General features: G+C 71.5%; 101 protein-coding genes and 2 pseudogenes (1 of these 103 cut by a window edge). 46 read left to right on the forward strand and 57 right to left on the reverse strand.

The annotated features are described in order from the left end of the window. Positions 1-2,688: choice-of-anchor G family protein (locus tag ABD998_RS05845; protein WP_345436968.1), on the reverse strand; the 2,688-nt coding region annotated here is incomplete at its 3' end. 144 nt (positions 2,689-2,832) lie between these two features. Next, positions 2,833-4,857: a DNA helicase RecQ gene (recQ, locus tag ABD998_RS05850; RefSeq protein ID WP_345436970.1), complete on the reverse strand. Its 2,025-nt coding sequence runs from the start codon at positions 4,855-4,857 to the stop codon at positions 2,833-2,835. 97 nt (positions 4,858-4,954) lie between these two features. On the opposite strand from recQ, the gene ABD998_RS05855 reads away from it, so the two are divergent. The 6 genes from ABD998_RS05855 to ABD998_RS05880 all read left to right on the forward strand — a co-directional run bounded on the left by ABD998_RS05855 (position 4,955) and on the right by ABD998_RS05880 (position 10,312). Further along, positions 4,955-5,293: a GNAT family N-acetyltransferase gene (locus ABD998_RS05855; RefSeq protein ID WP_345436972.1), complete on the forward strand. Its 339-nt coding sequence runs from the start codon at positions 4,955-4,957 to the stop codon at positions 5,291-5,293. Next, positions 5,290-6,273: a pirin family protein gene (locus tag ABD998_RS05860; protein WP_345436974.1), complete on the forward strand. Its 984-nt coding sequence runs from the start codon at positions 5,290-5,292 to the stop codon at positions 6,271-6,273. The genes ABD998_RS05855 and ABD998_RS05860 overlap by 4 nt, the downstream gene beginning before the upstream one ends. Positions 6,274-6,356: 83 nt before the next feature. After that, positions 6,357-6,923 (forward strand): ECF transporter S component, encoded by a 567-nt coding sequence (locus tag ABD998_RS05865; RefSeq protein ID WP_345436976.1) that lies wholly within the window; start codon positions 6,357-6,359, stop codon positions 6,921-6,923. Between the two features lie 34 nt (positions 6,924-6,957). After that, positions 6,958-8,658: an ABC transporter ATP-binding protein gene (locus tag ABD998_RS05870; protein ID WP_345436978.1), complete on the forward strand. Its 1,701-nt coding sequence runs from the start codon at positions 6,958-6,960 to the stop codon at positions 8,656-8,658. Beyond that, positions 8,655-9,458 (forward strand): energy-coupling factor transporter transmembrane component T, encoded by an 804-nt coding sequence (locus ABD998_RS05875; RefSeq protein ID WP_345436980.1) that lies wholly within the window; start codon positions 8,655-8,657, stop codon positions 9,456-9,458. The genes ABD998_RS05870 and ABD998_RS05875 overlap by 4 nt, the downstream gene beginning before the upstream one ends. Before the next feature lie 8 nt (positions 9,459-9,466). Then, positions 9,467-10,312 (forward strand): siderophore-interacting protein, encoded by an 846-nt coding sequence (locus tag ABD998_RS05880; protein WP_345436982.1) that lies wholly within the window; start codon positions 9,467-9,469, stop codon positions 10,310-10,312. A gap of 7 nt (positions 10,313-10,319) precedes the next feature. Here ABD998_RS05880 and ABD998_RS05885 read toward each other — a convergent pair whose 3' ends face one another. Continuing rightward, entirely contained in the window at positions 10,320-11,321 is a 1,002-nt protein-coding gene (locus tag ABD998_RS05885; RefSeq protein WP_345436984.1) for a M15 family metallopeptidase, read from the reverse strand. A 106-nt stretch (positions 11,322-11,427) separates the two neighbouring features. Between ABD998_RS05885 and ABD998_RS05890 the strand changes: the two genes are divergently transcribed. Next, positions 11,428-12,477, forward strand: a complete 1,050-nt coding sequence (locus ABD998_RS05890; RefSeq protein WP_345436986.1) for an Rv2578c family radical SAM protein — start codon at positions 11,428-11,430, stop codon at positions 12,475-12,477. Here the strand turns inward: ABD998_RS05890 and ABD998_RS05895 are convergent, their stop codons facing one another. Both ABD998_RS05895 and ABD998_RS05900 read right to left on the reverse strand, forming a co-directional pair. Next, complete coding sequence (locus ABD998_RS05895; RefSeq protein WP_345436988.1) at positions 12,478-13,395, reverse strand: aldose 1-epimerase family protein; 918 nt, start codon at positions 13,393-13,395, stop codon at positions 12,478-12,480. Between the two features lie 56 nt (positions 13,396-13,451). Further along, the gene (locus tag ABD998_RS05900; RefSeq protein ID WP_345436990.1) at positions 13,452-13,994 is read right to left on the reverse strand and encodes a MarR family winged helix-turn-helix transcriptional regulator; all 543 of its coding nucleotides are present in this window, start codon (positions 13,992-13,994) and stop codon (positions 13,452-13,454) included. Between the two features lie 79 nt (positions 13,995-14,073). Here ABD998_RS05900 and ABD998_RS05905 point away from each other — a divergent pair, with 79 nt between their 5' ends. Further along, positions 14,074-16,263, forward strand: a complete 2,190-nt coding sequence (locus ABD998_RS05905; protein WP_345436992.1) for an MMPL family transporter — start codon at positions 14,074-14,076, stop codon at positions 16,261-16,263. Between the two features lie 116 nt (positions 16,264-16,379). Here ABD998_RS05905 and ABD998_RS05910 read toward each other — a convergent pair whose 3' ends face one another. The 7 genes from ABD998_RS05910 to ABD998_RS05940 form a co-directional block, all read right to left on the reverse strand. Next, on the reverse strand, positions 16,380-17,018 hold the full coding sequence (locus tag ABD998_RS05910; RefSeq protein ID WP_345436994.1) for a YoaK family protein: 639 nt from the start codon (positions 17,016-17,018) through the stop codon (positions 16,380-16,382). A gap of 7 nt (positions 17,019-17,025) precedes the next feature. Continuing rightward, complete coding sequence (locus ABD998_RS05915) at positions 17,026-17,202, reverse strand: hypothetical protein (protein ID WP_345436996.1); 177 nt, start codon at positions 17,200-17,202, stop codon at positions 17,026-17,028. 112 nt (positions 17,203-17,314) lie between these two features. Beyond that, positions 17,315-19,453: a DEAD/DEAH box helicase gene (locus ABD998_RS05920; RefSeq protein WP_345436998.1), complete on the reverse strand. Its 2,139-nt coding sequence runs from the start codon at positions 19,451-19,453 to the stop codon at positions 17,315-17,317. Between the two features lie 258 nt (positions 19,454-19,711). Beyond that, complete coding sequence (locus ABD998_RS05925; RefSeq protein ID WP_345437000.1) at positions 19,712-23,182, reverse strand: efflux RND transporter permease subunit; 3,471 nt, start codon at positions 23,180-23,182, stop codon at positions 19,712-19,714. Positions 23,183-23,304: 122 nt separating this feature from the next. Beyond that, positions 23,305-23,664 carry a fluoride efflux transporter FluC gene (locus tag ABD998_RS05930; RefSeq protein WP_345437002.1) on the reverse strand — a complete coding sequence of 120 codons (360 nt, stop codon included), beginning with the start codon at positions 23,662-23,664 and terminating at the stop codon, positions 23,305-23,307. Next, entirely contained in the window at positions 23,661-24,050 is a 390-nt protein-coding gene (locus ABD998_RS05935) for a fluoride efflux transporter FluC (RefSeq protein ID WP_345437004.1), read from the reverse strand. Before ABD998_RS05935 ends, ABD998_RS05930 begins: the two co-directional genes overlap by 4 nt. 99 nt (positions 24,051-24,149) lie before the next feature. Further along, the gene (locus ABD998_RS05940) at positions 24,150-24,338 is read right to left on the reverse strand and encodes a DUF3073 domain-containing protein (protein WP_345437006.1); all 189 of its coding nucleotides are present in this window, start codon (positions 24,336-24,338) and stop codon (positions 24,150-24,152) included. Between the two features lie 154 nt (positions 24,339-24,492). Between ABD998_RS05940 and ABD998_RS05945 the strand changes: the two genes are divergently transcribed. Next, the gene (locus tag ABD998_RS05945; protein ID WP_345437008.1) at positions 24,493-25,044 is read left to right on the forward strand and encodes a universal stress protein; all 552 of its coding nucleotides are present in this window, start codon (positions 24,493-24,495) and stop codon (positions 25,042-25,044) included. A gap of 20 nt (positions 25,045-25,064) precedes the next feature. On the opposite strand, the gene ABD998_RS05950 is transcribed toward ABD998_RS05945, so the two are convergent. Together ABD998_RS05950 and ABD998_RS05955 are read right to left on the reverse strand one after the other, a co-directional pair. Next, entirely contained in the window at positions 25,065-25,667 is a 603-nt protein-coding gene (locus tag ABD998_RS05950) for a PadR family transcriptional regulator (RefSeq protein ID WP_345437010.1), read from the reverse strand. Further along, entirely contained in the window at positions 25,667-26,551 is an 885-nt protein-coding gene (locus tag ABD998_RS05955; RefSeq protein WP_345437012.1) for a DUF4097 family beta strand repeat-containing protein, read from the reverse strand. The genes ABD998_RS05950 and ABD998_RS05955 overlap by 1 nt, the downstream gene beginning before the upstream one ends. Positions 26,552-26,721: 170 nt before the next feature. On the opposite strand from ABD998_RS05955, the gene ABD998_RS05960 reads away from it, so the two are divergent. Then, positions 26,722-27,480 (forward strand): MerR family transcriptional regulator, encoded by a 759-nt coding sequence (locus ABD998_RS05960; RefSeq protein WP_345437014.1) that lies wholly within the window; start codon positions 26,722-26,724, stop codon positions 27,478-27,480. Positions 27,481-27,565: 85 nt separating this feature from the next. Beyond that, a complete protein-coding gene (locus ABD998_RS05965; protein ID WP_345437016.1) occupies positions 27,566-28,141 on the forward strand; it encodes an HdeD family acid-resistance protein in 576 nt (191 codons plus the stop codon). Positions 28,142-28,192: 51 nt separating this feature from the next. Here ABD998_RS05965 and ABD998_RS05970 read toward each other — a convergent pair whose 3' ends face one another. The 6 genes from ABD998_RS05970 to ABD998_RS05995 all read right to left on the reverse strand — a co-directional run bounded on the left by ABD998_RS05970 (position 28,193) and on the right by ABD998_RS05995 (position 34,358). After that, on the reverse strand, positions 28,193-29,254 hold the full coding sequence (locus ABD998_RS05970; protein ID WP_345437018.1) for a Gfo/Idh/MocA family protein: 1,062 nt from the start codon (positions 29,252-29,254) through the stop codon (positions 28,193-28,195). Beyond that, entirely contained in the window at positions 29,254-29,979 is a 726-nt protein-coding gene (locus ABD998_RS05975; RefSeq protein ID WP_345437020.1) for a cupin domain-containing protein, read from the reverse strand. Before ABD998_RS05975 ends, ABD998_RS05970 begins: the two co-directional genes overlap by 1 nt. Further along, positions 29,976-31,106, reverse strand: coding sequence for a Gfo/Idh/MocA family protein (locus ABD998_RS05980; RefSeq protein WP_345437022.1), 1,131 nt, complete (start codon positions 31,104-31,106; stop codon positions 29,976-29,978). The genes ABD998_RS05975 and ABD998_RS05980 overlap by 4 nt, the downstream gene beginning before the upstream one ends. 63 nt (positions 31,107-31,169) lie before the next feature. Beyond that, complete coding sequence (locus ABD998_RS05985; protein ID WP_345437024.1) at positions 31,170-32,480, reverse strand: ABC transporter substrate-binding protein; 1,311 nt, start codon at positions 32,478-32,480, stop codon at positions 31,170-31,172. A gap of 20 nt (positions 32,481-32,500) precedes the next feature. Beyond that, positions 32,501-33,415, reverse strand: a complete 915-nt coding sequence (locus tag ABD998_RS05990) for a carbohydrate ABC transporter permease (protein ID WP_425562949.1) — start codon at positions 33,413-33,415, stop codon at positions 32,501-32,503. After that, on the reverse strand, positions 33,405-34,358 hold the full coding sequence (locus tag ABD998_RS05995; RefSeq protein ID WP_345437026.1) for a carbohydrate ABC transporter permease: 954 nt from the start codon (positions 34,356-34,358) through the stop codon (positions 33,405-33,407). The genes ABD998_RS05990 and ABD998_RS05995 overlap by 11 nt, the downstream gene beginning before the upstream one ends. Positions 34,359-34,506: 148 nt before the next feature. On the opposite strand from ABD998_RS05995, the gene ABD998_RS06000 reads away from it, so the two are divergent. Further along, positions 34,507-35,493 (forward strand): LacI family DNA-binding transcriptional regulator, encoded by a 987-nt coding sequence (locus tag ABD998_RS06000; protein WP_345437028.1) that lies wholly within the window; start codon positions 34,507-34,509, stop codon positions 35,491-35,493. Between the two features lie 226 nt (positions 35,494-35,719). Next, positions 35,720-37,084: a right-handed parallel beta-helix repeat-containing protein gene (locus tag ABD998_RS06005; RefSeq protein WP_345437030.1), complete on the forward strand. Its 1,365-nt coding sequence runs from the start codon at positions 35,720-35,722 to the stop codon at positions 37,082-37,084. A 108-nt stretch (positions 37,085-37,192) separates the two neighbouring features. Here ABD998_RS06005 and ABD998_RS06010 read toward each other — a convergent pair whose 3' ends face one another. The 3 genes from ABD998_RS06010 to ABD998_RS06020 all read right to left on the reverse strand — a co-directional run bounded on the left by ABD998_RS06010 (position 37,193) and on the right by ABD998_RS06020 (position 41,336). Beyond that, positions 37,193-38,230, reverse strand: a complete 1,038-nt coding sequence (locus ABD998_RS06010) for an aldo/keto reductase (protein ID WP_345437032.1) — start codon at positions 38,228-38,230, stop codon at positions 37,193-37,195. A gap of 89 nt (positions 38,231-38,319) precedes the next feature. Then, on the reverse strand, positions 38,320-39,321 hold the full coding sequence (locus ABD998_RS06015; RefSeq protein ID WP_345437034.1) for a hydroxyacid dehydrogenase: 1,002 nt from the start codon (positions 39,319-39,321) through the stop codon (positions 38,320-38,322). Next, positions 39,318-41,336 carry a DUF2264 domain-containing protein gene (locus tag ABD998_RS06020; RefSeq protein WP_345437036.1) on the reverse strand — a complete coding sequence of 673 codons (2,019 nt, stop codon included), beginning with the start codon at positions 41,334-41,336 and terminating at the stop codon, positions 39,318-39,320. Before ABD998_RS06020 ends, ABD998_RS06015 begins: the two co-directional genes overlap by 4 nt. Positions 41,337-41,433: 97 nt before the next feature. On the opposite strand from ABD998_RS06020, the gene ABD998_RS06025 reads away from it, so the two are divergent. The 6 genes from ABD998_RS06025 to ABD998_RS06050 all read left to right on the forward strand — a co-directional run bounded on the left by ABD998_RS06025 (position 41,434) and on the right by ABD998_RS06050 (position 47,038). Next, the gene (locus ABD998_RS06025) at positions 41,434-42,540 is read left to right on the forward strand and encodes a substrate-binding domain-containing protein (protein WP_345437038.1); all 1,107 of its coding nucleotides are present in this window, start codon (positions 41,434-41,436) and stop codon (positions 42,538-42,540) included. A gap of 85 nt (positions 42,541-42,625) precedes the next feature. Then, a complete protein-coding gene (locus tag ABD998_RS06030; RefSeq protein ID WP_345437040.1) occupies positions 42,626-43,924 on the forward strand; it encodes an extracellular solute-binding protein in 1,299 nt (432 codons plus the stop codon). 42 nt (positions 43,925-43,966) lie between these two features. Further along, the gene (locus ABD998_RS06035; RefSeq protein WP_345437042.1) at positions 43,967-44,950 is read left to right on the forward strand and encodes a carbohydrate ABC transporter permease; all 984 of its coding nucleotides are present in this window, start codon (positions 43,967-43,969) and stop codon (positions 44,948-44,950) included. After that, on the forward strand, positions 44,947-45,867 hold the full coding sequence (locus ABD998_RS06040) for a carbohydrate ABC transporter permease (protein ID WP_425562950.1): 921 nt from the start codon (positions 44,947-44,949) through the stop codon (positions 45,865-45,867). Before ABD998_RS06035 ends, ABD998_RS06040 begins: the two co-directional genes overlap by 4 nt. Further along, positions 45,864-46,484 carry a hypothetical protein gene (locus ABD998_RS06045; protein WP_345437044.1) on the forward strand — a complete coding sequence of 207 codons (621 nt, stop codon included), beginning with the start codon at positions 45,864-45,866 and terminating at the stop codon, positions 46,482-46,484. Before ABD998_RS06040 ends, ABD998_RS06045 begins: the two co-directional genes overlap by 4 nt. A gap of 17 nt (positions 46,485-46,501) precedes the next feature. After that, positions 46,502-47,038, forward strand: a complete 537-nt coding sequence (locus ABD998_RS06050; RefSeq protein WP_345437046.1) for a pyridoxamine 5'-phosphate oxidase family protein — start codon at positions 46,502-46,504, stop codon at positions 47,036-47,038. A 24-nt stretch (positions 47,039-47,062) separates the two neighbouring features. On the opposite strand, the gene ABD998_RS06055 is transcribed toward ABD998_RS06050, so the two are convergent. The 9 genes from ABD998_RS06055 to ABD998_RS06095 form a co-directional block, all read right to left on the reverse strand. Continuing rightward, positions 47,063-48,091: an amidohydrolase family protein gene (locus tag ABD998_RS06055; RefSeq protein WP_345437048.1), complete on the reverse strand. Its 1,029-nt coding sequence runs from the start codon at positions 48,089-48,091 to the stop codon at positions 47,063-47,065. Next, positions 48,088-48,900: an ABC transporter permease gene (locus tag ABD998_RS06060; RefSeq protein ID WP_345437050.1), complete on the reverse strand. Its 813-nt coding sequence runs from the start codon at positions 48,898-48,900 to the stop codon at positions 48,088-48,090. Before ABD998_RS06060 ends, ABD998_RS06055 begins: the two co-directional genes overlap by 4 nt. Positions 48,901-48,905: 5 nt before the next feature. Then, positions 48,906-49,715, reverse strand: a complete 810-nt coding sequence (locus tag ABD998_RS06065; RefSeq protein ID WP_345437052.1) for an ABC transporter ATP-binding protein — start codon at positions 49,713-49,715, stop codon at positions 48,906-48,908. Further along, positions 49,712-50,536: an ABC transporter permease gene (locus ABD998_RS06070; RefSeq protein WP_345437054.1), complete on the reverse strand. Its 825-nt coding sequence runs from the start codon at positions 50,534-50,536 to the stop codon at positions 49,712-49,714. Before ABD998_RS06070 ends, ABD998_RS06065 begins: the two co-directional genes overlap by 4 nt. After that, positions 50,533-51,453 carry an ABC transporter substrate-binding protein gene (locus ABD998_RS06075; RefSeq protein ID WP_345437056.1) on the reverse strand — a complete coding sequence of 307 codons (921 nt, stop codon included), beginning with the start codon at positions 51,451-51,453 and terminating at the stop codon, positions 50,533-50,535. Before ABD998_RS06075 ends, ABD998_RS06070 begins: the two co-directional genes overlap by 4 nt. Before the next feature lie 165 nt (positions 51,454-51,618). After that, positions 51,619-52,626 (reverse strand): LacI family DNA-binding transcriptional regulator, encoded by a 1,008-nt coding sequence (locus ABD998_RS06080; RefSeq protein WP_345437058.1) that lies wholly within the window; start codon positions 52,624-52,626, stop codon positions 51,619-51,621. 60 nt (positions 52,627-52,686) lie between these two features. Continuing rightward, positions 52,687-53,322 (reverse strand): sugar O-acetyltransferase, encoded by a 636-nt coding sequence (locus ABD998_RS06085; RefSeq protein WP_345437060.1) that lies wholly within the window; start codon positions 53,320-53,322, stop codon positions 52,687-52,689. A 26-nt stretch (positions 53,323-53,348) separates the two neighbouring features. Next, positions 53,349-54,137, reverse strand: coding sequence for a rhamnogalacturonan acetylesterase (locus ABD998_RS06090; RefSeq protein ID WP_345437062.1), 789 nt, complete (start codon positions 54,135-54,137; stop codon positions 53,349-53,351). Positions 54,138-54,141: 4 nt separating this feature from the next. Further along, on the reverse strand, positions 54,142-56,883 hold the full coding sequence (locus ABD998_RS06095; RefSeq protein ID WP_345437064.1) for an exo-rhamnogalacturonan lyase family protein: 2,742 nt from the start codon (positions 56,881-56,883) through the stop codon (positions 54,142-54,144). A gap of 223 nt (positions 56,884-57,106) precedes the next feature. On the opposite strand from ABD998_RS06095, the gene ABD998_RS06100 reads away from it, so the two are divergent. After that, the gene (locus ABD998_RS06100) at positions 57,107-58,192 is read left to right on the forward strand and encodes a rhamnogalacturonan acetylesterase (RefSeq protein WP_345437066.1); all 1,086 of its coding nucleotides are present in this window, start codon (positions 57,107-57,109) and stop codon (positions 58,190-58,192) included. A gap of 34 nt (positions 58,193-58,226) precedes the next feature. On the opposite strand, the gene ABD998_RS06105 is transcribed toward ABD998_RS06100, so the two are convergent. The 7 genes and pseudogenes from ABD998_RS06105 to ABD998_RS06135 form a co-directional block, all read right to left on the reverse strand. Next, the gene (locus ABD998_RS06105) at positions 58,227-58,742 is read right to left on the reverse strand and encodes a GNAT family N-acetyltransferase (RefSeq protein WP_345437068.1); all 516 of its coding nucleotides are present in this window, start codon (positions 58,740-58,742) and stop codon (positions 58,227-58,229) included. 40 nt (positions 58,743-58,782) lie between these two features. Beyond that, entirely contained in the window at positions 58,783-59,352 is a 570-nt protein-coding gene (locus ABD998_RS06110; RefSeq protein ID WP_345437070.1) for a helix-turn-helix domain-containing protein, read from the reverse strand. 1,310 nt (positions 59,353-60,662) lie between these two features. Next, positions 60,663-60,818 (reverse strand): annotated as a pseudogene (locus ABD998_RS17790) (DapH/DapD/GlmU-related protein); the annotation flags it as partial. 459 nt (positions 60,819-61,277) lie between these two features. Beyond that, positions 61,278-62,750 (reverse strand): amidophosphoribosyltransferase, encoded by a 1,473-nt coding sequence (purF, locus tag ABD998_RS06120; RefSeq protein WP_345437074.1) that lies wholly within the window; start codon positions 62,748-62,750, stop codon positions 61,278-61,280. Positions 62,751-62,756: 6 nt separating this feature from the next. Then, positions 62,757-63,887: a phosphoribosylformylglycinamidine cyclo-ligase gene (gene purM, locus ABD998_RS06125; RefSeq protein WP_345437077.1), complete on the reverse strand. Its 1,131-nt coding sequence runs from the start codon at positions 63,885-63,887 to the stop codon at positions 62,757-62,759. A 35-nt stretch (positions 63,888-63,922) separates the two neighbouring features. Continuing rightward, positions 63,923-64,246 carry a potassium transporter Trk gene (locus ABD998_RS06130; protein ID WP_345437079.1) on the reverse strand — a complete coding sequence of 108 codons (324 nt, stop codon included), beginning with the start codon at positions 64,244-64,246 and terminating at the stop codon, positions 63,923-63,925. 50 nt (positions 64,247-64,296) lie between these two features. Next, positions 64,297-64,665, reverse strand: a complete 369-nt coding sequence (locus ABD998_RS06135) for a sterol carrier family protein (protein WP_345437081.1) — start codon at positions 64,663-64,665, stop codon at positions 64,297-64,299. Between the two features lie 111 nt (positions 64,666-64,776). Here ABD998_RS06135 and purD point away from each other — a divergent pair, with 111 nt between their 5' ends. After that, positions 64,777-66,039 (forward strand): phosphoribosylamine--glycine ligase, encoded by a 1,263-nt coding sequence (purD, locus tag ABD998_RS06140; RefSeq protein ID WP_345437083.1) that lies wholly within the window; start codon positions 64,777-64,779, stop codon positions 66,037-66,039. A gap of 70 nt (positions 66,040-66,109) precedes the next feature. On the opposite strand, the gene ABD998_RS06145 is transcribed toward purD, so the two are convergent. The 5 genes from ABD998_RS06145 to ABD998_RS06165 form a co-directional block, all read right to left on the reverse strand. Further along, a complete protein-coding gene (locus ABD998_RS06145; protein ID WP_345437085.1) occupies positions 66,110-67,162 on the reverse strand; it encodes a DUF998 domain-containing protein in 1,053 nt (350 codons plus the stop codon). A 51-nt stretch (positions 67,163-67,213) separates the two neighbouring features. Next, positions 67,214-69,130 (reverse strand): DEAD/DEAH box helicase, encoded by a 1,917-nt coding sequence (locus tag ABD998_RS06150; RefSeq protein ID WP_345437087.1) that lies wholly within the window; start codon positions 69,128-69,130, stop codon positions 67,214-67,216. A gap of 68 nt (positions 69,131-69,198) precedes the next feature. After that, a complete protein-coding gene (locus ABD998_RS06155) occupies positions 69,199-70,278 on the reverse strand; it encodes a sialidase family protein (protein WP_345437089.1) in 1,080 nt (359 codons plus the stop codon). Next, positions 70,275-71,270 carry a glycoside hydrolase family 43 protein gene (locus tag ABD998_RS06160; RefSeq protein WP_345437091.1) on the reverse strand — a complete coding sequence of 332 codons (996 nt, stop codon included), beginning with the start codon at positions 71,268-71,270 and terminating at the stop codon, positions 70,275-70,277. The genes ABD998_RS06155 and ABD998_RS06160 overlap by 4 nt, the downstream gene beginning before the upstream one ends. After that, complete coding sequence (locus ABD998_RS06165) at positions 71,267-72,508, reverse strand: family 1 glycosylhydrolase (RefSeq protein ID WP_345437093.1); 1,242 nt, start codon at positions 72,506-72,508, stop codon at positions 71,267-71,269. Before ABD998_RS06165 ends, ABD998_RS06160 begins: the two co-directional genes overlap by 4 nt. Before the next feature lie 119 nt (positions 72,509-72,627). Here ABD998_RS06165 and ABD998_RS06170 point away from each other — a divergent pair, with 119 nt between their 5' ends. The 4 genes from ABD998_RS06170 (at position 72,628) to ABD998_RS06185 (ending at position 76,981) form a co-directional block, all read left to right on the forward strand. Beyond that, positions 72,628-73,638: a LacI family DNA-binding transcriptional regulator gene (locus ABD998_RS06170; RefSeq protein WP_345437095.1), complete on the forward strand. Its 1,011-nt coding sequence runs from the start codon at positions 72,628-72,630 to the stop codon at positions 73,636-73,638. Between the two features lie 136 nt (positions 73,639-73,774). Further along, complete coding sequence (locus ABD998_RS06175; protein WP_345437097.1) at positions 73,775-75,043, forward strand: extracellular solute-binding protein; 1,269 nt, start codon at positions 73,775-73,777, stop codon at positions 75,041-75,043. A 73-nt stretch (positions 75,044-75,116) separates the two neighbouring features. After that, positions 75,117-76,091: a carbohydrate ABC transporter permease gene (locus ABD998_RS06180; protein ID WP_345437099.1), complete on the forward strand. Its 975-nt coding sequence runs from the start codon at positions 75,117-75,119 to the stop codon at positions 76,089-76,091. After that, the gene (locus ABD998_RS06185; RefSeq protein WP_345437101.1) at positions 76,088-76,981 is read left to right on the forward strand and encodes a carbohydrate ABC transporter permease; all 894 of its coding nucleotides are present in this window, start codon (positions 76,088-76,090) and stop codon (positions 76,979-76,981) included. Before ABD998_RS06180 ends, ABD998_RS06185 begins: the two co-directional genes overlap by 4 nt. A gap of 213 nt (positions 76,982-77,194) precedes the next feature. On the opposite strand, the gene ABD998_RS06190 is transcribed toward ABD998_RS06185, so the two are convergent. Next, positions 77,195-78,184 carry a hypothetical protein gene (locus ABD998_RS06190; protein WP_345437103.1) on the reverse strand — a complete coding sequence of 330 codons (990 nt, stop codon included), beginning with the start codon at positions 78,182-78,184 and terminating at the stop codon, positions 77,195-77,197. 2 nt (positions 78,185-78,186) lie between these two features. Continuing rightward, positions 78,187-80,028: a substrate-binding and vWA domain-containing protein gene (locus tag ABD998_RS06195; RefSeq protein WP_345437105.1), complete on the reverse strand. Its 1,842-nt coding sequence runs from the start codon at positions 80,026-80,028 to the stop codon at positions 78,187-78,189. Between the two features lie 197 nt (positions 80,029-80,225). Between ABD998_RS06195 and ABD998_RS06200 the strand changes: the two genes are divergently transcribed. The 4 genes from ABD998_RS06200 (at position 80,226) to ABD998_RS06215 (ending at position 84,620) form a co-directional block, all read left to right on the forward strand. Then, positions 80,226-81,341 (forward strand): hypothetical protein, encoded by a 1,116-nt coding sequence (locus ABD998_RS06200; protein ID WP_345437107.1) that lies wholly within the window; start codon positions 80,226-80,228, stop codon positions 81,339-81,341. Beyond that, positions 81,338-81,796, forward strand: a complete 459-nt coding sequence (locus tag ABD998_RS06205) for a hypothetical protein (protein ID WP_345437109.1) — start codon at positions 81,338-81,340, stop codon at positions 81,794-81,796. The genes ABD998_RS06200 and ABD998_RS06205 overlap by 4 nt, the downstream gene beginning before the upstream one ends. A gap of 304 nt (positions 81,797-82,100) precedes the next feature. Then, positions 82,101-82,994 (forward strand): phosphoribosylaminoimidazolesuccinocarboxamide synthase, encoded by an 894-nt coding sequence (locus tag ABD998_RS06210; protein ID WP_345437111.1) that lies wholly within the window; start codon positions 82,101-82,103, stop codon positions 82,992-82,994. Positions 82,995-83,264: 270 nt separating this feature from the next. Next, positions 83,265-84,620 (forward strand): uracil-xanthine permease family protein, encoded by a 1,356-nt coding sequence (locus ABD998_RS06215; protein WP_345437113.1) that lies wholly within the window; start codon positions 83,265-83,267, stop codon positions 84,618-84,620. 22 nt (positions 84,621-84,642) lie between these two features. On the opposite strand, the gene ABD998_RS06220 is transcribed toward ABD998_RS06215, so the two are convergent. Next, the gene (locus tag ABD998_RS06220) at positions 84,643-85,227 is read right to left on the reverse strand and encodes a TetR/AcrR family transcriptional regulator (RefSeq protein WP_345437115.1); all 585 of its coding nucleotides are present in this window, start codon (positions 85,225-85,227) and stop codon (positions 84,643-84,645) included. 80 nt (positions 85,228-85,307) lie between these two features. Between ABD998_RS06220 and ABD998_RS06225 the strand changes: the two genes are divergently transcribed. Further along, positions 85,308-86,183: a DUF1266 domain-containing protein gene (locus tag ABD998_RS06225; RefSeq protein WP_345437117.1), complete on the forward strand. Its 876-nt coding sequence runs from the start codon at positions 85,308-85,310 to the stop codon at positions 86,181-86,183. Then, entirely contained in the window at positions 86,171-87,199 is a 1,029-nt protein-coding gene (locus tag ABD998_RS06230) for a hypothetical protein (protein WP_345437119.1), read from the forward strand. Before ABD998_RS06225 ends, ABD998_RS06230 begins: the two co-directional genes overlap by 13 nt. A 36-nt stretch (positions 87,200-87,235) precedes the next feature. Here the strand turns inward: ABD998_RS06230 and ABD998_RS06235 are convergent, their stop codons facing one another. Beyond that, positions 87,236-87,658, reverse strand: coding sequence for a GNAT family N-acetyltransferase (locus ABD998_RS06235; protein ID WP_345437120.1), 423 nt, complete (start codon positions 87,656-87,658; stop codon positions 87,236-87,238). Between the two features lie 36 nt (positions 87,659-87,694). On the opposite strand from ABD998_RS06235, the gene ABD998_RS06240 reads away from it, so the two are divergent. Beyond that, a complete protein-coding gene (locus ABD998_RS06240; RefSeq protein ID WP_345437122.1) occupies positions 87,695-88,084 on the forward strand; it encodes a VOC family protein in 390 nt (129 codons plus the stop codon). Positions 88,085-88,102: 18 nt separating this feature from the next. On the opposite strand, the gene ABD998_RS06245 is transcribed toward ABD998_RS06240, so the two are convergent. Continuing rightward, the gene (locus tag ABD998_RS06245; protein ID WP_345437125.1) at positions 88,103-88,450 is read right to left on the reverse strand and encodes a PLD nuclease N-terminal domain-containing protein; all 348 of its coding nucleotides are present in this window, start codon (positions 88,448-88,450) and stop codon (positions 88,103-88,105) included. 64 nt (positions 88,451-88,514) lie between these two features. Here ABD998_RS06245 and ABD998_RS06250 point away from each other — a divergent pair, with 64 nt between their 5' ends. Next, the gene (locus ABD998_RS06250; protein WP_345437127.1) at positions 88,515-89,375 is read left to right on the forward strand and encodes a VOC family protein; all 861 of its coding nucleotides are present in this window, start codon (positions 88,515-88,517) and stop codon (positions 89,373-89,375) included. Here ABD998_RS06250 and ABD998_RS06255 read toward each other — a convergent pair. The 6 genes and pseudogenes from ABD998_RS06255 to ABD998_RS06280 all read right to left on the reverse strand — a co-directional run bounded on the left by ABD998_RS06255 (position 89,344) and on the right by ABD998_RS06280 (position 96,033). After that, positions 89,344-89,943, reverse strand: a pseudogene (locus tag ABD998_RS06255) (GNAT family N-acetyltransferase). The gene ABD998_RS06250 and the pseudogene ABD998_RS06255 overlap by 32 nt on opposite strands. Positions 89,944-89,975: 32 nt before the next feature. Next, on the reverse strand, positions 89,976-91,010 hold the full coding sequence (locus tag ABD998_RS06260; RefSeq protein ID WP_345437129.1) for a LacI family DNA-binding transcriptional regulator: 1,035 nt from the start codon (positions 91,008-91,010) through the stop codon (positions 89,976-89,978). 323 nt (positions 91,011-91,333) lie between these two features. After that, complete coding sequence (locus ABD998_RS06265; RefSeq protein ID WP_345437131.1) at positions 91,334-92,746, reverse strand: GH1 family beta-glucosidase; 1,413 nt, start codon at positions 92,744-92,746, stop codon at positions 91,334-91,336. After that, positions 92,743-93,630 (reverse strand): carbohydrate ABC transporter permease, encoded by an 888-nt coding sequence (locus ABD998_RS06270; RefSeq protein ID WP_345437133.1) that lies wholly within the window; start codon positions 93,628-93,630, stop codon positions 92,743-92,745. Before ABD998_RS06270 ends, ABD998_RS06265 begins: the two co-directional genes overlap by 4 nt. After that, complete coding sequence (locus tag ABD998_RS06275) at positions 93,627-94,688, reverse strand: carbohydrate ABC transporter permease (RefSeq protein ID WP_425562951.1); 1,062 nt, start codon at positions 94,686-94,688, stop codon at positions 93,627-93,629. Before ABD998_RS06275 ends, ABD998_RS06270 begins: the two co-directional genes overlap by 4 nt. 73 nt (positions 94,689-94,761) lie before the next feature. Further along, entirely contained in the window at positions 94,762-96,033 is a 1,272-nt protein-coding gene (locus ABD998_RS06280) for an ABC transporter substrate-binding protein (protein ID WP_345437135.1), read from the reverse strand. Positions 96,034-96,154: 121 nt separating this feature from the next. Here ABD998_RS06280 and ABD998_RS06285 point away from each other — a divergent pair, with 121 nt between their 5' ends. The 4 genes from ABD998_RS06285 (at position 96,155) to ABD998_RS06300 (ending at position 100,141) form a co-directional block, all read left to right on the forward strand. Further along, positions 96,155-97,960, forward strand: a complete 1,806-nt coding sequence (locus ABD998_RS06285) for a gamma-glutamyltransferase family protein (protein WP_345437137.1) — start codon at positions 96,155-96,157, stop codon at positions 97,958-97,960. A 73-nt stretch (positions 97,961-98,033) separates the two neighbouring features. After that, positions 98,034-98,282 (forward strand): phosphoribosylformylglycinamidine synthase subunit PurS, encoded by a 249-nt coding sequence (purS, locus tag ABD998_RS06290; protein ID WP_345437139.1) that lies wholly within the window; start codon positions 98,034-98,036, stop codon positions 98,280-98,282. Next, entirely contained in the window at positions 98,279-98,986 is a 708-nt protein-coding gene (purQ, locus tag ABD998_RS06295) for a phosphoribosylformylglycinamidine synthase subunit PurQ (RefSeq protein WP_345437141.1), read from the forward strand. Before purS ends, purQ begins: the two co-directional genes overlap by 4 nt. 225 nt (positions 98,987-99,211) lie before the next feature. After that, positions 99,212-100,141, forward strand: coding sequence for a 2-hydroxyacid dehydrogenase (locus tag ABD998_RS06300; RefSeq protein ID WP_345437143.1), 930 nt, complete (start codon positions 99,212-99,214; stop codon positions 100,139-100,141). 128 nt (positions 100,142-100,269) lie between these two features. Here ABD998_RS06300 and ABD998_RS06305 read toward each other — a convergent pair whose 3' ends face one another. Next, positions 100,270-100,824 (reverse strand): nucleotidyltransferase family protein, encoded by a 555-nt coding sequence (locus ABD998_RS06305; protein ID WP_345437145.1) that lies wholly within the window; start codon positions 100,822-100,824, stop codon positions 100,270-100,272. 188 nt (positions 100,825-101,012) lie between these two features. On the opposite strand from ABD998_RS06305, the gene ABD998_RS06310 reads away from it, so the two are divergent. The 4 genes from ABD998_RS06310 to ABD998_RS06325 all read left to right on the forward strand — a co-directional run bounded on the left by ABD998_RS06310 (position 101,013) and on the right by ABD998_RS06325 (position 107,268). Then, complete coding sequence (locus ABD998_RS06310; RefSeq protein WP_345437147.1) at positions 101,013-102,083, forward strand: XdhC family protein; 1,071 nt, start codon at positions 101,013-101,015, stop codon at positions 102,081-102,083. Positions 102,084-102,168: 85 nt separating this feature from the next. Further along, positions 102,169-103,527: an 8-oxoguanine deaminase gene (locus ABD998_RS06315; protein ID WP_345437149.1), complete on the forward strand. Its 1,359-nt coding sequence runs from the start codon at positions 102,169-102,171 to the stop codon at positions 103,525-103,527. A gap of 217 nt (positions 103,528-103,744) precedes the next feature. Next, positions 103,745-104,566 (forward strand): FAD binding domain-containing protein, encoded by an 822-nt coding sequence (locus ABD998_RS06320; RefSeq protein ID WP_345437151.1) that lies wholly within the window; start codon positions 103,745-103,747, stop codon positions 104,564-104,566. Beyond that, on the forward strand, positions 104,563-107,268 hold the full coding sequence (locus ABD998_RS06325; RefSeq protein WP_345437153.1) for a molybdopterin-dependent oxidoreductase: 2,706 nt from the start codon (positions 104,563-104,565) through the stop codon (positions 107,266-107,268). Before ABD998_RS06320 ends, ABD998_RS06325 begins: the two co-directional genes overlap by 4 nt. A 208-nt stretch (positions 107,269-107,476) precedes the next feature. Here ABD998_RS06325 and ABD998_RS06330 read toward each other — a convergent pair whose 3' ends face one another. Then, positions 107,477-108,232, reverse strand: coding sequence for an SDR family NAD(P)-dependent oxidoreductase (locus tag ABD998_RS06330; RefSeq protein ID WP_425562952.1), 756 nt, complete (start codon positions 108,230-108,232; stop codon positions 107,477-107,479). Positions 108,233-108,376: 144 nt separating this feature from the next. Here ABD998_RS06330 and ABD998_RS06335 point away from each other — a divergent pair, with 144 nt between their 5' ends. From ABD998_RS06335 to ABD998_RS06355, 5 genes are all read left to right on the forward strand, one after another. Next, entirely contained in the window at positions 108,377-109,816 is a 1,440-nt protein-coding gene (locus ABD998_RS06335; RefSeq protein ID WP_345437155.1) for an NCS2 family permease, read from the forward strand. A gap of 198 nt (positions 109,817-110,014) precedes the next feature. Further along, entirely contained in the window at positions 110,015-110,608 is a 594-nt protein-coding gene (locus tag ABD998_RS06340) for a helix-turn-helix domain-containing protein (RefSeq protein ID WP_345437157.1), read from the forward strand. Between the two features lie 161 nt (positions 110,609-110,769). Next, positions 110,770-111,816 carry an ABC transporter substrate-binding protein gene (locus tag ABD998_RS06345; protein WP_345437159.1) on the forward strand — a complete coding sequence of 349 codons (1,047 nt, stop codon included), beginning with the start codon at positions 110,770-110,772 and terminating at the stop codon, positions 111,814-111,816. Next, entirely contained in the window at positions 111,813-113,180 is a 1,368-nt protein-coding gene (locus tag ABD998_RS06350) for an amidohydrolase family protein (protein WP_345437161.1), read from the forward strand. Before ABD998_RS06345 ends, ABD998_RS06350 begins: the two co-directional genes overlap by 4 nt. 13 nt (positions 113,181-113,193) lie before the next feature. After that, positions 113,194-114,199, forward strand: the 5' portion of a protein-coding gene (locus ABD998_RS06355) for an aldehyde dehydrogenase family protein (protein WP_345437163.1). Its footprint extends 497 nt past the window's final position; 1,006 of the gene's 1,503 nt are visible here — the first part of the coding sequence; its start codon is at positions 113,194-113,196; its stop codon lies off the right edge, out of view.

A 114,199-nucleotide genomic window follows, 5' to 3' on the forward strand; every position in this document is an offset into this window, starting at 1 on the left:
CGACGCATCCGTCGACGCATCCGCCAGCGCAGCAGCCTGAGCCGCCACCTGAGCCGACGCGTTCGACTCGTCATCCGCGTTCGCCGACGCCGAAGCCGACGCCGACGCGTTCACATCCGCATCCGCGTCCTCGTTCGCCGCGGCCTCAGCCGAGGCGTCCGTCGACGAGTCCGCGTTCGACGCCGCAGCCGCAGCAGCCGACGCGTTCGCGTTCGCCGCCGAGGTCGCATCCGCCTGCGAGTCGGCCTCAGCCGACGACTGCGCCGCAGCCTGAGCCGCCGCCGTCGTGTCGGTGTCCGCCGTCGTCGACGCATCGCTCGACGCATCCGCCGTCGCCGCAGCCTCGGCAGCCGACGCCGCCGTCGCATCCGCCGCAGCCGACGCATCCGTCGACGCATCCGCCAGCGCAGCAGCCTGAGCCGCCACCTGAGCCGACGCGTTCGACTCGTCATCCGCGTTCGCCGACGCCGAAGCCGACGCCGACGCGTTCACATCCGCATCCGCGGCGCTCGCCTCGGTGATGTCGAACGTGTCGGTGGCCGGCGTGTCGGACACCTCGCCCGTGGCGATCACGACGACGCCGGTCTCCGCGGCGGCGTCACCGGGGACGTCGTACTCGAAGGGCACGAGGACGCCGTCCTCATCGGCCGTGGTGGTTCCCACGTCCACGCCGTCGATGTTGATGACGACCGTCTCGAGCGGCTCGAAGCCGTCGCCCGTGATGGTGACCGTCTCCCCGGGCTCCACCGAGCCCGGGTCCGCCGAGATCGAGGTCTCGTACTCGACGACCGCCTCGGTCAGCGCACGCACCGACGAGGAGGCGAGCGACAGGTCGACGACGCCGCTGAGCACGTTGACGTTCACCGCGTTGACGGTGAAGTCGTTCTCGCCCGGCAGATACGGAGTCGGCTGGTGGTTCAGCGTGATCGCGAGAACACCCGAGAGACCGTCGACGAGGCCGTCGACCGCACCGAGGAGCTGGCTCAGGATCGGGTCGAGCGCCAGGTCGAGCGGGCCGCCGTCGACGTCGTCGAGCAGGCTCGCGAGCGTGCTGGTGAGAGTCGGGACGATCGTCGCGAGCGTCGTGTTCACGGTCGACTCGAGCAGCGGGTCGACCGCTCCGGTGAGCGTCGAGGTGACGTCGCCGAGCAGCTCGCCGAGCAGCGGGTTGTCGCCCAGGAGGGTGACCTCGGTGTCGACGACCGCTGCCGGCGTGCCGGCGAGCAGGCCGCCGAAGGGCACGACGACGTCGGCCGAGACCGTGGCGACGTCCGAGCCGACGAGCGTGTCGACGATCGGCGAGAGGACGAGGTCGAGAACGCCCGCGAGCGATCCGACCGTCGAGCCGAGCAGCTCGTCCAGCGGGATGAGCCCGCCGAGGGAGAGCACGTCGAGCAGGCCGTTCACGAGGTCGGCGACCGCACCGAGCCCGAGGACGGAGAGCAGGTCGAGCACCTCGCTGACGGTCTTGCCCGAGAGGATGTCGGACACGGCGTCGGTGACGAGGCCCTCGTCCGTGGCGAGGGTCACGGCGAGGTCCACCTGGACGTTCACCGTCGCCGACGACAGCGCGGCCGTGACGGTCTCGAGGAGACCGTCGACGATGCTGTCGAGGATGTCGGTGAGCTCGTCGGTGACCCCGGCGAGGACCGTGTCGCTGAGGAGCGGGGTGTTCGCGGGCAGGTTGTTGAGCCCGCCCTCGTGCAGCTGCGCGAGGTCGATGTCGATCGATCCGTCGGGGAAGACCTTGACGGCGTCTGCGCCCAGCCCCTCGGCGGGGATGAGCGAGTCGACGATGCCGGCGAGCGCCGCGTCGACGCCGTCCACGCTGACCGTCGTACCGGTCGTGTCGACCTCGAGGAGCGGAAGGTCGAGCGTGCCGAGACCACCCGCGATGCCGTCGACGACGCCCTGCGAGCCGACGACCTCGTCGAGGGTCGTGCCGAGGCCGCCCAGCGTGTCGTCGATCGTCGTGAGCAGCTGGCCGACGAGCGGGCTGTGGAGCTGGATGTGCGAGCCGGCGATGACGTACTCGCCGGGCACGGCGTCGTCACCCGTCTCGATGACGCCGCCGTCGGTCACCTCGGCGATCGAAGCGAGTGCGCCGAGGGTGAGCGAGGCCTCATCGAGGATCGCGTCCGTGAGGCCGTCGACACCGATCGACGCGAAGAGCTCGGTGAGGTCGAGCTCGGCCGCGTTGGTGGTCGATCCGAGCACGGCATCGAGGTCGACGACGCCGTTCTGCCCGATCGTCGACGTCTCCGCGCGAGAAGACGTGGCGTCGGACGACGTGCCCTGCGTGAACGCCGCGCCGAGGTCGCCGAGGCTGAGCAGCTCGAGGAGCGGGATGTTCAGCGTTCCCAGGTCGACGTCGAGCGCCTGGTTGAGGAGCTCGACTTCGAGCGTCCCCTGGTTGGGCCCGGGGGCGGCGCTGTACGCGCTCTGCGCGTACACGATGTCGGCGAGATCGATGCCGGCCAGATCGCCGGACAGGATGGCCGCGAGAGCCTCCGACTGCTCCGCCGAGTAGTCGGCGTCGAGGGCGTTCGCCGCCCCCGTCGTGTTCAGGTTGCCGGCGTACGCGACGCCCGCTGCGACGAGGCTGGCTGTCGCCAGCGCCGCGATCGGGGCAAGCCTTCGCTTGCCCGTGCGAGGCGCGGTCTGCGCACTCGCGGTTGACTCATTCATGGGTCTCCTCTTGCTGGGGTATCGGAGAACGCCATGCACTGGGCACCCCCCGGGCACGTTCGCGCACGCACGTCAAATCTGAGTATTGCGTTATACCGGACAACTTGTCCAGCCGGCATTCAGGTTCGTGACGCGGCGTGTCGGTCAGCGACCGGCGATGACGGCGAGCACGGACTCGCCATAGGCATCGCGCTTCTTGGCGCCGATGCCGGTGATCCCGTCGAGCTGGGCGAGCGTCGCGGGCTTGTGCTCGGCGAGCGCACGCAGGGTCGCGTCACCGAACACGATGTAGGCGGGCACACCCTGTTCACGGGCCTTCTCGGCCCGCCACGCCCTCAAGGTCTCGAAAAGATCACGATCTGCGGGAGCGAGGGAGTCGGCCGCCGTCGCCTTGCGCTGCGCGCTGCGCGCCGGGCGCCCGATGACGTCCTTGCGGAGCGGCACGGGCGTCTCGCCGCGCAGCACCCCCGCCGACGCCGGGCTGATGCCGAGCGTGCCGTACTCGCCCTGGGAGACGAGCAGCCCGCGCGCCAGCAGCTGGCGGATGACGCTGCGCCAGTCCTGCTCGGAGAGATCCTGACCGAGGCCGTAGGTCGACAGCCGGTCGTGGCCCAGCTTCCGCACCCGGTCGGTCGACGCACCGCGCAGGATGTCGATGAGGTGACCAGCGCCGAACGACTGCCCGCGCTCGCGCTGCAGGCGCACGATCGTCGAGAGCAGCTTCTGCGACGCGATGAGGCCGTCCCACGTCTCGGGCGGCTCGAGGCACGTGTCGCAGTTGCCGCACGGCCCCGATTCCTGGCCGAAGTACGCCAGGAGGTTCTGCCTGCGGCACGCGACCGTCTCGCACAGGGCGAGCATCGCGTCGAGGTGCTGCCCCTGCCGCTGCTGGATGGCGCGTCCGCCGTCGCCCTGCTGGATCATGCGACGCTGCTGCACGACGTCGCCCAGCCCGTACGCCATCCAGGCGACCGACGGCTCGCCGTCTCGACCCGCGCGGCCCGTCTCCTGGTAGTACCCCTCGACCGACTTCGGGAGGTCGATGTGCGCGACGAACCGCACGTCGGGCTTGTCGATGCCCATGCCGAACGCGATCGTCGCAACGACCACGACGCCGTCGTCGCGCAGGAAGCGCGACTGATGCGCCGCGCGCACGCCCACGTCGAGACCCGCGTGGTACGGGATGGCGTCGACGCCCTGCTGCGCGAGGTACGCCGCCGTCTGCTCCACCGATTTGCGGCTGAGCGCGTAGACGATGCCCGCCGAGCCCTCGGGCTGCGAGCGGATGAACTGCAGCAGCTGCTTGCGCGGCTCGACCTTCGGCTCGATGCGGTATCGGATGTTCGGCCGGTCGAAGCTCGCCACGAAGTGCTTCGCGTCGGGGAGCCGGAGGCGCTCGGTGATCTCACGGTGCGTCTCGCGCGTCGCCGTCGCGGTGAGCGCCATCCGGGGCACCCCGGGGAAGCGGTCGGCGAGCCCGCCGAGCGCGAGGTAGTCGGGTCGGAAGTCGTGGCCCCATTGGCTCACGCAGTGCGCCTCGTCGATCGCGATGACGCTGAGGGAGCCCTGCTCGAGCAGGCGCAGCGTCTGCTCGCCGCCCAGCCGCTCCGGGGCGACGTAGAGCAGGTCGAGCTCTCCGCCGAGATACGCGCGCTCGACGGCGGATCGCTCGGACGACGACTGCGTCGAGTTCAGGTACGCCGCCCGCACGCCGTTCGCGACGAGGGCGTCGACCTGGTCGTGCATGAGCGCGATGAGCGGCGAGACGACGAGGCCGGTGCCCTCCCGCACGAGCGCGGGAACCTGATAGCAGACGCTCTTGCCGCCGCCCGTCGGCATGAGCACGACGGCGTCGCCCCCCGCGATCACCTGGTCGACGACCGCCGCCTGATCGCCTCGGAACGCGTCGTAGCCGTAGACCGTCTGCAACGCGGCGAGCGCCGTCGGGAACCGGGAGGGCGTCGCACGGCGCACGGCGGGCGCCGGTGCGTCGCGCGACCATCCGCCGTGCGCGCCTTCCTCCGGCGGCGCCCAGTCCTCCGGGGGCGCCCAGTCCTCGGGCGGGACGTCGTCGTACGGATGCGCGGGCGGCACCCAGCTGTCGTCGTCGGGGATGCGCGCGACCAGCCACGGATCGCCCTGGGAGCCGTCGTGAGGATGCGCGGGCATGCTCCGAGTCTACGGAGCACCTCCGACGCGGCAGCGGGAACGGCCCTTCGCGCGCGCATCCGGTCTAGCGTGGGGAGCACCGACGGAAGGAGCATCCATGAGCGATCTCGCGGTCATCCGCAACGACGAGGAGTCGCGCTACGAGCTGCACGACGGCGAGACGGGGGCGCTCGCGGGCTTCGCCGCCTTCGAGCAGGGCACGGGGCGCATCCGGTTCGTGCACACGGTCGTCGACCCGGCCTTCCGGGGCCGCGGCTACGGCGACCTGCTCGCCTCCGAGGCGCTCGCCGACGTCGCGCGCCGCGGCGACGTCATCGTGCCTCTGTGTCCCTTCATCGCGGCCTACCTCTCGGAGAACGAGGTCGCGGGCGCCGTCGTCGACTGGCCGCACGGCGCGCCGCACGACGCCGCGACGCCGGGCGAGCAACCGGGATGACGCGGCTCGAGACCGATCACGAGGTCGACGGCGGCACCACCTCGTGCGACGGACCGCGCCTCCTGCTCCTCGCGCCGCGCGAGGTGCCCCTCGGCGGCGTGCGCGCCATGGAGGTGCACCGCTCCCTGCCGCAGCGCGACCTGCCGACGGTGGGCGCCTGGTGCTTCCTCGACCGGTTCGGGCCGCAGGACGCGATGATGCGCGTCGATCCCCATCCGCACATCGGCCTGCAGACGGTGACGTGGCCCCTCGTCGGAGACGTGCGCCACCGCGACAGCCTCGGCAGCGACGTGGAGATCCGCCGCGGCTCGCTCAACATCATGACCGCGGGCGACGGCATCTCGCACTCCGAGTACTCGGTGGGCGACGGTCCCGTGCCGCTCGACGCGCTGCAGCTGTGGGTCGCGCTCCCCGAGGAGCGGCGGCACGGGGCCGCCGCCTTCGAGCGTCACGACGACCTGCCGGCGCTCGCTCTGCGCGCGGTCGAGGGCGCCGACGCGACGGCGACGGTGGTCGTCGGCGCCCTCGACGGGGTGGTCTCCCCCGCCACCATGCACACCCCGATCGTCGGCGCCGAGATCGTGGTGCCGGCCGGGTCGCGCGTCCGCGTGCCGCTCGATCACCGCTGGGAGCACGCCGTCGTCGCCGTCGAGGGCGACGCGCGGGTGGGGGCGGACGGCTGCGACACGTCGATCTCCCGCCTCGACCTGCTCTACCTCGGCGTGCACCGCGACGCCGTCGAGCTCGCATCGGACGGCGGCGCGACCGTCTTCCTGCTCGGCGGCGAGCCCTTCCCCGACGACATCGTCATGTGGTGGAACTTCGTCGCCCGCTCCCACGAGGAGGTCGCCGCCGCCCGCGAGGACTGGGAGGCAAGCTCCGCGCGCTTCGGAACGGTCGACGGCCACCACGAGGCCGAGCGCATCCCCGCCCCGCCGCTCCCCAACGTGCGCCTCACCACGCGCCGACGCCGCATCTGACGCCGAGCGCCGGGGGCGCCCCGGGCGCCGGGCACGCCCTCGCACCCGGCCGGCTCGCATCCCGACGACTTAGGCTGTCCTTCGTGACCCGAACGCCCGCGCTCTCGACCCGTGTCCTGCTGGTGTGCGCGGCGATCGGCGTGGCGACCGGCATCCTCGGCGGCGTGGAGGGCTGGCTCGCGGCGCCCGTCGTCGCGGGCGCGCCGATCATCTACGGCTTCCTCCTCGGCGTCCACGTCCTGCCGGGCATCGTGGCGCAGGAGCTCCTGCGCCTTCCCTGGGTCGCCCTGCTCGCTCACGTGCTCGCGGCGCTCGTCTCCAGCGCGATCGCCCCGCCCTTCACGGGCCAGTTCCTCATGACCGCCATGCTCTTCGGCGGACTGCAGGAGGGCGTCGCGGCGCTCTTCCGCTACCGCGCATGGGGGTGGTGGCGGTTCCTCCTGTCCGGCACCGTGATCGGCGTGCTCGTGGCCGTCATCGTCGCCCTCGCCGCCGACATCGCGGCGCTCCCCGGATGGGCGCAGACCACCTACCTCGTGCTCTCGCTCCTCGGCCCCGTCGTGTGGACCCTCGTGGGCCTCGGTGCGGGGGCAGGGCTCCGCCGTGCCGGAGTGGGGGCGCCGCGCCGCACGCACGTCGCGTCACGATGACGCCTTCCAGGTAAGGCAAGGCTAAATTGGTGGCGTGAGCCCCGCCGTCGACGAGCCCCCGCTGCTGCGCGTGCGCGGACTCTCGATCGCCTACCCCGACCGCGCGCCTGCGCCGTCCGACGCCTCGTTCGACGTCCGCCGCGGTGAGGTGGTGCTCGTGCTCGGCCCGAGCGGCTCGGGCAAGTCGACGCTGACGCTCGCGCTCGACGGTCTCGTGCCGCACGCCGTCGACGCCGACATGGACGGCGCGGTCGTCGTCGCCGGCGTGGACACGCGCGATTCCTCTCCCGCCGCGCTCAGCGCCACCGTGGGCATGGTCTTCCAGGACCCCGACACGCAGATCGTGACGGCGACCGTGCTCGACGAGGTCGCCTTCGCGCTCGAGAACCTCCTGCTTCCCATCGCCGAGGTGCTCGCGCGCAGCGAGCGCGCGCTCCGCCGCCTCGGGCTCTGGGAGCGCCGCAACGACGACCCGGACACGCTCTCGGGCGGCGGGCGCCAGCGGCTCGCGATCGCCTGCGCGCTCGCCGTCGACGCCGACGTGCTCGTCCTCGACGAGCCGACCGCGAACCTCGACCCTGTCGGCATCGACGACGTCTACGCGGCGCTCGCCGAGATCGCGGCGGACGGAGACCGCGCGATCGTGCTCGTCGAGCACGATCTCGACGCCGCGGCGGAGATCGCGACGCGCGTCGTCGTGCTGGACGCCGACGGCCGCCTCGCCGTCGACGGCCCTCTCGGCACCGTCCTGCGCGACGGGTACGAGTCCCTCGAGCGGATGGGCGTCTGGCTGCCGTCCGCGCTCGTCGCGGCGCGCACGCTGCGCGACGCCGGCTGGAGGATGGCCCCGCTCCCGCTCACACCCGACGCGCTCGCGGCGGCGATCGACGCGCAGCAGGCCCCGGAGGCCGCGCCTGCGCTGCCACCGGAACCCCGCTCGGAGGGCGCGGACATCGCCATCCGGGTGCGCGGGCTGACCGTCCGACGCGGCGGGCGGACGCTCCTCGACGACGTCGACCTCGAGCTGCCGCGGGGGTCGTTCACGGCCGTGGTCGGTGCCAACGGCGCCGGCAAGACGACGCTCGTGCAGGCGATCGCGGGCGTCGTCCGGCCGCCCCGACGCGCTGTCGTGGTCGACGGGCTCGACATCGGCCGCGCCTCGGCACGGGAGGTCTCCGCCCGCATCGGGTTCGTCTTCCAGAACCCCGAGCACCAGTTCATCGCGCACACGGTCTTCGACGAGCTCGCCCATGGCCTGCGCATCCGCGGCGTCGCCCCCGACGAGACGCGTCGGCGCGTGGACGACCTGCTCGCGCGGTTCGGTCTCGACGGGCACGCCGACGCCCATCCCTTCCGCCTCTCGGGCGGCCAGAAGCGGAGGCTGTCGGTCGGGACCGCCCTCATCACGGGGCCTGCCGTCCTCGTCCTCGACGAGCCGACGTTCGGGCAGGACAGGGCGCGCGCCGAGGAGCTCCTCGCGCTCCTCGACGACCTGCACCGCGGCGGGACGACGATCGTCGTCGTGACGCACGACCTCGCCCTCGCCGCGCGGCACGCCACCGACGTCGCCGTCGTGGCGGACGGCCGACTGCGCGCGCACGCCCCGGCCGAGGCCGTGTTCGCCGACGCCGGCCTGCTCGCCGACGCCGGCCTGCGCCTCCCCTCCCTCCACCGCGTCCTCGCCGACCGCCCGGCCGCGTCCGCCGCGCTCGCCCGGTCGGAGGCGCGCGCATGACCGCGCTCATCGGCGCCCCGCCATCCGATCGCGTGCGCGGCCTGCGCGCGCTCAACCCGCTCGCGAAGCTCGCCGCCCCCCTCCCCGCGATGACCGTCGTCCTGTTCAGCCGCGACCTCGTCACTCCGCTCGTGTTCCTCGCTTTCGCGTACGCCGTCGTCCTCGGCGGCGCGCGTCCCACCCGCCGCACGCTCGCGCTGCTCGTCATCGTGCTGCCCGCGCTGGCGCTCGCCGTCGGCGCCGGCTTCTCGCTCTGGGCCGATCCCGCGCGGGTCGCCGGCACGCCGGTCCTCCTCTCGGCAGGCGGATGGCGGCTGCACGCGGGCGCGGTCGGGATCGGGTTCGCGACGGGGCTGCGCCTCGCCGCGCTCGTCGCCCTCGCTCTCGTCGGCGGGACGACGACCGAGGGCCCGGAACTCGTCCGGGCCGCCATCCGCCAGCTGAAGCTGCCCTACCGCGTCGGATATGCGGCGCTCGCGGCGTACCGGTTCGTGCCGAGGTTCCGTCACGAGCTCGACGTCATCCGCGCGGCGCACCGCGTCCGCGGGCACCACGGCGGGCGCGGACCCGTCGCCGCGGTGCGTCGCGGGCTGGGATACCTCGTGCCGCTCCTCGCGAGCGCCATCCGCCACGCCGAGCGGGTCGCGCTGGCGATGGATGCCCGCGCCTTCGGCGCGCATGCCACCCGCACCGAGCGCCACGAGGTGCCGTGGCGCCCGCGCGACACCGTCTTCGTCCTCGCGTTCTGGGCGGTCACCGCGATCGCCACGACCGCCCTTCTCGCCCCCTCGACCCCTTAGGAGCACTCATGGCCGTCGCCAGCCGCCTCGTCAAGCCCGCATCGCAGGAGCTGCTGCGCCTGACCGTCCAGCGCACCGAGCGGCTCTCGCCGCACTGGATGCGCGTCACGCTGGGAGGGGGCGACATCGGCCGGTTCCAGCCGATGGGGTACGACCAGTGGTTCCGGATCTTCCTCCCCGTCCACGGCGAGGCGGGGCTCGAGCGCGTGCCGGCGAAGGCCAACAAGATGCTCGGCTACCTCAAGTTCCTGCGGATCCCCGAGGGGATGCGCCCCGCCATGCGCAGCTACACGGTGCGCGCGTACCGGCCGGCCGAAGGCGCGGACGGGGCCGAGATCGACGTCGACTTCGTCGTGCACGCCGCGGCCGACGGGTCGATGGGCCCCGCGCCGAGCTGGGCGCTCGGCGCGCAGCCGGGCGAGGACGTCGCCATCATCGACGAGGGTCTCGTCTTCAACCCCGAGCGCGGCACCGGCCCCGTCGTGCTCGTGGCCGACGAGACGGGGCTTCCCGCCGTCGCCGGCATCTGCGGCTCGCTCCCCGCGGACGCCGGCGGGCTCGCGATCGTCGAGGTGCCGTCTGCCGACGACGCCCTCGACTTCCCCCGGCCGGACGGCGTCGCGCTCCGCTGGGTGGTCCGCACGGATCCGCAGGCCCGACCGGGCGCCGGCGCGCTCGACGCGCTGCGCTCCGCCTCCCTCCCGGGCTCCCCGTTCCATGCCTTCCTCGTCGGCGAGCAGCAGCTTCCCACGGGCGGTCGTCGTCATCTCGTCGGCGAGCACGGCGTCGACAAGGGGCTCATCGACTTCTGCGGCTACTGGCGGGTGGGGGCCGGGGCGGGATCGGTCGCGTGAGCGGCCGTCAGTCGAGGTAGTCGGGCGCGGCGGGCAGCCCGAAGAACTCCTCGAGCGTGTGGAACCCGCCCTCGCGGTAGGCCTCGGCGAGCTCGACGCCGATGTAGCGGAGGTGCCACGGTTCGGGGTCGTACCCCGTCGTCTCGGTACGGCCGCTCTCGTAGCGCACGATCCATCCGTGCCGCCAGGCGTTCTCGACGATCCAGTCGCCCTGGGCCGTGCCCTCGATCTCGTAGATCGTGCCGCAGCCGCCGTTCGCGCAGGCGACGACGTCGGCCGCGAGCCCGAGCTGGTGCTCGCTGTGCCCCGGACGTGCCGAGATCGCCTCGGCGCCTTCGCGCCCGAGGGAGCCCACCTGCCCGCCGAAGGTGCTCACCTGGGTCGCGTACGAGCGGTACCCGCTCTGCAGCGCGACGTCGCCCGCTCCCGCGTCGGCCGCCGCTCCGACGAGCGCGTCGAGCGCGGCCGCCGCGTCGGCGCGGAGCCCTCCGCCCACGAGGCTGGGCGTCTCGGCAGGGAGGATGACGGCGGGCGCGTAGTCGACGGGGCTCACCGCACGCTGCTTGTTCACGACGACCCACGACCATCCGGGATCGTCGAGAGGGAGGCACTCCGCCCCCGCCGCAGCGGCGGCCCTCAGCTGCTCGCCGCCGCCGAACGCCGCGACCATGGCCGCCACGTCGTGCGTCTGCGCGGCGACGGCCGCCGCGTCCGACGCGCAGCCGTCGGAGGCCGGCTCGACCTCCGCGACCTCGAACAGGGGCACGGGGAGCGCCTCGATCGAGCCGGGCCGGGAGTCGGCGGACTCGGCTGCCGAGGTCTGCTGCGGCGCGGCGTGACTCGGGCCGTCGCCCCCTGCGACCGCGAGCGCACTGCCCAGGACGCACGCGCCGACGACGCCGGCGACGGCCGCCAGCACGACGAGACCCCGCCCGGAGAGGAGCCGCGGCTCAGGCGCCGCGTGCTTCGCGACGAGACCGCGGCGCCGTGCGTACCGCCCGTTCGTCATCCCCCTATTGTCGCGGACGCGCTCACGGCGCCCGGCAGGCTCCCCGTGGAGAACATATATGCGAGCCTGGCTTGACTTCTCTCTCGAAGATCTGTTCCATAGACGGATGCGGTGGAACGGACAGCGGATCGGCGACGTCGACGCCTCGGCGCTGCCGGGGCTCGACCGGCTCGACGGCCTCGTCCGCACCGTCACGACGCCCGAGTTCGCGGGCCTGACGTTCCACGAGGTCGCCGCGAAGTCGGCGCTCAACCACGTGCCCGGGCCGAGCTCGATGCCGTTCGACTGGACGGTCAACCCGTACCGGGGCTGCAGCCATGCCTGCGTGTACTGCTTCGCCCGCGGAACGCACGAGTACCTCGAGCTCGACGCGGGGCGCGACTTCGACTCGCAGATCGTCGTGAAGGTCAACATCGCCGACGTGCTGCGGCGCGAGCTCGCGAAACCCGGGTGGCAGCGCGAGCACGTCGCCCTGGGCACGAACACCGACCCGTACCAGCGCGCCGAGGGACGCTACCGTCTCATGCCCGGCATCATCGACGCGCTCGCCGACTCGGGCACGCCCTTCTCCGTCCTCACGAAGGGCACCCTCCTGCGTCGCGACCTGCCGCAGCTCGCGGCGAGGAGAGCCGACGTCGACATCTCGCTGGCGATGTCGATCGCCGTGCACGACGACGCCCTGCAGCGCGCCATCGAACCCGGCACGCCGACGGCGCGCGCCCGCCTCGACACCGTCAGGGCGGCGGCCGACCTCGGCTTCCGCGTGCAGGTCTTCCTCATGCCGATCATCCCGCATCTGAGCGACTCCGTCGAGGCGCTCGACGAGGCGCTCACGCGGATCAGGGCGGCAGGCGCGCATCGCGTCGTGTACGGGTCGATGCACCTGCGGCCCGGCGTGAAGCCGTGGTTCTTCCAGTGGCTCGCCCGTGAGCGCCCCGACCTCGTCGCCGCCTACCGCGGCCTCTACCCCGGTGCATCCGTCGAGGCGCCGAAGGGGTACCGCACCTGGCTCGCTCAGCGCATGCGCCCCCTCCTGCGCGCCCACAGCCTGGCGGGCTCGGCGGAGGAGGACCAGCCGCCGCGCACGCGGTCGCACCCGAAGGCGACGCCGCGCGTCGTCGAGACGGCAAGGAAGACGGCGCCGACCCTCTTCTGATCAGGCGCTCAGGGTCACACCCCACGAGAGCGTCCAGTCCTCGCCGGGAGCGAGCCAGCGGAGCCCCTGGCCCGAGTTGAGGGCGTCGGCGGGTGCCGTCATGGGCTCGATCGCGACGGCGAGCTCCGTTCCCGGGTAACCCGACGTCGTGAACACCTGCACGTAGTCGAACCCCTCCCCCTGCCAGACCGTGACGGTCCGGCCATCCGGCGCGGCGAGCGTGTTGCGCACACGACCGTCGCCGCCGCGCGCGAGCCGGCCGTAGGCGCGGTCGAGCTGCACGTCCGCGAGCCGCGCGCCGCCGCGCAGATCGGTCGCCGCGTCGACGGGACGCTCTGCCACGGGCAGCATGCGGTCGTCGAGCTCGAACCACGTCGCCCCCGGCACGGCGAGCCGCAGCTCGCCCGTCGGCACGTCGCCGAGACGGAAGAACGGATGCGTGCCGACGGCGACGGGCGCCTCGGCGTCGCCCTCGTTGCGGATGCGATGCGTCACCTCGATCCCCTCGTCGACGAGCGCGTAGGTGACGCTCGTCGCGAGCGTGAACGGATAGCCCGACTGCGGGAAGATGCGCGCCGAGAGGGTCGCCGCCGCGTCGCCCGTATCGACGGAGTACGGGAAGAAGCGCAGCAGGCCGTGGCTCGCGTTCCCGTACTTCGGCTCGGAGACGGCGAGCTGCTCGGCCGCACCGTGCTGCGACCATCGGCCGTCGCGGACGCGGTTGGGCCAGGGCACGAGGACGATCCCCGATGCGGACGGCGTGCGCTCGCCGTCGGGATATCCCTGCACGATGTCGATGCCGCCCACGGTCAGGGCGCGAAGCGAGGCGCCCACCTGCGCGATCCGCGCCGTCACCTCGCCGCGCGGTCCACTCCGGCGCAGCCGCACCTGCTCGCCTGTGGGGTCGATCTCCGCCATGGCCGTCCCTTCTCGGATTCCGTCGCAGACGATCCTCCCAGACGCCGGATGGCCGCTCAGCTCTCGTCGAACCCCGTCGCTCCGAGCTCGTCGGCGATGTCCTGCAGGAACCGCGTCACGACGCCGCGCTCGGCCGACGTGAGCCGCGCAGCGGCGATCGCCCGGCGGGCGTGGATGCGCCCGATCGTGTCGGTCGCGGCGATGCGCGTCTCGGGGGTGATGGCGACGGTGAGGGCGCGCCGGTCGCTCGGATGCGGTGTGCGGACGATATGCCCCGCGGCCTCGAGCCTGTCGAGCAGCTTCGTCGTCGACGCGGTCGAGATCGAGAGGAACGCCGCGAGGACGCCCGGTGTCACGACGTCGCCTCGATTGCCCGCGACGATGAGGTAGTGGAGCGCGCGCATGTCGGTCTGATTGAGCTTCATGTAGCGCAGGGACGCCTCGTTGAGCGACTGCTCGGCCTGGCGCAGCCGGCCCATCGCGTTCATGAGGGCGCCGATCTCGGCGACATCCTGCGGCGAGAGCCCTGCTCGGTCGACGAGGGCTCCGACGGGGTCGTTGGCGTCGAGGTCGTACACCCCCGCTCCGGTCTCCGTCATGCGATCATCCTACCTGCCAGGACTCGAAATCAATGAAGCTTCTTGCTAGGCTAGCTAGTGATTAGACGACTGGAGCATAATGTCCCCTCTCCCCGAAGCACCGCGCGTGCAGTCGAGCACCGCGAGCACGACCTCTCCTCGCGTCCCCCGCTGGCTGCGCGTCCTCCTGCCCGCGGTGCTCATCCTCGTGTGGCTCGCGGGCGCATCGATCGGCGGGCCGTACTTCGGCAAGGTCGACGAGGTCTCCTCGAACGATCAGACCACCTACCTTCCCGAGAGCGCCGATGCGACGGCCGTCCAGGAACGGCTCTCCGACTTCACCGACGGCGACGCCATCCCCGCCGTCGTCGTCTTCTCCGCCGACGCCCAGCTGAACGACGACGACCTCGCCGCCATCGACGAGCGGCTCGCCGCGGCGGCCGATCTCGACGGCGTCGACGAGGTCTCCCCCGCCATCGCCTCCGACGACGGGAAGGCGGCGCAGGCGTTCGTCCCGATCTCCTCCGACGCCGAGCTGTCCGAGGTCGTCGCCGCACTCGACGAAGCCCTCTCCGACGGGCTCCCCGCCGGCGTCGTCGTGCACATCACGGGGCCCGCCGGATTCTCCAACGACCTCGTCTCCGCGTTCGCCGGAATCGACGGGATCCTGCTGCTCGTCGCCCTCGCCGCCGTGCTCGTCATCCTCGTCGTCGTGTACCGGTCGCTGCTCCTGCCCGTGGCGGTGCTCTCGACGAGCCTGTTCGCGCTGTGCGTCGCGCTCCTCACGGTGTGGTGGCTGGCGAAGGCCGGCGTGCTGCTCCTCAGCGGGCAGACGCAGGGCATCCTCTTCATCCTCGTCATCGGCGCCGCGACCGACTACTCGCTCCTGTACGTCTCTCGGTACCGCGACGAGCTCATCCGCACCGAGAGCACCTGGACCGCGTCGATGCGGGCCCTGCGCGGCTCGTTCGAGCCCATCCTCGCGTCCGGCGGCACGGTGATCGCCGGCCTCCTCTGCCTGCTGCTGAGCGACCTCAAGTCGAACAGCACGCTCGGCCCCGTGGCGGCCATCGGCATCGTCTTCGCGATGCTGTCGGCCCTCTCGCTGCTCCCCGCGCTCCTGTTCGCCTTCGGTCGAGCGGCGTTCTGGCCGCGGCGGCCCGCATACGCGCCCGACACGGCGGCCGATGGCGCGCCCGCACGGGGCCTCTGGGCCGGGGTAGGGCGGGCCATCCGCGCGAGGCCGCGCGTCATCTGGGCGCTCACGGCGGTCGTGCTAGCCGCGGGCTCGATCGGGTTCACGCAGTTCCAGGCCGACGGGGTGTCGCAGTCGGACCTCGTGCTGGGCGAGTCGCAGGCGCGCGAGGGCCAGGAGGTGCTCGGCGAGCACTTCCCGGCGGGGTCCGGAAGCCCCGTCTACGTCCTCGTCGCCGAGGACGACCTGCAGGCAGCGGCCGATGTGCTGCTCGCCGACGACGGCATCGACGGCGTCGCCGTGACGGCCGACACGGAGAGCGGGAGCGCTCCCGTGACGGAGGACGGCGTCACGGCCTTCGGCCCTCCCGGCACTCCGTCCCCCGATCCCACCGTGGCGGATGGCGATGTGCTGCTGCAGGGCACGCTCGCGGACGCCGCCGACTCGACCGCCGCGGAGCAGACGGTGCGCGATCTGCGGGGCGCGCTCGACGACGCCGTGCCCGGCGCGCTCGTGGGCGGCGTCACGGCGACCGATGTCGACACGAACGACGCGTCGATCCACGACCGCAATCTCATCATCCCCGTCATCCTCGCGGTGATCCTCGTGATCCTCATGCTGCTGCTGCGGTCGATCCTCGCGCCCGTGCTGCTCATCCTCACGACCGTGCTCTCGTTCGGAACCGCCATGGGAGTGTCGGCGCTCGTGTTCAACGAGGTTCTCGGGTTTCCGGGGGCCGACCCCGCCGTACCGCTGTACGGCTTCGTCTTCCTCGTGGCGCTCGGCATCGACTACAACATCTTCCTCATGACGCGGGTGCGCGAGGAGTCGCTGCGGCACGGGACGCGCGACGGAATCGTCCGAGGGCTGGCGATCACGGGCGGCGTCATCACCTCGGCTGGCCTCGTGCTCGCGGCGACGTTCACGGCGCTGTCGGTCATCCCCGTGCTGTTCCTCGTGCAGCTCGCGTTCATCGTCGCGTTCGGCGTTCTGCTCGACACGTTCATCGTGCGCTCGCTGCTCGTGCCCGCCCTCTCGTACGACATCGGCCGCGCCATCTGGTGGCCGTCGGAGCTCGCCCGCGGCGCGCGCTGAGGCGGTGCCGGCGGGCGAGCACACCGCAGGAGATCCGGCCGGGCGGATGGCCCCTCCCGCGTGATCCGGCGAGCCACGGGGAGGCGTTCCCCCGGAACTCCTGCACGGTGTCCGGGTCAGACCGTGCGGCGTCGCGCGAGCGCGATCGCGGCGACCGCGAGGATGCCCGCCGCGACGGCCAAGGCGATGCCGCTGCCCAGCCGGTGCGTCGCGGCTCCTGCCGCCGCGCCGGCGCCGAGCGAACCCCACAGCAGAAGTGGGCGTCGCCACGCCGTCGACGAGCGGCCGGCGATCGCATCCGCGATCGCGAGCCCCAGGCTCACGAGCGTGCCCGTCGCATACGTGATCGCGACGCGCGCGCGGCCATCGGCGATGTAGAGCGTGTTCAGTGCGCCCATGGCAGCGGCCAGCAGCGCGAAGCGCACCGGCGAGGTCGGCGCCGTCCACGCGAGCACGGCGCTGACCGCGAGCAGCATCGCCGCTCCCGCGACCGGTCGCGCCCGATTGCCTCCGCCGGAGCCCGCCGAGATCGCCGCGACGATGACGCCGCCGAGGAACGAACCGACGAGAGCGAGCGGGAACAGCGCCGTCGCGGGCGCCTCGTCGAGGAGCGCGACGCCTGCCTGAGTCGAGTTGCCGCTCATGAACGACACGAACAGCCCGCCGGTGTCGATGAAGCCGATCGCGTCGACGAACCCCGCGACGCCGCTCAGCATGGCCGACAGCGCGAACCCCCGGCGCGTCACCTCCCGCATCGCGAGCTCAGCGGTCGCCGGCGGGCGACCACACCACGATGAGGAACGTCGCGACAGGTCCGAGGATCAGCGATCCGAGGAACCATCCGAGCCGTGTGCGGTTCTTCTGCTCGGCGAGACCGGCGTTCACGAGGGCGAGCGTGAGCCATCCGCCGCCGCCGGCGAGCCATCCGTTGATGTCCATACCCCCACGGTACGGGAGCATGTCGCCGCGGCCCCGAAGGCATCAGCCCGGTCGGTGACGCGCAACGGCCCCGTCGCGCGATGCGACGGGGCCGTGATCCGGATGGCGGCCGTTACGCCGTGAGCTCCGCGGCGGTCGGCACGGCGCCCGCGATCTCCTCGAGGAGGTCGTCGCCCGGACGCACCTGGTCGAACGGCGCCTCGATCTCGGCGCGGTCGAGCAGCTCGCTCATGCGGCGCTGGCGCATCCGCGTGATGAGGGTGACGACCCGGCCCGAACGGCCAGCGCGACCCGTGCGACCCGCGCGGTGCAGGTACGTCTTGTACTCGGTGGGCGCGTCCGCCTGGACCACGAGATCGACGTCGTCGACGTGGATGCCGCGAGCGGCGACGTCCGTCGCGACGAGCACCTGCGCGCGACCCTTCGAGAACTTCTCGATGTTGCGTGTGCGCTTGGCCTGGTTCAGGTCGCCGTGGAGCGCGACGGCGGTGATGCCCGCGTCCTCGAACTGCTCGGCGAGCTGCTCGGCGTACGCCCGGGTGCGCGAGAAGACGAGCGTCTTCCCCTCGCGGTCGACGAGCGTGTCAAGGATCTCGCCCTTGCTGCGCTGATCGATGACGAGCACGCGGTGGTCGATCGTGCCAGAGTCCTGCGTCTCGCCCGCGACCTCGTAGACCGAGGGCTCGACGAGGAACTCGTCGACGAGCGCCGCGACCTCGCGGTCGAGCGTGGCCGAGAAGAGGAGCTTCTGCGAGCCGTCGGCCGTGAGGCGCAGCAGGCGCTGCACGGGCTCGAGGAAGCCGAGCTCGCACATGTGATCGGCCTCGTCGAGGACGGCGATCGAGATCTGCGACAGGTCGAGCTTGCCCTGCGCCTGCAGGTCCTCCATGCGGCCGGGCGTGCCGATGATGATGTCGACGCCCTTCTGCAGCGCTCCGACCTGGCGCCCCTGCGGCACGCCGCCGTAGATCTGCGTCGTGAAGAGGCCGACGCTGCGCGCGATCGGCTGGATGGTGCGGTCGATCTGCAGGGCGAGCTCGCGCGTGGGGGCGAGGATGAGCGCGACGGGGGCGCGGCCGAACTCTCGCTTCGTCCCGGCCTTGGACCGCAGCACGCGCTCGACGAGCGGTGCGCCGAAGGCGATCGTCTTGCCCGAGCCCGTGCGTCCGCGCGCGAGCACGTCGCGGCCCTCGATGATGGGCGGGATGGTCGCGGCCTGGATCGGGAACGGCTTGTCGGCGCCGAGGGCGGCGAGGGCGCGCTCGATGTTGTCGCCCAGGCCGATCTCCGCGAACGTCACCTCGACGGCGTCGTCGGTCTGGATGGCCTGGGCCTCGAGGCGCTCGTGAACGACGTCGATCTGCTGCTCCTGCGCGGCCGAGCGAGCAGGACGGTCGTCGCGGCGGAAGCCGCCGTCACGCTGAGCGCCGTCACGACGCTCGTACCCGCCCTCGCGACGCTGCCCGCGGTCGCGACCCGCGAAGCCGCGGTCGTCCCGACGGAAGCCGCCCTCACGCTGGCCGCCGCCGAAGCCGCGCTCGTCACGGCGCTCGTAGCCGCCTTCGCGACGCTGACCGCCCTCGCGACCCGAGAAGCCGCGGTCGTCACGACGCTCGTAGCCGCCTTCGCGACGCTGGCCGCCGAAACCGGCGTCGCGACGCTGACCGCCGTCACGACCCGAGAAGCCGCGGTCGTCACGACGGTGACCGCCCTCACGCTGACCGCCGAAACCGCCCTCGCGACGCTGACCGCCGCCGAAACCGCGATCGTCACGGCGCTCGTAGCCGCCCTCACGACGCTGGCCGCCATCGCGACCCGCGAAACCGCGGTCATCACGACGGGGGTAGCCGCCCTCGCGACGCTGAGCACCGCTGAAACCGCGATCGTCACGACGTTCGTAGCCGCCCTCGCGACGCTGGCCGCCGTCGTGCTGGCCGCCGAAGCCCTCACGACGCTGACCGCCGCCGAACCCGCGGTCATCACGACGGGGGTAGCCGCCCTCGCGACGCTGAGCACCGCTGAAACCGCGATCGTCACGACGCTCGTAGCCGCCCTCACGACGCTGACCGCCCTCGCGACCCGCGAAGCCACGGTCGTCCCGGCGGTATCCGCCCGCGGCGCTGTCGTCGCGGCGCGGGCCGCGCGACCCGCCGTCGTTGCCGCGGAACGGACCGCCGGTCTTCTTCTTGGCGTAGCGCGGATCGAAGTTCTGGGCGGGGCGACCGCCGGCCGGCTTCTTGCTCTTGGGCATGGGTGTGTCCTTCTGGTTCTCGCACGAGAACAGCGCCTGCGCACGCATGCGCAGGCAAACCCGGGCGTCCATCGGCCGGGGGCCATTCATGTGATGGTTCATGCGCGTCGATCGACGCTCACCATCGGCCCCCGGACTCACACTTGCTCAAAACGTCCGCGCTCTACGCGGTGTCCGAAGCCGACCGCACCACGTTACCGGGCCCGACTGGGAAACGCCCCTGCACCCGGAATCGGCGCGGCGCGCACCGACCCGCTGCTACCGCGGGCGGTGCTGAACGGGTGCCGCGGTCGGCAGGCCGTCCGCGGGCGCCGACCGACCACTCGTCGCTGTCCCCGCCGTGCCCGCCTCGGCGGTCACGGCGACGGAGACGGACACCGTCACGGGCGCGCCCGACGACACCTGCTCCGAGACGACGGTGCGCGCCACGGGGATCGCCTCTGCCGGCGAGCTCACGGCCTGCGCGGAGTCCCGCCTCGAGACGCGCGAGACCGGAGACGCGGGGGCCGCGGCGACGGGCGCATCCTCCTCCGAAGGCGCCGCGGAAGCCGGCGCGCCGGCGGACGCGGGCGATCCGCCGCCATCCGGCTCGGTCGCGGGCCCGCCGTGCTCGCCCGACCCGCCAGGCCCACCGGTGCCTCCGCGCCGGGCGATCCGCCGCTCCTTCGCGCCCTCGACCAGGTTGTAGAGCGTCGGCAGCACGATGAGGGTGAGGAACGTCGACGAGACCAGGCCGCCGATGACGACGATCGCGAGCGGCTGCGAGATGAACCCGCCGTGCCCCGTGATACCCAGCCCCATGGGCGTGAGCGCGAAGATCGTCGCGAGGGCCGTCATGAGGATGGGCCGCAGTCGCATCGACGCGCCGGCCAGCGTCGCGTCGTGCGTCGACAGTCCCTTCTCGCGGTACTGGTTGACGAGGTCGACGAGCACGATCGCGTTCGTCACGACGATGCCGATGAGCATGAGCACGCCGATGAGCGACGCGACGCCGAGCGGCACGCCCGTGACGACCTGCAGCAGGATGGCCCCGGTGGCCGCGAACGGCACCGACACGAGCAGCAGGATCGGCTGGCGCAGCGACTTGAAGGTCGCCACCATCACGACGTACACGATGAGGATGGCCGCGAGCATCGCGAGACCGAGCTGGCTGAACGAGTCCGCCTGCTGCTCCGCGACGCCGCCGACCGACGCCGATGCGCCGTCGGGGAGGTCGGCCGCCTCGATCGCGGCGGCGGCCGAGGCGGTCGCCACCGCGAGGTCGTCGCCCGCGGGCGGCACCGTGATGGTCGCCGTGCGGCGCCCGTCGACCGTCGTGATGGATGCGGGGCTCGCGCTCTCCTCGATCGTCGCGAGGTCCTGCAGCTGCACGACCCCGGTGGCCGTCGGGATGTCCAGCTCGCGCAGCTGCGCGACCGTCGCCGGCGGGTCGGACACCGCGATGTAGATGTCGAGGGAGGCCTCCTCGAACTCGACGCTCCCCGCCTGCTGCGGCTGCATGGTCGACGACACGATCGAGCCGATCGCCGCCTCCGACAGCCCGGCTTCCGCTGCCGCGTCGCGATCGACCTCGACGGCGATGTACGGCAGCGACGAGGCGAGGTCGTCGGTGACGGCGCCCACGCCGTCGCGGCCGTCGAGCTCCGCGACGATGGCGTCGGTCGCCGCGGCGAGCACGTCGGAGGTCGGTGCCTCGACGCTGATCGCGATATCGCTCGACCCGAAGCCGGCTGCGGCCGAGACGGTGAGGTCGCCCGCGTCGTCGAGGGCGTCGAGGGCGTCCTGCACCTCCGCGCGAAGCTCCTCCTGGTCGACGCCGTCGGCGCTCATGACGGAGTACGTGACGCCGCCCCCGCCCGAGAACGCGTCGGAGAGGGCGGAGCCGCTCGATCCGACCGACACCTGCACCGTCTCGATGCCGTCGATCCCGTCGAGCACCTCTTCCACGCGCTGTGCGGCGGCGTCCTTCGCCTCGAGGCTCGCCGTGTCGCCGAGGTCCTGCGAGATCGTCATGGTGTTCTGCCCCGAGTCGCCGAGGAAGTTCACCTTCATGAGGGGAGCGAGCGCGACGGTGCCGACGAGCACGACGACCGCGAGCGCGACCGTGAGCCCGGAGTGCCGCAGCGTCCATCCGAGGATCGGGTGGTAGGCCCGCTGCAGACGGGACGGCGGCGCGTCGGGGTGCTCGGGATCGATCGGATGGCCGTGCTCATCGAGGAGCGGCTTGCCGGGTCGCATGAACCAGTACGCGAGCACGGGCACGATCGTCAGCGCGACGAGGAGCGACGCGGCCATCGCGATCGTCACCGTCATGGCGAACGGACGGAACAGCTCGCCGACCATGTCGCCGACGAACACGATCGGCAGGAAGACGGCGACGGTCGTGATCGTCGACGCCGTGACCGCTCCGGCGACCTCGCGCACGGCAAGGCGGATGGCCGAGCCCTTGTCGGCGTCGCCCACGTAGTGCCGCTTGATGTTCTCGATGACGACGATGGAGTCGTCGACGACGCGGCCGATCGAGATCGTGAGCGCGCCGAGCGTGAGCATGTTGAGCGTGTAGCCGAACGACTGCATGCCGATGAACGTGATCAGCACGCTCGTCGGGATGGAGATGGCGGTCACGATCGTCGAGCGCACCGACAGCAGGAACACGAGGATGACGATGACGGCGAACACGAGGCCCAGCAGCCCCTCGGTCGCGAGCGTCTCGATCGACTGCACGATGAACGGCGCCTGGTCGAAGACGACCGTGAACTCGGCGTCGGGGAGCGTCTCGCGCAGGTCGTCGAGCACCGCCTGCACGCCCTCCGAGACCTCGACGGTGTTGGCGTCGGGGAGCTTCGTGATGGAGATCGAGATGGCGTCCTCGCCGTTCACGCGCGACAGCGACGTGACGGGATCGTCGTTCTGGGCGACGTCGGCGACGTCGGCGATCGTCACGACCGGCGCGGGCACCGGCACCCCCGTCGCCGGGTCGACCGTCGCGGTCGTCGCGAGCGGCAGCGCACGCAGCTGGTCGAGGTCGGCGATCTTCGCCCCCGTCTGCACCGTGAGCGTACGATCGTCCTCCGTGATGTCGCCGCCCGGGAACAGGTTGCCGTTCTGCTGCAGGGCGTCCGAGATCGCCTGCTGAGTGAGACCGGCGGCCGCCAGCGCCTCGGTGTCGGGGGTGATCGTGATGCGCTGTCCAACGCCGCCGACGATCTCGGCGGCGTTGACGCCCTCGACGTCCTCGAGGTCGGGGATGGCGATCGACTCGAGCTGCGCCTGCGCCTCGTCCGCCTCGCCCAGCCCCGACGCCGCGACCTGGATGACGGGGAGGTCGTCGATGCTGATGGCGAGCACCTGCGGCTCGACGCCGTCGGGCAGCTGGCTCGAGATCCGGCTGATGGCCTGCTGCATCTTCTGCTCGGCTGTCGCGAGGTTCGCGCCGTAGGAGAACGTCGCCTGGATGATCGACGAGTTCGTCGTCGACGTCGCCGACGACGACTCCAGGTCGGGGACGCCGGCGATCGCGGTCTCGATCGGCGTCGACACGTCGGCCTCGACGACCTCGGGCGAGGCGCCGGGGTACGTCGTCATGACGACGAGCGAGGGCAGCTCGATCGACGGGATGAGCTCCTGCTTGAGGTTCGTGAGCGACAGCCCGCCGAAGACGGCGGCGCAGATCGTGATGAGCGCGATGAGCGCCCTGTTCTTGAGGCTGAGGACGGCGAGCTTCGACACAGGTCTCTCTCGTTCGGGATGGCCGGGCGAGGCGCGGACGGACCTCGATACGGTCCTGTATCCGCGATGTCATTCTCGCATCGGGCAGCGTCCGGGCACGTCCCCCCAGGGGATGATCTCCGTCAGAGCAGAGCGGCCGTCCCGAGCCCCGCCGCCGCCGACGCTACGCACACCGCGAGGGTGCCGAGGGCATCCGCGATGGCAGCGCGCGTGCGCCCCTCCCGCAGGAACGCCGCGGAGTCGAGGGCGACTGTGCTGAAGGTCGTGTATCCGCCGAGCAGACCGGCTCCGACGGCCGCGAGCCAGACCGTGTCGGAGACCGCGCCCGTGAGGAGCCCCAGCGCGAACGACCCCGTCGCGTTCACGACGAGGATGGCCCAGGGGAACCCGTGCGGCAGCACGCGCCCGAGCAGCACGTCGACGAGCCAGCGGGCGCCGGAGCCGATGCCGCCGGCGATCGCGACGACGAGCAGGAGGATCACGACGACCGCCTCGCGACGAGCCGGGTGCCGACGGCGAGCCCCGCGAGGGCGGCCGCGGTCGCCGTGGCCGCGAGCACGACGGCGCCGAGCAGCGCGATCGCCGCCCCCTCTGCGAGCAGCGACGCGGTCTGCACGGCGAAGGCGCTGTAGGTCGTGAACCCCCCGAGCACGCCGGTGCCGAGGAAGGCCCGGAGACGGGGGCGGCGGTCGGCGACGGCACCAGCCACGACGCCGAGGAGGAAGGCTCCGACGAGGTTGATCGCCGCCGTCGTGACGACGACGGCGTCCGCATCGGAGACCACCAGGGCGTAGCGGAGCGCGGCGCCGACCGCCCCGCCCGCGATCACGGCGGGAAGGAGCGACCAGCGGATCGGAGGGCGGCTCACCGCGTCATGCCCCGACGCGCATGGAACGACGGGCGGACGCACGAAAGTCGCCGCGGACGGATGTCCGCAGCGACTGCGCGGGTGTGGACCCGAGAGGAGCTATGCCTTCTCGAGTTCGTCTTCGTCTTCGTCCTCGTCGGCGTACTGGTCCGCCCAGCGGTCGACGTACTGGTCGTCCTCGGGATGACCGAGCTCCCGCTCGAGGGCCGAGTAGTCGACAGCAGGGCTGAACGACTTGAGTTCGCGGGCGAGCTTGGTGTGCTTCGCCTTCTGACGGCCACGGCCCATGGGCGAGACCCCCTTATGTCAATGGCAACGGGCTTATTCGCCGGCCCGTATGCGATCACTTCGGACAGCCGGCGGTTGCCGGAAAGAGTATGATCCACGATACCACGCGGCCTCGCCACCGGCCGGGCTGCGGCATCGGAGAGAGGACGCGGTCATGAGCGACAACGAGGTCTCCCCCGTCGAGGAGACGCACGATCCGGGTGCGGACACCGCCCTGCAGGGAGCCGTCGTCGTGGGGGTGATCCCCGGCCAGACGCCGCGTGTCGTGAAGGAGGCGGCGCGGTACGCACACCTCCTGCATGCCCCGCTCGTCGTCGCGCACGTCGACGTCACGCGCTTCGTCACCTACGAGGACCCCGACGGGTTCGTGCAGACGGCACCCGTCGACATCCACATCGACGCGGGAGCGGAGGAGCTCGCGGCGGTGACCGCGGCCGCGGAGGCCGCGCTGTCGGGCAAGGACGTGGCGTGGTCGGTGAAGCAGCTCGTCGGCGACCCCGCGCTCGCGATCAAGCACTTCGCCGACCGCGTGGATGCCCGTCTCCTCGTCGTCGGCACCCGCAAGCGCGGGTTCGGCGAGTCGGTCCGCGAGTTCTTCACGGGCTCCGTGGCGGCACGACTGTCGCATCGGCAGCACCGGCCCATCCTCGTCGTGCCCGTGAGCGAGCCGCTCGCCGACGACGAGGACTGGCCCGTGGAGGCCTGAGCGCCGACGCGGCGGGACCGTCAGCCGAGCGATCGGCGGACGGCCTCGGCGGCGTCGTCGAGGGCGCGGGCGAGGTCGTCGACGACGGACGCCGCGAGCTCGCCGCCCCGGGCGACATGCGTCCGGAGATCGGCGCGGACGCGTCCGCGGAAGTCGTTCACGAGCACGTCGACCCGCTGCAGCTGGTCCCGCGAGCGCACACGCGGGTCGTCGCGCGTCTCGGGCCGCGCCGGCTCACCCGGCGTCCGCGCGGCCGCTGCGAGGTCGGCGCGCAGGCTCCGCATGGCGTCCTGCACGCTCGCGCGCACGCCGTCGGCGATGAGGCGCACCGAGTCCGCGAGACCCTCCTGGATGCCGTCGATGTCCGCTGCGCGGGCGGCGACCTCCGCTCGGCCCGCCTCCGTGATGGCGTAGACGGTCTTGCGTCCGTCCGCCGACTTCGTGACGAGCCCCTCCTCCTCGAGCTTCGCGAGCCGCGGGTAGATCGTGCCCGCGCTCGGCGTGTACGTGCCGCCGGTGCGTTCGGACAGCGCCTGCATGATGTCGTAGCCGTGCCGCGGCGTCTCGTCGAGCAGGGCGAGCAGATAGAGCCGCAGGTCGCCGTGGGAGAAGACGGGGGGCATCAGGCGCTCCGCTCCTCACCCGACGCACCGCCGGGCCACTCGACCTGCTCGTCGGTGTCGCCGGCAGGGGCGGACGGGTCGTCCCGCCGCACCACGGTGATGTCGCCGGAGACGGTGTTGACGCCCACGTCGACGAACGCGCTCGAGAGCTCGCCCACCGAGCCGGTGTAGTTCGACGGCCCCGACGACGCGTACCGGACGCCGTCGACGAGGATTCGCCCGCTCGCGGAGCGCGCGACGTAGTTCGCGGGATAGCCCGCGTCGAGGCGGACCGTCACGGCGCCGCTCACGCCGTTGACGGAGATGCGCGAGACCGGGCCCTCTGCGTCGACGAAGGTCGATCCCGAGACGGAGTCGACGTCGACCTTCGTGACCGTGCCGGTGACGGCCACATCACCGGAGACCGTGTTCGCCGAGAACGGACCGGTGAGGCCGCGCACCTGGATGTCGCCCGAGACGGCGTTGGCTCCCAGATCGCCGCGGAGGCCGTCGACGAGGATGTCGCCCGACACCGTGTTGAGACGGGTGTGCCCCTCCACTCCCGAGACGAGGGCGCCCGCGCTCACGACACCGAGCGTGAGGGCGATGGCACGGGGGACGGCGAGGCTCACCTCAGCGCGCGGGCCCCCCGACCCGAAGTTGCGGAACACCTCGAGGAAGTTGTCCCACCGCAGCTGCGCGTGGTCGAGCTCGAGCTCGTCGCCCGTCACCTCCACGCGGAGGTCCTTGACGCTCACGCCGTGGACCTCGAGCCGCACGTGCGGCTCGTCGTGCGCGATGACGTCGACCTGCCCGCCGACGAGCCCCACCTTGAGACGACGGATGCCCTCGACGTCGATGACGCGGGTCTCACCCGGGTGGATGAGCCACTTCTCGTCTGCCATGATCTGCTCCTGTCCGCCGGGTACCCGGCCGTGGGTTTCGAGATATATCTCGATGCGAACGAGTAGAACACGATATATCTCGATGCGCAAGCACGTATCCGGAGAGCATCCTTGACCTTGACGCAACGTCAACTCATACCGTGGGGCCATCCACACGAGAGGAGGACAGCATGGAGTGGTCCATCCAGCAGATCGCGCGGCTCACGGGATCGACGAGCCGCACGCTGCGGCACTACGACGACATCGGGCTGCTGCCGCCGTCCCGCGTCGGGACCAACGGCTACCGCTACTACGACGAGCGCGCCCTCGTGCGCCTGCAGCGCATCCTGCTGCTGCGCGAACTCGGGCTCGGCCTGCCGCAGATCGCGGAGGTGCTCGCGACGGACGTGACTCCCGTGCGGGCGCTCGAGACGCACCTCGCGTGGCTGACCGCGGAGAGGGTCCGACTCGAACGGCAGATGAAGGCCGTCGCGTCGACCATCCGCTCGCTCGAGGAAGGCAGGGAGCTCATGGCGGAGGACATGTTCGACGGATTCGACCACGCACAGCACAGGGAGGAGGTGGAGGAGCGCTGGGGGCGCGACGCGTACGCCCGGGGCGACGCCTGGTGGCGCGGGATGTCCGACCCCGAGCGCGCCGCGTGGAAGGACCGCTCCGCTCGGCTCGGCGCCGATTGGATGGCGCTGGCGGCGTCGGGCGCGGATCCTGCGTCGGATGCCGCGCAGGAGCTGGCGCGCCGCCACGTCGAGTGGCTGCGGGGCATCCCAGGGACGCCGTCGGCGACCCCCGGCGGCGACGAGAAGGCCTATGTCGTCGGGCTCGCCGAGATGTACGTCGCCGATGAGCGCTTCGCCGCGAACTACGGCGGCGCCCATGGCGCGGCGTTCGTGCGCGACGCGCTCGCGCGTTACGCCGGAACGCACCTGTAACCAGGCGTCGCGCGCGGCGCGGCCCTTTCCGGGGACGCGCCGCACGCACTAGCGTCGGGAGAACAGACCGGCAACAGGAGGAATCGTGACGGACACCACGCACCAGCCCATCGGACTCGCGCGAACCCTGCGGACGATCGCGATCGTGACGGGCGTCGTCTCGCTCATCGCGGGTGTGGTCATCCTCATCTGGCCGCTCAAGTCGGCCGTCGCGATCACCGTGCTCATCGCGATCTACACGCTCGTCGCCGGTGTCATCAACATCGCGCTCGCGATCTCCTCGAAGGGGCTCGGCGGATGGCTGCGGGTCGGCATCTCGCTGCTCGGCATCCTGTTCGTCGTCTCGTCGATCGTCGCCTTCGCGAACCTCACCTCGACGACCGTGCTGCTGGCGACGTTCGTCGCCATCATGCTGGGCGTCTCGTGGATCGTCGACGGCATCGTGTCGCTGTTCGCGCTGGGCGGGCCGAAGGATCCGTTCAGCCCGGTTCCGCGCTCGAAGGGCTGGACGATCGCCTTCGCGATCATCAGCATCCTGGCGGGTGTCGTCGTCATCCTCTCCCCGCTCCTCACGGCGGTCTGGCTGTGGCTCTTCATCGGCGCCGCGCTCGTCGTCTTCGGCATCATCCAGGTCGTCCGCGCCGCGACGCTGGAGCGCTGATCCGCGCCGCCCGCCCGCTCCGGCAGGGAGCGGGCGGGCGGGCATCCGATATCAGCCCGCGAGCACCTCGGCCTGCTGCTGGGCGAGGATGCTGAGCTCGGCGGCGGCGAACGCGTGCTCCTGCGTCATCGCCGTCTCCGTGCGGTCCAGGCTGTCGCGGATCAGACGACCGAAGAACGGGAAGCCCGTCTTCCCCGCGGCGTCGAACCGGTACTGCCCCTCCTGGTCCACGAGGAGCACCTGCCCTCCCCCGTTGTCGGTCGTGATGTCGACGTACTTGCGCAGCTCGAGGTAGCCGTCGGTGCCGAGGATGAGCGTGCGGCCGTCGCCGAACACGTCGAGACCGGCGGGGGTGAACCAGTCGACCCTCACGTAGCCGCTCGTGCCGTTGTCGAGCACGACGTGCGCGTCGCCGAAGTCCTGCAGGCCGGGGGTGTCGGCGTGCGCGTAGTTCGCGACGGTCGCGCTCGCGATGCGACCGCCCGTCGCGCCCGTGTAGTGCAGCATCTGCTCGAAGTTGTGGCTGCCGATGTCGCAGAGGATCCCGCCGTAGCGCGCGGGATCGTAGAACCAGTCGGGCCGCCCCGTGCCCACGCGGTGCGGCCCGAACGACACGACCTGCAGCACGCGGCCGATGGCCCCGCGCTCGATGAGCTGGCCGGCGAGCAGCGCCGCCTCGGAGTGCACCCGCTCGCCGTAGTAGACGGCGAAGATGCCGCCCGTGCGCGCGACGGCGGCACGCGCCGCCTGCAGATCGTCGAGGGTCGTGAGGGCGGGCTTGTCGGCGAAGTAGTCCTTGCCCGCGTCGAGCACGCGCACGCCGAGCGGCGCGCGATCGGAGGCGACCGCGGCGCTCGCGACGAGCCGGATCGCCGGGTCGTCGAGCACCTCCTGCTCGCTCGCGGCGGCGCGCGCCTGCGGATACCGCGCGATGATCTCCTCGACCTTTGCGGGATCGGGGTCGAAGACGGCCGAGAGCGTGCCGCCGGCCCGGACGAGCTCCTCCGTCATCCCGTGGATGTGGCCGTGGTCGAGGCCGACGGCCGCGAAGACGAACTCCCCCGGTTCGACGACGGGTTCGGGAAGCGGATCGAAGGTGTACGGATGGCTCATCATGCGTCCTCTCGGTCGGTCACGTCGTAGGTGCGGAGACGGCCGCACATGCCGAAGCCGCGCTCGCCCGTCGAGGCGGCGGCCTCGTGCACGCGTGCATGGGCGAGGTGCGCGACGGAGCCGGACGCGACCGCCTCCGCGAGCGCGAGCGAGCGCTCCGCCTGTGCCAGCGGCCGCTCGCGGACGAGGTCGGCCCACGCCGCCGCTCGCCCGCGGACGAGGGCACCCGCCGCGACGTGGAAGGCATCGAGCGGCGCGCGGTCGCCCGTGAGGACGGCGTCGCGCAGCACCTCGAACCCGGCGACGGCGAGGTCGCGGCGCCGCGCGGCGCGCTCGGCGCGGCCGTCCTCTCCTCCGAGCGCGGCGGCGTCGGCGTACGCCGCGCCGTCCGCCACGACCTCCGACGGGAACGTCATGACGGCGTCGCCCGCCTCGGGGAGGCCCGCATTGCTCATGAGCACGACGACGCGCAGGTCGCCGCGGTTCACCGCGCGGTGGATGGTTCCGGGCGTGAACCACACGACGTCTCCCGCGGCGAGCGCGGTCTCGCGGAACCCGGTCGCGTCGATCGTCTGGAGCGCCCCCTCCCCCGACACCACGACGTACGCCTCGGTCGAGACGAGGTGCATGTGCGGGCTGCCCCCGCAGATGCCGTCGGGCGCCTGGTCGCCGTAGACGTCGAGATGCGACAGCGACGTGCCGCCGGGGAACGACGACGCCGTCACGATGCGGCCTCGGCGAGCGACGCGGTCTTCTCGAAGAAGTGCGGCGCGTGCGCGACGAGCTGCCCCGCCCGGTAGTACGGGTCGGAGGCGGCGAGGGGCAGCGCGACGATCTCGCGCTCGAACCCGGCCTTGTAGATCGCCGTGACGACCTCGACCGCGTCGCGGCCGTCGCGTCCGCCCGCGACGGGTGCGCGGCCGTCCCGGATGGCGGCGAGCAGATCGCCGATCTGGCCCTCGTGGCCGAGGTGCGAAAGGGGGGCGCGCTCGGCCACGAGCGCCTCGATGCGCGCGACGAGGTCGGCGTCGCCCCCCTCCGCCGGGAAGCCGTCGGCGCGCGAGCGCTCGGCGACGACCTTCCACGGCTGCGAGACGCGCGCGTTCGCCCCCTGGATGACGATCTCCTGCTCCTCGCCGTGGTGCACGACCGAGCTCGTCAGCTGCGCGAGCCCCCGCTCGTACCGGAACACCGCGACCGAGAGGTCCTCGACCTCGGCGTTGTCGTGCTGCGCGTTGGCGAGCATCGCCGTGATCTCGGTCGGGCTGCCGAGCAGCCACAGCAGGAGGTCGATGTGGTGGATGGCGTGGTTGAGCGTGCAGCCGCCGCCCTCCTTCTCCCACGTGCCGCGCCACCACAGGTCGTAGTAGGGCAGCCCCCGCCACCATGCGGAGTCGACGCGAACATGCGAGATCGACCCGAGCAGCCCGGAGTCGACGACGGCCTTGAGTGTCGCGAGGTCGTCGCGGAACCGGTTCTGCGCCACGACCGACAGCAGCTTGCCCGAGCGCTCCTGCGCCGCGAGCATGGCGTCGCACTCCTCGAGCGAGGGCGCCATCGGCTTCTCGACGAGCACGTTCACCCCCGCGTCGAGGGCGCCGATCGCGAGCGCGGCGTGCGTCGACGGCGGCGTCGCGACGCTCACGAGATCGAGACCCGCCTCCGCGATCATCGCGAGCGGGTCGTCGAACGCCTGCGCGCCGGCGAGCCCGAACGCCTCCGCCTTGGCCGCGGCCTTCCCCGGCATGACGTCGGCGAGCGCGACGATCTCGCACTGGTCGGGAAACGCGAGGTACCCGCTGATGTGCGCGTCGGCGATGCCGCCCGTGCCGATGATTCCGATTCTGAGCATGCTCTCTTTCACTCTCCAGGGAGGGGATGGCGGCCCCGGCGGCGTGCCGGGGCCGCCGGGTCGTCAGTTGGCCGCGTCGATCGACGACTGCAGGTCGGCGATGTAGCCCTCTGCGGCGTCGGCGGGCGTGGTGCGCTCGAACAGGACCTCCTGCATGTAACGCAGCAGCAGGGCGTCCTGGTCGGACGAGCCGCTCGGAAGGGGCGCGGGGGCATCGCCGAGACGCGGCAGCTCGCTCTCGGAGTACTCCACCGCCTTGACCTCCTCCGGCGTGAGGTCGTCGGCGATGATGTCGAGCGTGCTCGACAGCGCGGGAAGGCCCCGCTCCGTGCCGAGGATCTTCACCGCCTCGGGGTCGTTGAGGAAGAAGTCGATGAGGGCCGCGGCCTCTGCGGGGTGCTCCGACTGCGACGAGATCGACCAGTACATCCCCGGCTTGAAGTAGTCGTACGTCTCCACGCCGTCGGGGATGGTGGGGAGCTCGACGAGCTCGATGTTGGCGCCGGACGCCTGCGAGTACGCGGAGACCTGCGTCGCGTAGATGAACGACGACACGACCTTGCCGGTCGAGATGGGCAGCTGGTCGAGCGCCAGGCTCGACGTCTCCGCGAACACCGAGGCGGGCGCCGCGGCACCGCTCTTCGTCCAGTCGAGCGCTTCCTGGAAGTAGGCCTCGAGGGTCGCGGGATCGATGGACACCTGGGTGCCGTCGAACAGCTGGTCGCCGTGCTGGCGCGCGAAGAGGTTGAGCATGTGCCCGTTCTGCATGATCGAGCCGCCGTAGACGCCGGCGGGTGCCGCCTGCGTCACCTGCTGTGCCCAGGCCTCGTACTCGTCGTAGGTCCAGCCGTCGGTATCGGGCAGCGGCACCCCGATCTCGTCGAGGAGGTCGGTGTTGACGGCGACCGTCATGCTGGAGGTCGAGATCGGCACGGCGTAGAGGCCGTCGTCCCACGCGCCCATGTCGCGCACGCTGTCCTCCATGCCGGAGGTGTCGATGTCGTAGTCGCCGAGCTCGACGAGCGACCCGCGCCCCGCGTACTCGGCGAGGTAGAGCAGGTCCATCTGGACGACGTCGGGGGAGTTCTTGCCTGCCGTCGCGGTGGCGAGCTTCTCCCAGTAGCCGCTCCAGTCGGCGAACTCGGGCTCGACCGTGATGTTCGGGTACTCCTCCTCGAAGAGGTCGATGACCTCCTGCGTGCGCTGATGGCGGGCGTCGCCGCCCCACCAGTACATGCGGAGGGTGACGGGCTCGTCGCTGAGCTCGGTGGAGGCGTCGCCGGCCGCTCCCGTGCCGAGCCCGCAACCGGCGAGCCCGAGCGCGAGCGAGGCGGCGACGATGCCGGCTCCGGCGCGAAGGGTGGTGCGCTTCATGATTCTCCTTGTGAGGGGGCCTACTTGAGGCCCGTGGTGGCGATGCCCTTGATGAGGAACTTCTGCCCGAAGGCGAAGATGAGGACGAGCGGGATGATCGACACGACGCTCATCGCGAACATGGCGCCGAACGACGAGGACGACTGCGCGTCGATGAACGACCGCAGCGCGATCGGCACCGTGTAGTTCGCGGGGCTCGTGAGGAAGATGAGCTGCGAGAAGAAGTCGTTCCACACCCAGATGAAGGTGAAGATCGTCGTCGTCGCGAGCGCCGGCATCATGAGGGGCAGCAGGATCTGGAAGAAGATGCGGCCGTGCCCGGCCCCGTCGATGCGGGCCGCCTCGTCGAGCTCCTTCGGCAGGCCGCGGATGAACTGCACCATGAGGAAGATGAAGAACGCGTCGGTCGCGAGGAACTTCGGCACGATGAGCGGCCAGAACGAGTCGTTCAGGCCGAGCTGCGCCCAGAGGATGTACTGGGGCACGATCACGACATGGATCGGGAGCATGAGCGTCACGAGCATGTAGGCGAACGCGGGCCGCTGGAAGCGGAACCGCAGCCGCGCGAACGCGTAGGCCGCCAGCGAGCAGCTCAGCAGGTTGCCGATGATCGAGCCGAGCACGATGACGCCGGAGTTCAGCAGGTACTGCCCGAACGGCGTGCCGAGCGCGGTCCATCCGTAGGTGTAGTTCTCCCACTCGAACGTCGTGAGCAGGAGCGACGGGTTCGAGAAGATCGCCCCCTCCGGACGGAGCGATGACACGACCATCCACAGCACGGGGTAGAGCGAGACGACGACCATGACGATCATGACGGCGTGGCGGGCGGCCGTGCCCCAGCGGGATCGGCTGGGCTGCCGGTAGGGCCGTGCGGACCTCCGGCGGCGCCCCTTCGGGGTGACGATCGTGCGCGTGGTGATGTTCTCAGTCGTCATAGTGCACCCAGTACTTCGAGAGCCAGAAGTTCACGGCGGTGAGCACGCCGATGATGATGAGGAGCAGCCAGGCGAGCGCCGAGGCGTAGCCCATCCGGAAGGAGCCGAAGCCCTCCTGGTAGAGGTACAGCGTGTAGAAGAGCAGCGAGTCGGCGGGGCCGCCCGTGCCGCCCGACACGATGAACGCCTGCGTGAACGCGGAGAAGGAGTTGATCACCGCGAGCACGAGGTTGAAGAAGATGATGGGCGTCAGCAGCGGCAGGGTGATGGCGCGGAACCGCCACCAGGCGGGCGCGCCGTCGGTCGCCGCGGCCTCGTACAGCTCCGCGGGGATCTGGCGCAGGCCGGCGAGGAAGATCACCATGGGCGACCCGAACATCCACACGTGCAGCAGGATGATCGTCGACAGCGAGGTCTCGGGGCTCCCGATCCAGCTCGTCGACGATTCGATGCCGATCGCGCCGAGCAGCGTGTTGAGCAGCCCCTCCGCGCCGAAGATGAGCCGCCACAGCATCGCGATCGCGACGGACGCGCCGAGCAGGCTCGGCAGGTAGAACGCCGAACGGTAGAAGCCGAGGCCGCGCATCCCCTTGTCGAGCAGGATGGCGAGGCCGAGCGCGACGATGAGCTGCAGCGGGACGCCGATGAGGACGTAGAGGAACGTCACGAGCAGCGACTGGTGCAGGCGGCTGTCGCCGGCCATCCGGGCGTAGTTCTCGAGTCCGACCCAGTTCGGATCCTGCAGCAGGTTGTAGTCGGTGAACGAGAGGTAGAGCGACATCAGGATCGGACCGAGCGTGAGCACGGCCGCACCGACGATGAACGGGGCGAGGAAGACGAGCGCCGCCCTGTTGTCTGGGGCAGCGGCCCTCCGCTCCTCCTTCGACCTCCGTCTGCCGCGCTCGCGGGCATGCGACATGCTCCGCAGTTCAGCGATGCTCATGGTTCTGCGCATCCTCCTCGATGTCAGTGGATCGCTGTTCCTACGTATTACTAATACGTAGTACTAAGACGTATTAGGTAGTATGGCGGCAGCAGTCCCCGCCGTCAACCGCTTTCTCGGCACCGGGGTGCGGAGAGGGGGCCTGTGCATGGAGAAGCGCGCGACGAGCCGCGACGTGGCCCGCGTGGCCGGCGTCTCGCAGTCCACCGTGTCGTTCGTGTTCACGGGGCGCGAGGGCATCTCGGAGGCCACGCGCGAGCGGGTGCTGCACGCCGCGGCGGAGCTCAACTATCGACCCAACCTCGCGGCGCGTTCCATGCGCACGCAGCGCACCGGCCGCGTGGCGGTGCTCATGACCGTCTCGGCCCTCAACCCCCAGGATCTGCTGCACGGCGTGACCGACGCCGCCGGCGAGGCAGGCTACGTCGTCGAGGTCGTCTACGTGCCGGGCGACCCCGGTGCGCGCAGCGTGCGCATCGGGGAGCTCGTCGACTCCCGTCAGTACGAGGGCATCCTGTCGTTCACGCCTCTCCGCACCCCGTCGACGGCGGCGGAGGACACCGTCGTGCTGTCGCTCAGCGAGTTCGACGAGGAGATGCACATGACGGGCGAGTTCACGGATGCGCGCCCCGTCGTCGAGATGATGGAGCGCCTCGCCGAGCTCGGGCACACCCGCTTCCTGCATATCACCGGCTCGCTGACGTACCCGTCGGCCGTCGCCCGCCGCGACGCGTACCTCGCGACCGTCGAACGGCTCGGGGCGACCTCGCTCGGAGTGATCGAGGGTGACTGGAGCGCGGCGACGGGCTATGCGACGGTGGCGGGGCTGCCCGACGACACGCCCCCGTTCGCGCTCATCGCGGCCAACGACCTCGTCGCGACGGGGGCCCTGCGCGCGGCCGTGCTGCGCGGATGGTCGGTGCCGGGCGATCTCAGCATCACCGGCTGGGACGACACCGACCAGAGCGCCTACCTCGTCCCCTCGCTCACGACCGTGGTGCAGGACCGCGAGGCGCTCGGGGCGAACGCGATGCGCCGGCTCGTCGCGGCCATCCGCCGCGAGCCCGTGCCGGAGCCCGCGACGGGACTGCAGCACGTCGTCTGGCGGGAGTCGGTCGGGGCGCCGCGCGCGTGAGCGGGCGGCGCGGCGCGCGGCGCTTCGCCAGTGCGGATGTAGACCAAAACGGCACGATCGCCCGACATCCGCACTGGCGAGTGAGGCGAAACCCCACATCCGCACTGGCGAAGCGGCAGCCCCGTGTCCGGCTTTGTCCGAACGCGGGGCCCCGGCTGAGGACGTCGGGGAGGATGGCGCCACCCGGACGGCGCCGATGCCGCTGGAGCGATCGAATGGAGAGACGATGACGTTGCTCGGTTCACGACCCGTCGCGCTCGGCGCGGCACTCGCCCTCGTCGCCGCCTGCGCGGCGCCCGCGGCCGCCCATGCCCACCGCCCGGCGCAGGCCGCCGCCGCCGGGGCGGTGTACTTCATATCGCCCACGGGCGACGATGCCGCCGCCGGCACGAAGTCGAGCCCGTGGGCGAGCATCGAGCGCGCGCAGGAGGCCGTCGGACCGGGCGACACGGTGTACCTGCGGGGCGGGACATACGCGTACGACGATGCGCTGCGCGACTGCTCGAGTCAGACCGACCGCGTCGAGGTCGTCGCCCTCGCGGTCGACGGCACCGACGACCATCCGATCACCTACGCCGCGTACCAGGACGAGACCCCGGTGCTCGACTTCTCCGGAGTGCTCGACGACTGCCGCATCAAGGGCATCAGCATCACGGCTGACTGGCTCGTGATCGAGGGGCTCGAGGTCACCGGCGTGCGGCAGAACAACTCCCTCAACAACGAGTCCTGGGGCATCTGGATCTCCGGCAGCCACAACCTCGTCGACGAGGTCGACACCCACCACCACATGGGCCCCGGTCTGTTCATCTCGGCGGGTGGAGGCAACACCGTTCGGGACACCGACTCCCACGACAACTACGACCCCTTCTCGAAGTCGGGAGCGGGCCAGAACGCCGACGGATTCGGCATGCACACGGCGGCGGACGGACTCGCGCAGACCGTCTTCGAGGGGTGCCGCGCGTGGTCGAACTCCGACGACGGATGGGACCTCATCAACGCCGCCTCCCCTGTGCTCATCGACCGCTCCTGGGCATGGCTGAGCGGATACCTGCCCGATGGCAGCCACGAGCCCGCTCCGGCCGGGAACGGCAACGGCTTCAAGGCCGGCGGCTACGGCGGAGAGTGGGAGGAGCCCTCCGCGGTCCATACCGTGCAGCGCTCGGTCGCGTTCGGCAACCGCAACGCCGGGTTCTACGCGAACCATCACACCGTCGCGAACGTCTTCGTCAACAACACCGCGTTCGACAACAGGCAGGACTACAACATGCTCGGCGTCGCGCCCGACGGCACCGACATCGGCATCGGCCAGCTGCGCAACAACGTCTCCTACAGCGCTGGCGGCAATCGATGGCTCGACGGCACCGACTCGGCTTCCAACACGTGGGACCTCGGCATCGCCCTCACCGACGCCGACTTCCTCTCGGTCTCGGCAACCGGATGGGACGCACCGCGGAAGCCCGACGGCTCCCTGCCCGCGCTCACCCACCTGCGGCCATCCGCCGACGGCGCCCTCATCGACGCGGGCGTCGACGTCGGCCTTCCCTATACGGGGGCGGCACCCGATCTGGGGGCCTTCGAGTCCGAGGGATGACGGCGCTTCGCCAGTGCGGATGTAGACCAAATCGGCACGATCGCACGACATCCGCACTGGCGAGTGAGGCGGAAGCCGACATCCGCACTGGTGAAACGGCCGCCGCCGCTACACCGAGCCGCCCGAGGGGGCGGCGAACTCCTCGAGCGCGGCCACGGCGTCCGCCGGCAGGTCGGCGCGGCTCGCCGCCACGGCGTCGTCGATCTGGCTCGGACGCGAGGCTCCGATGATGGCCGTCGTGACGACGGGGTCGCGCAGCACCCAGGCGATCGCGAGCTGCGGGATCGAGAGGCCGACCTCCCTCGCGACGCCGTCGATGCCGCGGATGCGGCGCAGGTAGTCGTCGGTGATGGCCGACTCGTTCAGGAAGAAGCTGCCCGCAGCCCGCGACCCAGGCGGGACAGTGCCGTCGAGGTACTTGCCGGTGAGCAGCCCCTGCGCGAGCGGCGAGAACACGGCGCTTCCCACCTGCAGGTCCCGCAGGGCCGGGAACAGCTCGGCCTCCGGCGTGCGGTCGAACAGCGAGTACCGGGGCTGGTGCACGAGCAGCCGCACGCCCTCGGCGGCGAGCAGCTCGTGCGCGCGGCGGGCGAGAGGCGCAGGGTAGTTGGAGACGCCGACGTAGAGCGCCTTGCCGCTGCGCACGATCGACGCGAGGGCTCCTACGGTCTCCTCCAGCGGCGTCTCGGGGTCGGGACGGTGGTGGTAGAAGACGTCGACGTAGTCGAGGTGCGTGCGCGCGAGCGTCTGGTCGAGCGAGCTCACGAGGTACTTGCGCGAGCCGCCGTCGCCGTACGGTCCCGGCCACATGTCGTAGCCGGCCTTGCTCGCTACGAACAGCTCGTCGCGGTATCGGCGCAGGTCCGACTCGATCACGGCGCCGAACGTCGACTCCGCGGCCCCGTAAGGCGGGCCGTAGTTGTTGGCGAGATCGATGTGGACGACGCCCCGGTCGACCGCGTGCAGGATGATCTCGCGCTGGCTCTCGAACGAGCGGTCGCGCCCGAAGTTCTGCCACAGGCCGAGCGAGATGCGCGGCAGGCGCACGCCGCTCGCGCCGGCGCGGAGGAAGGGGACGTCGTCGTAGCGCGTGTCGGCGGCGACGTGCGTCGGGCGCAGTCGGGGGTCGTCGGCGGCGATGGGCATGGCACTCCTCGGCGAGCGGGCGGATGGGGGCGCCGCGTCTGACGAGAGCGGCACCCGATGCTACCGCGGGAAGCGGTTACCGAGACGCGTCAGGCGATGCCCGCAAGCGCGCCGGGGTGCACCTCGTCGGCGAACGCGCCCGTCACGACGAACCGCTCGATCTCGGAGACCGCGTGGGCGCCGAGCCGGTGCAGCTCGTTGCCGAGCGCCCCCGCGACGTGCGGCGTGAGCTCGACTCCCGGAGCGGAGAAGAGCGGATGGCCGACGGGGAGGGGCTCGGGGTCGGTCACGTCGAGGACGGCGCGCAGGCGCCCCGACACGAGCTCCGTGACGAGCGCATCGGTGTCGACAAGGCGCCCCCGGGCGGTGTTGACGAGAGTGGCCCCGTCGGCCATCCGCGCGAGCTCGCGAGCCCCGATCATCCGCTCCGTCGACGGCAGGAGGGGGGCATGCAGCGACACGACCGCCGAGCGGTCGAGCAGGTCGTCGAGCGCGACGAGCTCCGCGCCGAGCTGCGCGGCCGAGACCGCGTCGACGGTCGGATCGGCGAGCAGCACCTCGAGGTCGAACGGCCGCAGCAGCTCGAGGACACGACGGCCGATGCGCGATGCGCCGACGACGCCGACGACCGCGCCGTCGTTGCCGAACGGACCGGAGGGGACCCAGCCGAGATGCCGCTCGGCACGGAGGAAGCGCTGGGAGTCGAACACGCGCTTCCCCGCGAGGAGGATCATCGCGAGCGTGTACTCCGCGACGGGAACTCCGTTGGCGCCGGCCGCCGTGGAGAAGCGGATGCCCCGCTCCCAGGCGGCCGGAGTCACAAGGCGCTTGACCGTTCCCGCGGCGTGGGCGACCGCGCGCAGCCGCGGAGCGCGGCGCAGCAGGTCGTCGTCGATCGCCGGGGCTCCCCATCCCGTGAGCAGGAGGTCCGCCCCCGCGAGGAGCGCATCGGCCCCTGCCGCCGCCACGTCGGTCAGGACGGCATCCGCCACGTCGACGACGGCGGCCAGCCGACGCCGGTCGGCGGGCTCGAGCAGCTCGTCCGCCAGCTCGGCGCTGCGCATGGCGAGGACGACGCGGGGCCGGCTCACCAGGCGACGCTCCCCTGCGTGGGGACGCTGTCGCTCGTGCCATCGGCCCAGCGCACCACGATCCGCTCGTCGTGGATCGTGAGCCACGGCTCCTCCGGCTCGACGCCGTCGCGCGAGAGGACGACGACGGCCGCGGCGAGCCGCCCCTCCTCAAGGGCATCGACTGAGACGGCGACCGGCGCCGCCGACCACCGTCCGTGCGGATCGGCGCCGTCGCGATCGATGATCTCAGCGACCATGGCCGGCGTCTGCCCCTGGATGTGCGACACGACGCCGTCGGCTCGCGTCACGGTCGCGGCATCGGCGGAGACCTCGGAACGCAGATCGTCGCGCTCGGCGGCCGCAAGCGGCCACCCCCCGAACGAGATGCGCCAGGGCCCCTCGTCGACGGGCCACGCGGCATCGCCGTCGAGCTCGCCCGCCGACGCGGCGCGACCCGTCGCCGGCTCGTGCCGATGCCACCACGCGAGCCGCAGCTCGAGGGCGCCGTGCTGCACCGACGCGGTCGTGAGCACGGGGCCGCGGCGCATGCCGGCCCATCCGCCGTCGTCGATCGACCGCGCGCCGCCCGGCACGTCGAGCCAGTGCACGCGCGACCGCGACACCGCGACCCGCCCTGCGATCGCGACGCGCTCGATGGCGTCGCGATGCGCCGCGAGGCCATGGGCGTCGAGCAGTGTCGTGTGCGATTCACGGGGCGAGGCGACAGCCGACGGCCCGAGCTGCGGCGACGTGACGTTCGAGTAGCCCGTGCGCCGGTAGAAGGGGTCGTCGGCACGGGGCGCGATGCGGGGCTCGAGCATGCGGTCGGAGCCGTGGTTGACGAGGCGCACGATGCCGTCGGGTGTCGAGGTGACGAGCCACCCCGGCACGGCGAGCGCGGTCGTGCGCACCTCGGCGCGGGACGCCGGCGGCTCGGCGGTCCACTCCGCGTGGTCGGCGGGCAGCAGCAGCCCGAGCAGGCCCTTGCTCGCCCAGTACGGCGAGGCGCCGCCCGTGTAGAGCTGGCGGACGCGCGGGAAGGCGCCGTGCCATCCGATCGACAGCAGCCCGTCGTCGCCGACCGCGCCGCCGCGGAGGAAGCCGTCGACCATCCGTGCTCCGACCGTGCGCGTCTCGCCGGGGGCGAGCGGCGTGACGCCCGCGATCGCGCCCGCCCAGAACGGGGCGATCGCTGCAAATCGGTAGGCCAGCGAGCGCCCGAAGAGCACAGGAGATCCATCCGAGCCGATCAGCTCGCGCGCCTGGCCGAGGTACTGCGCCAGCCGCTCGCGGTGCCGGTCGGCGAGCGGCAGCCCGCGGATGCGCGACTCGAGCAGCGGGTAGACGTGCCACGCCCATCCGGCGTACCAGTCGAAGCTCTGCCGCTCGCCGTCGCGCCCCCGGCCGTCGGAGTACCACCCGTCGCCGACGTAGAGCGACTCGGCGAGCTCGGCGTTGCGATCGAGGTCTTCACGGCTCTCGGCAGCGCCGACCGACCCCAGGAACGCCTCGATCACGTTCTGGAACCACAGCCAGTTGTTGCGGAAGCCGGTCATGCCGAGGATGCGAGAGAGCCACGCGACCGTACGCGCCTGAGTGCGTGCGTCGAGCCGGTCCCACAGCCACGGCCGCGTCTCGCTCAGGCCGATCGCGATCGACGCCGCCTCGACGACCGCCTGACGGCGCTCGTCGAATCGCGGCCATCGCTCGGGATGGGCCGGGTCGACGCCCGCGGCGAGGCCCGCGGCGTACCGCCCCAGCAGTCCGGCCGGGTCGTCGCCGTCGGCCCCCGCGATACGGAACGCCGCGGCGAGGAAGGTGCGCGCGTACCCCTCGAGACCGTCGCTCCACGCGCCCGACGCGCTCTGCGGGCCGGGCAGGCGCAGCAGCGCCCCCGACGGCGACGCGTGCCGCCACGCGGCGTCGAGCAGCCCGTCTGCGAGCGCGACCCAGGGCGCCCGGCCCGGGGCGCGGCCGATGGCCCCCAGGTCGGCGCCGGGAGGAGGGGTGGTCGGATGTGTCGCCGTCGTCACACCTGCTACATTGCACGACGAACGAGCGGCGCCCCCTTTGAACGAACATTTTCGTGCAGAACCGGGCGCACCGACCATCCCGGGACGAAGGAGTCCGATGACCGACACGACGGCTCCCCGGCGCCTTCCCCGTGCGCGCCACGAGCACATCCTGCGCGAGCTCGAGCTGCGCGGCAGCGTGCGCGCCGCCGCCGTGGCCGAGCAGCTCGGCGTCACCGAGGTGACCATCCGGCGCGACATCATCGACCTCGAGAAGGCCGGCCGGCTCGCGCGCGTGCACGGCGGCGCGATCTCACTCGCCGCCGCCCCGCGCCCGCAGCCGGCGCGCTCGCTCGCGGGCCTCGTCCTCCCGACGAGCACCGGCTCGCACTACCCCGACTTCGTACGCGGCGCCGAGGCGGCTTCGCCCGCGCTGCGCGCCCGCGTCGTGCTCGCCTCGTCGCACTACCGCGGCGCCGCCGAGCGCAAGCACGTCGAGCGCCTCATCGAGCTGGGCGTGGAGGGGCTCATGATCGCGCCGACGCTGCGCGACCAGACCGTCGACGACATCGCCGCATCGCTGCAGGACGTCACCGTGCCCGTCGTGCTCGTCGAGCGGCGTCTCGACGACTCCACGCGTCTCGCCCAGTACGACTGGATCCGGACGGACCATGCTCGCGGCGCCATGCTCGCCGTCGAGCACCTCGCTCGCCTGGGCCATGCGAGCGTCGGGCTCGCGCTGCTCGACCGCACGCCGACGGCTCCGTCCATCCGCGAGGGCCATGCCCGGGCCGTCGAGCATCTCCGGCTGGCACCCGCTCCCCTGCAGCCCCTGCCGAAGGACGAGGGAGAGCCCGACCTCGCCGACGCCGCCCTCGAGGCCTTCCTCGACGACTGCCTCGCGAACGGCACGCGCGCCGTGCTCGTGCACACCGACTACCACGCGTCCCGCCTCGTCGAGATCGCGGTCGACCGCGGTGTGCGCGTGCCCGAGGACCTCGCGATCGTCGCCTACGACGACGAGAACGCCGAGCTCGCGATCGTGCCGCTGACCGCGGTGTCGCCTCCCGGCCGGGAGCTGGGCAGGCTCGCGCTGCAGACCCTCTTCGAGCGTGTGCGCTCGGACGACCCCGCCGCCATCCCGCCCCGTCACGTTCAGCTCGTCCCGCGGCTGACGATCCGGCGCTCCTGCGGCGCTCCGGCGACCGTCTCGCGCTCGGCTTGATCGTTAATGTCCGATTGTCCGTTGCGGATGCGGGTCCGTGGCTAACGTGGCGGCGACGGACACCTGAGCAAGGAGGCTCATACCCATGCGTTACACACGGTTCATCGGCGCCACGGCGACGTTCGGCATCGCGGCGGCGACGCTCGCGGGCTGCGCCGCCGGCACCACCGCCTCACCCGAAGAGGGCGGAGAGGACGTCGAGCTCACCGTCACCTGGTGGGGCAGCGAAGAGCGCATCGCCAAGTACGAGGAGTCGTTCGACATCTTCGAGGAGGAGCACCCGGGCGTCACCGTCACGGGCGTTCCCATGGACTACCAGTCCTACTGGACGGCGCGATCGACGGAGGCCGCCGCGCGCACGCTTCCCGACATCATGCAGTTCGACCCGGCGAACCTGGGCGACTACTCGCGCAACGACCTGCTGCTCGACCTCACGCCGTACATCGGCGACACCATCGACTTCTCGAACGTCGACGAGAACGTGCTCGCATCGAGCGAGTTCGACGGCGGTCACTACGGCGTGCCGATCGGCACGAGCACCCTCGGCCTGTACTACAACCCCGAGCTCGGCGCGGCGGCCGGCGTCGAGCCCCTCGACCCCGACTACACGTGGGCCGATCTGAGCGCGTGGGTGACCGAGGTCGCGGCGGCGGGAGCGACGAACGCAGACGGTCAGGCCGTCTACGGCGGCCTCGGGCAGGGCACGTCGATCTGGCTCTTCCTGCAGTGGCTGCTGCAGCAGGGCACCGCCCCCTTCACAGAGGACGGCGGCCTCGCGTTCACGCAGGACGACATCGTCGACTACCTGTCGCTCGACACCTCGGCGCGTGACGCCGGCGCCTACCTGCCGCCCGACCGCGCGACGCAGATCTCGCCCCTCGACGGCTTCGCGATGGAGGAGGCGGCGACCGTGCTCGCGTGGGACAACTACTACGCGCGCTACGCCCCCGAGACGGGCGACGACATCGAGGTGCTCCCCGTGCCGTCGAACGAGGATGGCGAGAAGTCGATGTTCTTCCTCGTCTCGAACATGGCCGTCGCCGCCAACACGGCGCACCCCGACGAGGCGACCGAGCTCGCCGACTTCCTCTTCCGCGACCCGCGCGTCGCGGAGATCTTCGGGACCGACCGCGGCATCCCCGTCGACAGCGAGACCCTCGCCGGCTTCGAGGTCGAGCCGGGATCGGGCGATGAGAAGGTCATCGCCTACGAGGAGCAGGTCGCGGCCGACTACGCCACCGAGGTGGCGCCGAAGCTGCCCGGCGGCTTCGCGACCCTCGAGTCGCAGTGGGTCCGCCTCAACGGCGAGCTCGGCTACGGCAACGTGACGCCGGAGCAGTTCGCCGAGCAGTGGTGGGCCGAGGCCGAGCTGGCCGTCGGCTGACCCCGGAACCCGACCCCGGACATCCCCGAAGGGCATCACCCGATGAGCATCACCGAGAATCGCACCGCGCCCGCCGCGCGGGCGGCGGACACCCCGGGTGTCCGCCGCCCCGCGGCCGCGGCGATCCGCCGACGACGCGCGCCGCACGGCGTCGACAACCGCGCGGGGTACGCGTTCCTCCTCCCCTGGCTGCTCGGCTTCATCGGGCTCACGGCGGGCCCCATGATCGCCTCGCTGTACCTGTCCTTCACGGAGTACAACCTCTTTCAGCCGCCGCAGTGGGTGGGCCTGGACAACTACCTGTTCCTCTTCCAGGACCCGCGCTTCGTGCAGTCGAGCATCGTCACGCTCACCTACGTCGTCCTCGGAACCCCGATCAAGCTCGCCGCCGCCCTCGCGGTGGCGCTGCTGCTCAACAACAACCGGCGCGGGCAGGGCTTCTACCGCTCCGCGTTCTACGTGCCCTCGCTCGTGGGCGCCTCGGTCTCGATCGCGATCGTGTGGCGCGCGATGTTCATCGACGACGGCATCGTCGACCGCATCGGCCGGTTCTTCGGCATCGAGTGGGGCGGATGGGTCGGCGACCCCTCGTACGCCATGCTCATGTTCATCCTGCTCGCGACGTGGCAGTTCGGCGCGCCCACGGTGATCTTCCTCGCGGGGCTCAAGGACATCCCCGGCGAGCTCTACGAGGCCGCCGACATCGACGGCGCAGGCGCCTGGCGGAAGTTCGTCAGCATCACCCTGCCGATGCTCTCGCCCGTGCTCTTCTTCAACCTGCTGCTCGAGATGATCGGCGCCTTCCAGGTCTTCGCGTCGGCGTTCATCATCTCCGACGGCACGGGCGGACCGGCCGGATCCACCCTCTTCTACACGCTGTACCTGTACCAGCGCGGCTTCCAGGACATGCGGCTCGGCTACGCGTCGGCGCTCGCCTGGGTCCTGCTCATCGTGATCGCCCTCGTGACGATCCTGTTCTTCCGCAGCTCGAAGCTGTGGGTGCACTACGGAGGCGACGCCCGATGACCGCCCTGACCACGCGCACGGTCGTCGTGCCCGACGAGCGCCTGCGCGCACGGATGCCGCGGCGGCGGCGCACCGACACAGGTCGCCGCATCGCGGGCTCCGTCCTCTTCCACACGGTTTCGCTCGCGCTCGCGATCGTCGTGCTCTACCCCGCGGCGTGGATGGTGCTCTCGGCGTTCAAGCCTTCGAGCGACATCATCGGCGACGTCGACCTGTGGCCGGAGAACCCCACGCTGCAGAACTTCGCCGACGTCCTGGAGGGCATCGCCGGGGTGTCGTTCTGGACGTTCGTCGGCAACTCGCTCGTGCTGGCCGTGCTCACCGTCGTCGGCGTGTGCCTCTCGTCCGCCGTCTCGGCCTACGCCTTCGCGCGCATCGAGTTCCGCGGCCGCGCCTTCTGGTTCGCGCTCATGATCGGAACGCTGCTGCTGCCGTTCCACGTCGTGATCATCCCGCAGTACATCGTGTTCAACCAGCTCGGCATGGTGAACACGTTCACCCCGCTGCTGATCGGCAAGTTCCTCGCGACCGAGGCGTTCTTCGTCTTCCTGCTCGTGCAGTTCATGCGCAGCGTGCCGCGCGATCTCGACGAGGCCGCGCGGATCGACGGCGCCGGCCACGTGCGGATCTTCGCGCAGATCATGCTGCCGCTCATGCGTCCCGCTCTCGTGACGTGCTCGATCTTCGCGTTCATCGGCAGCTGGAACGACTTCTTCGGGCCGCTCCTCTACCTCAAGACGCCGTCGCTCTACACGATGCCGATGGCACTGCGGCTCTTCGTCGACTCGACGTCGACGTCGAACTTCGGTGCGCAGATGGCGATGGCCGTGCTCGCGCTGCTGCCGGTCCTGCTGTTCTTCCTCATCTTCCAGCGCTACATCGTCGGCGGCATCGCGACGTCGGGGCTCAAGGGATGAGCATCCTGCGAGCGCGCGCGTCGCGCGGACGGAGCGTGCTCCGCCCGCGTGACGCGCCGCGTTTCGCGCTCTTCGGCGAGACCCTGTTGACGGGCCTCATCGTTCTCGTGGCGAGCCTGCCCGTCGTGACGGCGCTCCCCGCCGTCGCGGCAGGCGCACGGCATCTCCGGCGGCACGTCACGGGCGAGTCGGATCGCATCCGCGACCTCGTCGCCGACCTCGGCCTGGCCATCCGCCGTCTCTGGCTGCCCGGCCTCGTGTCCGGGCTCGTCGCGCTCTTCCTCGCGGCCGATGTCGTCGCGCTCCGTGCCTTCGCGGTGCCCGGCGCCGCGGCCGTGTCGGTCGTGCTCGCGCTCGCGGGCGCCGCGGGTGCGGTGGTGTTGCTGCGGTTCGCCGGCTCGTGGGCGCCCGACGCGCCCGTGCGCGCGCAGCTGCGCCGCGCGGCGCTCGAGTCGACGGCGGATGGCACGGGTTCGATGCTGCTGCTGCTGGCCGTCTGCGGGGCGGTGCTGCTCGTCTGGATGTTCCCCGCGTTCGCCCTGCTCGTCGGAGGGCTGCTGAGCCTTGCCTCGTACAGCGTCGACGCCCGCCTCGAGGCGCTCAGCGCGATGGAGTGACGGCCTAGCCTGGTCGCATGAGCGACCTGCGCGACCGCCTCAGGGCCCTGCCGCCGTTCCCCGACGATCTGCCCGGCTTCGACCTCGCCGCGGCGCCGTCCGATCCGCTCGATCTGCTGCGTGCGTGGCTCGACGACGCCATCGCATCCGGCGAGCGCGCACCGCACGCGTTCACGCTCACCACGCTCGATGAGGACGGGGCCCCCGCGAGCCGCACGCTCGTCGTGAAGGACGTCGACGAGCGGGGTGTGCACGTCGCGAGCCGACGCAGCTCGCGCAAGGGCGGGCATCTCGCGGCGGGGCGCCCTGTCGGCATGCACGCCTTCTGGCCGGGGCTCGGGCGGCAGATCGAGCTGACCGGCACGGCGGTCGCGCTCTCTGCCGCCGAGTCGGCCTCCGACTGGCTCGCCCGCCCGACTGCCGGCGCCGACGTCGACCGCGACTGGCAGGTGTGGGCCATCCGCCCCGACCGGGCGAGCTTCTTCCAGGCGAGCCACGATCGCGTGCACGCGCAGCTCGTGTACGAGCGCGACGGCGCGGGATGGCGGCGGTGAGCACGCCATCCCGCTCCGTCGGCCTCAGGCCCTGCCGACCGAGACCGGGAGAGGCGCGATGCGCCGCAGATTCCCGGCGTAGATCTGCTCCCGCTCGGCGGGCGTGAGCTCGAGCCCGTCGATCACCCCGATCATCTCCCGGATGTACATCGGTCCGCCCTCTGGATCGAAGGGGCAGTCGCTCGCGAAGAGCGTCTGCTCGACGCCGAAGAACTCGAGCCCGCACTTCGTCCCGATCGACGAGCCGGACAGTGCGGTGTCGGCGTAGAACGAGCGGAAGTACTCGATCGGCTCCCCGTCGAGGCGGCCCAGGATTTCATCGGCCGAGGCGCCGTGGGTTCTGCTGCCGAACTGATCCGACCATCCCAGGCGGATGCGTCCCTCGAGGTAGGGGATCATCGCACCCATGTGGTGGGTGATGATCTTCACTCCCTTGCACCGCTCCATGAGCCCGCTGAACACGAGTCGGGACATCGCCACGCTCGTCTCGTAGGGCCAGCCCAGCGCCCACCACACCTCGTACTCGCTGCGCTCCTCCGTACGGTAGTCGGATGAGTGCGCATTGCGCGTCGGATGCATCCAGATGGGCAGGTCGCGGCGCGCCATCTCGGCGAAGATCGGCTCGAACTGCGGATGGTCGAGCGGGATGCCGTTCACGTTCGTGAAGACCTGCACGCCGATCGCGCCCAGCTCGTCGATCGCGTAGGCGAGCTCTGCGAGCGACTCGTCGGGCGCGTTCATCGGCAGCGACGCGACGAACCCGGGGAAGCGCTCGGGGTGCGCATCGACGATCTCCTTCATGCTCTCGTTCGCGAGTCGCGCGAGCCGCGGCGAGACATCGGGCCCTGCGAGGAGCTCGATGGGCGGAGACGAGAGGGTGAGCACCTGCTGGTAGTCGTCGCCGAACTCCTCCATCATGCGCAGTCGGGCGTCCAGGTCGTGGAGAGCGGGCAGGTCGAGCCACCGCTTGAGGGCCCGCGGGTCTGCGACGTGCTGCTGCATGACGTCGAAGTACCGTCGGGGGAGGATGTGGCTGAACGCGTCGATCTTCATCGGGCTTCCTTGCTCGTGGAGGGGACCCAGCTCGTGAGCCGGTTGTCGACGAACTGGACGAGCGCGACCGCCCCCAGCGCGACGAGGATGATGACGATGAGGATGGCCAAGACGGCTGCGCCGTCGAAGCTCTTGCCGGCTTGCGTGACGATCCGCCCAAGACCGACCACGGAGATGAACATCTCTCCGTTGATCATCCCCGTGACGGCACGCCCCACGCCGAGCCGGATGCCCGCGAACATCATGGGGAGCGCCGCGGGCAGCACCACCCGCGTGACGAGCTGCCATTCGCTCGCTCCGAACGAACGCCCCATCTCCGAGAGGGCGGGCGAGACATTCTCGACGGCCGACGCGGTGTTGATGATCATGATGAACGCGGAGTACATGAAGATCACCGCGACGATCGCGCCCTGCCCTGCGCCGAAGATCGAGAAGAAGATCGGCGCGAAGACGAGAGACGGCGCCGTGAGCAGCGCGTAGACGTAGACGCCGAGGGCGGCGTTGATCCGGCGGTAGCGGCCCATGGCCGTGCCGACCACGACGCCCACGACGAGCGAGACGCCGAATCCGAGCAGCAGGTTGCCGACGCTCACCAGCAGGTTCCCGATGATCTGCCCGGATGCGATCATGTCGCCCAAGCTGCCGAGCACCGTGCTCAGCGGAGGGAAGAACGGCACGTCCGCGATCCGCCCGACGATCTCCCACAGCACGGCTCCGACGGCCAGGGACAGGACGCTCACCGGGATGCGGCTGACCCGCAGCCTCGGACGCAGCGTGCCGGCGACGGGGTGCGATCGTGTGTGCGTCATGGTGCTCATCCGGCGGCCCTGCGCTCCTCCGCGCGCCCGGCGCGGTGCTCATCGTGCATGTCGCGCAGGCGGTCCCACAGGTGGGCGGTGATCTCCGCGTAATCGGCGGAGCGCTCGAGGCTGCCGATGTCGGAGGAGCGAGGGCGTTCGAGCGGCACATCCACGATCTCGGCGATCTGCCCGGGGCGAGCGCTCATGAGCACCACCCGGTCGCCGAGGAGGACGGCTTCCTCCATGGAGTGCGTGATGAACACGACGGTGAGCCGGTTCGCCTCCCAGATGCCGAGGAGCTCCTCCTGCAGGAGACGACGCGTCTGCTCGTCCACGGCTCCGAACGGCTCGTCCATGAGGAGCACCTGCGGCTCGACCGCCAGCGCCCTCGCGATCCCGACGCGCTGCTGCATACCTCCCGAGAGCTCCCCGGGCCGCTTCGACTCGAAGCCCTCCAGCCCCACCTTCGCGATGAGCTCGCGAGCGCGGGCGGATCGCTCGGCGTTGCCGACACCTCTGAGCTTGAGACCGAAGGCGACGTTGTCGAGAACGGTCGCCCAAGGCAGCAGCGCGAAGTTCTGGAACACCATGCTGCGGTCGGGCCCGGGGCCGCGGACGGGCCGGCCGTCGATGCTGATCTCGCCGCTGTCCCAGGACTGCAGTCCCGCGATCATCTTCAGCATCGTGGTCTTGCCGCATCCGCTGGGCCCGAGGACCGTGAGGAACTCGTTGTCGCGGATGGTGAGGTCGACGCCCCCGAGTGCGCGGACGGGAGCGCCGTCCTGGCCGGTGAACGTCTTCGTGAGACCCGTGATCTCGATCATGAACGTGCCTTCTTCGTGTTGACGACCGCCCACGGCGCGACGATGCGCTCGAACCACTGGGCGAGGGAGATGAGGAGGAGCGCCTCCAGGAGGATGGCGACGATGACGGCGTACAGCGCGGGGCCGTTGAAGAGGCCGCGGTACTCGAGGATGAGGCCTCCGAGCGCGAGGGAGACCATGAGGAGCTCGACGATCACCATTCCGGTCACCGCCCGCCCGAGACCGAGGCGGATGCCGGTCATGATCGCCGGAAGCGCACCGGGGATGAGGACATCCCGCCAGATCTGGGCCTCGCTCGCGCCGAAGAAGCGCGCCATCTGGATGAGCGAGGGATCGACCTGCCGGACCCCCGCACGCACGTTCACGATCACCATGACGACGGCGAACAGCGTGACGAGGATGACGCGGGAGAGCAGCCCGAATCCCACCGACATGACGAGAAGCGGGATGATGGCCGCCATCGGCGTCACGAGCAGGATGTTCAGGTAGACATCCGTGACCCGTTCGAGGAGCCGGAAGCGGCCGAGGAGCACTCCGACCGGCACGCCGATGATCACGGCGCACGCGAACCCGAGGAAAAGCGCCTGATTGCTCACCCAGAACGCATCCCAGAACGCCGGATCGACGACGAGCCGGCCGAAGGCGGCGACCGTCTCCGTGAACGTCGGCACGAGCAGGCCGCCCCAGAACGTGCCGTAGATCTGCCACGCGACAGCGAACAGCACGAAGGTGAGGATCTGGTAGCTGCGATCGGAGTCGAGGATGCGGATCCAGGTCGGGCGCCTCCATGCCCGTGCCGAGACGGTGGGCGCGGAGGTCATGGCAGCAGGCTCAGGTCGGCGACGTCGGCCGCGTCCAGGTGATCGATGACGCCCGCGCTCTCGAAGAAGTCGATCGTCGACTGGACGTTCGATTCCGTCAGGCCGGCCGCATCGAAGAGCCCCGCGTCGACGTACGCCTGTGCGACGGCTGCCAGGGTGTCGTCGGCCTCCGACCCGAGATGCTTCTCCGCGAGGTCGACGAGCACCGACGGGTCCGCGTTGATCTCCTCGTGGACCTCGACGAGCGCCGCGAGGAACGCGGCGGCCGCATCGCCTTGGTCGTCGAGGAACTCCGCGTTGGCGTAGACGGTCTGCGGGTGCAGGTCAGGCAGCTCCTGTGCGAAGTCGACCACGGTCTCGAACTCGGATCCCGACGTCTCGCGCAGCGTCACGACATCAGCGATCTCGAGCGCCGTGGCGTCGATCTGCCCACCCAGAAGCGCCTGCGCGCGGACATCCGATCCGCCGATCACGAGGTACTCCGGCTCGCCGCCGGCGCATTCGCGGCTCACCCAGTCGCGCACCATGGCTGTCGCCACGGCGCCCTCGCTGAAGATCCCGACCGGCTTGTCGACGAGGTCGTCGCAGGCAGTCACTCCGTCGCGCCCGTACATCCCCCACTGGTTGCCGATCACGTCGGCGACGATGCGGATGGGCGCCCCCTGCTGGATGGCGATCAAGGCGGGGCTCGTGGCCTCTGCCGAGATCGCGTAGTCGCCCTTCGCCAGCCCTTCGATCGCGAGCTCGGGTTCGGCGAGCTCGACGATCTCCGTCGCGAAGCCGTCGTCCGCGATCCGATCGGCGGCTTCCATGAGCGGCACCGTCGTGAGGTCGGGCTCGACGAGAGCGAGGGTGAACCCGTCCTCGTCGCCCGCAGCCGTGCCGCACCCGGTCAGCGCCACGACAGCGACCGCCACTGCACAACCCGCCATCGAGAACCGGAATCGATCCCGATTCGTGTCGGCTCGATGGCGTCGGGCCATTTGATCTGATTTGGCAAGCATCTTCGCATCCTTTCGCACACCATTGTGGAAGCTGCGATCACACTATCGGGATCGATCCCGCTCGCGCAAGCGAGGTCGTCAGATCAGACTCGCCACCGAGCCGCGCACGACGAGATGCGGCGCGGCCGGCTCAGGGGCGGGCCCGCCGCCATCCAGGAGGATTCCGAGGGCGCGCTCAGCGATGATCGGGAAGGGCACGGCGACGCTCGTGAGCGGCTTCGCGAGATGCGGCGCAAGCGGCGTGTCGTTGTAGCCGACGATCGACAGGCCGTCGGGAACGGCGATCCCCGCGCGCTGCGCGGCGGTCATCACCCCCAGTGCGAGGCTGTCGTTGGCAGTGAAGACCGCTGTCGGCACCGCCGCGAGCGCGATGAGCTCCTGCGCGATGGCGTAGCCCGACTCCACGCTGAAATCCGAGTGGCGCACGTAGCCCGCGAGGATGTCGATGCCGGCGTCCGCCATCGCGCGCCGGTATCCGCGTTCGCGCCCCTGCGAGGTGGATGCGTACGCGGGGCCGCCGATGAAGGCGATCCGCCGGTGCCCATTGGCGAGCAGGTGCTCGACCGCGAGCCTTCCGCCGAGTTCATCGTCGATGACCGCGGCCATACTCTCGCCGTCCTCGCGGAGCGCGAGCGAGAAGGGGATCCTGCGCTCCTTCAGCTCGAGGAGGAAGGGGTCGGCGCCGTCGGTTCGCGCCGTCGTCAGGATGAATCCGTCGACTCGCTGCTTCAGGAGCGCCCTTCCGCGCTCGACCTCCTTCCGAGGGTCGTCGTCGGTCGTCATCACGGTCGCCTGATAGCCGCGCTCCGCTGCCGCCGTGACGATGGACTCGTAGAGCATCGCCATCACGGTGTCCGTGAGCCTCGGGACGACGACCGCGACGAGTCCGGTCCGCTTCAGCCGGAGATTGGCGGCGGCGGCGTTCGGCACGTATCCGTGCCGTGCGGCGATCTCGCGGACTCGGTCGGCGCCGGGCCCGCGTACGGGCGCTCTCACGTCGAGCGCCCGCGACGCCGCGGACCTGCTGACGCCGGCGAGGCGTGCGATATCGGCGAGCGTGAGCTGCGCGGGAGCTTCATCGACCATGTCGTCCTCCTGGATCGGGATCGATCCCGATCCTATGCGGATCATCAGGCGCCCGGCAGATCAGTCGACCGGCGCGAGCCTTCCGTCGACGATCGCGACGTCGACCTCGCGGTCGCGCCAGTAGAAGCGATCGTCGTGCGCGCCGATCTCGCGTACGACCCGGCACGGCGTGCCGACGGCGACGACATTCGCGGGGATGTCGCGCGTGACGACGCTGCCCGCGCCGATCACGCTGTTCTCGCCGATCTCGACGCCCGGCATGATGAGCGCACCCGCCCCGATCCACACGTTGCGGCCGATGCGGACGGGCAGGTTGAACTGCGCGGCGCGCTCGCGCAGGGCGGGCTGGATGGGATGACCCGCCGTCGACACCGTCACGTTGGGGCCGAACATTACGCGGTCGCCGACGTGGATGTCGGTGTCGTCGACCAGCGTGAGGTTGAAGTTGGCGTACACGCCCTCGCCGAAGTGGACGTTGCGGCCGCCCCAGTTCGCGTGGAACGGGGGCTCGATGTAGCAGTCGTCGCCCACCGCGGCGAGCATCTCGCGCAGCAGCTCGGCCCGACGCGCGCCCTCCGACGGCCGCGTCGCGTTGAAGTCGTAGAGCTTCTCCAGCGCGGCGGTCTGCTCGGCGATGAGCTCGGCGGCATTCGGGTCGTAGATGCGCCCTGAGCGCATGCGGGCGAGGTTGTCCATGCGTCCATCCTCGCTGGCCGCGTGAGTCAGGCCGCGCTCGCTCTCCAGGCGAACGCGCTCAGCGGTGTCACCTCGTCGAGCCGGCGCACCTCGTGCGGCTCGACCGCGCCGCGCGCGAGCAGCCCCGCCGCGACGATCCGCGCGATCGCCGCGGCGCCGTGCGCGTGCAGGTGCGCGTGGTCGCGTCGGCCGGGCGACGAGACGAAGAGCGTCTTGGTCGCCTCGGGGCCGAGGCGCTGCCAGAGCGCCAGGCTCTCGGCCTGCACGTCGACGAGCGGCACCCGCATCGACGCGGCGAGCGCGCGCATCGCGGCGGGGTACTCGCCGTGGCTCTCGTACGCGTCGCCCGAGCTCGTGAAGCGCCGCCGTTCCACCGGCGTCGCGAGCACGGTCGTCGCGCCGCGTTCGCGGGCGGCGTCGACGAAGCGCGCGAGCGATCGCCGGTAGCCCGTCCACGGCTCGGTGTACCGGTCGGGATGGTCGGAGCGCTCGTCTTCGTGCCCGAACTGCGCGAGCACGATGTCGCCCGGGCGCACGCGGCGCAGGAGCGCCTCGAGCCTCCCCTCGTCGAGGAACGACCGCGAGCTGCAGCCGTCCGCTGCGTGGTTCTCGACGCGCAGGTGCGGCGTCGCGTGCCAGGGCAGGGCCATCCCCCAGCCCGCGAAGGGGCGCACGGCCGACGACGCGGAGGTCGCGTCGCCCGCGAGGAAGAGCGTGCGCACGTCGAGACCCAGCCGCGGCGCGACCCTCGTGGCGGCGGAGGCGCCCGCCGACACGAGGGACGTGAAGAGTCCGCGACGCGAGATCGCGCTCATCGGCTCACGTCAGGCTGTCGCCGATGAGAGCGAGGCACTGGATGGCCGCGAGGCCGTACTGCGCGCTCGCGTTCGCCGAGAAGCCGCCCTGGTCGACGGGGTTCAGGACCGCGGGCCCCTCGATCCGCGTCGTGCCGAAGTCCTTCGAGTCGGCGTAGCCCGCGTGGCCCGTCTTGAACTCCGTCCAGGCGCGGGTCGCCAGCACGGGATCGTCGAGCTGGGCGGCCGCGTAGGCGCTCGCCCGAGAGTACGACTGCTTGAGGTTGAGGCTGCCCCACGACGCTCCCGTCGCCGCCTTCTGCTCGGCGCTGGTGCTGTTGTACAGGCGGCAGAACTCGAGCCACTTCTCCCGCACGGCGTCGTCGTCGACGAGCTCGACGGCCTCGGTCATCACCTCGATGAGCCCGAACACCGAGCTCAGCGATCCGACGGACACCTGCTTCTCGGTCGGGCCCGTGAACGTGCCGTCGGCCAGGTCATACGTGATCGCGCCGCCCTGCGCCCACCCGTTCGGCAGCGCCGCGATCGAGGTGAGTCCGTTCACGAGCTTCGTCTTCGCGATCGGGTCGCCGCCGCGCTCCCACTCCGTGAGCCAGGCGCCTGCGAGCGCGCCCCAGTCGGTCGTCGTGCCGACCGGCACGGCATTGGCGGGAGGCGGCCACGCGCCGCCGGGGTCGACCTTGCGACCCGGGTCGAGCAGCAGGAACGTCTTGTCGCTGACGATGAGCGAGTGCAGCAGATCTCCCGCCCGCTCGTCGCCCGTGAGGAAGTAGTGGAACCTCCGGTAGTTGGCGTTGCTGATGCGCACCTGCTTGGCACTGTCGCCCCAGTGCTGCACGCCGTGCCGCGTGCCGAGCCCCGCCCAGTCGCCCAGGTGGTACTGGTCGACCTCGCCCGTGTGGCGCGTCATCGCCTCGGCGAACCGGTAGGTCGCCGCGTCGCCCGTGCGGAGGTAGTGGTACCAGATCCACAGATCGGTGGAGAGCTCGGAGTTGTCCCACGCGTACCCGCCGATGTCGTAGCGCCACACGTGCCGGTCGCCGTCGTACTCGTGCATGATGTCGCCGTAGTCCCAGAACCCGTACCAGGAGCGCTGGTCGACCTGTCCGCGGTGATAGGCCATGATCGCGTCGAGGCGGTCCTCGATGCGCGTGCGGGCCGCTGTCGAGCGGTCGACGGGTGCCCACGAGCCGAACACGCCCGCGGAGTGGAGGTGCGCGGGCTCGGCGCGCAGCAGCGGCGGCAGCGCGCCCGCGCCCGCGAGAGCGGAGAACGACTCGTTCGTAGGGGTCGCGGCGAGCGCCCAGAACGTCAGCTCGGTCGTCCGCGCGACGCCGTAGGGGGTGGCGAAGCCGGGCTCGTAGTCCTCGTAGGTGATCTCGAGGGCGTCGAGCTGCTCGGCGTAGGTGTCCTGCCCGAGCCCGTCGTGGTAGAACCGCAGGTCCATCGAGCCTGCCCGCGGCGACCACATCCACACCCGTGCGGTGGCTTCGTCCTCTGTGGCGCCCGAGATCTCGAGCTCGGTCGGATGGAGCTGCCAGAAGTCCTTCATGCCGAACGCCAGGCCGCCCGTCGGCGAGCCGACGTAGCCGAGGCCGGCCGCGCGGTCGCCGCCGTCGGAGCGGATCCAGGACGCGCCGGCGCCCGTGCGCTTGACGATCTCGAAGCCGTGCGCGTTGAGCTGCGTGAGCCGGAAGTCACCCCATGCCGGGATCCAGTGGAGCCGGCTCGTGACCCGCTGATCCCACGTCGCCGGGTCGGGCAGCGCCTGACCGGCGATCTGCGCCGCGCGGACGGCGGCGCCCGGATCGCGCCGCAGGCCCGTGACAGGTCGGACGGCCTCGCCGAGCACGCCGCCGCCCGATCCGGCGAGGCGGATGTGGCGGTCGTGGAGCTCGCCTCGCATCGGCACCGCGAACTCGACGCCGAGCCCGTTGAGGAAGTCGGTCGTCTCGTCCCCGTCGAAGATGAACGTGTGCACGAGGCGGATGGCGTCCGACCCTGCGAAGAGCGAGAACCGCAGCGTGAAGGGCAGCCATTCGCGCTTGCCCTGACGGTGCTTTCCCTCGACCTTCACGACGGCGCGTACGGGGCCGTTCTGTTCGACGATCACGGACTTCACCGTGCTCTGGTATCGCTTGGTCTTGACCTCCTCGGGGGCGTCCGAGCTGGGGGCGCTCTGCGTCGACGCCACGAGGGTGCCCGCGCGGGCGATGACGACGCCGGCGCGCTCGATCTTCTCGACGACGGCCGAGCCCTTGCGGGGGAAGGTCACGACGACGACGCCCGTGTCGACGACGACGGCGCCGTTCGACGCGGAGACCGAGACCGCCACGGGCGGGGCTTCGGCAGCCCCCGGCTCGATGCGGTAGTCCGCCGAGATCGGCGCCGAGCCGCTCACGGCGTGCGCCGACCACTTGAGCGATCCGTCCGGCCACCACGCGGTCGGCCACGTCTGCACGGGGATGGCCGTGCCGTCGCCCGCTGTCAGGGCGAACGTCTGATCGCCCGGGAGGGCTCCCTTCGGCCAGGGCACCCCGAAGGTCGTCCCGGCGAGGGTGCGCGGTGCGTCCTCGAGCCAGCGGAGAGGCACGGCCCCGTGCCCGGTCGGCGCGAGGCTCTGGCGGATGCCCGACGCGCTCGTCACGGCATCGGCCGCCTGTGCCGGGCTCCCGCCCAGCACGGACGGGATCACGCCGGCCGCGACCGCGCCCTGCAGCACGCTTCGACGACTCACTTCGACCACGGGGAACTCCTTCGTTCGCGGGACATCGGGTCAGTCGGCCAGTCTGGCGAGGCGGGGCCTCGAGGCGCGCGGATTCGGACATAAACGGCCAGCGATCCCCGGCGTCGGCCATCCGCCTGCCCGGATTTGTCCGATCCCCGCAGACCCCGCCGGCGGGTCGCCACACTGGCCCCACCGCCGGCGCACCGACGCGTCGGCTCATGGAAAGGACGACGACGTCATCATGCCCCGCACGACCATCCGCCCTCGCCGCTCCGGAGCGCTCGCCATCGGCGCCGCGCTCGCCGGCGCCCTCGCGCTCGCCCCGCAGTCGGCAAGCGCGCATCCCTCCTTCGGCGAGTACGACGCCTCGGAACTCGCCGCCGTCTGCACGGGCGCCTCCCCTGTGGTGTGCGTCTTCCCCGACCTGCCCACGGGTCACTACGACGTGTCGGTCGTCCTCGGCGACGCCGCAGCCGCCGGCGAGACCGAGGTGCAGGCCGAGGCGCGTCGTCTCATGCTCGACGCCGTCGCGACCGACGCGGGGGCGTTCGAGCGCCGCTCCTTCACCGTGAACGTCCGCGACCCCGAGGGACAGCAGAACCAGCCGGCCGGTACGGGAGCGGCGGGCCTCACGCTCACGTTCGCGGGCGCAACCCCGCAGGTCGAGAGCATCCGCATCACCCCGGCGAACCGCCGCACGCAGCTCGTCGCACTCGTCGGAGACTCCACCGTGACCGATCAGGAGGGCGCGCCGTACGCGGGCTGGGGGCAACGGCTCCCCGCGTTCTTCGACCGCGGGGTGAGCGTCGTGAACCACTCCGGATCGGGCGAGAGCACCGTCTCGCAGCTCGCGAAGCCTGAGATGTTCGACGCGCTCGTGCCGCAGCTCGACCGCGGCGACGTGGTGCTCATCCAGCTCGCCCACAACGACAAGACGACGATCGCCGAGGACTATCGCGCGAACCTCGGCACCATGATCGACCGCGTCCGCGCGCGGGGTGCGACAGCCGTGCTCGTCACGCCGATCGTGCGGCACCGCTTCGGCAGCGACGGGCAGCTGAACTCGACGGGCCTCATCGTGACGGGCCTCGCCGACCTCCCCGCAGAGATGCGCGCCGTGGCGGCTGAGAAGGACGCACCGCTCATCGACCTCACCGCACGCAGCGAGGCGCTCGTCGAGGGCCTCGGACAGACCGACTCCGAGCCGATCTACCTCATCCGCGTCAACGGCGACCGCACGCACACCTCGGAGTACGGCGCGGGCGTCTATGCCGGGATCGTCGCGGAGGAGCTGCACGCACTCGGGCTCGTCGACGACTGGCGCTGACCCGGGAGGGCGCAGCGCGGGCGCCGGACGACGCTCAGCCGGCCGGTGTCGCGCGGTCGTCGAGCACGAGCTGCAGGAACGTGAGGTCGAGCCATCCGCCGAACTTCTCGCCCACCTGGTGGAGCGTGCCGGTGTTCTCGAAGCCGAGCCGCTCGTGCAGGCCGATTGATGCAGCGTTCGACGACTCGACCGCGGCGATCATGACGTGCATGCGCTGAGCGCGGCCTCGCGCGATGAGCGCCTCCATGAGCGCCCGCCCGAGACCTCGGCCGCGCTGATCTCCCCGCACGTAGACGGAGTGCTCGACGGTGTGGCGGTAGCCGTCGTGCGGCCGCCACGGGCCGTAGGTCGCGTAGCCGACGGCCTCATCGAGGTCGTCGGCGACGACGATCACGGGGAATCCGTCGCCCTGACGCTGCGCGATCCACGCGGCGCGGTTCTCGACCGACACGAGCTCGTCGTTCCAGATCGCCGTCGTGTGCGCGACGGCGTGGTTGTAGATCTCGGCGATGCGCTGGGCGTCGCCCGGGCGGGCGTCTCGAATGGTCATGGCGGGGCTCTCTGTGCGGGGGCGGGCACGGGGGTGCAGATCAGAACGCACGGGCGGTCTTGCGGAGGGCGACGACATAGCGGGACGGCGCCGCGCCAGCGTTCTCGAACGTGCAGGGCGCGGCCGACGTGAGCTGCACGCAGTCGCCCGCGTCGAGATCGACGGCGTCGTCGCCCTCGTGGAGCCGGAGCCGGCCGGCGAGCACCCAGATCTGCTCGTCGAGGAACCGGTAGGCCTCGGCGGGGAAGCCGACCGCGACGCCGGGCGGGAGCTCCACCTCGACCAGTTCGATCCCGCCTGCGACGGGCGGCGACACGGCGCGCCGGGTGTACCCGCTGTCGGGATCGGTCCAGACCGGCTGGTCGGCGCGACGCGCGACGCGCCCGCCGTCGGCCTCGGCGCGGGCGATGAGCTCGGAGAGCGTGAGCCCGAGCGCCCCCGAGAGCTTCGCGAGCAGCGCCGCGGTCGGCTGCGCCTCCGCGCGCTCGATCTTCGCGATCATGGCGCGCGAGACGCCCGACGTCTCCGCGAGCGCGGCGACCGAGATGCCGTCGGCCGTGCGCGCGCTTCTCACGGCCTCGGCGAGGGCGTGTGTGAGGGACGTGGACATGGATGTCACTATAGAACACTCATGTGTCACTATATGGTGCAGAGTGCGGCGTCGAGGCGGCCAGCGGCGCTCCCCGGCGAACAGACCGCAGGAGAAGCGGGCGTGCACAGAGGCCCGGCCCGCGGGATCCCGGGCCGCCGCGCCCTGCGGCGACGTGGATCTCCTGCGTTGTGTCCGGTGGCCCGGGCTGTACAGCCGCTCGGCGGTGGTGGGCGGCTGCCTCACCCCGCCCTGACGGGCCGGTGGACACCCCGGGGCGTGTAGCCGAGCTCGCCGCTCGCGCCGAGCAGGTCGGCGAGGAGCCACACGATCGACAGCCACATCTCGGTGCCCTGCAGCCCCGGCGTCGCGTCGCGCGCGGTCCGCGCGGGCCATCCCACCCGGAAGCCGTGGCCGGCACCGTCGTTCCAGGCGCCGAGCGCGTGATCGAGCAGCCGCTCCGCGACGACCGCGATCTCGCCCGACCGGTACCCCGATCGCCGGGCGAGCCAGAGCGGATGCGCGACGTCGAGCACATTGCACGCGTTGAGCGCGCCCGCCGAGAAGAACCTCTCGTCCTCGGCATGCCGCAGCACGGTGTCGACGACGCGGTCGGGGTACGGAAGGGGAACGGAGAACTGGGCGAAGCTGCCCCGCGATGCACGGTAGAAGCCGTTCACGATCTGGAGCACGCCGTCGGCGTCGCCCGGCTCGCCCCACATCCCCGTCCACGGTGAGACCCGCCGCAGCAGCCATCCGAAGAACGCCTCCTCGACACCGGCGGGGATGGCGTCGCCGCGTCGGCGCGACCAGTGCAGTGCCGTGCCGATCGCGTCGGCGAAATGTCCGGCGTGCCATGCTCCGCCCCGCCACGGCAGACCGTCGAGCAGGGCCGTCAGACGCTCGGGAGTCGTCTCCGTGACCATCCGCAGCGGTGCGGCGAAGCCGCTCCCGAGCAGGTCGAGCGCGTACCCGACGCTCAGGACGTGGTAGGCCGCGTCGGGATCGTCGAAACCCGCAGGCTGACGCGGCACGCCGCCCGCATCGAGCGCTCCGACGAGCCCTGTCGCCGGATCCTGCCATCCCCGCAGCCGCGCGACGACCTCGTCGCGCGGCGTCTGCGGAGGCGCCGACCCGAGGAGCACGTCGGCGACCTCCACCGCATCGCACTGCGCGCGCACCGTCGGCGCGTCTCCCGGCGCGTCGGCGAACAGGCCGCGGGCGGCATCCCACGCGCGCGCCAGCACGTCGCCGGCCTGGTCGCGCGCACGGTCGGCGTACGCGGCGAGGCGCGCGCCGAGCGGCGAGGCCGTGCCCGCCCTGGGCGGCACGCGCCAGCGGATGAGCTTCGCGGGGTTGCCTCCCACGATCGCGCCAGCCGGCACGTCCTTCGTGACCACGGCCCCCGCGGCGAGAACGGCCTGATCGCCCACCGTCACGCCATCGAGCACGACGACATGCGAGCCGATCCACACGTCGTCGCCGATGTCGATCCCCTGCGTCTCCAGCGGCTGCCGATGGACAGGCAGGTCGGGATCGCTCATGGTGTGGTTGAACCCGAGGATCGACGTGTGCGCGCCGATGCGCACCCCGTCGCCCGCAGCGACCCGGCCGCGCACGACCGTGTAGGCGTTGACCGTGCAGTGCTCGCCGAACCGGAGGTCGCCGGTCAGGTACGCACCGGCGGCGACCGTCGTGTGCGCGCCGAGCGCGAGGGCATCGGTGTCGACGTTGGCCGACTCCGCGATGTACACGGACTCGCCGAGCGCGTGGTCCGCGCGCGCCCGCAGCTCGGCGTGGCGCTCGGCCTGCCGGGCGACGTCGTCAGGGCCCGCCTCGGAGCCGAAGAGCCAGGGTGAGAAATCCCAACGCGCACTCATGCGATCGATTCAACCGGATGGCCGGGGCCGCGCCCACGGCCATCCGCGCGAAACGATCGGAAACGGTCAGGATCCCTGCGTCTGCTCCACCCAGCCGAGGTACTCCTCGCTGACGGTGCCCGTGACGTAGCGCCCGTCGAAGCAGCTCATGTCGAGGTCGGCGAAGGCCTGACCGCCCGTCGCCCCCTCGACGATGGCATCGCGCAGGTCGTCGACCTCCTGGTAGACGAGGTGGTCGCAGCCGAGCGCCTCCGCGATCTCGGGGATCGTCCGCCCGTGGGCGATGAGCTCCTTGCTCGACGGCATGTTGATGCCGTACACGTGGGGGTAGCGCACGGGCGGCGCCGCCGAGGCGAACGTCACCGACTTGGCGCCGGCGTCGCGGGCCATCTCGATGATCTGCTTGCTCGTCGTACCGCGCACGATCGAGTCGTCGATGAGCAGCACGTTCTTGCCGCGGAACTCGCTCGACATCGCGTTGAGCTTCTGGCGCACGCTCTTCTTGCGCACCGCCTGGCCCGGCATGATGAACGTGCGGCCGATGTAGTGGTTCTTGTAGAAACCCTCGCGGTACTCGATGCCGAGGACGCGCGCGACCTCCATGGCCGCGGGTCGCGACGAGTCGGGGATGGGCATGACGACGTCGATCTCGTCGAGCGGCACGTGCTTCGCGATGGTCGCGGCCAGCTTCGCCCCCATCCGCAGGCGCGCCTCGTACACCGAGATGCCGTTCATGATCGAGTCGGGGCGGGCGAGGTAGACGTACTCGAACGAGCACGGCGAGAGCTGCGGGGCGTCGGCGCACTGCTTCGAGAACAGCTCGCCCTCGTCCGTGATGAACACGGCCTCGCCCGGCTCGATGTCGCGGACGACCTCGTAGTCGGCGTTCTCGAGCACGAGCGACTCGCTCGCGACGACCCACTCGTCCTTGCCGTCCTCGGCGGTGCGGCGCCCCAGGATGAGGGGGCGGATGCCGAACGGGTCGCGGAACGCGAGCAGGCCGTAGCCGGCGATCACCGAGATGACCGCGTAGGCGCCCTCGATACGGCGGTGCGTGCGCGCGACCGCCTCGAAGATGCGCTCGGGGTCGAGGTCGACGGGCGAGGTCGTCGCCTGCAGCTCTCCCGCGAGCACGTTGAGCAGCAGCTCGGTATCGCTCGACGAGTTGAGGTGCCGCCGGTCACGCTGCGCCATGTCCTGCGTGAGCTCGCGGGTGTTCGTGAGGTTGCCGTTGTGGATGAGGATGAGGCCGTACGGCGCGTTCACGTAGAACGGCTGGGCCTCCTCCTCGCTCGAGGCGGTGCCCTTCGTCGCGTAGCGCACGTGGCCGAGGCCGACGTTGCCGAGCAGCGCGCGCATGTCGCGCGTACGGAAGCCCTCGCGGACCATCCCGCGCGACTTGCTCATGTGCATGACGCCGTTCGGCTCCGCCGTGGCGATGCCCGTGGCGTCCTGCCCGCGGTGCTGCAGGAGGAGGAGTGCGTCGTAGATGTCCTGGTTGACGGGGCCGCGACCGACCACTCCGACGATGCCGCACATGGGGTGTTACTTCGCTCCGTCCGCGTACGCGCCGACGAGGCGGACGGCGCCGCCGTCGACCCCCTTGGCGCCCTGCTCGAATTCCCCGGCCGGCGCGGCGCCCGTGTGCACGGTGCCCGCCTGCCAGGCGTGGATGCCGTCTGCCGCCAGGGCGGCGACGGCCGCGTCGACGCGCTCGGGCGCGATGACCGCGAGGAACCCGATGCCGAGGTTCCAGGTGCCCTCGCTCGACTCGAGCGACGAGCCGGCGATGCCGCTCAGCACGCGGAACACGGCCGACGGCGACCACGTCGAGCGGTCGACCTCGGCCCAGGTGCCCTGCGGAAGCACGCGTGCGAGGTTCGCGGCGATGCCGCCGCCCGTCACGTGGCTGAGCGAGTGGACGTCGTCGCCCAGCGCGTCGATGAGGCGCAGCAGCGGCGACGTGTAGAGGCGCGTGGGCTCGAGGAGCGCCTCGCCCCACGTCGTGCCGAGGTCGTCGGAGCGGTCGCCGTAGCCGATGCCCGCACCGGAGAGGATGTGCCGCACGAGCGAGTAGCCGTTGGAATGCAGCCCGCTCGAGGCGAGGGCGAGCACGACGTCGCCGTCGCGGACGCGCTCGGCGCCCAGGACGCGGTCGGCCTCCACGACGCCCGTCGCGGCTCCCGCGACGTCGTAGTCGTCGACGCCGAGGAGCCCGGGGTGCTCCGCGGTCTCGCCGCCGACGAGCGCGGTGCCCGTCGCGGCGCACGCATCGGCGATGCCGCGCACGATGTCGGCGATGCGCTGCGGGAAGACCTTGCCGCACGCGATGTAGTCGGTCATGAAGAGCGGGCGGGCGCCGACCACGACGATGTCGTCGACGACCATGCCGACCAGGTCCTGGCCGATGGTGTCGTGCTTGTCGATCGCCTGCGCGATGGCCACCTTGGTGCCCACGCCGTCGGTGCTCGTCGCGAGGAGCGGACGGCGGTAGTCGCGCAGCGCGGCGGCGTCGAAGAGGCCGGCGAAGCCGCCGACGCCTCCGAGCACCTCGGGGCCGTGCGTCGCGCGCACCGACGACTTCATCAGCTCGACGGCGAGATCGCCGGCAGCCGTGTCGACGCCGGCTTCGGCGTAGGAGGAGCGGGGGGATTCAGGGGTGGGATCGAAGACCACTGGACAAGGATACCGGCCGCGCGACGCGCCCGGATTCAGACCTCGTCGACCGACTCGTGCGCGACGCGCACATCGCGCGTGCGGCGGCCGATCGTCCAGTCCAGGACGAGGGCGACGAGCATGCCGAGCAGGATGCCCGCCGGCACGCACCAGAGGAGGATGAAGCCGAACGCCTGCGACGGCGAGTACACCACCTCGGTGAAGGGGCTCGCCTCCGACGTGCCGTCGAACACGGTGGCGAGGATGAGCGTCGCGACGAGACCGACGGCGGCCCCGAGCGCGGCGAAGACGCCGTACTTCGGAGCGCGGCGCACCTTCGCGACGTCGACTTCCGTGCGCGGTGCAGGGGTCTCGGACATGGCCTCTATTGTCCCACCGCGTTCCTGGGAACCGTCTCCCATGCGCCGCCTCAGAACAGCACGGGGAGCAGCGGCGAGATGTCCGCCCGCACCCCCGACGCCGCGATTCGGCCGGCGGCGAGCTCCTCGTCCCACCCGCGCTCGCCCGTGGCCAGCGCGATCCAGACGGCGGGCTCGATCTCGACCACGTTCGGCGGAGTCCCGCGCGTGTGCCGCGGACCCTCGATGACCTGGACGGCGCCGAACGGCGGCACCCGCACCTCCACGCTCCCGCCGGGCGCGCGCTCCTCGAGGAGCTGCAGGAGATAGCGGACGGCGGTCGCGAGCGCGGTCCGCGCGGGCTTCTCCCCCGCGGCGAGCGCCGCGCGAGCCGCGTCGATGGCCGCGCGGCCGTCCCCCGTGTCGATCCTGCGGGCCATCCGCCAGCCTCCTGTCGTGCGGGCGGCCTCTGCGCCGCCCTGTCCACGGTAGTCGGCCGCTCACATAGGCGGCGTTTTCCCGCGGGCGGGCCCGTCGGTAGGCTCGGGGGCGTGAAGATCCTCGTCCTCGGCTCGGGCGCGCGCGAGCACGCCATCATCCTCGCCCTGCGCTCGGAGGGCGGTCACGAGCTGCTGGCTGCGCCCGGCAACGCGGGCATCGCGCGCGACGCCGAGATCGTCGACGTCGACATGCTCGACGGTGCGGCCGTGACGTCGTTCGCCAACGCGCACGGCGTGAACCTCGTCGTCGTGGGGCCAGAGGCGCCGCTCGTGGCGGGCGTCGCCGACGTGCTCCGCGCCCACGGCATCCCCGTGTTCGGCCCGGGCCGTGCGGCCGCGGCGCTCGAGGGCTCGAAGGCGTTCGCGAAGCGCATCATGGAGGAGGCGGGCGTCCCGACGGGCCGCGCGACGAACGCCGCGACGCTCGACGAGGTCGCGGCGGCGCTCGACGCGTTCGGCGCACCGCACGTCGTCAAGGCCGACGGGCTCGCCGCGGGCAAGGGCGTCATCGTCACGCCGGACCGCCAGGCAGCCCTCGACCACGCCGCGGAGTACCTCCCCACGGGCCCCGTGCTCGTCGAGGAGTTCCTGTCGGGACCCGAGGTCTCGCTCTTCTTCCTCAGCGACGGCGACACCGTGCGCGCGCTCAGCCCCGCACAGGACTTCAAGCGCGCGCTCGACGGCGATGCCGGTCCCAACACCGGCGGCATGGGCGCCTACTCGCCCCTGCCGTGGCTCGCGGAGCGCTTCGGCGACGAGGCGGCGTTCGTCGCGCAGGTGACCGACGAGGTCGCCCTGCCCGTCGTCCGACAGCTCGACAGCGAGGGCACGCCGTTCATCGGCCTGCTCTACGCGGGCCTCATCCTCACCGACGCCGGCGTGCGGGTCATCGAGTTCAACGCGCGCTTCGGCGACCCCGAGACGCAGGTCGTGCTGCCGCGCCTCGAGACGCCGCTGTCGCGACTGCTCCTCGCCGCCGCGACCGGCACGCTCGAGGACGAGGGCGCGCCGCGGTTCTCCTCCGACGTCGCCGTCACGGTCGTCGTCGCGAGCGAGGGCTACCCCGAGGCGCCCGTCACGGGCCGCATCGTCGACGGCGTCGACGATGCCGACGCGATCGACGGCGTGCACGTCGCGCACGCCGCGACGAAGGAGGCGGATGGCGGACTCGTCGCGACGGGCGGCCGTGTGCTGAACGTCGTGGCGACGGGCGCCGATTTCGCCGAGGCGCGCGATCGCGCCTACCGCGGCGTGGCGGCCATCCGTCTCGAGGGCTCCCAGCACCGCACCGACATCGCCGCACGGGTCGTCTGACCCGGAGCCGCCGTCACCAGAGCGACGGCGGCGGCCGGCGCCACACCGGGGAGCCATCCGACGGAGCACGTCACCGAGCGCGAAGGTGCGCCCTGCCGGATGGCCTCGCCTCGTCTGGCGCGAGCGCCGCGAGCGTGCGCAGCAGGCTCGAGAGCCACACGAGCGCGAGCCCCGCGGCGACCGCCTCGAGCGCCGTGGCCGAGTAGATCGCGAGCGGACGCCACAGCAGGACAGCACCCGCGAGCCCGACGGCGACGCCGGCCGTCGTCCACCTGAGCGATCGGGGGCGCCCGGGCACGATCGCCGTGGTCGCGACCGCGACGACGGCGAGGAGGCCGAGCGCGGCGAATGCGCAGACGTTGTGCGCGGCCTCGGCGCGATGGAGGGGGAAGGCTCCGACGCCCGCGAGCGCCAGGCCGGCGAGAGCGAAGAGCACGACGACCCATCCGATGCGGCCGATCGCATCGTCGCCGAGGAGGCGGTGCAGGTCGCGGCCGACGTACGAGCCCAGCGTCGCGAGTAGCAATCCGGCGATGACGAGCGTGCCGTTGAACGCCCAGGCGCTGTCGCCAGCGCCGAGCTGCGAGAAGTTGCGCTCCCACCACCGCGGGTCGGTCGCGGTGAGCATCGAGAACAGCGTGCCGGCGACGACGAACGCGAAGAGCAGCGCCACGAGGTCGCGCGTGCGCAGCCGCATCCCGAGCGCGTAGGCCCCAGAGCCCGCCGCCGCCGAGGCGATGCCCGTCAGCAGCCCGCCGCCGACCGCGGGCACCTCGAGCCCGTCGAGCCCGGCGGCGAGCACCTCGCCCGCGCACAGCACGCCGAGCGCGCTCACGCCCGCCGTGGCGAGGCCGACGCAGACGTCGGACAGCCTCGACATGGCCGCCTGCCATCCGGGCATCGGCACGGTCTCGGCGTGGCGGTGGCGCACGGTGCTCACGGCGAAGGCGACGGCCGCCAGCACCGCCACGACGACCGCGGCCGGCACCCCGATCGACCCCTCGCCCGCGAGCGGGCGAGCGACGCCCCACAGCAGGGCGGTGCCGACGATCGTGCCGACCGCGAAGCCCGCCCAGCCCGCCGTCGTCACGGCGGCATCGTCTCGGAGCGCGTCGTCGGCCATCCCGCTCATCGAATCACGGATGGCCGACATGCGCCCGTCGCGGCGCTCCCGTCAGTGGCGGGGCTTGCGCGGCGGACGGTCGTCGCCGCGGTAGCCGCCCCGGTCGCCGTCGCGCGCGTCGCCGCGGCCGCCATCCCGGTCGCCTCGATAGCCCCCGCGACCGCCGCCGCGGTCGTCGCGGAACCCGCCGCGCCCTCCGCGGTCGTCGCGGAAGCCTCCGCGCCCGCCGTCGCGGTCGAACCGGCCGCCGCCGCGCGGGCCGCCCGTCGCGCGGAACGGCCGCGAGTCGGGCTTGATGTCGATGAGCTGCCCGCTGATGCGGGTGCCCGACAGGCGGTCGAGCGTCTCCGGGGAGAGGTCCGACGGCAGCTCGACGATCGAGAAGTCGGGGCGGATGTCGATGCGCCCGAAGTCGTCACGGCGCAGCCCGCCCTCGTTGGCGAGTGCTCCGACGATCTGGCGGGGCTCGACACGCTGCCGCTTGCCGACCTCGATGCGGTATGGCGACAGGCCGGGGCGGGGCCCGCGCTCCTCACGGGGCCCGCGGTCGCCGCGGTCGTCGCGGTCCTCGCGCGGCGCACGCGCCGGGCGCTCGCGCCGGGGCGGGTCGGGTGGCAGGAGCAGCGGCGTCTCGCCCTGAGACACGATCGCGAGCGCAGCGGCGACATCGCTCTCGACGACGTCATGGTGCGCGACGTAGTGCGCGATGATGTCGCGGAACTCGGCGATGCGCTCCTGGTCGGCGAGCGCGGCCGTGATCGCGTCGTCGAAGCGGCTGAGGCGCGTGACGTTGACGTCCTCTGCGGTGGGGATCTGCATCTCCGTGAGCGGCTGGCGCGTCGCGCGCTCGATGGCCGTCAGCAGCCGGCGCTCGCGCGGCGTGACGAAGCTGATCGCGTCGCCCGTGCGTCCGGCGCGGCCCGTCCGGCCGATGCGGTGGACGTACGACTCCGTGTCGATGGGGATGTCGTAGTTCACGACGTGCGTGATGCGCTCGACATCGAGGCCGCGCGCGGCGACGTCGGTCGCGACGAGGATGTCGAGCCTCCCCGACTTCAGCTGCTCGACCGTGCGCTCGCGCTGCGCCTGCGCGATGTCGCCGCTGATGGCCGCGGCGGTGTACCCGCGCGCCCGCAGCTTCTCGGCGAGCGTCTCGGTCTCGCTCTTCGTGCGGACGAAGACGATCATCCCGTCGAAGTTCTCGACCTCGAGGATGCGCGTGAGCGCGTCGACCTTCTGCGGGTACGACACCATGAGGTACCGCTGCGTGATGTTGGCCGAGGTGGTCGTCTTGCTCTTGACCGTGATCTCCTCGGGATCGTGCAGGTGCTGCTGCGAGATGCGGCGGATCTGCGCGGGCATCGTCGCCGAGAAGAGCGCGACCTGCTTGTCGTCGGGGGTGTCGGCGAGGATCGTCTCGACGTCCTCCGCGAAGCCCATCTTGAGCATCTCGTCGGCCTCGTCGAGCACGAGGAACTTCAGGTCCGACAGGTCGAGGGTGCCCTTGTCGAGATGGTCCATGACGCGGCCGGGCGTCCCGACGACGATGTTGACGCCGCGGCGCAGAGCCGACAGCTGCGTGCCGTAGCCCTGCCCGCCGTAGACGGGCAGCACGTGCACGCCCTTCATGCGCGCCGCGTACTTCTCGAACGCCTCGCACACCTGCAGGGCGAGCTCGCGCGTGGGGGCGAGCACGAGCGCCTGCGGCGTCTTCGCCGAGGTGTCGAGCTGGTCGAGGATGGGCAGCGCGAACGCCGCGGTCTTGCCCGTGCCCGTCTGCGCGACGCCGAGGACGTCGCGCCCGCCGAGGAGGAGGGGGATGGTCTGGGCCTGGATGGCCGAGGGCGTCTCGTAGCCGACGTCCTTCAGGGCGCGCAGGACGGCGTCGCCGAGCCCCAGATCGGCGAAGACGGGGGTGCTCTCGACCTCCGCCGCGACGGGCGTTTCGGACGACTCGGTTGATGCCATGCCTCAACGCTATGCCGCCGGGCGCGTTTCCGCCCCTTCCGCGCCCGGATCCGGGCGCGGCGAGTGCGTCACCAGGGGCTGGGGGCGACTCCGACGACGATGTCGTGGCTCCCTCGGGAGTTGCGCACGGTCGTCGCCTGCACCAGCTCGCCATCCGCGTTCTGGAGCACGGTCTGGCTGTAGCCGGAGCCCTCGTCGAGCGCGCGCTCAGCGGGGACGGGCAGGCCGAAGGCGCGCCATGGGCCGTCGTCGATGCGCACGAGCCCGCGGTCGACGGGCTCGCCCGCCGCGTCGAGCGCGAGGCGCCCGGTCGCGATGACGACGACCCGTCCTTCCGCGTCGACCCGCCACGTGATGTTGGGGGTGCCGGACGGCGCCGTGCCGTCGTCCGCGACGAGCCGCGTGCCGAGCGCGTCGGGGGCGCCCCAGTCCAGCCCGTCCGCCGACTCCAGCAGATGGATCGGCACCTCCCGCGGTCCGACGACCTCGATCACGGCACGCCGGCGGCCGTCGGGCATCTCCCCGGTCGAGACGAACATGCCGGGGCGCGAGAACCGGTCGCCCACGCCCGAGACGAGCTCGGCATCCGACCAGTGCACGCCGTCGACGCTCGCGCGCCGCGTGATGGCCTGCAGCATCCCGTCTGCCTTGCGCCGTTCGTCGGCGAGGAAGCAGACGAGCGAACCGCCGACGAGGTCGAGACACGGCTCCCAGACGGCCGTCGTCTCCGACGTCGGCCGCCAGTCGTACTCCGCCGGGCCTCCCGTGTCGACGACGGAGACGAACGACCAGGTCCGCGCATCCGCGCTCTCGTAGAGGACGATGTTCGTCTCGGAGCCGTCGGCGGGGAACGCGTTGCCCGCGAGGAGGAGCGTCCCCGCCGGCCTCCCGGCCCACGGGGCGGGAAGCTCGTACACGATCGGCTGGTACCGGTTGCCGGCGTGGAAGCGCACGTCCGCCACCTCCGAGACGAGCTCCCACGTGCGCCCTCCGTCGTCGCTGCGCCAGATCGGGAAGACCGCGCCCCAAGGGCCGCGCTCCCGGTAGATCTCTGCCGTGAGGAGGAGGGCGCCGCTCGTCAGCCGGGTCATCCGGGTGTAGAGCGGTCCCCGTTCCCCCTCCTCGCCGCGATGGAGCACGGTGCTCACGCGATCGCCTCGGCGCCCATCGGCCGCACGCGCCACGCCGCCGTCACCCTCGCCCGCTCGTCGGCGGTGATCGGGACGACCGATCCGTGGCGCAGGCGCGGCGGCAGCTGGTCGGCGGACAGGCGCCACGCGCCGGAGGCGAGGTCGTCGGCCTCGAAGACGCGGTAGCCCGTGCCCCCGCCGTAGGGCGGCCAGTCGACGAGCAGCAGCCAGGTCCGTCCGTCGAGCGCGCGCACGACGATGGGCCCCTCGCCGTGGGAGATGTCGTCGCCGCCGATGCCCTCGGCCAGCAGCTCCCATGCCGCGCCGATGCGTCCCTCGGTCCTCACGAGGGGGTCGACGCTGCGCTCCTGGAAGACGAGCATCGTGTCGGGCTGCTCGTCCTTCGTGAAGCGGTGGTAGACGCCTCCCTCGCGCACGAGGGTGGAGTCGATCGTGCCGTAGCCGTCGCCGCGGCGCACGTCGATCCAGACCTCCGCGGGGGTGAAGGTGCGGAAGTCGGTCGTCGTCGAGAGCATCATGCGGTTGTAGCTGCCCGCGACGGCGCGATCCTGACCGGGCTCGTAGAGGTTCGATGCCCAGTAGACGAGGTAGACGCCGAGTTCCTCGCTCCACAGCGACTCGGGCGCCCAGACATTGCCCGCCCGCTCGTCCATGACGGTCACGGCCCGCGGCCCCTCCCAGGCGACGAGGTCGTCAGACTCCCAGATCAGGATGTCGCGGCTGCCCGTCTCCTGCGCGCGGAGGAAGTCGCCGATCCCGTGCACCTTGAGATCGGTCGCGAGGATGACCCACGTGCCGTCCTGCCTGCGGAGGAGGAACGGGTCGCGCACCCCGCCCGTGCCGGTCTGCGAGACGAGCACGGGCTCGCCGTCGTTGACGAGATCCCACTCGGTCAGCGATGCTCCGCGGCTCACCGCGAAGTGCACCTGCTCCGCGCCGTCGCGGTCCTCTCCCGTGAAGTGGACGAAGAGGTAGGAGTCGTAGGTCATGCGGGGTCTCCTGCGTGGAAGCGGAATCGGTCGGCGACGGGGTTCGCCCGGCGGTCGAGACCGCCCGGCGTCTCGACGAGGTCGTAGAGCCCCATCGTGAGGAGCGACGCCTCGCGGGGCGTCTCGGCGTGGCGGTAGGTCCATTCGTACATGTCGAACAGCGGCCACCACGTGTAGCCCACGACCGGCACGCCCTGTTCGCGCAGCCGGCGCACCGCGGCGACGGAGGCGTCGAGCCACGCGACGCGCACCTCGGGGGCGTCCGTCACGCACGTCTCGGTGAGCATGACGGGGGCGCCGTAGCGATCGGCGTAGGTGCGGATGAGCTCTTCGAGCCCCTCGACGCCGCGATCGGCCGTGGGCCACGGGTCGACGAAGCCGCCGACGTGCACGACGCCCTCCTCCATGAGCTGCGTCGAGTGGCGCGGGTAGTAGTTGACGCCCATGACGTCGGGCCGCACGGCATTGTCGCGGAACCAGGCGAGCAGGGCGTCGTCGGCGCCCGACGCCCGCAGGCTCGCGTTCAGCGGATGGCCGTCGTCGACGGCCCCCGTGACGAGGTCCTCCGTGAGGAACGACTGGGCGCGCTGGAGCGCGACGAGATCGCGATGCCCGCCGTCGACATCCCCCGAGAAGAGGAGGGAGGCGTCGACGTGCACGAAGGTCGCGCGATCGCCGAGCACGTCGGCGATACCGCGCTGCGCGCGCACGAACCCCTCGGCGAGCGCGAGCGAGATGCGGTTGTACCCGTCTTCGCCGGACAGCTTCGGCGGCCAGTAGGCCGCCTCTCCGCAGAACCGCGCGTGGATCATCGGCTCGTTGACGGGCGTGTAGTCGACGACCGTGTCGGCATAGCGCTCGGCCGTGCGCACCGCGAAGTCGGCGAAGTGCCGCGGGAAGTCGGGGTGGGCGAACTCGCGCTCGATCCACAGCGGCGTGCCGTAGTGGAGCAGGTCGATGACGGGGCGCACACCCACCTCGCCGAAGCGGGCGATGACGGCGTCGACCCACGACCACTCCCACACGCCGGGCGCGGGATTGACGACATGCCATGGCACGCCCCACCGCAGGAACTCCGCGCCGACGCCCGCGGCGAGCCCGAGGTCTTCGTGCCAGCGGTCGTAGTGCTCGGTCAGCGCGTACTCGTCGAGCGCGCGCTCGCCCGGACCGGACTGGGGAATGAAGGTGTCCTCGATCCCCAGACCGAAATGCAGGCGGCCGTCGTCGTACCAGCGCATGAGGCATCCTTTACATCGTTGTACCAGAGGCACGGTACCCAGGTGCGCCGTCGGCGTCAAGATGGTTCTATATCGTTGTAGAAGCGCATCGCCGTCGATGCGCGCCGACAGGGGGTCCCATGCCAGCCACCATGCGCGACGTCGCCGAGCTCGCCGGGGTGTCCGTGAAGACGGTCTCCAACGTCATCAACGGCTACCCGTACATCAAGGGCGCCACGCGCGAACGGGTCGAGACCGCGATCGCGCAGCTCTCCTACGAGGTGAACGTCACTGCGCGCAATCTGAGGCGCGGCAGCACCGGCGTGATCGGACTGGCCCTGCCCGAGCTCTCCCTGCCCTACTTCGCCGAGCTCGCCGACTCCGTGATGGACGCGGGTCATCGAGCGGGTCTCACCGTCGTCATCGAGCGGACGCGCGGCGACCGCGACGAGGAGCTGGCCGTCCTCACGAGCACCTGGAGGTCGTCGACCGACGGCCTCCTCTTCAGCCCGCTGGGGATGACGCCGGACGACGAGCCGCTCATCCCCGACGGCGCGCCGATCGTGCTGCTCGGCGAGCGCGTGTTCAGCCCGCGGTTCGACCACGTCACGATGGACAACATCGAGGGCGCCCGCGCCGCCACCGCGCGCCTCATCGCACTCGGCCGCCGGAGGATCGCGGCGATCGGGGTCCATCCCGGCGAGGCGATGGGCTCGGCGGCCCTGCGCTTCGCGGGGTACCGTGCGGCGCTCGCGGAGGCCGGCATCCCCGACGATCCCCGCCTGCACGGGGCGACGCAGCTCTGGCACCGCCCGTCGGGCGCCGCAGCCATGGCGTCGGTGCTCGACCGCGGCGTCGCGCCGGACGCGGTCGTCGCGTTCAACGACGCCCTCGGCCTCGGCGCGATGCACGAGCTCCAGCTGCGCGGCTACGAGATCCCCCGCGACGTCCTGCTGATCGGGTTCGACGACATCGAGGAGACGCGGTATGCGCGTCCGACCATGAGCTCGGTCGATCCGGGACGGGAGTTCATCGCCGACACGGCCGTGCGCCTGCTGCGCGAGCGGATCGCCGGAGGGACGGCGCGCACTCCGAGGCTCGTGACGGCGCCGCACCGCGTCGTCGACCGGGCATCGACGACCCTGGGCTGATTCATCGGAGGACGGCCCTTGCGGGCCGTTCTACATCGATGTATCTTCACTTCCGGTAGGCATCTACAACGATGTAGGAATCCTGGCGGAACACCCGTCGACTCCAGGACGACTGCACGCGATCAAGGAGGATCCCATGCACCGAAGGGTCAGGCTCACAGCTGCCGTCGCCCTCGCGGCCACCGTGCCGCTCGCTCTCGCCGGCTGCGGCGGCGGCACGAGCGGAGGCGCGACGACGAACGAGTCGGGCGCGACCGAGCTCACCATGTGGCACGGCTACACCGAGGCCGACGGCGAGGTGCTGCAGAGCATCGTCGACGGCTTCAACGACTCGCAGGATGAGTGGCACATCTCGACGGAGGCCATCGCCTGGACGAGCATCTCGGAGAAGCTCGTGTCGTCGCTCAGCGCGAAGAACGGCCCGAACCTCGTCGTCCAGGGCGTCGACACCGGACTCGGCTACTCCGAGCAGGGCGCGTTCCAGTCCATCCAGGCGTACTACGACGACGACTCGTACGAGAACACCGACGTGTTCTATCCGCAGCTCCTCGACCAGGTGAACTTCGACGGCGAGCTGTACGGCAACCCCATGGGGACGACGGCCTTCGCCGTCTACTACAACGCCGATCTGTGGGAGGCCGCCGGCCTGACCGACGCCGACTTCCCCACCACCATCGACGAGCTGATCGAGCTCGCGAAGAAGCTGACGATCGACGAGAACGGCGACGGCGAGCCCGAGCAGTACGGCTTCGCGCTCCCCGACCAGGACGCGGGCGTGCTCTCGACGCTGCTGCACTCGGGCGGCGGCGACTTCATCACCGACGGCGTCAACCACCTCGATTCCCCGGAGAACGTCGAGACGCTCGAGAAGTGGCAGTCGGCGTTCGTCGACGACCACATCAGCCCGGCGGGGATGACCTCGACCGACGCCATGGAGCTGTTCGGTTCCGGCCGCGCGGCGCTCATCCTCAACGGGCCGTGGGAGATCACCTCGGCGGAGAGCTTCGGCGTCACCCCGGGCATCTTCCAATGGCCCGGAGACTGGGTGGCGGGCGTCGCGAACTACTGGTACGCGACGAGCATGAACGACACCGACGAGGAGACCGCAGGCATCTACGCGTTCTTCGACTGGTGGAACTCGCACGAGAACCAGGTGGAGTGGACGAAGTCGTACTACCCGCCGAACCGCACCGATGTGACGGAGGACGAGTTCTTCGATCCGATCGTGGCCACGCTCTCGGGCTTCTCCGACCAGGCGCACTACTACGCCACGGGCATCTCGACGACCGTGACCGACATCACGGCCGAGACCGACTCGATGACGACGCAGATCATGCAGGGCGGCGATGTCGCGCAGCTGCTCTCCGAGACGTCCGCGAAGGTCGACGGCTACCTCGGCGACTGAGCGCCCGCCCCTCCTCCGATCGCCGGAGCCGCCGTCCCCGACGGCGGCTCCGGCCCCGAGAAACGGATTCCGGATGTCCGCATCGACACTCGAGACGAAGGCCGTGACGACCACCCGGCGCCGCGGCTACCGGCCGCCGCCCCAGCTCGGCGGCCGCCGCCGCGGCAACGTCATCGCGCGCCGCAGGAACCTCAGCGCGTTCCTCTTCCTGCTCCCCGGCAGCCTCGTGCTGCTCCTGTTCGTCTTCTACCCGACTCTCACGACGCTCAGCGTGTCGTTCACGGACGCGTCGGGCCTCAACATCCCGCAGTTCATCGGCCTCGAGAACTACGTCAAGGCGTTCACCGACCCCGACTCGCTCAACGCGATGTGGAACACGATCGTCTACGCCGTGTTCTACGCGCCGCTCGTCATCATCGCGGCGCTCGCGCTCGCTCTCCTGCTCAACCGCAAGGACCTGCCGTTCCGGAGCTTCCTGCGCACCATCATCTTCTTGCCGTTCATCATCTCGATGGCGGTGTCGGCCCTGGCATGGACGTTCCTGATCGATCCGAACACGGGGCTCATCCCCTACTGGTTCTCGCTCATCGGCATCCAGCTGCCCGATGTGCTCCAGAGCACCACGTGGGCGATGCCCACGGTCGTGCTCGTCGCCGTCTGGAAGAACTTCGGCTACTTCATGGTCATCTTCATCGCCGGCCTGCAGGGCATCTCCGGCGAGCTGTACGAGGCGGCGAAGATCGACGGCGCGAACGCCTGGAGCCGTTTCCTCCATGTGACGCTGCCGGGGCTGCGCAGCACCATGACGTACATCATCATCCTCGCCGCCAACGGCGCGTTCCAGACGTTCGACCAGATCTACGTCATGACGCAGGGCGGCCCCCAGCGCATGACGGAGACCCTCGTCTACCGCATCTACACGGAGGGCTTCACGGGCTTCCGCCAGGGCTATGCGGCGTCGCTGTCGTTCATCCTCATGCTCATCACGATGACGGTGGGCGTCATCCAGCTCATCATCAACGCCCGGCAGGAGAAGGATCTGCGATGACCAGCGCGCTCGTCACCACAGGGCGCCCGGCTCCGGCCGGGCGCGGGATCGGCGTCGGCGCACTGCGCCACCGCACCGGCCAGCTGCTCGCGATCGCCGTGTGCCTGCTCGCGGCGCTCGTCTGCGCGTTCCCCATCCTCATCGTCCTCATCACGGCGTTCACGCCGTCGAACGAGACGCTCAGCTACCCGCCGACGCTGCTCCCCGACGCGTGGACGCTCGACAACTTCGCCGAGGTCTTCCGCCGGCTCCCCGTGTGGGATCAGCTGCAGAACACGATCGTCATGTCGATCGGCGTGACCGTGCTCTCCCTCCTCCTCGACTCCGCGGCGGCGTACGCGCTCGCGTGCATCGACTTCCGCGGTCGCGGGCTGCTGCTGGGCGTGTTCATCGCGACCATGATGGTCCCGTTCCAGGCGCTCCTCATCCCGCTGTACCAGATGCTGTCGGAATGGGGGCTCATCGGCACCATGGTGGGGCTCATCATCCCGCGCGCGTCGGATGTGGCCGGCATCTTCCTGCTGCGGCAGTTCTTCGTGATGATCCCGCGCGACCTCGACAACGCCGCCCGCATCGACGGCGCGAGCGAGTTCCGCATCTACTGGAGCATCATCCTGCCGAACGCGACGGCGGGTCTGCTGACGCTCGGCCTGTTCAACTTCATCGGCAACTGGAACGACATGATCTGGCCGATGATCATGACGAACGCCGCGGAGGACCGCACGCTCGTGGCGGGGCTGGCGCTCCTCAACGGCACGGCGCAGGGCGTCATCCCCTACGGCGTGAGCATGGCGGGTGCGCTCATCTCGGTGGTGCCCATCGTCATCGTGTTCGCGATCGTGCAGAAGCGGTTCATCGAGGGCATCGCGTCCTCGGGAATCAAGGGCTGACCGGGCAGCGCCGCCCGTCGGTCCCCGAACCCCCATCCGTGTGCCGAACGCACATCGGATTCAGCGCATTCGGGTGGCTTCTCGTCCAACGGATATCCGTTTGACGAGAAGCCACCCGAATGCGTGACAGGGGATGGGCTCTCGGCACCCGGATGGCCGCTCGCGAGGCCCGGGCGGCACCGGGGCCGGGGCAGGGGCAGCACCGGGGGCGGGTCAGCCCTCGCCGGAGCTGCGCTTGAACTCGCGCTCCCAGTCGCGCAGCTCGGCGCGGCCGACGAGCGAGTCGAGCGACACCTGGAAGAGGAGTCCCCTGCGGGCGTTCACCTGCTTGATGTTGTCGACGATCTGCGTCGACACGGCGGCGAGGGCGTCGCGCACCTCGGCGATGCGCTGGTCGGGGTCGTCCCACAGCTCGGGATGCACGATGAGGTCGAGCAGGTAGTCGCGCTCGAGCGCCGCCGAGAGCCGGGCGAGCTTGTCGGCGTACTCCCCCTCCGCCAGCACGACCTGATCGCGCCCCGCCTTCGCGTCGAGCCGGGCGAACAGCTGCTCGGTGTTCGAGACGAGGCCGTCGATCGCGAAGGTCGTCTCGGCCGCGACCCGGTTCCCTCCGAGCCGGGCGTAGTCCCCGCGCAGCGCGCGCAGGCGGTCGAGCCGCGAGCGGATGGCCGCGGGCACCTGGCCGCTCGCCGTTGCGGACGATCGGCGACGACGTCTCATGAGGAGCGCGACGCCGGCCGCGGCCGCCGCGACGAGGACCACGCCCCCGATGACCGGCAGCGGCCACCCGATGCCGTCGGAACCGCCCACGTCGCCGGTCGGCAGAGCCTCGGCGATGCCCTGCACCGTCTCGATGAGCGCCGCCTGCGTGTCGTCGCCTGCCGCCGACTCTGCCTCGTTCGCGATGCGCAGCGCCTCGTCGCCGTCGATCGCGACGGAGTCGGCCTGCACGTCGGAGCCCACCGCCAGGACGACCGTGTCGTAGCCCGCCTGGCGGGTGAGGGTGTCGAGAAGCTGCAGGTCGTATTGGAGCTCGAGGCCCGCGTCAGCGGGCAGCACGACGACGGCGATCGAGCCGTCCTGCGGCACGACCTGCGACATCGCGCTCTCGTAGTCGGCCGCACCCGGCACGTCCGGCGAGACGTAGACGCCGTCGCCCTGGATGCCGGCGACGGCATCGTCGACGTAGTCGGCCGCGCTCATCGTCAGAAGTTGTTGATGACGGAGGCGAACACGAGGTCGATGCGCTCCGCGTCGGAGGCGTCGAAGAGCTGCCCGCCCGTCGCATCGGCGATGCGCTGCAGCGCCGTCTGGTCGGCGGCCTCGCTGTACGCGATCGGGAAGATGCGGACGAGCGTCTCGTCGCCTCCCTCCGTCGCGTCCTCGCCGATGCGGGCGATGAGCGAGTCGAGCGAGGTCGCGGAGTCGGTGTCCTCGCCGTCGGACAGCACGACGATCGCGTTGATGCGGCCGGGCTCGGCCCTGGCCGTCATCTCCTCGTAGGCGGCGAGGATCGAGTCGTACAGCGGCGTGCCGCTGCGCTGCGCGTACCGCAGATCGTCGAGCGAGGAGTCGAGCGACTCCCGATCGGACCCGAGCGCCGTGACATCGCGGATGACCGTGAGGTTCTCGCCCGCCTCCGACGAGACTCCCGTCGTGAAGGCCCACACGCCGATCTCGTCGGTGGAGCGGAAGTGGTCGAGCGTCGACTGCGCGCCTTCGATCGCCCCGTCGAGGCGCGACCGCCCGTCGCCGATCTCCTCGTCCATCGAGGCGGAGATGTCGATGAGCTCCATGACCGACGAGGGCTTGCGCACCTGCGTCCACTGGTCGATCGCGGTCGAGATGACCCCGACCTCGGGCTTCGGCAGCGTGACGGCGGGGAGCGCGGGGTCGACACCGTACTCGGCCGTGAAGAGGTCGCCGAGCGGCACGGACTCGTCGAGCGGACGGAACCCGTAGTCGGGCAGGACGGCCTGCGCCGCCGGCGTCTGCAGGAACGCGGCGAACGCCTCTCCCGCGACGCGCTGCTCGTCGGTGACCCAGTCGGCGCCGAGCACCGTGACGGGGTTGTCCGACCACATCGACCCGCCTGCGGGGTAGATCGCGACGAGCTTCGTCTTCGGCGGCGTGAGGGTCTCGCCGGGCTGCACGGTGTGCGAGTCGGGGTTGCCCTGGTTGTAGTTGAGCAGCGACGTCTCCTCGAGGGCGACCGCCGAGACGTAGCCGGATCCGCTCGCGCCGTTCTGCGTCTCGTCGTACAGGGTCGAGAGGACGTTGCCCGTCGTGTCGCCGTAGTGGATGACGCACTCCTCGAAGACGCGCGAGAACTCCGCCGCCGCGTCGACGTCGGCCGTCGTGAGCCCCTCGGTCTTGCCCGCCGCCTCGTACGACTGCATGAGGATGGCCGACAGGCCCGTCGTGGACGTGTTCGGGTTGGTCTTCGAGATCTTGAACGAGCCCCACACGTCCTTGCCGACGCTGCCCCAGCCGTCGGGGTTCTGGCAGAGCTCGGCGAAGTCGGTGATGCTGGGCTGGACGTCGGGCCAGCCGAGGGCCTCGGCCATGGGCTGCGGCATGCCGAACACGACCGGCGTGCGGGTGAACGACGCCGGCTCGCCGACGAGGTTCGCCGAGGCGGCGGCCGCGACGCGGTCGGTCCACACCGTGGACGCGGGCGACCACAGCGTGGGCCACAGCGACTCGTCGGACGTCGGCCAGTCCTCGCCCGAGGTGAGGTAGCGGGCGGCGTTGCCCGACGAGACGTTGATGGGGCGCACGGTGGCGCACGTGTCGAGCCCCTCGTGCTCCGGCGACTCCTTGAACGCCTCGGCGAGCGCGTCGAGCATGTTGACCTTCTCGGACGACGTCGCGATCGTGACGTGGGTGCACCCGTCGTCGGGGAAGCCCTGTCCCCCGTCGGCCGTCGTGCCGCTGTCTCCGCCTCCCGTGCACGCGGCGAGCGCGAGCCCCGAGGCGGCCGCGAGCGCGACGGCGGCGATGCCGCGATGGGCGGTGGACCGGTGGCGAGCGCTGCGGGCGTCCATGCCGCCAGACTACCGACATGCCGCGGCGCGCGCCCGGCTCCGATGCGCGGATGCGGTGACAAGAAGCAGATTTCGGAGCCCATGGTGCGCTCGGGGGCAAAACAGGGTCTTTGTCCCCCAAATGGCGGACAAAGACCCTGCTCGCTCATGCGGTTAGGTTCGACTCACCGCGATTCTGGCCGAGAGGAAACGTATTCATGAGCAAGAGACTTACCGTCTATCTTGCGGGACTCACACTGGTAGCCTGCGCCACACTAACACCTAGCATTGCTTTTGGATCCACCGATGCTGCGGACGAGGTCACAGCGGATGACGCAATCAGCGCGATTCGGAACGTCGCCAGTGGCACTGACGAGCAAATTGCCAATCCTGGAGACGTCGAAATAGGCGCAGCGAACGTGACGGTCGAGAGCGACCTGGGAACAGTTGCCACCGTCCCACTTCTCGAGGTGGCACCGATCGAAATCGAAACGGCTGAGCTTGTGGATGAAACCGGCGACATCGTCCAGGCAGCGCAATCGGTTACCGTTTCACTCCCCACCACAGCAACCGGAGATTCACCTGAGATCGGCACCGACGGATCGGTTACTTTCCCCAGTGCGTCCGCAGCCGCGACCACGGTCATTCCCGCCGGAGATGGTTCTGTCCAGTTCCTCACAACCATCGCCAACTCGTCAGCGGCGGAACGATATGTCTACGATTTCGGGCTCCCTGAAGGCGCCCGACTCACAGTCAATGAGGCCAACGGGGCGGTGATGGGGCTCGATCGAGACGGCGGTCTGATATTCGTTATAGCACCCGCCTGGGCACTCGACGCTGACAGCAATCCAGTTCCCACTCACTACGAGGTAGATGACCACACCGTCACCCAGGTCGTCGAGCACAGAGCTAGCGACACAGCAAGCTACCCGATCGTCGCCGACCCTTGGATGGGCATGGATCTGATCGCCAACTACAAGTGGGTTGGGCCCACGTCCGCCGGCAACTGGAAGATCTCAGTGGCGGTCACCGCAACGATGGGGTGGGTGACGTCTGATGTCGCGAACTATAACGGATGGCCTGAACTCGTTACCAAGGTCACACGAACGAGCGCATTCCACCTGGCGAGGCTCAACAGCGCGCGCGCCACATACTCCCAGCAGTGGATGTGTCACGCTATCGGCAAAGCCGCAATCGGCATCGGCACGTGGCTCGGTGTCGACGGCTCCCCAACCTGGGACCTGGAGAGCTGGCGGCCCGTTCTCGGCCAGATCGATGGACGATCCACCTGGCAGATCGCGGAAACCATGGTACAGAAAAGGTGCAACTGGTGATGATGACGAAAAACAAATCCCGCGTCGCCGGACTGGCAACATTCGCGACATCAGCGGGGTTGTTTATTGTTGCGACATTGCGAAGCCAAGAAGTCGCCAGTACAGGTCGAGCCAATTTTGGCAACAGTTTACAGACCGATCCTGTCTATTGGATGTTGATGGCGCTTTCTTCGCTGACTTGGTTGGCAACGTTGACCGCGTTTGCCCTGTACCCACGGAAGCATCCGGCACGCAGGAGCATTATCGTGGCCACGACTGTTCTCCTTTGGCTGACCCCCGCCCTATTTGTTGCCGCTCTGGCCGCTCTTTACTCTGAGCTTCCACTATCCATCACTTTTGCCCTGGGGATACTCTCGTTGATCGCGGGCGTACTTGGCGTCACCTTCGCGATCCTCGTCGCCGCCGACCGTGTACCTTCATCCTCGGCAAGGAGTAGCACTCAGCTACAGCACTGAATTCAACACTCAGTATCCGAGCCAGTGTCGCACGGCAGGTGCACGCCCGGCCCCGAGTTGCGCCGCCCATGCACAGCCCTATGCTCCCCCGTCCCGATCCGGTACGCAGGTGGGCGTCCCTTCCAACCGCTCGTCGGAGCGAATGCGACGTCGTCGGCGGCTGCGCGATTCGACGATCGCAGCCGCTACGCGACCGTCTCGCCCGCAACCCGAAGTTCGTCGCCGCGCAGTGAGCCATGCGCGTCCGCCCCTGCGTTCCCGTGCCGGGGCGGACGCGCGTGGCGGCACCTGAGATGATGGTCGGGTGAGCGACGCCCTCGACATCCCCGGCTGGAAGCACGTCTACTCCGGCAAGGTCCGCGACCTGTACGTGCCGGCCGAGACCCCCGACGGCGCGGAGGCCCCGAGCATGCTCGTCGTGGCGAGCGACCGGGTGAGCGCGTTCGACGTCGTGCTGTCCCCCGGCATCCCCGGCAAGGGCGAGCTGCTCACGGCGCTCAGCCTGTGGTGGTTCGACCAGCTGGCGGGCGCCGACGGCGGCGAGTCCGTGCCGAACCACCTCGCGGGCGAGCCTCTCCCGGGGGAGGTCGAGGGGCGCGCCATGATCGTGCGCTCGCTCGACATGCTGCCCGTCGAGTGCGTCGTGCGCGGCTACCTGACGGGGTCGGGATGGTCCGAGTACGTCAAGCACGGCACGGTGTGCGGCATCGCGCTGCCCGCCGGCCTGCGCAACGGCGACCGCCTCCCCGAGCCGATCTACACCCCCGCGTACAAGGCGCCGCTCGGCGAGCACGACGAGAACATCACGTACGCGCAGACGATCGACCTCGTCGGCGCCGACCGCGCGGCGCAGCTGCGCGACCGCTCGCTCGAGATCTACCGCCGCGCGGCGGCGGCGGCCGAGGCGAAGGGGCTCATCCTCGCCGACACGAAGTTCGAGTTCGGCGTCGACGACGACGGCGTGCTGCGCCTCGCCGACGAGGTGCTGACGAGCGACTCGTCGCGCTACTGGGATGCCGAGGCCTGGCAGACCGGCGCGACCCCGTCCGAGCGCATGGCGAGCTTCGACAAGCAGATCGTCCGCGACTGGCTCGCGGCGCACTGGGACAAGCAGGGCGAGCCCCCGGCTCTCCCGGCCGAGATCATCGAGCGCACCGTGGCGCGGTACCGCGAGCTCCTCGAGCGACTGACCGTCTGACGGCACCGCGACGGCCTGAGCCGTCCCGCGGCCTGGCGCCCCTGCGGCCTTCGGCCTGAGCCGTCACGCGGCCTGGCGTGCCCGGCGGGCCTGGCGTCTCCCGCACCCCGCGGTCCCGCGGGGCACGGTCTCCTGCGCGTCATACCCCGGCAACGCAGGACGCGCTAGCGTGTCCCGAGGTCGTCCGGCCCGTCCGCCCGCGCCCCGCCCATCCGCCCGCGCCCCGCCCATCCGCCCGCGCCGATCCGGCGCCCACCCGAAGGAGACCCCATGCCCCTGTGGACCGTGCACGGCGACGGCCGCACCGTCGCCCCCGGCGCCGTCGTCGGACCGACCGAGCGGCTCGGATGGCCGGCGACCGTCGCGATGGGCGTGCAGCACGTCGTCGCGATGTTCGGGGCGACGTTCCTCGTGCCGACGCTCACCGGCTTCCCCGTGTCGACGACGCTGCTCTTCAGCGGTCTCGGCACGCTCGTGTTCCTGCTCATCACGAAGAACCAGCTGCCGAGCTACCTGGGCTCGTCGTTCGCGTTCATCGCGCCCATCACGGCCGCGGTCGCCGCGGGCGGCACCGGTTCGGCGCTCGCCGGCGTCGTCGCCGTCGGCCTCCTCCTCGCCCTCGTCGGCGTCGTCGTGCAGGTCGCCGGCCTCGGCTGGGTCGATGCGCTCATGCCGCCCGTCGTGGCAGGGGCGATCGTCGCGCTCATCGGCTTCAACCTCGCGCCGACGGCATGGGGCAACTTCCAGGCCGACCCCGTCACCGCGACCATCACGCTCGTCGCGATCATCCTCTTCGCCGTGCTGTTCCGCGGCTTCCTCGGGCGCATCTCGATCTTCCTCGGCGTCGTCGTGGGCTACGTCTACGCCGCGGTCACGGGCTCCTTCGACGTGCCGAACGCGCTGCGCGGCGGCCGGACGCCCTCCGAGCTCATCGCGGAGGCGCCGTGGATCGGGCTGCCCGAGTTCCACCTGCCCGACTTCGTCTCGCCCGGCACGTGGACGACGATCGCGATGTTCCTGCCCGTCGTGCTCGTGCTGGTCGCCGAGAACGTCGGGCATGTGCGCGGCGTGGCGACGATGACCGACGCCTCGGTCAACCGCCACACGGGCCGCGCGCTCATCGCCGACGGCGTCGCCACCACCCTCGCCGGCGGCTTCGGCGGCTCGGGGACGACGACCTACGGCGAGAACATCGGCGTCATGGCCGCGACGCGCGTCTACTCGACGGCCGTGTACTGGGTGGCGGGACTCGTCGCCATCCTGCTGGCGTTCTCGCCCAAGGTGGGCGAGGTGTTCAACTCCATCCCCGCCGGCGTGCTGGGCGGCGCGACGACCGCGCTGTACGGTCTCATCGGCATCATCGGCATCAAGATCTGGGTCGACAACCGTGTCGACTTCTCGCGCCCCGTCAACCAGTACACGGCGGCCGTCGCGCTCGTGATCGGGATCGCCGGGTTCTCGATGCAGCTGGGCGACTTCGCCTTCGGCGGCATCGTGCTCGGCACCGTCGCGGCCCTCGTCATCTACCACGTCGGCAACCTCATCGCCCGTGCCCGCAGGACGGGCGCGGATGACGGCGGGCCCATCCCCGCGGTCGGCCAGATCGGCGGCGACCCCCAGGAGTGATCCCCAGCGCCGCCGGCGCGCCTCAGCCGTCCAGGCCGTAGCGCGCGAGCACCCAGCGGCGGGCGGCGGCGAGCGGGAACGCGTCGCCGCCCGTGGCCGACTTCACGACGACGCCCTCGAGCACCGTACGCAGCATGACCTCCTCGAGTGCGGGATCGGCCGCTCCCCGCTCGCGGAAGATCTCCCGCACCGCGTCCTCCGCGGCCGTGACGGCGGCGGAGTTGCGCTCGGCCGCCTCGACGAAGAACGGCCGCTGCGTGGGGTCCTGCTGCATCGCGAGGACGGCGCGGTGCAGCGTCATGTTCTCCGCCGCAGCCTGCAGCGAGCTGTCGACGATGCCGCGAAGCCTGTCGTCGGCCGTCCCGGGACGCGCCTCGGGGAACGACACCATGAGCGAGAACCAGCGATCCACGAGCTCCGCGACGAGGCGGTCCTTGCTGCCGAAGTGGTAGTTGACGAGGCCCTGCGCGACGCCGGCGCTCCGCGTGATGTCGGCCACGGTCGCACCGTGCACGCCGCGCTCCGCGAAGAGGTGCGTCGCCGCGTCGAGGAGCGCCTCCTTCGCGCGCTCGCGCGCGAGGCGGTTCTGCTCATCCGAGCGCGCCATCCGCAGCCTCCTTCTCCTCGGGCGGGCGGTCCGCTATACATTAATCACTGAACACTCGTTCAATTCTTAGAGGGGACCTCATGCTGCGCTCTGCCCGCGTGGACGTCAACGATCTCGGCTCGATCATCGGCTGGCTCGCCGGCCAGTGGTGGGCATGGGCCGTGGTCGGCGTCATCGTGCTCATCGTCGTCGTGCTGTGGCTGCTGCCTGACGCGAAGGTGAAGCCGTCGGACGCGTACCCGACGACGGGAACCGAGGCGAACGAGATCGCGCTGGGGTTCCTGCAGATCCACAACCTTCCCTCCGGTCCCTGGAACGACCCCACGGCGTCGGGGCTCACCGACCGCGAGCGGAAGCAGCTCGTCGACCAGTGGGGCATCCACTCGCGCGACGACTGGCTCGCGAACATCGAGCGGCTCGTCGAAGACCGGCGCCGCCGCGACCTGTGGGTGAGCCTGCTCGGCGTGCGCGCCGAGCTCGCGCGGTCGCTCGGGCGCCCACCCCGGACGAAGGAGTGGGTGGCGGGCATCATCGAGGCCGGCGGCGACAAGCGCACGGCGAAGACCTTCGTCGCCGCGGTCGAGTCGATCGAGCACGAGACCCGCAAGACCGCGGGCAAGGGCGCCGTGCCCGCCGATGTCATCGCGACGTCCTTCGACGGCTACGCGTTCGGCCAGGCCGTCGCCCTCACGACGTGGGGCGTGCACATCGGGTACGGCGACGTCGACGAGGCGCGCACGATCATCCGCCGTGTCAACGACGCGGCGCGGCCCGCGTTCGGGTCGTGGGCGGAGTTCGGCCTGAGCTACACCGTCGGCCGCGTCATGCACTGGAGCGACGGCAACCTCACCGACAAGACGTTCGAGAAGCTCGGCAGCTCGACGGCGCTCGACCTCGGTGCGGCGCTCTCGGAGAAGCGCGAGGGACCGTGGGCGACGCTGGCGTGGACGCGGTAGCGGTCGACCTCGACCCGCTCCGCCGGCCGGCGGGGCTCCGCGACATCGGCTCCTACGAGCGGCTCTGCGCAGTCCCGTGGCACCGCCGCCTGGCGGCCGTCGCGACGGGGATGGCCGCCGCGACCGTCGCCGTCGCAGCCGGCGTGTGGGCGGCGTCCGTCTCGGGGCTCCTCGCGCAGGCTCCCGTCATCGCGGTCGTCGTCGTGGGCTACGCCGCGCTCGGCGCGTGGGCGTTCATCTGGTGGACGACGGAGCTCGGCCGGCGCGTGAAGCTCGCCTCCTTCGCGTGGGCGAACGGATGGGCGTACGCCGACGTGCTCGAGCACACGCGCCGGCCGGGCTCGGCGTTCACCCGCGTGCTGCGGGGGCGCGAGCGCGCCGTGGTGGCGAGCGACGACCCGCGGCTGCCGTTCGAGCTCGGACGGCACTTCTCGCTGCCTCGCGGACGCGACGAGGCGGCGACGGTGCAGCGCCCGTTCGCGTTCGTCGAGCTGCCCCTGCCGCGCCGCGTGCCGAACATCGTGCTGCGCAACCGCGGGCGCAGCATCATCCCGTCGCTCGGGTTCGGTCTCGGGAACGCCCGGCTCGAGCTCGAAGGGGGATTCGCGAAGCGCTTCCTCCTGTTCGCACCGGAGGGGTATCAGGAGGACGCGCTCTACATCTTCACGCCCGATCTGATGGCACGGGTGCTCGATCTCGGCTCGTCCGCGGAGATCGAGCTGTCGGGCGACCGGCTCTTCGTCTATCTGCCGCACCGCACGCGGTTCGACCGCCCCGACACGATGGCGGCTGTGCTCGTGCTCGCGGAGGAGCTGCACCGCCGGTTCGCGGCGCGCACCGAGCGATACCGCGACGACCGCGCGACGCCGGGCGGGCCATCCGTCGCCCTCCGCGGCCAGCGGCTCGCCGGCGGCGGCGTTCCTCTCGCCGGCATCGCGGCGACGGCCGGCGTCGTGCTGCTGTCGACGGCCGTCACGTGGTTCGGGGTGTGGGGCGCGCCGCTGCTGTTCGGCTGACGAGCGGGCTGACGCGCCGGGACTGGACGAGTCCGTTCAGCCGCGAGGACGCAGCATCCAGTTCTCCGGGGGTTCCACAGGCACCCAGCCGTTTCGGGAGTAGAGCGCGTGCGCGTCCCGCGTGATGAGCAGCGAGCGTCGCACGCCGAGGGCGTCGAGCTGGGCGGCGATCGCCGCGACGAGGGCCTTCCCGATGCCCTGCCCCCTGACCTCCGGCGCGACGACGACGTCGGCGACCCATCCGAACGTGACGCCGTCCGTGATGACACGTGCGAACGCAACCTGGCCGCCGTCCGCGCGGCGGTAGACGCCGAAGCAGCGGGACGCGGCGTTCGCGGCGTCCTGATCGGCCCGCGAACGCCCCTCCGCCCAGTAGGCGTGGTCGCGCAGGGTCGCGTGCACCCAGTCGCCGTCGATGCGCGCCGGGTCGGGCGAGAACTCGTACCGGTCGGTGTCCATCTGTCCAGTGTCGCGCCCGCGTGCTTGGATGGCGGCATGGCCGGCCTGCATCACGTGGAGATCTGGGTGGCGGACGCGGAGACCGCCCGCGAGGAGTGGGCGTGGCTGCTCGAGCGCCTCGGCTGGTCGCTCGACGGCACGTGGGAGGGCGGCTTCACGTTCGCCGCCGACGGGGCGTACCTCACCTTCACGGAGTCGCCCAACCTCGTGGGGCACCTGCACGACCGCCGGCGGCCGGGCCTCAACCACCTCGCGTTCGAGGGCGGCACGACGGACGACGTCGACGGCGTGATCGCCGCGGCCACCGCGCACGGGTGGACGCCGCTGTACTCGGAGCGCTATCCGCACGCGGGCGGCCCCGATCACTACGCCGGCTGGATCGCGAGCCCGGGAGGCTTCAAGGCCGAGATCGTCGCGACGGGCTGAGGCGACGGGCGGGACGCCTCACGCCTCGCCGCGCTCGCGCTTGCGGCGGGCGATCTCGGCGCGCAGGCGCTCCGCCTCGATCTCGCGGTCGAGATCGGCGAGCTGCTGCTCGGTCGTGCGCGTGTCGACGGGCTTCGGCACGAACGGCGCAGCCGGGTAGCCGGTGGCCGCCGCCCGCGGAGCGCGCTCGGGATACTCGCGCCCGATCGCCCACCACAGGATCCCTCCCAGCAGCGGGATGAGGATCGCGATGAGCACCCAGCCGAACTTCGGCAGATGCTTCACCTGCCCCTCCTCGCGCGTGATGATGTCGATGAGCGTCACGACCGAGAACGCGAGCATGGCGAGCGAGATGAGCACCGGCATGCGTTTCACGGTAGCGCGGCGCTCACAGGGAATCGATAGGCGATCGGTTTCGTTGAAACTTCACATGACTGCTCCGACCCTTGCTCCTGACACCGCGATGGGCGCCGTCACGCTGCGCGTCGGCGACCTCGACGACATGACCCGGTTCTACCGCGACGTCATCACGCTCCAGGTGCTGTCGGCCGACGGCGATCGCGTCGTCCTGGGCCGCCGCGGTCGCGCCGTCGTCGTCCTGGAGCACGCGCCCGAGCTCCGCCACGCGCTCCCCGGCGCGGCCGGGCTCTTCCACACGGCCATCCTCTTCGAGACGCAGGCCGCGCTCGCCGCCGCGCTGCACTCGGTCGCCCTGCGCGCCCCGCACACCTTCACGGGCAGCGCCGACCACCTCGTCAGCCAGGCCTTCTATCTGACCGACCCCGAGGGCAACGGCGTCGAGCTCTACTGGGACCGCGCCCGCTCGCAGTGGTCGTGGACCCACGGCCAGATCGAGATGGCATCGCTCTTCCTCGACCCGAACGCGTTCCTGCACGACCACCTCGCGGACGACGAGGATGCCGGCCGTGACGCGGCGGCCGTCGTCGGCCATGTGCACCTCTCCGTCGGCGACACCGCCACCGCGCGCGCCTTCTACGTCGACCGCCTCGGCTTCGATCAGACGGCCGTACTCGGAGGCCAGGCGCTGTTCGTGAGCGCCGGCGGTTACCACCACCACATGGCCATGAACGTCTGGAACTCGCGCGGCGCCGGCCCGCGGATGCCCGCGCTCGGCCTCGGCCGCGTCGACCTCGCACTGCCCGACGCCGACGCCCTGGGCGCTCTCAGGGAGCGGCTCGACCACTTCGGGACTCCCGTGCGCGACGACGGGCGCACCCTCGAGTTCGACGACCCGTGGCTCAACCTGCTCCGTGCCGAGGTCGCCGCATGATCAGCTCGCGCCGCATCAGCACGCGCGGGATGCCGCCCGACACCGACGACGTGTCGGAGACCTTGACGAATCCCGCCTCCTCGAACAGCGACCGGAAGCCGACGAAAGCCATCGTGAGGTCGACCTTCGCGCCGCGGTTGTCGACGGGGTAGCCCTCGACCGCCTCGGCTCCGCGCTCCCGCGCGAACGCGACCGCTCCATCCAGCAGGGGGCGCAGGATGCCCCTGCCACGGAACCCCGGACGCACCCTCAGGCACCACACCGCCCACGGATCGGGGCCGTCGACCCGCGGGATCGTGCGGCTGCGGGCGAACTGCGTGTCGGCGCGCGGCGCGACGCCGGCCTATCCGACCGGCTCGCCGTCGTCGTACGCGAGCACGCCGGGCGGGAGCGCCGATCGGCACATCGCCTCGACGAGGGCCGCACGTTCGGGCCCGCGCAGCGCCGTGTTGCGGGACGCGGGCAGCCGGTGGCTGAGGCACCAGCACACATTGGCATCCGGCCGTCTGGGGCCGACCAGCGTCGTCACATCGGCGAAATCCGTCGCCGCCCGCACCTCGATCGCCATGCCGACAGGATGCCCGCCGCCGCGGACATCCGCTACGCGCTGTCGCGCACCACGAGCTCAGCGGGGAGGATCGTCACGCGCGGCGGCGTGCGCCCCGCGAGGCGCGCGAGCAGGACGTCCGCCATCGCCTCCCCCTGCTCGAGCGAGGGCTGGCGGATGGTCGTGAGCGGGGGCGACACGCTCGTCGCGACGGGCGAGTCGTCGAAGCCGATGATCGCGAGGTCGTGCGGGACCCGCCGCCCCGCCCGCGCGAGCACCTCGAGGGCGCCGCGCGCCATCAGGTCGCTCGCCACGAAGAGCGCGTCGGGCCACGGTTCCTCCCCCGCCTCCACGCGCGCGAGGATGCGGCGCATGGCGGCGGCTCCGCCGACCGCCGTGAAGTCGCCGTCGGCCACGGGCCCCGGTGCGATGCCCGCCTCTGCGAGCGCATCGCGGAAACCCGTCAGACGGTCGACGCCCGCGGGCATGTCGGGCGGCCCCGTGATGGTGCCGATGCGGCGGTGCCCGCGGCTCAGGAGGTACTCGGTCGCGACGCGTCCTGCGGCGACGTTGTCGACGTCGACGAAGTAGTCGTCGACGCGCTCACGCGCCGGCCGCCCGCCGAAGACCACCGGCACCGACGCCGAGATGCGGTCGATGTAGGTGTCGCTCGTGTGATGCGAGACGACGAGCGCGCCGTCGACGTTGCCGCCCGCGAGGAACGTCGACGCCTTGTCGCCCGGATCGTCCGACGCGATGATGAGATTCAGCATGTGGTCGGAGCGCGACAGCCGGCGGTTGATGCCCGTCACGATCGCCGCGAAGAACGGGTCGCCGAAGAACCGCGTGGTGTCCTCCGGCACGACGAGCGCGATCGCCTGCGTCTGCCGGCTCGCGAGCGAGCGGGCAGCCCGGTTGGGCACGTAGCGCAGCTCGGCGATCGCCCGCTGCACGGACTCGAGCGCCTCGGGGCTCACCCGGTTGCCGCCGTTGACGACGCGCGACACGGTCGACCGCGACACGCCCGCGCGTGCGGCGACCTGCTCCAGCGTGGCCGGGCTTCGCCCCGCGACGGCATCCGCGCTCATCGGCAGGCTCCTTCTCCTCGTGCCGACATCATCTCGCATCCCGCTGTGCGGCGTGGCGCGGGCGTCGCCGCGGTCGCCGCGAATCGGGGCGAAACCCACCTCGGTCGCCGCGAATCGCGGCGAAACCGGAACCCACCGACCTCACCCCGCACAGGTGTCACCGCGAAACGAGGCGACACCCACCCCAGTCGCCGCGAATCGCGGCGAAACCGGAACCCACCGACCTCACCCCGCACAGGTGTCACCGCGAAACGAGGCGACACCCACCCCAGTCGCCGCGAATCGCGGCGACGCCCGAGCCGGACACCCCGGCCCCGGCCCGCTCAGACCGCCCGCGCCGCGATGATCCGCGCGTACGCCCTCCCCGACTCCTTCACGGTGCGCCGCTGTGTCGCGTAGTCGACGTGCACGATGCCGAACCGCTTCGCATAGCCCCACGCCCACTCGTAGTTGTCGAGCAGAGACCAGTAGAAGTAGCCGCGCACGTCCACCCCCTCGTCGAGGGCGTCGCGGATGGCCGCGATGTGGTCGCGCACGAACGCCACGCGCTGGTCGTCGGCGACCACGCCGTCCACGAGCGCGTCGTCGCCCGCCGCGCCGTTCTCCGTGACGTACAGCGGCGTCGCGCCGACGTACTCGTCCGCGACGCGCCGCAGCAGCCGCGTGAGCCCCGCCGGCTCGATCTCCCATCCCATGTTGGTCCGCTCGAGCCCGCGCTCGTGCCAGTGGATGGCATCGTGCGAGGGGTACGGCGAGAGGATGACGCGGTCGGTGGGCGCGTCCCCGCCCGGAACGGGGACGGGGGACGGCCGACCCGAGACGTACTCGCCGTGGTAGTAGTTCACGCCGAGGAACTCCAGCGGCGTGGAGATCGTCGCGAGATCGCCGTCGCGCACCGCCCCTTCGAACGCGGCGACCGCCTCTGCGTCGACGGCTCGGATGTCCTCCACGATGTCGCCGGGGTACGTCGCGCGGAACACGGGGTCGAGGAACCACCGGTTGAACTGGCCGTCGATGCGCCGCGCGGCGTCGACGTCGGCGGAGTCGTCGGGGTCGACCGCCTCGGCGTTCGTGAGGTTCAGCGTGAGGCCGAGCTCCTGCGCTCCCCGCCCGCGCAGCTCCTGCACGGCGCTGCCGTGCGCGAGCAGCAGGTGATGCGCGGCGAGGAGGCCGTCGCGCACGCTCTGCCGACCCGGCGCGTGGGCGCCGGCGGTGTAGGAGAGGAACGACGAGCACCACGGCTCGTTGAGCGTCGTCCACTGCGTCACCCGGTCGCCGAGCGCGTCGTGCATCGTTCCGGCGTACTCGACGAAGCGCTCCACGGTGTCGCGCGAGGTCCATCCGCCCTTTTCCTCGAGCGCCTGGGGCAGGTCCCAGTGGTACAGCGTCAGCCACGGCAGGATGCCCGCGTCGAGCAGCTCGTCGACGAGCCGGCTGTAGAAGTCGATGCCCTTCCGGTTGACGGCGCCTCCGTCGGGCCGGACCCGCGACCACGAGGTCGAGAAGCGGTACGTCTGGATCCCGAGCCCCTTCATGAGCGCGACGTCGTCGGCATACCGGTGATAGTGATCGCAGGCCACGTCGCCCGTGTCGCCGTCGATGACGGCGCCGGGGACGCGCGCGAAGGCATCCCAGATCGACGCGGTGCGGCCGTCCTCGAAGGCGGCGCCCTCGATCTGGTACGCGGCCGTCGCGGCGCCGAACAGGAATCCGTCGGGGAAGGCGCGCGCGGTCATCCCTTCACCGCCCCGGCCATGATGCCGCTCACGAGCTGCTTGCCGGCCACGGCGAAGAGCAGCAGCAGGGGAAGGGTCGCCAGCACGACACCGGCGAGCACGATCGAGTAGTCGACGAAGTAGTTCGACTGCAGGAGCGACAGGGCGACGGGCAGCGTCGGGTTCTGCCGGTCGAGCACGATGAACGGCCAGAAGAAGTTGTTCCACGCCGTCACGAAGGTGAACAGGAACAGCATCGCCGCGGCAGGGCGCGCAGCCGTGACCCCGACCGTCCAGAACGTGCGGATCATGGACGCGCCGTCCATCCGCGCGGCCTCGATGAGCTCGTCGGGGACGGCCTGCTGCAGGTACTGCGTCATCCAGAACACTCCGAACGCGCTCGTCAGGGCCGGGATGATGATCGCGCCGATCTGCCCGGTCCAACCGATCTCGCCGAACAGGATGTAGAGCGGCACGACGCCGAGCTGCTGCGGCACCGCCATCGTCGCCACGACGAAGGAGAGCAGCACCTTGCCGCCGCGGAAGCGCAGCTTCGCGAACGCCCAGCCGGCGAGGGTGGAGAACACGACGATGCTCACCGCGATGACGGTCGAGCTCCACACCGAGTTCCACAGGGCGCGCCAGAAGTTCACGGCGGGGTCGTTTACGACGCTGAGCGCGTTCGCGATGAAGTTCCCGCCGGGGATCCACGATCGTGCGGGATCGCGCAGGGTCGACGAATCGCCTGACCCGATGAGGAACGAGAAGTACAGCGGGAAGAGGCTGGCGACCAGCACGACGGCGAGGCCGGCGTAGACCCAGAAGCCCGGCCGCGCGCCGCGGATGCGGGTCGTCCGCAGGCGCCTCGGCGCGTCCTTCAGGACGACGGCGGATGTGGCGGTCATCGGCGGGCCTCCGTTGCCTGGGTACGGGCGCGCTGGATACGGGCTCGCTGGATCGCTCGTCGTTCGCGGCGCGAGACGGGCGCCCCGCGCGAGCCCTCGTCGCGCACGAGCGAGCGGGTGACGAGCAGGTTGATGAGGCCGATGGCCAGGATGATGAGGAACAGGATCCACGCCATGGCGGCGGCACGGCCGAAGTTCCAGTCGCCCCACCCGATGTCGTACAGGTAGAGGGTGATCGTGAGCCACTGCTGCGCCGAGCCGCCGCGGCCGAACTGGTCGAACATGCGGGGCTCGTCGAAGATCTGCAGTCCGCCGATCGTCGAGGTGATGATGACGAAGATGAGCGTCGGCTTGAGCGACGGCAGGGTGATGCTCAGGAACTGCCGGAAGGCGCCGGCGCCGTCGACCGTGGCCGCCTCGTAGTAGTCGCGCGGGATGGCCTGCATGGCGGCGAGCAGGATGAGGGCGTTGTAGCCCGTCCACCGGTAGTTGACCATCGTCGCGATCGCGACATGGCTCCAGAACGGCTCGACGTGCCAGGGGATGGCGCCGATGCCGATGGCGGTGAGGAAGCCGTTGATCGCGCCGGACTTGTCGGCGAACAGGGCGTTGAAGATGAGGCCGACCGCGACGGGTGCGACGACGTAGGGCAGCAGGGCGCTCATACGCCAGAAGGTCTTGGCGCGGATGTGCCGGTCGAGCATCGCGGCGATGAAGAGCGCGAGCACGAGCTGCGGCACGCTCGAGAGCAGGAAGATGCTGAACGTGTTGCCGAGCGCCGTCCAGAACTTCGGCTGGGAGAGGATCCAGGCGTACTGGTCGAGGCCGACGAACTCTCCCGAGCGGCGCACCTGGTCCCAGTCCATGAACGAGATCACGCCCGTGTACACGATGGGGAACAGGCCGACGATCGCGAACAGCAGGAAGAACGGCGAGATGTACAGGTAGGGCGAGATCCTCACGTCCCAGCGGCTGAGCCGCTGCGAGAACGAGAGCACTCGGATGGGCCGCTCCGGCGGCGATTCGGCGCGCGTCGGGCGGGTGGCGGTGACGGTCACGGCGTTCCCTCGATGTGGATGGTCGGTGAATGAGGCGGGGTGCGGGCGGCGGAGCCGCCCGCACCCCCTCGGATCAGAAGGCCGAGACCTCGGCGACCCAGGTGTCCCAGCTGGTCTGCTCGTCCTCGATGCCGTCGAACACCCGCGTCACGGCGTTCTGCAGCGCATCGTGGAACTGGAAGTACTTCGGCCCCTTGACGGGGGAGACGGTGACCGCCTCGGCGCGCTCGATGCCGATCTCGCCCGTCGGCGCGTCGTTGAAGTAGGGGTTCGTGAAGCCGGTGAGGTCGGCGCTCTCGTACGCGTCAGGCTGGCTCGGGAACGTCCCGGCGTTGACGAACGCCTCGATCTGCGTCTCAGGGGACGTCAGCCAGTCGGCGAGCTCCTGCGCGGCGGCGACGTTCTCGCCGTTCGCCGGGATCACGAGGTAGGAGCCGCCCCAGTTGCCGCCGCCACCGGGGAAGACGTCGGCGATGTTCCAGCCGTCGACGTCGGGAGCCTCGCCCGCGATGATGCCGTGCATCCATCCGGGGCAGAGCATGGCGGCGAACTCGCCGTTCGCCATCGAGGCGTACCAGTCCTCGCTCCACTGACCGGCGTAGGCCGCGATCGGGACGGCCTTCTCGACGACGGTCTCGTACGCCTCCTGCACGTCGGGGTTCTCGGTGGCGACGACCGTGCCGTCGGCCTCCTCGTAGGTGACCTCGATCTGGTTCATGAGCCCCTGCAGGACGGAGTTCGCGGAGTCGATGAAGGGCGTGCCCGTCGTGTCGACGTACTCCTGGCCGACCGTGAAGAAGTCGTCCCACGTCGTGAAGAGCCCGGCGACCTCGGCGGGGTCGGCGGGGAGGCCGGCCGACTCGAAGAGGTCCTCGCGGTAGCAGACCGCCTGGGGGCCGATGTCGGTGCCGTAGGCGACGAGGTTGCCGTCCGCGTCCGTCGCGGCGGCCTCCTTCCAGTCGAGCCACCGCCCCTCGAGGTCGGCGGGGACGGGAGCGAGCAGGTCGGCGTACTGCATCATCTCCGAGAACCAGTCGATCTCGACGGCCTCGATGTCGGCGAGGCCGGTGTTGCCGAGCTTCTGGAAGAAGTTCGCGCGGGCGTCGTTCGACGTGGCGGCCTTGTTGTGGACGATCGTCACGTTCGGGTGCTCGTCCATGTACTCCTGGAGGAGCTCGTCGGTGTAGCCGAAGTCGTTGAAGGTCGAGATCGTGATCTCGACGGGGGCATCCGGATCCGCCGGCTGGGCGGCGTCGTCCGATCCGGAGCAGCCGGCGAGCGCGAGGCCGCCGATCGCGAGGGCGCTGACCGCGGCGGCGCCGCGGCGGAGGGCACGAGTGGACACAGTCACTCCTTTGTGGTGGGTGCGGGATGGCCATGTGAGAGCGCTCCCACGGCCTGACACGGGACTATATGGGAGCGCTCTCACGCTCGTCAAGTCATCCTTCGGATGACAGGCTGGCGGGATGCCGTTCACCGCTCCCCCCGCCTTCACGACCCGCCCCGACCTCACCGGCACGTTCGGGATGGCCGCGTCGACGCACGGCACGGTGTCGACGGTCGCGCAGGCCGTGCTCGAGCGCGGCGGCAACGCCTTCGACGCCGTCGTCGCCGGCGCGTTCGTCCTCCACGTCGTGGAGCCCCATCTCAACGGGCCGGGCGGCGACGTCGTCGCGATCTTCGCCACGGCGGGATCGGCCCCGCGCGTGCTCGTCGGCCAGGGCCCCGCCCCTGCGGGTGCGACGATCGAGCACTACCGCGCCGAGGGCCTCGATCTCGTCCCCGGCGCAGGTGCTCTGGCAGCCACGGTGCCGGGGGCCGTCGACGCCTGGCTCCTGCTGCTCCGCGACCACGGCACGTGGGAGCTCGGCGATGTGCTCGCGTACGCCATCGGCTATGCGCGTGACGGCCACCCCATGCTGCGGAACGTCGTGTCGACCATCCGCGGCGTCGCGGAGCTCTTCCGCGACCACTGGCCGACATCCGCCGCCCGGTGGATGCCGGGCGGCAGCCTCCCCCGGCCGGGCGATCTCGTCGGCAACCCCGTCTACGCCGACGTGCTCGACGACGTCGTCGCGGCCGCGACGGGCGCCGACCGCGGAGCGCGCATCGACGCCGCCCGAGCGCGATGGCGCGACGTCGTCGGCCGGGCGGTCGAGGGCTTCATCAGCACGCCGCACCGGCACTCCGACGGACGGGACCACGCGGGGGTGCTGACCGCGGCCGACCTCGCCGACTTCGAGGCGTCGTACGAGCCGCCGGCCACGGCGCGGTTCCGCGGGTACACCATCGCGAAGACGGGTGCGTGGGGCCAGGGACCCGCGCTCCTCCAGTCCCTCGCCATCCTCGACGGCCTCGACGACGCGCAGCTCGATCCGTCGACGGAGCTCGGAGCGCACACGATCCTGGAGGCGCAGAAGCTCGCGCTCGCCGACCGCGAGGCCTGGTACGGCGAAGGCCTCTCTCCCGTCGAGCTCGACCACATGCTTTCCGAGGAATATGCACGGGAACGACGCGCCCTCATCGGCGAGCAGGCGTCGCGCGCCCTGCTCCCAGGAGCCGTGCCGGGTCGACCCGCCCCGACCATCCCCCCGCTTCGCACGCACACGACGACGGCCGCAGGCGTAGGGGAGCCGACGGTGCGCGTGACGAGCGAGCTGCCCACCGGTCGCGACGGCGTCGCCCGCGGCGACACGTGCCACATCGACGTCGTGGACCAGTGGGGGAACATCGTCTCGGCGACGCCGTCGGGCGGATGGCTGCAGTCGTCGCCCACCATCCCCGGGCTCGGGTTCTGCCTCGGCACGAGGCTGCAGATGACGTGGCTCGACGAGGACTCGCCGACGGCGCTGCGGCCGGGCGACCGTCCGCGCACGACGCTCACGCCGACTCTCGTGCTGCGCGACGCCGAGCCCGTGATGGCGCTGGGATCGCCGGGCGGCGACCAGCAGGACCAGTGGCAGCTGCTGTTCCTGCTGAGGGTGCTCGCCGGAGGATGGTCGCCGCAGCAGGCGATCGACGCGCCCGCCTTCCACACGACGTCGTTCCCGGGATCGTTCTGGCCCCGGACGGGGACCCCGGGCGGGGCGATCGTCGAGGACCGGCTCGGCAACGACGTCATCTCGGGGCTCGAGCGGCGCGGCCACGTCGTGACGCGCGCCGGAGACTGGGCGCTCGGGCGGCTCTCGGCCGTCACGCGCGACCCCGCCACGGGCATCCTCGGCGCGGCAGCCAACCCGCGCGGCGCGCAGGGGTACGCGGTCGGACGCTGAGCCGGGCGGGCGGGGGACGCGCGCCGACTAGAATGGTCGCGATCCCCCTCCCGCGACATCCGGAGCTCATCTCATGCCCACCATCGTCGTCGACGTCATGCCCAAGGCCGAGCTGCTGGACCCGCAGGGCAAGGCGGTCACCGGATCGCTCGCCCGGCTCGGGCACGGCGCCTTCCAGAACGTGCGCATCGGCAAGCGCATCGAGCTGACCGTCGACGGCGAGGTCACCGACGAGGTGCTCGCCGAGGCGAAGGCGATCGCGGATGAGATCCTCTCGAACGCCGTCATCGAGGACGTCGTGAACGTGGCGGTCGTCGAATGACCGCCCGCATCGGCGTCATCACGTTCCCCGGCTCGCTCGACGACCGCGACGCGCAGCGCGCCGTGCGCGTCGCCGGCGGCGAGCCCGTCGCCCTCTGGCACGGTTCCCACGACCTGCAGGGCGTCGACGCCGTCATCCTGCCCGGCGGCTTCTCCTACGGCGACTACCTGCGCGCCGGCGCGATCGCGGCGCTCGCGCCGATCATGTCGGAGGTGAAGGACGCCGCGGCCAAGGGCGTGCCCGTCCTCGGCATCTGCAACGGCTTCCAGATGCTCGTCGAGGCGCACCTGCTGCCGGGCGGGCTCATCCGCAACGCCCATCAGCAGTTCATCCGCCGCGACCAGCGCCTGCGCGTCGAGAACGCCGACACCGCGTGGACGAACGGCTTCGACAAGGGCGCCGAGATCGTCATCCCGCTGAAGAACGCCGACGGCGGATACATCGCCGACGACGAGACGCTCAAGCGCATCGAGGGCGAGGGCCAGGTGGCCTTCCGCTACCTCGGTGTGAACCCCAACGGCTCCCTCAACGACATCGCGGGCCTCGTCAACGAGCGCGGCAACGTCGTGGGTCTCATGCCGCACCCCGAGCACGCCGTCGAGCCCGGCTTCGGCCCCGCGACGCCGGCCGCCATGCGCTCGGGAGTCGATGGCCTCACGTTCTTCCAGTCGGCCATCTCCGCGGTCGTCGCGCAGGCGGCCTGAGACGCGACGACGAAGCCCCCGGCACATGCCGGGGGCTTCGTCGTGGTGCGGGGCGGTAGTGGTCGCGCCATCCTGGCGGTCGGCGGAGCCCGACCATCCCGCACTCGACCCAGCAGCCGAAAGCCCATGCGCCTGCCGAGCACACACCGGATACGCCGACATCGGATGTGCGCTCGTCAATCGGATATCCGTTTGACGAGAAGCGCGCCGGGTAGCCTCGAACGCGTGACAGCGCTGACGGTCTCCGTGCCCACCGAACAGCTCCTCGACGACGTGCGGGGGCTCCTCGACCCGGCGCTCGACGTCGAGCTCGTGCTCTGGGACGGGCAGGACGCCCCGCCCCGCGACCGCATCGACATCGTCGTGCCGCCGTACATGCGCCAGGGTCGGATGCTCGCCCGGCTGCCAGAGCTCGCGTGCCGGCTCGTGCAGGGGCAGGCGATCGGCTACGAGGGGGTCGAGGAGCGCCTTCCCGCCGGCTCAGCGTACGCCAACGCGACGGGCGTGCACGAGACCGCGACGGCCGAGCTCACGGTCGGGCTGCTGCTCGTCGCCCAGCGCGGGCTCGACCGGATGACCCGCAACCAGGACGACGGCGTGTGGGACAACTTCCGCGCCGTCGGCCTCGCCGACCGGCGCATCGTCATGCTCGGCTACGGCGGGGTGGCGAAGGCGATCGCCGAGCGGCTCGCCCCCTTCGAGGTCGATCTCGTGGCCGTCGCCTCGCGGGCGCGCGACGAGGACGGCCGCCGCGTCCACGCGCTCGACGAGCTGCCCGCGCTGCTGCCCGACGCCGACATCCTCGTCAACGTGCTGCCGGGAGGCCCCGAGACCCACCACCTCATCGACGACCGCGTGCTGTCGCTGCTGCCCGACGGCGCGCTGCTCGTCAACGTCGGCCGCGGGCCCACGGTGGACACCGACGCGCTCGTCGAGCATGTGCGGCGAGGGCGCATCCGCGTGGCGAGCGACGTCTTCGACCCGGAGCCGCTGCCGGCGGACCATCCGCTCTGGTCGCTCGACGGGGTCTTCGTGTCGCCGCATGTCGGCGGCAACACGGAAGCCATGCGCCCCCGCATCGCGAAGCTCGTCGCCGGTCAGGCCGAGCGCCTCGCACGCGGCGAGGAGCCGGTCAACGTCGTCATCCGCACGTAGGCGGTCGCGGCGGGCGGACCCCGGACACGACGCAGGAGATCCGGCCGCGCGGCCCTACCGACTCACCCGCCATCCCGCGCCTGCGACCTACCGGGGGCGCGTATCTCCTGCGACATGTCCGCCGGCGGTCAGCGTCGGTCGACGTCCTCCCCTGACCAGAGATCGCCGCACTCCACCTCGTGCACGCCGTGCGCCACGAGGAAGGGGCGCGCGCCTCGGTCGCCGGTCAGCGATGCGGCGAGAGCCTCCCGGTGCGACGCCCCGATGACGACGGGATGGCCGGGGCGGCCCGCGTAGACGGCCTGCGCCAGCGCGTCGCTCGGCCTCGGGCTGGCGGCGCGCAGGCGCTCGACGGCGGCTGCCGGCAGATCGGGGATGTCGACGGTCGCGACGACGACGGCGTCCGCTCCATCGGCGGCGGCGAGGCCCGCGCGAAGCGATGCGGCCATCCCCTCGGCCCAGTCTGCGGCGACGACCGCCTCGGTGCCGTCCGGGACGAGCGGGAGCGCCTCCTCGGCACGCGCGCCGAGCACGACGACGACCCGGTCGCAGCCGCCCGCGCGGAGCACCGAGACGACGCGCACGAGCCAGGGCACGCCATCCGCTCCGTGCGCGAGCGCCTTGGGCCCGCCGAAGCGCGAGCCGGCACCCGCCGCGAGCACGATCCCGCAGAACCCTGTCATCCTCCGACCGTACCGACCCGCCCGTCGGCGGTCGCGGTCAGCGCGTGGGCGGCTCCGACCGCTCCGCCATCCGGAAAGCGGACGAAACCACCCACCGGCGCGAGGCGCCCTCACTCCCCGCGCGGCGCCATCCCAGCTCGCATCCCGGATGTCTCGCGCGTGAAACATGGCGGGGCTAGCGTGGCGGCATGCTCGACCTCGCCGCTCCCCTGCTCGCCCGGATCCGATCCGGTGCGCGGGTCGCGGTGGTCACGGTCACCCGCGTCGCGCGCAGCGCCCCGAGGGGGCTCGGGGCGTCGATGGCCGTCACCACCCACGGCGAGGTCATCGGATCGATCTCGGGCGGCTGCGTCGAGGGCGACGCCGTCGTGCTCGCGCACGCCGTGCTCGCCGACGGCGTCGCCCGCACGGCGCGCTTCGGATTCGACGACGACACCGCCCACGCCGCGGGCCTCGCGTGCGGCGGCCAGGTCGACGTCATCGCGTACGTCGTCGACCCGGCGGACATCCGCTCCGTCGACGCGCTGCGGCGGGCTGCCGACGGCGAGGCGGTCTCCGTGGGCATCGCGCTCGCCGACGGACGGCTCGTCGACGCCGGCGACCTCGCCGACCCTGCCGGATTCGACGCGGCGGCGCTGCTCGCCGAGACGCGCGTCGTCTCAGGCCCCGAGCCCGTCCTCGTCGTCTCCCGCGCACCACGTCCACGGCTCGTGCTCGCCGGCGCGACCGAGCACGCGGCGGCGCTGTGCCGCATCGCCTCCGCCGCGGGCTTCGCCGTGACGGTCGTCGACCCGTGGGAGCTCCTCGTCACGCGGGAGCGCTTCCCCGACGCCGACGAGCTCGTCGTCGCGCTGCCGCACGAGCACCTCGCCCGTCGTGCCGACCTCGACCCGCGCACCGCCGTGTGCGTGCTCACGCACGACACGCGCCTCGACGTGCCGGCCATCCGCGTCGCCCTGGACCTGCCCATCGGGTTCGTCGGCGCCCTCGGCGCCCGCACCACCGTCGCGCGTCGCGCAGAGCTGCTGCGCGAGGAGGGCGTCGCCGACGACGACCTCGCCCGACTGCGCTCCCCGCTCGGCCTCGACCTCGGCGGCTCGACGCCCGAGGAGACCGCCGTCTCGATCGTCGCCGAGATCCTGGCCGCGCGCCACGGCGGGACGGGCCGGCCGCTCCGCGCGCTCGGCGGACCCATCCACCGCGATCGGCCCGTCGCCGAGGCATGCGCGCGACGCATCGACGAAACACGGCCGACCTAGGATCGGCGCAACGCGTGTCCTATCACCATGGCCATCCCGAGCCAGGGCGGGGACGGAATCCCTCCCCCACCCGCAGGAGCACCACATGAGCACCACCGTCATCGAGGGCGGCTACATCGCCACGGTCGACGCCGCAGGAACCGAGCACCGCACGGGGCACGTCGTCATCGAGGACGGCCGCATCGCCGCCGTCGGCCAGGGTCCCGCCCCCGCCGCGCTGCGCGAAGACGCGACGATCGTGGACGCCTCCGGCTGCCTCGTGACGCCGGGACTCGTCAACACCCACAACCACCTCTACCAGTGGCTCACGCGGGGATACGCGCAGGACGCCATCCTCTTCGACTGGCTCACGACGCTCTACCCGCTCTGGGCGCGCATCGACGCCGATCTCACGCGCGAGGGCGCAGCCGGCGGGATGGCGGTGCTCGCGCGGTCGGGGTGCACGACGGTGGGCGACCACCACTACGTGTTCCCCCAGGGTTCGGGAGACATCGTGGGCGGGCTCGTCGAGGCGGCGGCCGAGATCGGCGTGCGCCTGCACGCGACGCGCGGCTCGATGGACCTGGGCGCCTCGCAGGGCGGCCTGCCGCCCGACTTCGCCGTCGAGACGACCGACGCGGCCCTCCGCGCCTCGCACGACGCGGTCGAGCGCTGGCACGACGCATCCGCCGACTCCGCCGTGCGCATCGCGATCGCGCCGTGCTCGCCGTTCTCCGTCACGGCCGACCTGCTGCGGGAGGCCGCCGTGCTGGCGCGCTCGCTCGACGTGCGGCTGCACACGCACGCGTCGGAGACGGCGGAGGAGGACGCCTACTGCGCCGAGCACTTCGGCATGTCGCCGACGGCATATCTCGAGAGCCTCGGATGGCTCGGCGACGACGTCTGGATGGCGCACGCCGTGCGCCTCGACGCCCCGGCCATCGCGCGCTACGCCGCGACGGGGACCGGCGTCGCGCACTGCCCGTCGTCGAACGCCCGCCTCGCCGCGGGGATCGCGCCCGTCCGTGCGATGCTCGACGCGGGCGTGCCGGTCGGCCTCGGCGTCGACGGCGCGGCGTCGAACGAGTCGGGCCAGCTCGGCGTGGAGATCCGCGAGGCCGTGCTGATGGGCCGCCTGCGCACGGGCGCCGACTCGCTCTCCGTGCGCGACGGCCTGCGGATGGCCACGGCCGGCGGGGCCCGCGTGCTCGGCCGGCAAGACGAGATCGGATCGCTCGAGGTCGGCAAGCTCGCCGACATCGCCGTCTGGTGGACGGGCGGCGTGGAGCACGCCGGCATCCTCGACCCCGTCGCGGCGCTCGGACTCGGGGCGCTGCCGCCGCTGCGGCGTCTGCTCGTCGGCGGCCGGACGGTCGTGGAGGACGACACGGTCGTGACGGCCGACGAGCAGCGGCTCGCGGAGCGCGTCGCCGTCGCATCGCGCACGCTGGCGGAGCGCGCATGACCCGCCTGACACTCGCATCGCTCTCCGCGTCCGCTGCCCCCCTCTCGCCCAGCGGATATCCGTTTGCCGAAAGCACACCAGATGAGGCGGAATCCGGTGTGCGCTGCTCCAACGGATGTCCGTTGGGCGAGGAGAAGCTCGGCGAGGAGAAGCTCGGCGAGGAGAAGCTCGGCGAGGAGAAGCAGGGCGAGAGGAACCGGACGGAGGTGGGGGCGAGGTGGATCTGACCGCCGTCGAGAGCTACCGGCGCGCGCGGTCGCGCGCCGACCTGGTGCTGGCTCCCGGAGAGGCTCCGCTCGCGGGCGGCACGCTGCTCTTCAGCGACCCGCACCCGCACGTCTCGGGGCTCGTCGACCTCACGACGCTCGGATGGCCCGATCTCGAGCAGACGGACACCGGGCTGCGGATCGGCGCGACCTGCAGCATCGCGCGCCTCGTCGCCTTCGCTGAGCGGGGCGTGCCGGGATGGACCGCCCTCCCGCTCTTCGTCGAGGCGGCGAACGCGCTCCTGATGTCCTTCAAGATCTGGAACACCGCGACGGTGGGCGGCAACATCGCCCAGTCGTATGCCGCGGGCGCCATGATCTCGCTCGGAGCGGCCCTCGACGCGGAGGCGGTCGTGTGGACGCCCGGCGGCGGCGAGCGCAGGATGCCCGTCGCCGCCGTCCCCGCGGGGAACGGCGCGAACACGCTCGCGACGGGAGAGATCATCCGTGCGATCGACATCCCCGACCGCGCCCTGCGCTCCCGCACGGCGCTGCGCAAGGTAGCGCTGGCCGAGCTCGGCCGCTCCGGCGCGGTCGTGACGAGCCGAGTCGACGAGGACGGCACGGCGGTGTTCGCTCTCACGGCCGCCGTCGAGCGCCCCGTCGTGCTGCGGTGGGCAGCCCTCCCGGGGACCGACGAGCTCACCGCGGCAGTCGACGCGGCCGACGGCTGGTACACCGATCCGCTCGGCTCGGCCGATTGGCGTCGCGGCGTGACGGCGGTGCTCGCGGAGCGCTGCCGCGCGGCCCTCGCGGAAGGAGCAGGCGCATGAGCCTCGTCGTCAACGGCGAGCCGATCGAGATCGACCCGCGACCGGGGCAGTGCCTGCGCACCCTGCTGCGCGAGCACGGGCACACCGAAGTGAAGAAGGGCTGCGACGCGGGCGACTGCGGCGCCTGCGGCGTCGTGCTCGACGGCGAGCCCGTGCATTCCTGCCTCATCCCCGCCATGCGCGTCGACGGCAGCACGGTCACGACGGCAGCGGGCCTCGCACCGGGCGACGATCTCCACCCCGTGCAGGACGCGCTCGCGACGGGCTTCGGCTTCCAGTGCGGCTTCTGCACGCCGGGCATGAGCGTCACGGCATCATGCCTGCACGAGGGCGACGAGCACGATCTCGACCGGCTGCTCAAGGGCAACCTCTGCCGGTGCACCGGGTACCGCCCCATCCGCGAGGCGATCGCCTCGACGCTCGGCCCCGTGCGCGAGACCGGTCGGCGGCCGTCCGACGCGGCGGCGCCCTCCGGCGTCGGCGCCTCCGTCGTGCCCGAGCCCGCGCGCCGCATCGTGCAGGGCATCGAGCCGTACACGTTCGACGAGGTCCCGGATGGCGCGCTTGTGCTGCGCGTCGTGGCGTCGCCGCACGCGCATGCGCGCGTCGTGTCTATCGACACGGCCGCGGCCGAGGCCGTCCCCGGCGTCGTGGCCGTGCTGACCCACCTCGACGTGCCCGACATCCGGTACTCGACGGGGCGACACGAGCACCGCACGGACGACCCCGACGACACGCGGATGCTCGACGACGTGGTGCGGCACATCGGACAGCGCGTCGTCGCCGTCGTCGCGGAGGACGCCGTCGCCGCGGACCGGGCCTGCCGGCTCGTCGAGGTCGTGTACGAGCCCCTCCCCGCCGTCTTCGATCCGGAGGACGCGCGCACGGCCGGCGCCCCGACCATCCACCCGGGGCGCACGCCCGATGATCGCGTGCTCGACGCCGACCGCAACATCGTGGGCGCCGTGCACACGGGACGCGGCGGCGACGTCGACGCGGCGCTCGCGGCGAGCGCCGTCACGGTGTCGGGCACGTGGCGCACCTCGCGAACGTCGCACGCACAGCTCGAGACGCACGGGGCGGTGGGATGGATGGACGGCGACGTGCTGACCATCCGCTCGTCGACGCAGGTGCCGTTCCTCGCACGCGATGAGCTCGCGCGGCTCTTCGCTCTCCCGCGGGAGAGCGTGCGCGTCTTCGCCCCGCGCGTCGGCGGCGGCTTCGGCGGCAAGCAGGAGATCTTCGCGGAGGACCTCGTCGCCCTGGCCGTGCTGCGCACCGGCCGGCCGGTCGCCTACGAGTTCTCGCGGACTGACGAGTTCCTGCGCGCGTCGGTGCGCCATCCCATGCGGGTGTCGGTCGACCTCGGCGCAGACGAGAGCGGCCGTCTCACGGCCGTGAAGCTCGACGTGCTGAGCGACACGGGCGCCTACGGCAATCACGCGCTGGGTGTGCTCTTCCACTCGGTGTCCGAGTCGGTGACGGTGTACAACACACCCGTCTTCCGCGTCGATGCGGAGGTCGTGTACACGAACAACCCGCCATCGGGCGCGTTCCGCGGCTACGGGCTCGGCCAGGTCATGCTCGGCATCGAATCGGCCATGGACCTGCTCGCCGAGCGCATCGGCATGGACCCGTTCGCGCTGCGGCGGCTCAACGGCATCCGCGAGGGCGATCCGCTGCGCACCGCGACGGGCGAGATCGAGCACGACCTCGTGTGGGGCAGCTACGGATTCGACCAGTGCCTCGACCTCGCGGAGAGCGCGCTGCGACGGGGCAACGGCGTCGAGGCACCGGAGGGCTGGCTCGTGGGCGAGGGGATGGCCGCGGGCATGATCGCGACGATGGCGCCGTTCGGCCATATCGCGCACACGACGGCGACGCTGCGCGCCGACGGCGTCTTCGCGCTGCGGACGGGGACGGCGGAGTTCGGGAACGGCACGACGACCGTGCAGCGGCAGATCGCAGCGAGCGTCTTCGACGTCGGGATGGATCGCATCGTCATCGCGCACGCCGACACCGCTCTCGTCGACCACGACACGGGAGCCTTCGCGTCGGCCGGGACGACCGTCGCAGGCAAGGCGCTGCACGCGGCATGCCTCGCGCTGCGCGAGCGGATGGTCGAGACGGCGGCCGCGCAGGTCGGCGCGTCCCCCGCTGACTGCGCATACGGACCGGAGGGCATCCGCACCCCGGACGGCGTCGTGCCGTTCGACCGCCTCGGCGAGCTGTCGGCCACGGGTGCGGAGCTCGGCGAGCACCGGTCGCTCGCGTTCGACGTGCACGCCGCGCGGGTGGCGGTCGACCCCGAGACGGGCGCGGTGCGCATCCTGCAGAACGTGCACGCCGCCGACGCCGGATTCGTCATGAACCCGGCGCAGTGCCGCGGGCAGATCGAGGGCGGCGTCGCGCAGGGCGTCGGAGGGGCGCTCTACGAGCAGGTCATCGTCGAGGACGGCCTTGTGCAGAACCCCATGTTCCGCACCTACCGCGTGCCGCAGTCGGTCGACATCCCCGACACCGAGGTGTACTTCGCGGACACCGCCGACGATCTCGGGCCGTTCGGAGCCAAGTCGATGAGCGAGTCGCCGTACAACCCCGTCGCGCCGGCGATCGGCAACGCGATCGCGCGCGCGATCGGGCGGCGACCGTACCACCAGCCGTTCACCCGCGACCGGGTGTGGCGGCTGCTGCAGGACTGAGTGAGGCGCTACCTGGCGGCACTTTGGCGCTTCCTGGCGCTTCCTGGCGCTACCTGGCGCTACCTGGCGCTACCTGGCGCTTCGCCAGTGCGGATGTAGGCGCCGAGGGCCGTTCTCGCCGACATCCGCACTGGCGGGCAGGGCCTTCGCCCACATCCGCACTGGCGAGCAGGGGCGCGGCGACAACGCGCCGGCCGCGCCCGCGGGGTCAGACGGTCGTGTAGCCGCCGTCGACGAGGTAGTAGCCGCCCGTGATGAACGACGCGTCATCCGACAGCAGGAAGCGCACGACCTTCGCGATCTCCTCGGGACGACCGAGACGGCCGAGGGGGTGCTTGCCCTTGAGCACGTCGAACGCCTCCTCGGGAAGCGAGCTCGTGAGCAGCGGCGTCTCGATGTAGCCGGGGCCGACCGAGTTGATGCGCAGGCCCTGCGCGCCGTACTCCGCCGCGGCGTTCTTCGTCAGCCCCACGACGGCGTGCTTCGACGCGGTGTAGGCGGAGCTCCCGATCGCGGCGACCGTGCCGTGGATCGACGCCATGTTGACGATCGCGCTCTCCCCGGCACCCGCCTCGAGCATCGCGGGGATCTGATACCGCATGCCGTAGAAGACGCCGTTGAGGTTCACGTCGATGACGCGGTCCCAGCCGTCGATGTCGACCTCGCCGGTGGGAGCGGCCTTGCCGCCGATGCCGGCATTGTTGACGGCGTAGTTGAGCTTGCCGTACGTCGACACCGCGAACGCGACGGCCTTCTCGTTGTCCTCGGCGATCGCCGTGTTGCCCTGGAACGCCGCTGCATCGCCGCCCGCCGCCGTGATCTCCCCGACGACGCGCTCGGCGCCCTCGAGGTTGAGGTCGGCGACGACGACCTTCACGCCGAGGCCTGCGAGCTCCTTCGCGACCGCTTCGCCGATGCCCGATCCGCCGCCCGTGACGAGGGCGACCTTGCCGTCGAATGCCATAATGATCCCTTCGATCTCCTGCATTGGGTCCATGCCCGTGCATGGATCTCGTACCATGAAGTCTACGCCTGTCGAAGACGGGTGTCTTCGTGGTGCGTCGGCCGCATCTGGCCCCGCACGCCTCCCCGATGAAACGATGACCCCATGACGAGCACCACCTCTGCGCCCCGTGGCGCCCTCGACCGCTTCTTCCGCATCACGGAGCGCGGCTCCACGGTCGGGACCGAGATCCGCGGCGGTCTCGTCACCTTCTTCGCGATGTCGTACATCATCGTGCTGAACCCGCTCATCATCGGCACCTCGGCGGATGGCACGGGCTCGTTCCTCGGCGGAGGAGACGCCCCGAACCTCAGCATGATCGCCTCGGCGACGGCGCTCATCGCCGGCGTCATGTCGATCCTCATGGGCGTCGTCGCGAACTTCCCCCTCGCCATGGCGGCCGGCCTCGGGCTCAACGCCGTCGTGGCCTACTCGATCGCCGCGCTCCCCGGCGTGACGTGGGCGGACGCCATGGGCGTCATCGTCATCGAGGGCCTGCTGATTCTCGTCCTCGTGCTCACCGGATTCCGCGAGGCGGTGTTCCGGGCCGTCCCCGGTCCGCTGAAGACGGCGATCGGCGCGGGCATCGGCCTCTTCATCACGCTCATCGGCCTCACGAACGCGGGCTTCGTGTCGGGCGACGGCGGCACCATCCTCTCGCTCGGAAACCTCGGCACGTGGCCGATCCTCGTCTTCGTCGTCGGCCTCGTCCTCGCGATCGTGCTGCATGCGCGCCAGGTGCGCGGCGCCATCCTCATCTCGATCCTCGTCGCCACGGCGCTCGCCATCGTGCTCGAGAACACGCTCCACATCGGCGACCGCACGACGAACCCCGAGGCCGGCTTCAACAGCGCGCCAACGTTCACGGGCATCGTCGCCGTACCCGACTTCTCGCTGCTCGGGCAGTTCGATCTGCTCGGCTCGTTCCAGAGCATCGGCATCGTCACGCTCGTGCTGCTCGTCTTCACGCTGCTGCTCGCCGACTTCTTCGACACGATGGGCACGATGGTCGCGATCGGCGCCGAGGCGAAGCTCCTCGACGCGCAGGGCAACCCGCCTCGCACGAAGCAGATCCTCATCGTCGACTCCCTCGGCGCCGTCGCGGGCGGCATGGGGTCCGTCTCGTCGAACACCGCCTTCGTCGAGTCGACGGCGGGCGTCGGCGACGGCGCGCGCACGGGCCTCGCGTCCGTCGTCACGGGCGTCGCGTTCCTGCTGTCGACGCTGTTCGCTCCGCTCGTCGCGCTCGTGCCCTACGAGGCGGCGGCCCCTGCGCTCGTGCTCGTCGGCTTCCTCATGCTCACGCAGGTGGCGGGCATCGACTGGAAGGACATCGAAGTCGCCCTGCCGGCGTTCCTCACGATCTCCTTCATGCCGTTCACCTACTCGATCGCCGACGGCATCGGCGCCGGCTTCATCGCGTTCATCGTCGTCAAGCTCGCCCGAGGCAAGGCCCGCGACATCCACTGGCTCATGTGGCTCGTCGGCGCGCTGTTCGTCGTGTACTTCACGATCGAGCCGCTGCGCGCCCTGCTGGGGGCGTGACGGCGGCGGCCGCGCGGCGTTCGCCAGTGCGGATGTAGACCCGAGGTGCCCTTTTGCGCCACATCCGCACTGGCGAAGCGGCCGAAGCCCCACATCCGCACTGGCGAAGGGGCCCCAGCGGCCACGAAGGGGCCCCCAACGGCCGCAGCGATCAGAAACCGGCGCGAGAGCACCGCGCTCCCCGCATAGGGTGAGGACGTGACGGCCGACTCCCCCTCGCTCGCCGCCGACGCCGCGATCGCCGCATCGGTGGGGCGGGCCATCCGCGACGAGCGCTCGCGACGCAAGCTCTCGATGCGCGCCCTCGCGGCGACCGCCGAGATCAGCCAGCCCTTCCTCAGCCAGATCGAGACGGGTCAGACGACGCCCTCGCTCGCGACCCTGTACCGGCTCGCGCACGCCCTCGGCCTCTCGCCGTCGGCCCTGCTGCCTGCCCCGCCCGAGCCCGGCGTCGTGCACATCACCCGGCAGGGCGACGATGGCTGGACGCCGATCTCCGACACCCCGAACGCGGGGATGACGCGAGTCCTGTCGCCCGCGTCGGCTCGGCTCGCGACCGTGCAGGAGTACCGCATCGAGCCCGGCCAGTACATGGGCGACTGGTTCCAGTCGGACGGCGAGCTGACGGTGCACGTGATCGAGGGCGCGATCGACCTCGAGGTCGAAGGGCAGGGGACCTGGACGCTCGGGCCCGGCGACTCCGCCGCGCACCCGGGCACGATCCGGAACCGGTGGACCGTGCACGGCGACGATCCCGTGCGCATCATCCTCGCCTACGCCGCCGGCCGCTGACGCGGCGCCGCACGCCGCCGGCCGCCGGCCGCCGGCCGCCGGCCACCGTCCCGCGCCGGGAAACATCCCCGACACGAGATAGCCATTTGCAATCAACGATTGCTCTCTACTATCAACGCATCGCGTGAACCCGCACGCGATGCGTCCGAGAGAGAGTCGTCATGCGCTCGTTCCCCCGCCTCCCCGCCGTGGTCGTCGTCTCGGCCGCCGCCCTGTCGCTCGCGGCCTGCGCGCCCGCCGCCGACGCCCCCGCCGACGCCGCGGAGCTCGGAGAGCTCGACGTCCAGCTGAGCTGGATCCTCAACGAGGAGTGGTCGGGCGAGTTCATCGCCGAGGACGCCGGCTACTACGCCGACGCCGGCTTCTCGTCGGTGAACCTCGTCGCCGGCCCGTCGAGCGGCGTCGCCGAGCTGCTCAGCGGAACCGCCGACGTCTCGCTCACCGACGCGCTCTCGGTAGGCGCCGCCATCGCCAACGAGCAGGCGCCGCTGAAGATCATCGGCGCGACGTTCCAGAAGAACCCCTTCACGATCGCCTCGCTGACCGACGGCGCCGACATCTCCACGCCCGAGCAGATGATCGGCGCGCGCGTCGGCGTGCAGGACTCCAACCGCGCCGTGTTCGAGGCCTTCCTCGCCGCGAACGGCATCGCGTCCGACGAGGTCGACATCGTCCCCGTGCAGTACGACGTCGCACCGCTCACGACGGGCGAGGTCGACGCGATGATCGCCTTCGTCACGAGCCAGTCCACGACGATCGAGCTGCAGGGCATCGAGGTCACCGACCTGCTCTTCGCCGACAACGGCCTGCCGTTCGTCGGCCACGTCGTGACGGCCACCGACGAGGCGGTCGCCTCCGACCGCGCCGCTCTCGCCGGCTTCCTCGAGGCCGAGATCCGCGGCTGGAACGACGCCGTCGCCGACCCCGAGCGCGGCGCGCAGCTCGCCGTCGACGAGTACGGCGAGTCGCTCGGGCTCGACATGACAGGATCGCTCGCGAGCGCCACCGCCCAGGCCGAGCTGCTCGTCGTGTCGGACGAGACCGAGGAGAACGGCCTCTTCACGATCTCCTCCGAGCTGCAGGAGCAGACCGTCGCGAGCCTCGCGACGGCGGGGTACGACCTGGATGCCTCCGATCTGTTCGACCTGTCGATCCTCGACGAGGTCTACGCCGAGAACCCCAACCTCGTCGACGGCGCCGCCTCGTGAGCGCTCTGTACCTGCCCGACGCCGTCGTCACCATGGATGACGACCTGCGGGTGCTCTCCGACGCCGCCGTGCTCGTCGACGGCGACACGATCGCCGCCGTCGGCCCGCGCGCCGAGCTCGAGGCCGCCCATCCCGCCGCCGAGCGCGTCGACCTCGCCGGCCGCCTCATCATGCCGGGCCTCGTGAACGCGCACCACCACTCCGGCATGCTGCGCGGCACGGCCGAGCACCTTCCGGTATGGGAGTGGCTGCGCATCCACATCGACCCCATGCACCGCGTGCTGCGCCCCGAGGAGGCGGAGGCCGCCGCCTGGCTCTGCTACGCCGAGGGGCTGCTGTCGGGGACGACCACCGTCGTCGACATGTGGCGCTACATGGATGGCGCGGCCCGCGCCGCGAGAGCACTCGGCAACCGCCTCGTCTCGGTCAACTACGTCGGCGAGCACCCCGACTTCGACTACTTCGACACGCTCGACGACAACGAGCGGATGCTGCAGGACTGGACGGGCGCCTGCAACGGCCGCATCATGCCGTGGGTCGGCCTGGAGCATCCGTTCTACGCCGACGCCGCCGGCCAGCGGCGCGCGATCGACCTGGCGCTCGCCCACGGCACGGGCCTCTACACGCACTGCAGCGAGTCGGAGATCGAGATCGCCGACTTCCGCGAGCGCCACGGCGCGCGCCCCATGCACGCCCTCGACGCGCTCGGGTTCTTCGACGCTCCGCACGCCATGATCGCCCACGCCGTCTGGCTCGACCAGAGCGAGATCGACCTCATCGCCGCGCGCGGCGTCGGCGTCTCGCACAACCCGGTGTCGAACATGAAGCTCGCGAGCGGGATGGCCCCCGTGGCCGAGATGCTCGCCGCGGGCGTCGCCGTCGGCCTCGGAACCGACGGCGAGAAGGAGAACAACAACCTCGACATGTTCGAGGAGATGAAGGTCGCCTCGCTCCTCGGCAAGCTGCGGTCGATGGACGCCGCCGCGATGGACTCGTGGCAGGTGCTGCGGATGGCCACGCGGGGCGGCGCGGACGCGATCGGGCGCGGCGACGTGCTCGGCGCCGTCGCCCCGGGCCGCAGGGCCGACTTCATCGCCGTGCGCACGGGCACGCCGCGCATGACGCCCTTCCTTCCCGACGGCGCGCACGCCAACCTGCACCACAACCTCGTGCACGCCGTGCGCGGCTCCGACGTCGACATGACGGTCGTCGACGGACGCGTCGTCGTGCGGGATGGCCGTCTCGTGCACGCCGATCTCGACGAGCTCATCGAGCGCGTGCGCCTCCTCGTCCCCGGCCTCTTCGCCCGGCGCGCCGAATGGATGGCCGCGCAGGACGACCTCGCCGGCCTCTTCCACCGCTGACCCGGAGCACACCATGATCGACACCGCCCATCCGCCGCTGCGCCCGCGCGTCACGGCGTTCCTCGCCGACGACCCCGGCCGGCTGCTCGTCGGCGGCCGCTGGCGGGCGGCGTCCTCCGGGGCGGACTTCGCCACCGTCGACCCCGCGACGGGACGACCGCTCGCCCGCATCGCGCGGGCGGCGGCGCCCGACGTCGACGCCGCCGTCGCGGCGGCGGCCACGGCCCTCCCCCGCTGGGCGAAGACCGCGCCCGCCGAGCGGTCGCGCCTGCTGTGGCGCATCGCCGACCTCATGGAGGAGCACCTCGACGACCTCGCGGAGCTCGAGACGCTCGACCAGGGCAAGAGCCTGCGCACCTCCCGCTTCGGGGAGGTCCCGGCAGCGATCTCGCAGTTCCGCTACTACGCGGGATGGCCGACGAAGATCCTCGGCGAGACCATCCCGACCTCGCTCTCGCGCACTCCCCCGGGCAAGGAGGTCCTCGCCTACACCCGGCGCGAGCCGGTCGGCGTGGTCGCCGCGATCGTGCCGTGGAACTCGCCCCTCATCATGACGGCCATGAAGCTCGCGCCCGCCCTCGCCGCCGGGTGCACGATCGTGCTGAAGCCCGCCGAGAACACGTCGCTCACTGCCCTCTATCTGGGGCGCCTGCTGCAGGAGGCCGGCCTCCCCGACGGCGTCGTGAACATCGTCACGGGCTTCGGCGGCGAAGCGGGAGAGGCGATCGCCGCCCATCCCGGCGTCGCCAAGGTCGCGTTCACGGGCTCGACGGCGGTCGGCAAGCGCCTCGCGCAGACCGCCTCGACGCGCCTCGCCCGTCTCACGCTCGAGCTCGGCGGCAAGTCGCCGTCGATCATCCTCCCCGACGCCGATCTGACGGCGGCGATCGCGGGGGTCTCCCGCGGCATCTTCGACAACGGCGGGCAGGTCTGCGTCGCGAGCGCGCGGATCTACGCGCATCGCGACGTCTACGACGACGTCGTGGCGGGGATGGCCACGGCGGGCGAGTCGCTCGCGC

The organism is Microbacterium gilvum (assembly GCF_039543865.1).
GTDB classification, from domain to species: Bacteria; Actinomycetota; Actinomycetes; order Actinomycetales; family Microbacteriaceae; genus Microbacterium; species Microbacterium gilvum.

What these genes read in the sequence shown, in the direction of transcription:
- ABD998_RS06005 (WP_345437030.1), top strand. Translation starts at nt 35,720, where the DNA reads ATGACGTTGCTCGGTTCACGACCCGTCGCGCTCGGCGCGGCACTCGCC.
- ABD998_RS05960 (WP_345437014.1), top strand. Translation starts at nt 26,722, where the DNA reads ATGGAGTGGTCCATCCAGCAGATCGCGCGGCTCACGGGATCGACGAGC.
- ABD998_RS06175 (WP_345437097.1), top strand. Translation starts at nt 73,775, where the DNA reads ATGCACCGAAGGGTCAGGCTCACAGCTGCCGTCGCCCTCGCGGCCACC.
- ABD998_RS05900 (WP_345436990.1), bottom strand. Translation starts at nt 13,994, where the DNA reads ATGACGGAGACCGGAGCGGGGGTGTACGACCTCGACGCCAACGACCCC.
- ABD998_RS05875 (WP_345436980.1), top strand. Translation starts at nt 8,655, where the DNA reads ATGACCGCGCTCATCGGCGCCCCGCCATCCGATCGCGTGCGCGGCCTG.
- ABD998_RS06285 (WP_345437137.1), top strand. Translation starts at nt 96,155, where the DNA reads ATGCCGTTCACCGCTCCCCCCGCCTTCACGACCCGCCCCGACCTCACC.
- ABD998_RS05970 (WP_345437018.1), bottom strand. Translation starts at nt 29,254, where the DNA reads ATGAGCCATCCGTACACCTTCGATCCGCTTCCCGAACCCGTCGTCGAA.
- ABD998_RS06135 (WP_345437081.1), bottom strand. Translation starts at nt 64,665, where the DNA reads ATGGCCCGCAGGATCGACACGGGGGACGGCCGCGCGGCCATCGACGCG.
- purS (WP_345437139.1), top strand. Translation starts at nt 98,034, where the DNA reads ATGCCCACCATCGTCGTCGACGTCATGCCCAAGGCCGAGCTGCTGGAC.
- ABD998_RS06160 (WP_345437091.1), bottom strand. Translation starts at nt 71,270, where the DNA reads ATGACCTACGACTCCTACCTCTTCGTCCACTTCACGGGAGAGGACCGC.
- recQ (WP_345436970.1), bottom strand. Translation starts at nt 4,857, where the DNA reads ATGCCCGCGCATCCTCACGACGGCTCCCAGGGCGATCCGTGGCTGGTC.
- ABD998_RS06070 (WP_345437054.1), bottom strand. Translation starts at nt 50,536, where the DNA reads ATGACCTCCGCGCCCACCGTCTCGGCACGGGCATGGAGGCGCCCGACC.
- ABD998_RS05950 (WP_345437010.1), bottom strand. Translation starts at nt 25,667, where the DNA reads ATGCCCCCCGTCTTCTCCCACGGCGACCTGCGGCTCTATCTGCTCGCC.
- ABD998_RS06215 (WP_345437113.1), top strand. Translation starts at nt 83,265, where the DNA reads ATGCCCCTGTGGACCGTGCACGGCGACGGCCGCACCGTCGCCCCCGGC.
- ABD998_RS05885 (WP_345436984.1), bottom strand. Translation starts at nt 11,321, where the DNA reads ATGACGAACGGGCGGTACGCACGGCGCCGCGGTCTCGTCGCGAAGCAC.
- ABD998_RS06195 (WP_345437105.1), bottom strand. Translation starts at nt 80,028, where the DNA reads ATGGACGCCCGCAGCGCTCGCCACCGGTCCACCGCCCATCGCGGCATC.
- ABD998_RS05895 (WP_345436988.1), bottom strand. Translation starts at nt 13,395, where the DNA reads ATGGCGGAGATCGACCCCACAGGCGAGCAGGTGCGGCTGCGCCGGAGT.
- ABD998_RS06145 (WP_345437085.1), bottom strand. Translation starts at nt 67,162, where the DNA reads ATGGCCGACGACGCGCTCCGAGACGATGCCGCCGTGACGACGGCGGGC.
- ABD998_RS05995 (WP_345437026.1), bottom strand. Translation starts at nt 34,358, where the DNA reads ATGAGCATCGCTGAACTGCGGAGCATGTCGCATGCCCGCGAGCGCGGC.
- ABD998_RS05905 (WP_345436992.1), top strand. Translation starts at nt 14,074, where the DNA reads ATGTCCCCTCTCCCCGAAGCACCGCGCGTGCAGTCGAGCACCGCGAGC.
- ABD998_RS06240 (WP_345437122.1), top strand. Translation starts at nt 87,695, where the DNA reads ATGGCCGGCCTGCATCACGTGGAGATCTGGGTGGCGGACGCGGAGACC.
- ABD998_RS06030 (WP_345437040.1), top strand. Translation starts at nt 42,626, where the DNA reads ATGCGTTACACACGGTTCATCGGCGCCACGGCGACGTTCGGCATCGCG.
- ABD998_RS06100 (WP_345437066.1), top strand. Translation starts at nt 57,107, where the DNA reads ATGCCCCGCACGACCATCCGCCCTCGCCGCTCCGGAGCGCTCGCCATC.
- ABD998_RS06000 (WP_345437028.1), top strand. Translation starts at nt 34,507, where the DNA reads ATGGAGAAGCGCGCGACGAGCCGCGACGTGGCCCGCGTGGCCGGCGTC.
- ABD998_RS06245 (WP_345437125.1), bottom strand. Translation starts at nt 88,450, where the DNA reads ATGCCGGTGCTCATCTCGCTCGCCATGCTCGCGTTCTCGGTCGTGACG.
- ABD998_RS06185 (WP_345437101.1), top strand. Translation starts at nt 76,088, where the DNA reads ATGACCAGCGCGCTCGTCACCACAGGGCGCCCGGCTCCGGCCGGGCGC.
- ABD998_RS05920 (WP_345436998.1), bottom strand. Translation starts at nt 19,453, where the DNA reads ATGCCCAAGAGCAAGAAGCCGGCCGGCGGTCGCCCCGCCCAGAACTTC.
- ABD998_RS06225 (WP_345437117.1), top strand. Translation starts at nt 85,308, where the DNA reads ATGCTGCGCTCTGCCCGCGTGGACGTCAACGATCTCGGCTCGATCATC.
- ABD998_RS06170 (WP_345437095.1), top strand. Translation starts at nt 72,628, where the DNA reads ATGCCAGCCACCATGCGCGACGTCGCCGAGCTCGCCGGGGTGTCCGTG.
- ABD998_RS06065 (WP_345437052.1), bottom strand. Translation starts at nt 49,715, where the DNA reads ATGATCGAGATCACGGGTCTCACGAAGACGTTCACCGGCCAGGACGGC.
- ABD998_RS06110 (WP_345437070.1), bottom strand. Translation starts at nt 59,352, where the DNA reads ATGTCCACGTCCCTCACACACGCCCTCGCCGAGGCCGTGAGAAGCGCG.
- ABD998_RS05860 (WP_345436974.1), top strand. Translation starts at nt 5,290, where the DNA reads ATGACGCGGCTCGAGACCGATCACGAGGTCGACGGCGGCACCACCTCG.
- ABD998_RS06220 (WP_345437115.1), bottom strand. Translation starts at nt 85,227, where the DNA reads ATGGCGCGCTCGGATGAGCAGAACCGCCTCGCGCGCGAGCGCGCGAAG.
- ABD998_RS06200 (WP_345437107.1), top strand. Translation starts at nt 80,226, where the DNA reads ATGAGCAAGAGACTTACCGTCTATCTTGCGGGACTCACACTGGTAGCC.
- purF (WP_345437074.1), bottom strand. Translation starts at nt 62,750, where the DNA reads ATGTGCGGCATCGTCGGAGTGGTCGGTCGCGGCCCCGTCAACCAGGAC.
- ABD998_RS06050 (WP_345437046.1), top strand. Translation starts at nt 46,502, where the DNA reads ATGAGCGACCTGCGCGACCGCCTCAGGGCCCTGCCGCCGTTCCCCGAC.
- ABD998_RS06310 (WP_345437147.1), top strand. Translation starts at nt 101,013, where the DNA reads ATGCTCGACCTCGCCGCTCCCCTGCTCGCCCGGATCCGATCCGGTGCG.
- ABD998_RS06045 (WP_345437044.1), top strand. Translation starts at nt 45,864, where the DNA reads ATGAGCATCCTGCGAGCGCGCGCGTCGCGCGGACGGAGCGTGCTCCGC.
- ABD998_RS06270 (WP_345437133.1), bottom strand. Translation starts at nt 93,630, where the DNA reads ATGACCGCCACATCCGCCGTCGTCCTGAAGGACGCGCCGAGGCGCCTG.
- ABD998_RS06335 (WP_345437155.1), top strand. Translation starts at nt 108,377, where the DNA reads ATGACGAGCACCACCTCTGCGCCCCGTGGCGCCCTCGACCGCTTCTTC.
- ABD998_RS06345 (WP_345437159.1), top strand. Translation starts at nt 110,770, where the DNA reads ATGCGCTCGTTCCCCCGCCTCCCCGCCGTGGTCGTCGTCTCGGCCGCC.
- ABD998_RS06090 (WP_345437062.1), bottom strand. Translation starts at nt 54,137, where the DNA reads ATGAGCGCGATCTCGCGTCGCGGACTCTTCACGTCCCTCGTGTCGGCG.
- ABD998_RS06040 (WP_425562950.1), top strand. Translation starts at nt 44,947, where the DNA reads ATGACCGCCCTGACCACGCGCACGGTCGTCGTGCCCGACGAGCGCCTG.
- ABD998_RS06060 (WP_345437050.1), bottom strand. Translation starts at nt 48,900, where the DNA reads ATGACGCACACACGATCGCACCCCGTCGCCGGCACGCTGCGTCCGAGG.
- ABD998_RS05890 (WP_345436986.1), top strand. Translation starts at nt 11,428, where the DNA reads ATGCGGTGGAACGGACAGCGGATCGGCGACGTCGACGCCTCGGCGCTG.
- ABD998_RS06250 (WP_345437127.1), top strand. Translation starts at nt 88,515, where the DNA reads ATGACTGCTCCGACCCTTGCTCCTGACACCGCGATGGGCGCCGTCACG.
- ABD998_RS06105 (WP_345437068.1), bottom strand. Translation starts at nt 58,742, where the DNA reads ATGACCATTCGAGACGCCCGCCCGGGCGACGCCCAGCGCATCGCCGAG.
- ABD998_RS06260 (WP_345437129.1), bottom strand. Translation starts at nt 91,010, where the DNA reads ATGAGCGCGGATGCCGTCGCGGGGCGAAGCCCGGCCACGCTGGAGCAG.
- ABD998_RS06010 (WP_345437032.1), bottom strand. Translation starts at nt 38,230, where the DNA reads ATGCCCATCGCCGCCGACGACCCCCGACTGCGCCCGACGCACGTCGCC.
- ABD998_RS06330 (WP_425562952.1), bottom strand. Translation starts at nt 108,232, where the DNA reads ATGGCATTCGACGGCAAGGTCGCCCTCGTCACGGGCGGCGGATCGGGC.
- ABD998_RS06080 (WP_345437058.1), bottom strand. Translation starts at nt 52,626, where the DNA reads ATGGTCGATGAAGCTCCCGCGCAGCTCACGCTCGCCGATATCGCACGC.
- purQ (WP_345437141.1), top strand. Translation starts at nt 98,279, where the DNA reads ATGACCGCCCGCATCGGCGTCATCACGTTCCCCGGCTCGCTCGACGAC.
- ABD998_RS06180 (WP_345437099.1), top strand. Translation starts at nt 75,117, where the DNA reads ATGTCCGCATCGACACTCGAGACGAAGGCCGTGACGACCACCCGGCGC.
- ABD998_RS06130 (WP_345437079.1), bottom strand. Translation starts at nt 64,246, where the DNA reads ATGTCCGAGACCCCTGCACCGCGCACGGAAGTCGACGTCGCGAAGGTG.
- ABD998_RS05915 (WP_345436996.1), bottom strand. Translation starts at nt 17,202, where the DNA reads ATGGACATCAACGGATGGCTCGCCGGCGGCGGCGGATGGCTCACGCTC.
- ABD998_RS06325 (WP_345437153.1), top strand. Translation starts at nt 104,563, where the DNA reads ATGAGCCTCGTCGTCAACGGCGAGCCGATCGAGATCGACCCGCGACCG.
- ABD998_RS06035 (WP_345437042.1), top strand. Translation starts at nt 43,967, where the DNA reads ATGAGCATCACCGAGAATCGCACCGCGCCCGCCGCGCGGGCGGCGGAC.
- ABD998_RS06190 (WP_345437103.1), bottom strand. Translation starts at nt 78,184, where the DNA reads ATGAGCGCGGCCGACTACGTCGACGATGCCGTCGCCGGCATCCAGGGC.
- ABD998_RS06235 (WP_345437120.1), bottom strand. Translation starts at nt 87,658, where the DNA reads ATGGACACCGACCGGTACGAGTTCTCGCCCGACCCGGCGCGCATCGAC.
- ABD998_RS05980 (WP_345437022.1), bottom strand. Translation starts at nt 31,106, where the DNA reads ATGCTCAGAATCGGAATCATCGGCACGGGCGGCATCGCCGACGCGCAC.
- ABD998_RS06265 (WP_345437131.1), bottom strand. Translation starts at nt 92,746, where the DNA reads ATGACCGCGCGCGCCTTCCCCGACGGATTCCTGTTCGGCGCCGCGACG.
- ABD998_RS06085 (WP_345437060.1), bottom strand. Translation starts at nt 53,322, where the DNA reads ATGGACAACCTCGCCCGCATGCGCTCAGGGCGCATCTACGACCCGAAT.
- ABD998_RS06315 (WP_345437149.1), top strand. Translation starts at nt 102,169, where the DNA reads ATGAGCACCACCGTCATCGAGGGCGGCTACATCGCCACGGTCGACGCC.
- ABD998_RS06055 (WP_345437048.1), bottom strand. Translation starts at nt 48,091, where the DNA reads ATGAAGATCGACGCGTTCAGCCACATCCTCCCCCGACGGTACTTCGAC.
- ABD998_RS05955 (WP_345437012.1), bottom strand. Translation starts at nt 26,551, where the DNA reads ATGGCAGACGAGAAGTGGCTCATCCACCCGGGTGAGACCCGCGTCATC.
- ABD998_RS06025 (WP_345437038.1), top strand. Translation starts at nt 41,434, where the DNA reads ATGACCGACACGACGGCTCCCCGGCGCCTTCCCCGTGCGCGCCACGAG.
- ABD998_RS05990 (WP_425562949.1), bottom strand. Translation starts at nt 33,415, where the DNA reads ATGACGACTGAGAACATCACCACGCGCACGATCGTCACCCCGAAGGGG.
- ABD998_RS05855 (WP_345436972.1), top strand. Translation starts at nt 4,955, where the DNA reads ATGAGCGATCTCGCGGTCATCCGCAACGACGAGGAGTCGCGCTACGAG.
- ABD998_RS05910 (WP_345436994.1), bottom strand. Translation starts at nt 17,018, where the DNA reads ATGCGGGAGGTGACGCGCCGGGGGTTCGCGCTGTCGGCCATGCTGAGC.
- ABD998_RS06305 (WP_345437145.1), bottom strand. Translation starts at nt 100,824, where the DNA reads ATGACAGGGTTCTGCGGGATCGTGCTCGCGGCGGGTGCCGGCTCGCGC.
- ABD998_RS06150 (WP_345437087.1), bottom strand. Translation starts at nt 69,130, where the DNA reads ATGGCATCAACCGAGTCGTCCGAAACGCCCGTCGCGGCGGAGGTCGAG.
- ABD998_RS06165 (WP_345437093.1), bottom strand. Translation starts at nt 72,508, where the DNA reads ATGCGCTGGTACGACGACGGCCGCCTGCATTTCGGTCTGGGGATCGAG.
- ABD998_RS05940 (WP_345437006.1), bottom strand. Translation starts at nt 24,338, where the DNA reads ATGGGCCGTGGCCGTCAGAAGGCGAAGCACACCAAGCTCGCCCGCGAA.
- ABD998_RS05985 (WP_345437024.1), bottom strand. Translation starts at nt 32,480, where the DNA reads ATGAAGCGCACCACCCTTCGCGCCGGAGCCGGCATCGTCGCCGCCTCG.
- ABD998_RS05880 (WP_345436982.1), top strand. Translation starts at nt 9,467, where the DNA reads ATGGCCGTCGCCAGCCGCCTCGTCAAGCCCGCATCGCAGGAGCTGCTG.
- ABD998_RS05945 (WP_345437008.1), top strand. Translation starts at nt 24,493, where the DNA reads ATGAGCGACAACGAGGTCTCCCCCGTCGAGGAGACGCACGATCCGGGT.